Below are 112,121 nucleotides of genomic sequence, written 5' to 3'. Positions count from 1 at the left end.
GAGAGGACGACCTCTGGCAGCACACACCGCTGCACCGCGAGATCCTCGACCGCGCCCGCAAGGCCGGCCTCGCCGGGGCCACGGTGCTGCGCGGCTGCGAAGGGTACGGCCTGCACCGCATGATCCACACGACACGGGTCCTGAGCATGGCCGACCACATGCCCATCCTCGTCCTGCTCATCGACCGGCCGGACAAGATCCGGGCATTCCTGCCCCAACTGCGGGAGGTGATCAGCAACGGCACCGTCGTCCTCGACGAGGTCGACGTCATGACGATGGGGTGGTCCACGCTGGGCCCGGCGACCCGATCGCTCACCGACCACTGACGACCACGCCCGTCCCACTCCGGAAAGCGTGCCCTCGCCGGCTAGGAGATCTTGCGGCGGTAGGTCACGACAGCGAAGACGTAAGCCACGACGAGGATGCCGACGCACCAGGCCAGTGCGATCCAGATGCCGCTGCCGACCGGTTGCCCGGTGAACAGGTCGCGGATGGCGTTGACGATCGACGTCACCGGCTGGTGCTCGTCGAAGGCCCGCACCGGGCCGGGCATGGTGTCGGTGGGCACGAAGGCCGAGCTGATGAACGGCAGGAAGATGAGCGGATAGGCGAACGCGCTCGCGCCGTCCGCGGAGTTCGCGGAGAGGCCGGGAATCACGGCGATCCAGGTCAACGCCAGGGTGAACAGGATCAGCATGCCGGCGATCGCGAGCCATGACAGCACACCCGCGCCCGAGCGGAAGCCCATGACGAGGGCGACGAGCACAACGACCACGACCGAGATCAGATTGGCGACCAGCGAGGTCAGCACGTGCGCCCACAACACGGACGAGCGGGCGATCGGCATGGACTGGAAGCGTTCGAAGATGCCGCTCTTCATGTCCAGGAAGAGCCGGAACGCGGTGTAGGAAATGCCCGACGCGATCGTGATGAGCAGAATGCCGGGCAGCAGGTAGTCCACGTACGAACCCGACCCGGCCTTGATTGCGCCGCCGAACACGTAGACGAACAGCAGCAGGAAGGCGATCGGCATGATCGTGGTCGTGATGATGGTGTCCACGCTGCGCGTGATGTGGCGCAGCGACCGTCCCAACAGGACAGTGGTGTCGCCGAAGAAGTGTTTGGTCACCGTCGTTCCTCACTTGCCCGGGCCGGCGCCGTGTCGGCTGCGGAGCCGTTGTGACCGACTATCGCGAAGAAGACGTCTTCGAGGGTCGGCTGCTTTTCGACATATTCGACCTTGGCGGGCGGGAGCAGCTGCTTCAGCTCGGTGAGCGTGCCGTTCACGATGATCCGGCCCTCGTGCAGGATCGCGATCCGGTCGGCGAGTTGTTCGGCTTCGTGCAGGTACTGCGTGGTGAGCAGCACGGTCGTCCCGTGCTCGGCGAGCGTCTTGATGGCCTGCCACACCTCGATGCGGGCCTGCGGGTCGAGCCCGGTCGTCGGCTCGTCGAGGAAGATGACCTCCGGATTCCCGATGAGGCTCATCGCGATGTCGAGACGGCGGCGCATGCCACCCGAATACGTCGACACCTTCCGCGCTGCCGCGTCGGACAGCGAAAACCGCCGGAGCAGGTCGTCGGCGATCCCACCCGGGTTCTCGAGGTGCCGCAACCGGGCGACCAGAACGAGGTTCTCGCGCCCGCTGAGGATTTCGTCGACGGCCGCGAACTGCCCGGTGAGGCTGATGGAGTCCCGCACGTTCGCCGCCTGCGTGGCGACGTCGAAGCCGTTGACTCCGGCGGTCCCCGCGTCGGCCTTGAGCAACGTGGAGAGGATCTTCACGATCGTGGTCTTACCCGCCCCGTTGGAGCCGAGCAGGGCGAAGATGCTGCCGCGCGCCACGTCGAAGTCGACCCCGCGCAGCACCTCCAGGCTCTTGTAGGACTTCTTCAGGCCCTGCACGCGGATCGCGGGCCTGTGCACCTGATCGACTGTCATCCCGGTGTCCGTTCTCTCAGATCCACGGTGGGATACGGATTTCGTGGCGGTAGCGGCCACGATCCCGCACGGGACTGACATCCGGCTGACACGGCTCTGACACTGAGCACGCCCGGCGCTCACCGGCCGGCGGGCCGGGTCCGGGTTCAGCAGCAGTGTTCGCCGCGCCAGGCTTCGCGGCCTTCCTTGACCGCGACCGCGGCGATGATGAGGGCGACGGCAGGATCGGCCCAAGACCAGCCGAACAACGAGTTGAGCAGCAGCCCGACCAGCAGGACGCCGGACAGGTAGGTGCACAACAGGGTCTGTTTGGAGTCGGCGACGGCGCTGGCGGAACCGAGTTCGCGGCCGGCGCGGCGCTGGGCGTAGGACAGGAACGGCATCACCAGCAGCGACACCGCCGCCAGCACGATGCCCACGGTCGAGTGCTCCGCCGGCTCCGCGCCGACCAGGCCGCGGATCGACTCGACGCTCACGTAGGCGGCCAGCGCGAAGAACGACAGCGCGATCACCTTCAAGGCGGTGCGCTCGCGGGCTTCCGGATCGCGGCCGGAGAACTGCCACGCCACCGCCGCGGCAGAGGCGACCTCGATGACCGAGTCCAGTCCGAACCCGATCAGGGCCGTCGACGACGCGAGCGACCCCGCGGAGATCGCCACCACGGCCTCGACGACGTTATAGGAGATAGTGGCAGCGACCAGCAGCCGCACCCGGCGGGACAGCACAGCGCGGCGTTCGGCGGGAACCGCGGTCGTCGGCCTGGGTGCCGCCGCGCAGCAGCCGTCCGCGCAGCCGTCCGTTTCGGGCGTGGCCGGCGGCAGGTTAAGGCGCTCGCGGGCGTCGCTCATCGGGCCGCCTCCACGCTCGCCGACGACGCCGTGGGCGCGACCTCGTTCAGGCAAGCCTCGTCGGTGTCCACCGCCAGCACCACGTGCACCAGCTCGCTCAACGCCTTCGCCAGGTGCGCGTCCGCCAGCTCGTACCGCACCTGGCGCCCCTCGTACGTCGCGACCACGAGGCCACAGCCGCGCAGACACGCGAGATGGTTCGACACGTTCGAACGGCTCAGGCCCAGCTGCTCGGCCAGCTGCCCGGGATACCGAACCCCGTCCAGCAGCGTCACCAGGATCCGGCACCGCGTCGGGTCGGCCAGCGCCTTGCCCAGCCGGGCCAGCGCCGCACCCCGCGTCTCGCACGTCAGCATGTGCCGAACAGTACAGCGATCACTGATACATCAGCAAGGGCTGAACAGTTCCGCGGATGCTGGCGCTCAGTGCTCGGCGCCGAGGCGGTTCGGCGTTGCGGGCTGACCCACCGCGTCGAACCTGGTGCGGAAGCGGGATCGCCGCCACGTTCGTCGAGGAACCACTCCGGTCGACGCAGCGCACTTTCGGCGCCTCAGAATCGAAGCAAGGCGACGACCAAGCAACTCCATTTGACCTTTAATGATTCTTTACTTTACGGAACAGGGAAGCCATACTGACCGCGAGGGGAGTACTTCCGCAGGGGCTACCCGGTCAATACGGACATCCCGGTGATGTCCTCGGGCGCCCGCCCAGGTCGGTGACACAGGGTGTCGGCGGCACAGGGTGAAGGAGACCTCGAACACGCGCCCGTGCGCGCTCGTTCGAGGAGGTACCTGTGCCCGCGGAAGTTGTTGCGGCGGCTCCGGCCGAGTCGGTGGGGTCGCTCTGGTTGTGGCTGATCAGCATCGCGGTCCTGCTTTTGCTGCTGGTCGCCGACTTCATGGTGACGCGGCGTCCGCACGAAGTGTCGATGCGAGAGGCTGTCGGCTGGTCGGTGTTCTACCTGGCACTGCCGGTGGTGTTCGGGGCCTGGCTGTGGGTCGCGTTCGGGAGCGGCCAGGCGGTGGAGTTCCTGACCGGCTTCGTCGTCGAGAAATCCCTGTCGGTGGACAACCTGTTCGTGTTCATGCTGCTGCTGGCCGCGTTCGCGGTCCCGTCCGCGCTGCAGCAGCGGGTATTGCTCTACGGCATCGTCGGCGCACTCGTGCTGCGGGGGGCGTTCATCGCGGCCGGCGCCGCACTGCTGGCGGCGGGAACCTGGGCGTTCCTCGTGTTCGGGCTGGTCCTCTTCGCCTCGGCGGTGAAGATCCTGCACCAGGCGCTCACGGACGCCGATACCGAGCCGGACCCCTCACGGATGCGATCGGTGCGGCTGCTGCGCAGGTTCATCCCGATCACCGACGACTACCAGGGAGCCCGGTTGACCGTGCGCCGGCGCGGGCGGCGGGTGTTCACTCCGCTGGTGGTCGTGGTGGTGGCGGTGTTCACCACCGACGTCGTGTTCGCGATCGACTCGGTGCCCGCGGTCTACGGCATCACCGAAGACCCTTATCTGGTGTTCGCCACCAACGCCTTCGCCCTGCTCGGCCTGCGCGCCCTGTACTTCGTGCTGCACACAGCGTTGGCGAAACTTCGCCACCTCAACCACGGCCTGGCCGTCATCCTCGCGTTCATCGGGGTCAAACTCGTGCTGCACTGGGCACACGGCGTCTGGCCCGCCGTGCCGCAGATCCCCACCCCGATCTCCCTGGCGGTCATCGTCCTCATCCTGGCCACGGTCACCGCAACCAGCTTCCTGCCACGCCGCACACCCGAGCCCGCTGACCACCGACGGGACTGAGCCATGGCAACCGAACTGCTCGTCAACGCCCTGGTCGAACTCTTCCTCACGCTGCTCATCCTCGCCGCACTCGTGATCACCTGCGCGGCAATGACCCCACCACGGCCGCCACGTGGCCCAGGCTCCTGAACCGGTCACCGGCGACGGCTTCTTCGTCGGGCCGACGCTCCGATTCCGACGCTCGACACGGTCGGCCGAACAGGGCCGGGGGCCGCCGCACAGGCCGCCCGCTTCCCGCAGCCGCGCGGTTGCGGGCCCGACCACCGCCCCGATCAGCACCTGCGCGTGCGCGTCGGTGCGCGGACTGACGGCGGCGAGCTGGGAGCTCGGTGAACGTCTCCCTGGACGAAGGTCCGGCCGGCCGGATCCGGTCCGGGTTCGACGTGGCGGCGATGCGGGCATGAGCTTGCTCGGCGAGCTCGGCAAGAGCCACCACGTCAGCCTGACCACCTTCCGGAGGGACGGCCGTGCGGTGCCGACCGTTCTCGGCGTCGCCGTCGACGATCAAGGCCGGGTGTGCATGCTCACCCCTCCGGGCAGCGGGAAAGTCAAGAGGATCCGCAACAACGCCCGCGTGCGCTTGAGCCCGTCCGACGGTCAGGGTCGCATCCCGGACGACGCGTCGAGCGGCGAGGGAACCACTCGCCTGGCGGACCGCGACGAAACCGCTCGCATCCGCAAGCTCATGACCCGCAAGTACCTCGCCGCCCGGCTGGTGCTGTGGACGGACCGGTTCCGGCCGCCGCACAAGCACTGGATCGGCATCGTCGTCACCATCCGAACCGAACGGAGCCCCCGTCGATGACCGCACGCCCCCGAAACGGTGCACAGTGGACAGTGGCCGCGAGCGGCGCGCTCGCCCTTACGATGGGCGTCGCCGGCCTCCTCGCCCCATCCCGCCAAGTGAGCCTGATGAGCTTCGACGGCACCGAGGGCAGCGCGAAGACCGCCGCGCCGCTGCTGACGGTCAGCTCATTGGCCGCCGTCAACACAGGACTGTTGTACCTGCTGGGTGCCACCCGGAATTGGCCCGGCTTTCTCGCGTTCACCGTGCGCGCCCGGCTCCTGATGGGCGGCGGGTTGCTCACGCTCTCCGCCACCGGTCGCGCCCCGAAGGCGTTCAAGGGAGGTGCCGCCTGGGAAATCGTGAGCGCGGGGATCACCGCCGCCGCCATCGGCTGGGAGCGGCATCGCGGCGGGCGGGGGTGACCGGCGCGTTCACCGCCGGCGCCGTAGGCGGTGATGCCGGGACGGGTATTTCGGCGCGACGGACGAGTTGGCCGAGCTTCTCGTCCTGCCACCGAAAGACCCGTCCCATGCCCAGGACCGGTCAGCCGATCTCAATCTCAGAGCAGGCAGTACCTAGGCCTGCCCCTTGACGAATTCCGCCGAGTGCTCGTTCCACCAGCGGGCGATATCCGCGCGGCGCGCGAACCAGACTCCACCCTTGGCCTGGGCATATTCGATGAACTCCCGCAACGCACCCGTCCGTGCCGCCTGCCCCACCAGCCGGGGATGAAGGCCGATGGACATCATCTTGGGACGGCCCCTCGAGCCTTCGAGCCACAGTTCGTCGAAGCCACGCTTCAGGTAGTCGAGAAACAGGCTCGGTGAGCGGGTTCCCTGAATGTCGTTGTAGGTCAGCGAATAAGGGACGACGAGATGCCGGACACCGCTCACGTCGACGTAATACGGCAGATCGTCGTTGTAGGCGTCCGAGTCGTAGAGGAATCCTCCGTGCTCCACGACCAATTCCCGCGTGTTGATCGAAGGGCCGTAGCGGCAGTACCAGCCGCTGGGCGCTTCCCCCCACGTCTCCTTGAAAGACGCGACAGCCTTCTTGATCCGGTTCGCCTCTTCCTCGCGCGACAACCGCCATTGCTCTTCCCAGCGCCACCCGTGCCCGAGCAGGTCGTGCCCGGCTTCCCGGGCCGCCGAGGCGACCTCCGGATTGCGCTCGAAGGCCACAGCGCAGCCGAAAAAGGTGGCCTTGATGTCGTACTCGTCGAAGAGGCGAAGCAATCGCCACACGCCGACCCGGCTGCCGTACTCGTACATCGATTCCTTGGCCAGATCCCGCAGATGAGCGGGAAAGGCGTACTCCACTTCGGCGAGACTGTCGTTCTCGCCATCTCCCATCTCGTGGGAGTACTCAGAGCCCTCCTCGTAGTTCACCACGAGATTGACGGCCACATTGGCGGCGTCGGGCCACCGGACGACCGGAACATCCTTGCCATAACCGACCAGGTTCCGGCTCAGATTGCTCGAAATTTCTTGCATCGACCTCATATCCTCACTCACGAAATCACTGCCCGGAGCCGTGAAGTACCTCGAGGGGAACCCGATGGGTTTCCGGAACGAACAGCGCCGCCAGCCCCAACCCCAAATACATCACGGCCACGATGGCGAACACCCAGAACTGGCCGACACCCTGCAGAAGGGAGCTGGCGATCAACGGAAGAACCGCACCGCCGACAAAACCGGTGTTGACGACGACAGCCGTTCCGAAACTGCGAACCCGGGTCGGAAAGAGCTCCGGCGCCCAAGTCCAGATGGTGGTGTTGACGAGGAGCACGAAGATCTGGAACACAAACCCCAGCGTCAGGATGAGCGCATCGCCTTGGGCGAAGATGGCGAAGGCCAGCACGGCAACGGCGCTGCACACCGCACCCACACAGACCACGGTCCGGCGCGAAATGGCGAATCCGCCGTACGAGGCGATCGCGCAGCCGATGAGGCCGCCCAGGTTCTGCAGCATGGTGAACGTCACGCTGCCCTGCACCGAATAACCCCGGTTGACCAGCATGATCGGCATCAGCAGCACCACACTGAACTGCGCGCCCCACGCGAGGAACGCCGCGATCCCCAAGGCGATCGTGCGCCGGCGAAGTGGCTTGGCGAGGACACTCTTCAACGCCTGGGACGCGGGCCCGTCGCCCTGTGCGCTCTCCGAGACGGCAGCGGTCTGACTGTCGACATAGGGGTGGATTTCACCGCTTCGCAGGCGCAGCCTGCCGGTCGCCAGGCGGGTGAGAGCCTCGTTCGCCTCCGAGATCTTGCCCCGGCTCAAGAGATAGGCCGGCGTCTCGGGCAGATACCGCCTGAAGAAGAAGATCAAGACAGCGGGAAGCCCCAGCAAGCCGAAGGCCCACCGCCAGTCGTTGTCACCGGCGCCGACCGCCGAGGCGAACGGGCCGATCACGAGCAACGTGTAGGCGTAGGCGAGAAACAAGCCGACGCCCGCGGAGATCGTGTTGAACAGGGAAACGAATACGCCCCGGACCCTGGTCGGTGTCAGCTCGGACAGGTAGGTGAGCCCGACCGCGATCTCACCGCCGACCCCCAGGCCGGTCACGACCCGGGTGACACCGAGAACGGTCGAGTTGGGCGCCATGGCCGACAGCACCGAGCCCAGGCAGTAGATTCCCAGGCTGACGGCCAGCAGGCTCCTGCGGCCCAGCACGTCCGCGATTACACCACCCACGATGCCGCCGATGACAATGGCGATGAGACTTACCGTGGAGAGAAGTGCCAAGGCGGAGGCATCGATGCCGAGATCTTTTTGCAGAGAGGGGCCGAGCGCCGAGAGAATGAGCTGCTCGAAAACCTCGAAGAGGCCGCCCAGCACCACAAGAGCAAGTGCCAGATAGTGGGTTCGGGTGAGCCCCATGCCATCGATGATTTCACCGAGTGACCTGGGTTTTTTGCTCATGGCGGCTTTCGCATCGAATGCCATGATTCTACTTCCTACGTTCGAGTATTGCCTGTCGGGTCCTCAAGACACCCTTTGGGCGCGCGTTGACGGCCGCGAAGGAGAGGGGAAGGAGAACACGGAAACGAGGTCCTCGCCTCCGGTGTTTTCCAGCGCGTGCCACGAAGCCGCCGGGATGAAAATCGCCTGGCCTCGCTCGAAATCCAGAACGCCTTGGTCGGTGTGCAGCCGACCAGCCCCTTGGGCAACGTACATGACCTCGGAAGTGGCGTGCGCGATCGTGTCGGTCTTGGGCGATCCTGGTGGGATCGTCACCACACCGAGGCAGTTCTGGATCTCGGGGACGTCGGCCGCACTCAGCAACAGGCCGTCAGCCGGTGGATTCGCGGGATCGTAGGTGACCTGGACGTACTTTCCCGTGACACTGTCAGTCATGATTCCTCTTCTGGGATGCGGTCAGAGACCTGGCCACTCGACACCCGCCTGTCCGGGGAAGAGCTGTTCCTTGTTCAGCCGCAAGTGATCCCTCATGGCGTCCTCCGCGTCGCGCGGGCCATCACTACGAATCGCGTCGAGGATGCGCTGGTGATCGTTGATCAACTTGAGGCGATTTTCGCGGTCCTGCAGCACGATCTGGTTGATCAAGACCCACAGGGGCTGCCGATCGATCTCGACCAGTTCCAACGCGAAGTGGCTGAGAATGTGATTCGGGCACATTGCGGCCAAGTCGGCGTGGAACGCCATCGAGTGGTTGACGAAGTCGGGAAGCTGCGCCGGCTCGTCGATCAAGCCGGCCGCCAGGTTGAGCTCGTGTTGCACCTTGTCCAGGTCAAGATCACCGGGACTTGCCGCAAGAAGGCGGGAAAGCGGTGGCTCGACCACCAGCCGCGCGGCGATGACGTGCTCGGGCGTTGAGCCGATTTCACGTCCGGAGCCCTTGAACAGCCCCCGGCTCAGGTCGGCCACGTAGGTACCGTCGCCGTGCCGCACCACGATGGCACCGCTCAATTCCAGCGCGAACAGTGCCTCGCGCACACTCGCCCTCGACACCTCGAACTTGGCGGAGAGATCGCGGTCCGAGGGCAGTCGAGCCCCAGCAGTCCAACCCCCCTGCTGGATCTCACTCAGAAGCGCCTGAGCCACGCGCAAGTACCGCCGCTGCGGCAGCGAGGCCCGCTCGGAGTGGTCTGAAGACTGCATCCCGAGAGATTAGACCAGTGTCCCGGGCCGCACAAGGGTCGGCACATCGGTCTGCCGAGGTCGGATCCGGCCGCCTGGGCTGCGGGTATTACGGACAGTGGACACCTCGCCGCGGACCGAAACCGCCCGCGGACGGGTGCCTGGAGCTCACCTCACCCGAGCCGACGAGGCTCCACGACGTGTTGACGATCGCCCCGCCGCCGTGCTCGCGCACGTACCGGATTTCGGCCCTCATCGAGTCGATCAAGTCGACGTCTACGGCGTGGCGCCGGTCTGTTGCAAAGCATCGAGAACTGCGCGCAGGTGCCGGCGCGTCGCGTCGGCTGCTCGGTCCGCGTCTCCGTCGCAGATCGCGGAGATGATGGAGAGGTGCTCGGTGAGGGATTCGCGAGCTCGGCCGGGCCGTGTGGTGAGGCGGAAGCGGTGCAGCACGGACTGCGCCCGCAGGCGTTCCAGGATGGCCGTCGCAGTGTGGTGGGCGCTGAGCTTGCGCACGAGTGTGTGCAGCCGGTGGTTGAGTTCGGACTGCCCAGCCAGATCCGCGTCGTCGACGGCGGCTCGCATGGCGGCCCCGAGGGCGTGCAGGGCCCGACGCTCGGACGCGTCGGCCCGCATCGCGGCGAGTGAGGCGCACAACGGTTCGAGCATCAGGCGGACGTCGCAGATCTCGACGGCCTCGTCCAGCGACACCGCGCGGACGCGGGCTCCCCGATTCCGGACCCGCTCGATCAGCCCTTCGTTCATCAGCTCCAGCAACGCGAACCGGACGGCGCTGCGGCTCGCGCCGAACTGGTCGGCCAGGTCACTTTCGACCAGCCGCTGGTTCGGCACGAACTCGCCCCGGAGGATCGTGTCGCGGATGGCGTCGCTGATCGCAGGGGCCGCCGTAGACCCGAGCGGCTGTTCTCGTTCTTCCGCGGACGGCCCCGTCGCGCCTTCGGTGCCCACCATGTCAGCCCGCACGCGACAGCACCGGCCCGGCGACCGGCCCCGGCAGTTCCCGTGTCCGAGCAGCCGACACGCTTTCGCTCCCCGCTCCGTGCTCACCCAAGCCGATCACCTCGTCGAAACGAATCTCCACGCGGCCCGGCCGCACGCGTCATGAAGCCGGCGTGCGACCGAGCGTCGTCCTGGGCAGGCCGCCCAGCTCGCTGAGCTTCTGCAAGGACCCGACCAGGCTCGACAAGTGAGCTCGCATCGCGGCCTCGGCCCGGTCCCCGTCCCCCGACGCGACCGCCTCGATGACGCTGACGTGCTCGGCGAGCCCTTCCTCGATCCGTCCCGGCAGCAACGACACCTGGAACTGGTACCGCACGCTGGGGTAGCGCAGCCGTTCCAGCACCTCGACGGCCGTCCGCTGGTCGCCCAGCTCGCGGATCACGTGGTGCGATTCCTGGCTGACGTCGTTGTAGGCGGCGATGTCGCCGGCCTTCACCGCCGCGCGCATCGCCTTGGCGAGCTTCTGAAGGCGGCGCCGGTCTTCCGCACCGATCACCGACGCGGCCTTGCGCGCGCACAGCCACGACACAGCTGGGGAATCGTGGCCACCGGCTCCGTATTTGCCGTCGGCTCACCTGCCCGCTCGAGCGCCGGTTCACGGATCACGCAGGACTGGTACGACTGTGAAACACGCCACTTCATTCGCAAAACGCGCCCATTCGGCCGCCGTGAATGCCGCATTTCGGCGAGTTCGTCTTCGCGTTCGGGCGCGGCGTCGCCGATGACTCACGGCACCCGTTCGATATTCCGATGTGGACGCTGCCGGACAGTGACGGCGCGGTTAGCCGAATGGCCGCAGCCGCAAGCCTTGATGTACTTCGAGTCGCGGGCGCGACGCAGGGGGCGATCAGCTACTCGCACTCCCCCAGCCACCCGAGCGAACCGCGTCGCCGACCTTCCGTTGACCCCGCGACCGGTATTTCCGCCAAGCGGGAAGAAATGCTTGGCGCGCACGCTCGCCCGGGGTTTCCTGGGACACCTGGTTTCCACGGGGCGTTCAAGGAGGAGCAGTGGCCGGAACGCGGTTCGTCCTGGTGCACGGGGCGTGGCACGGAGGGTGGTGCTGGGACGCGGTCGCGGCGGATCTGTGCTCACGCGGGCACCACGTCGACGCGGTGGACCTGCCCGGTCGCACCGACCCGGCCGAAGCCGGCGCCGCGACGCTGGAGCACGCAGTCGCCACGGTGCGCGCGTCTGTCGAGGCGGCGTCCGGGCAGGTCGTGCTCGTGGCCCACAGCCTGGGTGGCATCACGGCCACCCAGGTCGCCGCCCGGGTACCGGAGCGGATCGCGCGGCTCGTATACGTGGGCGCGTTCGTGCCGGGCCACGGGCAGAGCTTCCGCGACCTCGCGTCCACCGAGCAGTTCCGTGTGTCGGTCGTCGCGCAGCACAAGAAGATCGACGTCGTCGCGGGGCTGACGTATCCGCCGGCGCCCCACGAGGTGGAGGCGTTCTTCGAGGCGTGCGATCCGGAGATCGCCCGCGGGGCGGTCGCGCGGCTGGTCCCGGAGAGCCTCGCGTTCGGCACACACCCGGTGTCGCTGCCGGACGGCGCGCTGGACGGGGTGGCCCGGACCTATGTGGAGACGTTGCGGGACAAGGCGCTTCCGATCGCCTCTCAGCGGGCGATGCACACCGCCGCCGGGATCACGGACGTGGTCTCGCTCGACACCGACCACTCGCCGTTCTTCTCGCGGATATCGGAGCTCACCGAACTGCTGCTCGCCACGGCGCCGCGGACCGGGATGACCGCGCCGGTGAGCTGAGGGCGGCGGAGATCGCCGCCGCCGCGTCCCGCAGCGGCCGGGCCAGCGTGGCCAGATCCGGGAACGACGCCGGCGCCAGCAGGGTGAGGGCCAGCGGGACACGGTCCGGGCCGGTCTCGACCCCGACCGACACGGACGACTACCCGACGACGTACTCGGCGTGCGCGGTGGCGTACCCCACCCGCGCCGCGCGGGCCAGCTGCGACCGGACCAGCCCGGGCGCGACGGGGGTGAAGGGCGTGAACCGCGGCAGCCGTCCACTCAGGACGGCCGGCGCGCGGTCCTTCGCCGCACCGGCGAGCAGGATCTTCCCCGCGCTGGTGGCCGACAACGGCAATGGGTCGCCCGACCGGCTCAGCACGACCGTCTCTCCGTGGCCGGCGACGGTGTCGAGGCAGAACAGGCGGGTACCGTCCAGAGCGCTCAAGGCGACCGCCGAGCCGGTGCGCCGCGCGAGCGCGTGGGTGTGGGCCGCGGCCGCCGCGCGGAACTCGCGTTCCCACGGCGCCGCGACACCCAGGCGCCAGATGCGCTCCCCGAGCTGGTACCCGCCGTCGGCTGTGCGGACGAGCGCGCCCGAGCGCAGGAGGTCACCGAGCAGCCGGTGCACGGTCGACACCGGCAGGCTCGCCTCGCGGGCGATCGCGCTCAACGTCGGCGGCGTGGCTGCTTCGGCGACCACGTCCAGCAGTGCGAAGATCCGTGCCGAGACCGAGCGCTTCACCGCGTCGTCGGGGTGGGACACCATGCCCTCCTGTATCAACCTGTGATAATTCGCAATCATGTGATGATAGGCTTCCACCAAGGTCCCAGCCAATGCGTCAGCTTCGGCGGGACTCCCGACGGCAGGTGAGGACACTCGGGTGGCAGGCGCGAAAACCGGAGCGGACAGCGCACGGCGGGCTTTGGAGATGCTGTTCGCGTTCACCGAGCAGCACCCGACGGCGTCGGTGAAGGACCTCGCCGAGAAGGTCGACGTCCCCGTGCCCTCGGCGCACCGCTACGTCGCCATGCTGCGGGAAATGGGCCTCATCGAAGAAGGCAACCGCGGCCGGTACCACCTGTCGATGCGGGTCGCGGCCCTGGGGCGGGCCGCCCGGCAGGCCACGCCCATCGTGGACTTGGCCGAGCCGCACATGCGCCGGCTGGCCGAGCAGATCAGCGAAGCCGTGCTGCTCATGCGGATGGTCGCCGGGCAGCCCGTGTGCTTCCACCGGATCGAGACGCCGAGCCGGTTCCGGCTGTCGTTCGAGCCGGGTCAGCCGCTGCCGCTGCTGCGGGGCGCGAGCGTGCGCCTGCTGCTGGGCGCCAGGACCCCCGCCGAGCGGGCGGTCTACGTCGACGCCGCGCTCGAGTCGGGCGCCCAGCCTCCGGCCCGCGGTCGCGACGAGTTCCTGCGCGAGGTGGAGCACGACGTCGAACGCGGCTGGGCGATCAGCAACGAGGAGATCGACCAGGGCGTGTGGGCCGTTTCGGCCGCGGTGCACGAGGGCGGCCAGGTCGTGGCCGCGATCTCCGCACCCTGCCCGGCGTTCCGGATGGACGACGAACGCCGGGCCCTCGTGATCGACCGCGTGCGCGAGGCGGCGGCGAACCTCAGCCACGCGCTCGACCCGCGCTGACCTGGGCCGGCGCCCCCGCCGGCTCGGGCTCGCCACGGCTTTCGCGCACCCCGAGCATCAGGACCATCGCCAGCAGCGGCCCCGCGCCCAGCGTCGCGAACGCCGCGAGGAACGACCCGGTGCCGGCGAACACCGCGCCGACCACCACGGGAACGATGGTGGTGCCCAGCTGCCACAGGGCGTTGGTCGTGCCGGCCGCGGTCCCCGTGACGGTGGCCGGGACCAGCGTAGGCACGAACGCGACGAGCAAGGTGATCGCCGCGTAGGCGAACAGGCCCAGGATCGCGCCCATCCAGAAGAACGTCGACGTCGCGCCGAGAGTGCCGAACACGATCAGCAGCACGCCGAAGATGCCCGACAGCGCGATGATCGGCAGCTTGCGCTTGTGCGGGAAGAACCGGTCGGCGAGGAACCCCAGCAACGGCTTGGCGATCGCGGCCATGACCGAGAAGATCACCACGACCAGCCCCGCCGTGCCCGGCGAGATGTGGTGGCCCTTGATCATGAGCGCGTTGGCCCACGTGACGAACCCGTAGACGCCCCAGAAGGCGCAGAACCCGGCGAGGCTCACGAACAGCAGGTTGCGGTTGCGCAGCACGAGCGAGAAGTCGGGCAGGAACCGGCGGCGCGCCGAGGTGCTCCGGCTGACCGGCGGTGTGCCGAGCGGGCCGGGTTTGAGCACGAAGTACAGCACCACCGAGAACGCGATCGAGATCCCGCCGAAGAGGTGGTAGCTCGTCTCCCAGCCGTGCCACGCGATCAGGCTCGGCACGATCGCGTTGGCGATGCCGAGGCCGATGGACGTCGCGGTGAGGAAGACGCCGATCACCAGGCCGAGCTCGTTCGGCCGGAACCACGTGGTGACCAGGCGGATGCCGGCGGCGTAGTCGGCGCCGGCGAACAGCCCGACCAGTGCCTGCACGGTGATGCCGAGCACCGCCGACGTCGTGGAGCCGAAGACCATCATCAGCACCCCGGCGCCGAACAGCGACACGGTGAGCGTGCGCCGGCTGCCGATCGCGTCGGACAGCACCCCGCCGACGGCGTTGGACACGACGTAACCGACGTAGTACGCGGTGGCGAACGCGCCGAGGCTCGCGAGCGGCACGCCGAGGCCCTGCCCGACGAAGACCGCGGCCGGGCCCCACGTCGAGCGGTCGATGGAGGTGAGGGTGAAGGAGAACCAGCACGCGAACAGCACGAGCCAGCGGTACTTGGACAGGGCGACCGGGGCCGCCGGGGCAACGCTCATCGTTGAGCCTCCGTGATGGGGTGCCGGGCGGCGCGGACGGGGACACCCGCGCCGCCGGGGAGAGGCGGGACCGGCCGGGAAAGCCGGTCTCCGCTAGAGGTCGAGCACGAGCCGGGCGGACGCGCAGCCGCCGACGCAGATCATCATCGTGGTGTTCTTCGCGCGTTCCTTGGCGCTGAGGAGCGTGTCGCGGTGCACGGGCTCCCCCGCCAGCACCTTGGTCTCGCAGGTGCCGCAGAACCCTTCCTCGCAGGAGGACAGGATGTCCGGGCGTTGGCCGCGCACCGCGTCGAGAATGGACTGTCCGGATCGGACGGTGATGGTCTCGCCGGTCCGCGCCAGCTCAACCTCGAAGGACTCCTGCGCGGTGTCGCTGATCGGCTCGGCGGGTTCGCCGGTGAACCGCTCGAACCGCACCGGCAGAGCGGGGTTCTCCCGCTCGACGGTCTCGGCCAGTGCCGTGAGCAGCCCGCCGGGTCCGCACGCGTACAGCATCGCCCCGGTGGGGGCTGCGCGGACGATGTCCGGCAGGGGAAGCGGCCCTTCGACGTCGTCGCTGCGCAGGTGGATCTCACCGTTGCCGCGCTGCGCGAGCTCGGTCAGCTCGCGCGTGAACGCCAGCGTGTCGCGCCGCCGCCCGCCGTAGTGCAGCTGCCAGGGCACGCCGTGGTCCGCGGCCTGGCGGATCATCGCCAGCAGCGGGGTGATGCCGATGCCGCCGGCGACGAAGACGTAGTGACCGGCGGGTTCGAGCTCGAAGCGGTTGCGCGGCCCGCGGATCCGCAGCTCCCGCCCGAGCCGGGCCGTGTCGTGAATCTCGGCCGATCCGCCACGCCCGGCCGCTTCGCGCAGCACGGCGACGGTGTAGTCGGCCGAACCCGGTTCCCCGCAGAGGGAGTACTGCCGCACGAGCCCCGAAGGCAGCACAACGTCCAGGTGCGCGCCGGGCGTCCACGACGGCAACGGCCGGTCGTCGGCGGCTCGCAGCCGCAGCGACACCACGCCCTCGGCTTCCCAGCGCGCCTGCACCACCCGCACGGCGCGGGTCGTCTCCTCCGTCATCGCGCGGCACCCCCGGCGAGCTCGTCGTCGCGCGCACCACCACGCAGTACTTGCAGGAAAGCGGTCACGAAGGCGTCGTCCTTGAGGATCACCACGTTGTCGGCCGACTCCCGGATCGCGGCGACGGCGAGGTGCGCGGCGGGATCCTCCCACCGCGCCCCGGGACTGACGAGCACCGCGCCGAGCAGCTTCCCGGCCGGCCGCGCCGCGTCGCCGATCTCCCCGACGGCGGCGCGATCGACCTTCGGCAGGTCGAGGGCCAGCAGCACGACGACGTCGGCTTCGTGCACCGCCTGCTCGACGGGGCTGCTCACGGCCCGGCCCGCGCCCGTCGCGGACAGCGGCTCGGGTTCGAAGCGCTGTTGGGAGTGCGGCGGTTCGTCGGCGACGGTGATGCCGGCCAATCCGGTTGCGACGCGGCTCTCGGCCCACGCGCGGGCGTCGGCGTCGAGCGGGATCAGCAGCACGCCGGCTTCGTAGGACCGGCGGGGCCACGAGGGTTCGGCCATGGCCGCGTCCCTCCTTCCGGGGTGCGGGGTCAGATGGACACGAACTCTTCGCCGGGCTGCACGACGAGCGCTTCCTGCGCGCCCTCGTTGAACGGCACCGATTTCGGCAGCAGCACCGAAGCCGAACGGACACGGTGGTGCTCGGCCCGGTCGCCGGGCAGCGGGTCGCCGTTCTCGCCGGCTTCTTCGGCGGCGGCGAGCAGCCTGCGGCGGGCGAGGATGATCGCGGCGTCGCTGGTGCCGAGCCGTTCCCTGGTGCGGTCGACGATCGGGCCCATGCTCTCCTGCAGCGAGAAGTCCTGCGCCGCGATGCCTTCGACGCCGCTGAACGTGCGCTTGCGCCGCTGCGCTTCGCGGTCGATGAGGTAGTCGTTGTCCTTGTTGGCCAGCGTCCGGTACGTGCCGGGCAGGTACTTGGCGTGGATGCCCTCACCACGGCGCATCGAGGCCACCTCGTCCTCGCGTAGGTCGCGCGTCGGGTGGTAGTTGATGCTCCACGCCCAGCAGGTCTCGTCGTCGATCGGCACCCAGGCGTGCGCGCCCAGCGGGTTGTGCGTGCCGAACGGCGGGATGATCGTGTACCACGGCATGATCCACTGCGTGACGCGCCAGTAGTACTCCTCGTCGCCGGCGTTGCGCCGCGCGCCGATCAGCAGGCCGCCGTCGGACTCGATGACCTCGAACTTGGGGCGGGTGTCGGCTTTGAGGTACTCCAGCCCGGCGGTCCCGGCGTGCATCGGGTCGTCGTCCATGTTGAACCGGTGCGCGAAGGAGACGTGGCTGGAGTCGATGCCACCCTCCATCGCCTGCATGAAGTTGGTCTCCTGCAAGCGTTTCGACACGAACACCTGCGAGTCGGCCAGCGTGGCCCACTCCAGCTCGGGCAGGTCCGGCTTGAGCTCGGGCGGGCCGAGGTACGTCCAGATCACGCCACCGCGTTCGACGCAGGGGTAGGCGGTCTGCTTGATCTTCTCGCGGAAGCGGCTCTCCGGCGGCTCCGAGGGCATGTCGACGCAGTTGCCGTCCACGTCGTACTTCCAGCCGTGGTAGGCGCAGCGCAGCCCGCATTCCTCGTTGCGGCCGAAGAAGAGCGACGCGGTGCGGTGGCTGCAGAACTCGTCGATGAGCCCGATCCGGCCCGCGGTGTCGCGGAACGCGATGAGCCGCTCCCCCAGCAGCTGCACGCGCACCGGCGGGCAGTCCGGCTCCGGGATCTCCTCGGCCAGCAGGGCCGGGATCCAGTAGCGGCGCAGCAAGGTCCCCATCTCGGTGCCCTTGTTCGTGCGGACGAGCCGCTCGTTCTGCTCGCGTGTCAGCAACACAGACTCCTTCTCGTGGTGGGTGCGGTTCGGGTCAGGCGGCGGGCCGGACGACGACGTGGGGCGACTCGGGCCCGGTGCCGGCGGCCAGGCGCGTGAGCATCTCGGCAGTGCCGTCTAGGTCGACCTCCACGGTCGGCACGGCGTCGAGGCCGGAGTCGCCGGCGGTGAGCGAGGTGAGGGCGTCGGCGATGGCTTCCGGCGAGCGGCCGCGCACGGCGGCGACGTGAAGTCCTTGCCGGAACAGCGAAGCCGAGTCAAGGGTGATGGGCGCCGGGTTCTTCGGGGACGTCAGCACGAGGCGCCCGCCGTGGCCGAGCAGGGCGACGGCGGGGTCGAGTACGGACGGGTCGCTGCCCACGGTGTCGACGACGACGTCCGCCACGCCTTCCGGGAGGTGTCCGAACCGGACGGTCTCTTCCGCCACGACCACCGGATGCGCTCCCAGCGCCTCGGCCATCTCCAGCCGTTGCGTGTCGCGGGCCAGGCCCGTGACGAACACCCGGCCGGCACCCGCGCGCCGCGCCGCCGCGGCGACCGCGAGCCCGTGGTAACCCGGCCCGAGGACCACGACGGTTTCCCCACCGCGCAGCGCTCCGGCGCCGGTCACCCAGTCGATCGCGTTGGCGTAGGGGAGCACCCAGGCCGCGAGGTCGTCGCTCAGCCCGGACGGCACGCGGTGGGTCACCGCGTTGGCCGGGAGGAACGTGAACTCGGCATTGCCGCCGGTGAGGCCGGGGCGTTCGGCCGCCGGGAGCAGGCCCACGCGCCGGCCGCCGCGCCACAGGTCGGTCTCCGGGCACAGCCGGTAGGGCCCGGTCGCGCACGTCGGGCACCGGCCGCACGGCAGGTACTCCTCCAGCACCACGCGATCGCCGAGGGCCAGGTCACGTCGCCGCGCCGCCTCGGCACCGAGCGCGGCCACGCGGCCGACGACGTGGTGTCCCAGCACCGTCGGCTCCGCGACACCCCGGCCGAACAACCCCACGTCGGTGCCGCAGATCCCCGACGCGATGACCTGCAGCCAGCCTTCGCCGAGCCCGGCCGGCACGAGGTCGAACGAGCGGACCTCCCCCGTCGCGTCCGGCAGCGCCACGCTCGCCCGCGCCGTGGCGGGCAGCCCCGCGCCGTCTGAGCGCGTCATCACGCCACCTCCACCGTCATCACTGCCATGTTATCACTGTGCGATAGTCACAAATCATTTAGTGATAGGACAGTAAATTGCGGGCGCCGAGGACGTCAAGGGCCGTGCAGCTCACCCGGACCGGGCGAGGCGGGCGCGCGGCCCGCGCGGAGACGATGGCGGGCAGACCACCGTCGGCGCGCAGACGAGGAGGCGGACGTGGCCAAGGAAACCGGCGCCGGACGCCACCCCAGGGCGCGGCGGGCCGTCGCGGCCGTCGCGGCGCTGCTCGGCGCGCTCGCGGTCACCACCGCGTGCGCGGGAAACCAAAGTGGACCGACGCCGGCGCCGTCCAGCCCGGCGTCCACTCCGGCCTCGCCCGCGCCGACCTCGCGTGACTCGCGCACCGAGTGCGCCGCCGTCGCCACGGCGGCCCAGAACCTCGCGACCAAGACGGCCTCGCTCGTCACCGGCCAGGCGAGCCGCGACGAGGTGACCACGGCGGCGCGTGACCTGCGGTCGTCCCTCGACGCGGCCCGAGACGTACTCGGCCCGGAAGCGAAGGCCGACCTCGACAACGCCGGAGCGGCGCTTCAGCAGTTGCAGACCGTGCTGACGACCCAGCCGCTCGACGTCACCGCGCTGCGCACGGCCGCGACGCAGGTCGCCACGGCCGTCGGCGCCGTCGTCTCGGCGTGCGGAGGCACGAGCACGCCGAGCACTCCGACAACGACGTAGCGACCTCGTCAGTCCGCGGCCGGCAGTTGCGCGACCAGCCGGGCGCCGGAAAACGAGTCCGCCACCACGAGGGAACCGCCGTGGCGGCGGGCGATCGCCCGTGCCAGCGTGAGGCCCAGGCCGGAGCCACCGGCGTCGCGGGCGCGCGCGTCGTCGAGGCGGGCGAAGCGGTCGAAGACGCGTTCACGATCCGCCGGCGGGATGCCGGGACCGTCGTCGAGGACTTCCAGCACTACGGAGGTGTCGTCGCGACCCGCAGTGACGGTCACGGCGGAGGTCGCGTGGCGCACCGCGTTGTCGAGGAGGTTGCGCAGCAGGCGTTCGAGTTGCACGGGTTCACCGAGCACTCGCGCGGGTCCGTCCACAAAGGATCGAACGGTCGGACTGCCGGGCGCGGCCGAGCGTTCGGCGACCTGCTCACGCACCACGTCCGCCAGGTCGACCTCCACCGGCTCGACGCGACCGGGGTCGATGGCGAGCTGTAGAAGGTCGGCCGTGATGCGGTGCAGGCGCCGGACGTCGAGCAGCGAGCGTTCGGCGACGGCGGGCCAGTCGGCGCGCTCCGGGTGCGCCAGGGCGACCTCCAGGCCGGTCCGCAGATTCGCCAGGGGGCTGCGCAGCTCGTGGCTCGCGTCGGCGACGAATCGTTCCTGCTGTTCGTGGGCCTGCTGCAGGCGGTCGAGCGTGGCGTTGGTCGTGTGCGCCAGGCGCGCGATCTCGTCACGCGAGCGCGGCACCGGCACGCGGCGGCCGAGCTGGCTGCCACTCACTTCGGCGAGTTCGCCGCGGATCGCCTCCACGGGCCGCAGCGCACGACCGGCGGCGAACCACGCGACGAGCGCCGTGAGGAGCACCGCCAGCGGCACGAACACCTCGAGGGTTTTGCCCAACAGCGTCAGTGTGGTGAGCGTGTCCCACGGGAGCACGAACAGGTAAAGCGTCAACCGGTAGTGCGTGCTCGAGGCGGCCCGTGACAATCCGGTGTCCACAGTGGAGCCTTCGCGGCCGAGCGGTTCCACCAGTGCGGCCGGCACGTCGTCGACGACCGTGCCCACCACGGTGTAGGTGCGGTACTCGCGCCACTGCGGGTGGGTTCCCGGGTGCAGCGCGGCGGTCGTGGTGGTCGTCCAGTCGTGCGGCGCGTCGCGAGGGGCCGGCGGCAGCGGCTGCCACGCGGGATCCAGCCGGGTCAAGTTGCCACTGTGGACCACGGCCCGGCCGTCGTCGGCGACCACCTCGAACATCGCGTCGCCGTTGAGAACCGCCGAGTCGAGGACACCCAGGCGGTACCCGTCGGCAACCCGCTCGAGCTGCACCCGGGTCGCCTGCACGGCGTTGCGCGACAGCTGCGTCGCCACGAACTGCCGGATCCCCCACCAGCCCAGCCCGAAGACCAGCACACTGAGCAGCACCGCCGCGAGCGCCGTGCTCCGCCGCACGGACTCGGGCCACCACCTACTCATGCGACGCGCCGGGCGCGTCGGCGACCAGCCGGTAGCCCACGCCGCGCACGGTGGCGATCGTGCGCCGCCCGAACGGCGCGTCCAGCTTGCGCCGCAGCGCGCTCACGTAGACCTCCACGATGTTCGGATCGCCCTCGTACGCGACGTCCCACACCTGCTCGAGGATCTCGTGCTTGGCCACCACGTGCCCTTCTTGGCGCAGCAGGCATTCGAGCACGGCGAACTCCTTCGTGGTCAGCGCCACCGGCGTACCGCCGCGCCGGCAAGTGCGTTTCGCGGGGTCGAGCACCAGGTCGCCGAACGTCAGCGTCGCCGCGGCGCCCGCCCGGCCGCGGCGGGCCAGCGCGCGCAGGCGGGCGGTGAGCACGACGTAGGAGAACGGCTTGCTGAGGAAGTCGTCGGCGCCCGTGTCGAGGGCCTCCGCCTCGTCGTACTCGCCGTTCTTGGCCGTCAGCATCAGGATCGGCGTCGTCACCCCGCGCTCGCGCAGCGCGGCGCAGACCCGGTAGCCGTTGAGCTTCGGCAGCATGATGTCCAGCACGATCACCTGGTACGGGTGCAGTTGCCCCAGTTCCAGCCCCGCCTCGCCGTCGTGGGCGAGGTCCACGGCGTACCCGTCGGCCTCGAGCCCCCACCGCAGCGTCTCGGCCAGCCGCTTCTCGTCCTCGACCACGAGTACCCTCATGGCCCCGATCTTCCCAGAAGCCCGCACAGGTACCTGAAGCGATCTTCAGGGTTCTTCAGGAAGGCTTCAGCACGGCCTCGCCAAGCTCGTGCCGAGGCGCCGAGCGCGGCGCGACGAGGTCGGGGAGAGAGCGGATGCAACCAGACACAGTGGACAGTCCCGTGGCGGCGGGAGTGCGGCAGGTCGTCAAGATCCACGGGCGAGGTGACACGGCGGTGCGGGCCTTGGACCACGTGTCCCTCGACTTCCCGGCACGGCGGTTCACCGCCGTGCTCGGGCCGTCGGGCTCCGGCAAATCCACGCTGATGCACTGCCTCGCCGGACTGGACACCGTGGACTCGGGCAGCGTCCGGATCAGACGGACCGAACTCACCGGGCTCTCCGACGCGGCGCTCACCCGGCTGCGCCGCGACCACGTCGGATTCGTGTTCCAGTCGTTCAACCTGCTGCCGACGATGACGGCCGAGGAGAACATCCTGCTCGGCCTGCGCCTGGCCGGCCGCAAGCCCGACCCGGCGTGGTTGCGGGTGGTCGTCGACGCGCTCGGCCTGCGGCAACGCCTGCGCCACCACCCTGGGGAACTGTCCGGCGGCCAGCAACAGCGCGTGGCATGCGCCCGGGCGCTGATCGGGCGGCCGACGGTCGTGTTCGCCGACGAGCCCACCGGCAACCTCGACTCGCGCTCCGGTGCCGAGGTGCTCGGCTTCCTTCGCGCGTCGGTGCGCGAGCTCGGCCAGACGGTGGTGATGGTGACCCACGATCCCGTCGCCGCCTCCTACACCGACCACGGCGTGCTGCTGGCCGACGGTCGCGTCGCCGCCCACGTGCCCCGTCCGACGGCCGACTCCGTGCTGGCCGCCCTGACCGGCCTGGGGGTGTGATGCTGCGCGTCATCGCCGCGGGGGTCCGGGCCCGGCCCCTGCGCCTGCTGCTCTCAGCCGTCGCGATCGCCCTCGGCGTGGCGTTCGTGTCCGGTTCGTTCATCCTCTCCGGGGCCGTCGGAGCCGGGCTCCGCGACGCCGTGTCCGTCCAGTTGCGCGGGGTCGACGCCGTCGTCAGCCAGACCCGCGGCGCGGCCTTGGACGACGCGCTGCTCGCGAAGGTGCGCGCAGCGCCCGGCGTCGCAGCGGCGGAGGGCCGCGTCACCGTGAGCGCGCCGATCCGCGACGCCTCCGGGCACGCGACCGACGCGGCCGCCACCGCGCTGCCCGCCGACGCCGCGTTGCGGCCGTTCGACCTGGCGGGTGGCCGGTTCCCACAGCAGCCCGGCGAGCTCGCGATGGAGGAGACCACCGCCGAGGGCTTCTCGCTCGGGCAGCGGACAACGCTGTTCGACCAGCAGGGCAAAGAACACGCCTACACCCTCGTCGGCACCTTCAGCCGGCCGACCGACGCCGGGATCGGGGCCGACGACCTGGTCCTCACACCCGAGGGGCTGCGCCAGGTGGCACCCGGCGCGGAGTTCGACGAGATCGTGGTCCGGGCGGCGCAGGGGGTCGCCCCGCCGCAGCTCGTCACCGACCTCGACCGGGCGGTCGGTGGCCACGGGATCTCTGTGACCGCCGGCAGCAAAGCCGCCGCCGAACTTCTGAGCACGACCGCGCCCGACTCGGCGGGACTCACCAAGTTCTTCACCGCGTTCGCCGTGCTGGCGATGATCGTGGCCGCGATGGTGATCGCCAACTCGTTCACGATCCTGGTCGCGCAGCGCGCGAACGAGCTGGCGCTGCTGAGGTGCGTGGGCGCCGGGAAACGGCAGGTCTTCGGCGCGGTGCTGGGCGAAGCGGCCGTGGTCGGGGTGGTGGCGTCCGTCGTCGGACTGTTCGGCGGGCTCGGGGTCGCCGCCGCATTGCAGGTGATCACCGGCTCGCCGGGAGCGCCGGTCCACGTCCCGCTCACCGCGCGGACCGCGGTGCTGGCGCTCGTCGTCGGCGTGCTGGTCACGGTGCTGGCAGCCGTGCCCCCGGCGCGGGCCGCGACGCGCGTGGCGCCCGTGGCGGCGTTGCGAAAGCCGGTCGAAGGACGCCAGGCCCGCGCGGGACGGCCCCGCGCGATCGTCGCGGCCGTGCTGTTCGTGGCCGGAGTCGGGGCGGCGGTGGCCGCGCTCGCGGCGGAGACCCAGGACGGCGCGGTGCTGGCCGTCGGTGCGATGGTCGCGTTGCTCGGCGCACTGCTCACGGTCGGGCCGCTGCTGGCCGGGCCCGCTGTGCGGGTGCTGGGCGCCGTCACCTCACCGGTGCTGGGTGAGCCCGCGAAGCTCGCGGCGCTCAACGCCGATCGCAACCCGCGTCGCACGGCCGCGACCGCCGCGGCGCTGACCATCGGGCTGGCCGTCGTCGCGCTCGTGACCACGGTGACCGCAGGCGTCGAGGCCGGCCGCGGCCAAGGCGTGGAGCAGCAGCTGCGAGCAGAGCTCACGGTGACCTCGGTGGTCAACGGGCAAGAACTGCCGGCGACCCTGCCTGCGACGCTCGCGGCGGTGCCGGGGGTCGCGGCCACGGCATCGGTCACCGAGTTCACGGGCGACCTCGGCTCGCTCGGTGGCTACGGCATGACCGCCGTGCGCGGTGACGCGCTCGGCACGCTGCTGCGACCGGTGGTCCTCTCCGGCGCGCTCGACCGGCTCGGCCCCGGCGAGCTCGCCGTGAGCCGGCAGCTGTCCGAAGAGACCGGGCTCTCGGCAGGCGCGACCGTGCGCACGGCTTCCGGGTCGTCGCTGCGGGTCGTGGCCGTTTACGACAGCGTCGACGCGCCGGGCGCCGACCTCGGCCTCGCGCTCGTCGACCTGGGTGAGCTGCCGAAGATCGCGATGCCGGACAGCGAACACGACGGCAGTGTGCTGGTGAAACTGGCGAATGGCGCCGACACCGACCAGGTCGGAACCGCGTTGGATCGGGCGCTCGAACCGACTCCGCTGGCGAAGCTGAAGACGATCGCGGACCTGGAAGACCAGCTGTCGGCGCCGCTGCGCAGCACGCTCGACCTGCTGTGGGCGCTGACCGCGCTCGCCGTGCTGATCGCGTTCGCCGGGATCGCCAACACGCTGTCGCTCTCGGTCCTCGAACGCACGCGCGAATCGGCCCTGCTGCGCGCTCTCGGCCTGACGAGGGGCGGGCTGCGTGCGGCACTGGCAGCCGAGTCGGTGTTCGTCGCGGTGTTCGGCGCGGCCTGCGGCCTGCTGCTCGGTGTCGGTTCGGCGTGGCTGATCGCTCGCGTGGCCTCCACGGACGCCGAGCCTGTGCTCTTCACGCTGCCCTGGGCCCGGCTCGCGGTGCTGCTGGCCGCCGCCGTGCTCGCCGCCCCGATCGCCGCGGCCCTCCCGGCCCGTCGCGCGGCGCGGGGCTCGCTCACCGCGGGGATGGCCGCGCGGTGACCGGGTCCGGCTGTCCACTGAGGACGTCCGTTCTTACCCCCGGCGGTGGACGATCGTGAACCGGCCACCGCCGAAAAACTGCCTCACCGGCCGAGTTCCGTTGTCCGATAAGAGAACTCCGGCGAACGACACGCAGTTCACGGCGCCGGACCCTGGAAGTTCACCGGTCGCGGTATTGCCGCCACACCACCGCGCCCGACTAGCGTTCACGTCGGCAGCACCGGTGCCGGCAACGACGCCACGCCCGAGGCTCCATACCCACTCCGTTCGGCAACGAGAGGACAGCTCATGCCCAAGGTGACAGTCGGGGAAGAAAACGGCGCGCCGATCGAGCTCTACTACGAAGACCACGGCGCGGGCCGCCCGGTCGTGCTGATCCACGGCTGGCCGCTGTCGAGCCGTTCGTGGGAGGGCCAGGTTCCGGCGCTGGTCGAAGACGGCTACCGCGTGATCACCTACGACCGCCGCGGCTTCGGGCAGTCGTCGCAGCCGTGGGACGGCTACGACTACGACACCCTCGCCGACGACCTCGACAAGCTCCTCGCGGCGCTCGACCTCACGGACGTCACGCTCGTCGGCTTCTCGATGGGCGGCGGCGAGGTCGCGCGTTACGTCGGTCGCTACGGCACCGGCCGCGTCGCCAAGGCCGTGTTCGCCGCGGCCGTGCCGCCGTACCTGTTCAAGGAGGACGGGAACCCCGACGGCGGTCTCGACGAGGCCGCGCTCACGGGCTTCCACGACGGGATCCGCGCCGACCGCCCCGCCTTCGTCGAAGGGTTCGTCACGAACTTCTTCTCCGTGAAGGGCCGCACCGACCTGGTCAGCCCTTCGGTGCACGCCTACAACACGGTGATCGCCGCGTTCGCCTCCCCGAAGGGCACTCTGGACTGCACCACCGCGTTCACCAAGACCGACTTCCGCGACGACCTGAAGGCCTTCACCATCCCGACGCTGGTCATCCACGGCGACTCGGACGCGATCGTGCCGTTCGAGGTCAGCGGGAAGCGGACCGCGGAGGCCATTCCCGACAGCCGGCTCGTGCTGGTCGAGGACGCCCCGCACGGCCTCAACGTCACCCACGCCGCCACCTTCAACGCCGAACTGCTCACGTTCCTGCGCGAGTGACGGCCCGCGCCGGTGTGGTGCATCCGTGCACCCGGCACCACACCGGCGTGCCGGTCAGACGACCGGATAACCCGCTTCGGCGAGCAGTTCCGCCGAAAGCGTCCACAGCCGCCGCGCCTTCGCCGGGTCGAGCGCGAAGTCGGCGACGCCGCGCCGCACCCCGGCGGTGAACGGCTCGGCTTCCTCGCAGTCCTCGAAGTACTTCCCGGTCACGCCGTCCACGAGCGGCGACGCGGCGAGCAGCACCGAGGTCGCGGCGCCCTGCGGGATGTCCTTCACGGACACGCCGGTCGCGCCCGAGGGATCGAAGGCCGAAGGCGGATTGTCCATGTGCCGGCCCAGGTTCGTCGACCAGATGCGGCCCGGGTTGAGCGCGTTGACCGCGATCCCCTCGGCCGCCCAGAGCCGGGCGGCCTCGACGGCGAAGAGGATGTTGGCGGTCTTCGACTGACTGTAGGCCGCCCACGGGTCGTACGGCGTGCGAGCGAAGGAGACGTCGTCGAAGACGACCTCGCCGTTGCCGTGTCCCACCGAGCTGACCACGACCACGCGGGCGTGGGCCGCCGCGGCGAGCGCTCCGTGCATACCGGTCGCCAGCTGGAAGTGGCCGAGGTGGTTGGTGGCGAACTGCAGCTCCCAGCCTTCCGCCGTCCGGCGCTCGGGTGTGGCCATCACGCCGGCGTTGGCCACCAGGATGTGCAGCGGCCCTTCCCAGGCCGCCACGAACGCGCTGACCGAAGCCGGGCCGGCCAGGTCCAGCGTGGCCACGTGCACGGCCGCGTTGCCCGTGCTCGCCACGATCTCCCGCGCCGCCCGCTGCCCCGCCGCCGGGTCGCGCACGGCCAGGGTCACCTCCGCGCCGGCCGACGCGAGCGCGCGGGCTGTCTCATCGCCGATCCCCGACGCCGCCCCGGTCACGACGGCGCGCCGGCCGGTCAGGTCGACCCCGGCGACCACCTCGGCCGCCGTGGACGTCGCGCCGAAAGGCGAGGTCACTCGCTGGGTCATGGTGCTGTCTCTCTGCTCCGCTAGCCTCATATATGGAGCCGGTTCCACTTACGACTATAAGTGGATTCGGGTCCACTTAGCAAAGAGGAGTGGCGTGACGAACACCGGACGGTCGCTGAGGGCCGACGCGCAGGAGAACCAGGACCGCATCCTCGAGGCCGCGGCGCGCGCGTTTTCCCGCCAGGGGGCGGACACCTCACTCAAGGCCACCGCGAAGGAGGCCGGCGTCGGCATCGCCACGCTGTACCGGCGGTTCCCGGCCCGGGAAGACCTCGTGGAGGCGACCTACCGCAGCGAGACCGAACGTCTGGCCGGATCCGCCGCGGACCTGCTCGCCGAGCTGGCACCCGACGCCGCCCTGCGCGCGTGGGCGGAGCGGTTCGTGGACTACATGCTCACCAAGAACGGGATGGCCGAAGCGCTGCCCGGCATCCTCGCCGCCCGCGAAGGCCTGCGCACGCACAGCCGCGACCTGCTGCGCACGGCGATCGACCGCATGCTGACCGCCGCGGCCGAAGCCGGGACGCTGCGCGCCGACGTCCCGGCCGACGACGTGGTGATGGCGATCGGCGGCGTCACCCTCATCGCGGGACACGAAGACCAGCGCGAGCTGGCGTCGCGGCTGCTGGACCTGGTCGTGGCCGGCCTCCGGCCACGCTGAGCCTCAGGCGGTCTTCGAACCGACGAGCTCGGCCGAGCGGTCCCACAGCCGGCGCGCGAGGTCGTCGTCGGTCGCCTGCGGGTTCACGCGCCGGGCGGGCTTGCCGCGCTCGTAGTACGCCCCGGACTCCCAGTCGACGCCCGGCGCCGTGGTCGCCAGCCAGACCAGCTGGCGCGCGCCCTTCTCCGGGCTCACCATGACCATCCGGCCGAGCGGGTTCGTGTAGACCAGCCGGAAGAAGCTGGAGCTCTCGGTCGCGAAGGCCGTGGCGACCGCACCGGGGTGGAAGGCCGCCGCGGACAGGCCCCGCGCATGGAAACGGGCGTGAAGCTCGCGGGTGAACAGGATGTTCTCCAGCTTCGCGGTGCCGTAGGCCTTGTGCGGGGTGAACGCCGCGTCGTGATCGAGGTCGTCGAGGCGCAGGTTGCCGAAGAGCCGGGCACCGGAGCTCGACGTCTGGATCACCGACGCGCGCGACGCCAGCAGCTTGTCCATCAGCAGCGTGGTGAGCAGGAATGGCGACAGGTGGTTGACCTGCAAGGTCTTCTCGAAGCCGTCGGCAGTTTTCGCGCGGTCGCCGAAGATGCCGCCGGCGTTGTTCACCAGCACGTCGATGCGCAGGTGGGCCGCGTCGAGCGCGGCGGCAAGGTCGCGCACCTGCGCGAAGCGCGCGAAGTCGGCGGTGTGGTGCTCAACCCCGAGCTCCTTGGCGACGGCCTCGGTCTTGGCGGGCGAGCGCCCGACGACCACGACCCGGTGGCCGTCGGCGTGCAGGCGGCGGGCCGCGGCCGCACCGATGCCGTCACTGGCACCGGTGATCACGATCGTCTTCGGTCCGGACATGACGCTCCTCGTTCTCGGCTTGCTTCATTGGCACTGTACGACACTTGTGGCACTCAGTGCCAACTCTGCCGGACGCTGCTAGGGTGGCCCGGTGACCGACCACCGCCCCGGCCTGCGCGAACGGACCCGCAGGGCCGTGCAGCAGGACATCACCGAGGCCGCGCAGAGGTTGTTCGTCGAGCACGGCTACGAGCGCACGACGATGGACGACGTCGCCGAGGCCGCGGGCCTGTCGCGGCGCAGCCTGTTCCGCTACTTCCCCACCAAGGAAGACCTGATCGTCGGCAAGTTCGAGGTGCTGGCCGAGACGATGGTCGAGCGGCTGCGCGAGCGGCCGCTCGACGAACCGGCCTGGACCTCGCTGCGCCGGGTGTTCGACCTGCTGGTGCCCTACGTCGACGCGCCCGGCAAGCACGAGGTCGCCGAGCCCATGCAGCGCATTGTCTTCGCGACGCCCGCACTGCTGGCGAGCTACCTCGAGAAGCTGCACCGCATGGCGGCGGCGGCCGAGATCGTGCTGCGCGAACGCGCCGAAACCCGTGGCACGCCGTCCGACCCGACCGACCCGGCGCTCCCCGCCGTCGCCGGCGCCGCGTTCTCGTGCCTGCTCGCCGCGCAGCACGCGTGGCTCGCCGGCGGGGCCGCGGAGACGTTCGCCGCGTGCCTCGACCGGTCGATGGCCGCCGTCGCCCCCGCCGGGAAGGCTTGATCCGTACCGGTTTCCCCCACGTCGGCGGCGATTTTTCGTGCCAGCACTGCCCTGCGGCGGCCGGCGACCGCTGAAATCGTTGCCGCGGAAGGTGTGTCCGAGTCCCGCACAACGGCACATCGAGCGCGTAGGGTGCGAAGAGCCGCCCCTGCCCCCGGCGGCGAGCCAACGGGGTGAGGGGCCGCCGTGGATTCCGTGGACTTGACGGGCATCGCCGAACCGCACCTGAGCACCGTGGCCGCCATCGTCGGCTACGTGCGCCAGGGCCGGTTCACCGAGGCCGAGGCACAGAGGATGATCGACCGCCTCCGGGCGCGAGGTCCGGAATGTCCACAAAGGACGGTCGGATCCGGACTGCCGATCGCCGGGGAGAAAGCTCCGGCGGAGCGGGCGAGCCCGTGATCAGTTCCCGCGGTACGCCCGCGTCAGCACCACAGCCGGGTCGAGCTCGCGTTCGGCCAGCGAGCGGGCGACTTCGCTGAGCCGGGCGTTGTTGCTGCGCGCGTACCGGCGCAGCGCGCTGAACGCGTCCGCCATCGACAGGCGCCCGCTGACCGACAGCACACCCTTCGCCTGCTCGATGATCACGCGGCTGCTCAGCGCCGACTGCAGCTGGCCCGAGAGCACCTCGCCGCGGCGGATGGCGCGTTGCTGCAGGATCCCGATCGTGGCGGTGTCCGCGAGGCACTGCGCCAGCTCGAGGTCCTCGGCCGGTACCGCCGTGCGGCCGAACAGGTTCAGCGCACCGATCGTCAGCCCTCGCAGCCGCAGCGGCAGCGCGTCCACCGAGGCGAACCCCGCCCGTCGCGCCGCTGCAGCGAACCGTGGCCACCGCTGGGTGTCCGCGCCGATCGAGGCCGCGTGCACCGCGGCCCCCGACCGGAAGCAGTCCACGCCTGGGCCCTCGTCGACACCGAGCTTGACCAGCTCCCGCAGCCCGTCCTGCTCCGCCGGGGACGCCAGCGCCCGGAGGATCCCCTGCTCGTCGGCGAACGTCAGCCCGGCCGCCCCGACCTCGAGCAGCTCGACGCACCGCTGCGTCAGGCTCTGCAACAGGTCGGCTACGTCGTACCCCTCGACCAGGGTGTCCGCCATCGTGACGAACGCCCGGATCACCAGCCGTTCCCGGTCGGCCACGGCGGTCACCTCCCCGATCTCGCACGTAAGTGCCCATATTGGCCCTTTTTCCTCGGACGCGTCCAATTCCAGCCGGGCGATAGCATGCGGTCCCTCACCCAGTGAGAACTGCGTTTGCGCGAGAGGGGCGCGACCGGGGTCACGCCGAGGTCACCGACCCGCGTTCTCGATCAGGAACGTGTAGTGGCCCTCCAGGTCCTCCCGGACGTCGAGAACCTTCTCCGCGAGCCCCACCCTGGCCTCGCGCGAAAGGAACAGCTGCGTGTCGTCGATCGCGACGACGTCATCGCCCGTGCCCGGACACGTCGCCACCTCCACCTCGACCGCCGCCCCCGCACGGGGCGGCCCGTCGAGGACCAGGCGGCAGCCACCGCGCCGCCCGACGTGGTGGGCCTCGGTGATCCGGTCGATCGCCGCGATCGCCGATCGGGTCATGGTGAGCATCCGCCATCCCGCCTTCCTCCGGTCGTTTCTCCGGTCGTTCTTCGTCTCCGGCCGGTCAGGATCTCGTCTTGCCGTCCAGCTCCAGCGTCCACTCCCGCTCCCAGTGCCTGAGCCGCATGCGGTCGAGCCCGAGGACGAGGACTCCGTAGAGCAGGCTCAGCAGCGCGCAGAACCCCGCCCACACCCCGAATCCCGTCATCACGCCCTCGACCGGGGCCGTGCGCGGGTCGAGCGGCGGCGGCACCTGGTCGCCGGCACGGTCGAGCCACACCACGACCGGGTCGCCGGCCTTGGTAAGCGGGTCCGCGTCGACCTGCGCGACGCGGAAACCGCCGCCGGGCAACCGCCACCGGGCGTCGCGCGGCTGGGGTCCACTCGGCAGGCCGTCGGGGCCGACGGCCTGCTGCGGCGGCCCGTCGACGAGCAGCGTCGCCTCGACGCGGTGGCGGCTCGCCGCTTCCTCGGCGGCCTGTTTTCCGCGCTGCGCGGCGGTTTCCGACCCGAGGACGCCGGCGAACGGCACCGCCACCACCGCGAGCACCACGAAGGCGGCCAGCACCGCCGCCTGGAACCGGTCCGACGGCCGGACCACCACGTCGCCCCGCGGGAACAGGGCGTGCCACATCCGCCTGAACCAGTCGGCCGAACGGTTCACGGTCCTCGCCTCCCGTCGCCGGGACCTCCTTCGGTCACCGGCACGGGCGTGCGCGCCCGGTGCGCCGAAGCGCCGCGGGCCGCGAGCCAGATGCACGCCACGCCACCGGCCAGGAACACCACGCCGACCACGACGAGCAGCACCGACAGCCAGCCGATCGCCGGCACGGTCGCGCCGGCCTCCGCCTCGACGGCGACGCCGCGGGAGCCGTCGGAGTTCATCACCACGACGGTCCAGTCCCCGTCGCGCACGGGCCACGCCACGGACTGCGTGCCGGGACCAGACGCCTGGCCGGCCCAGATGCCGGCCTGCTGCGGCGGGGTCGTGAGCGCGCCGCCTGGGTTGTCGACGCCGACCGCGCCACGGTCGCCGAGATCGGTCACGGTCGTGTGCTCGACGCCGGCGAGGTACCGCGCCGCGCTCGCGGCGGGCGCGATGCCGATGAAAACGCCCTGCGCGGCGTCCACTGCGGTGGCGCGGATCCGGGTGTCGCCGACGATCGCCGCGAGGTCCGGCCCGCCGGTGCCCAGGCCGTGCAGCTGCACGGGGTCGCTCGCGAGTGCGTAGCCCGAAGCGCTGAACGGGGCCGATCCGGAGAAGTAGCCGTCGGCGTCGCGCCGGTTGCGGTCGGCCCACATCAGCGCGCTGCCGCCCGAGAGGAGACCGGTGGAGAGCAGCACGAGCACCGCGCCGCAGACGGCGGCGGCGACGCGGCCGCCCGTCCAGCCCGTGGCCGCCGGGCCGGATCCGCTCTCCGGTGGTGTGGGGGGCGGGGCGAACGGCTGTGTCTCAGGCTCGATCCCGGACTCGGTCGCGGAACCGCGCGGCGGCTGCGTCAGCGGTTCCGGCGAGGGCGCCGGTCCGCCCGGCTCGCCGCCGCCCAGGTCGAGCCGGAACGGCGGGTACCGGTCGGTCAGCAGCGACACGTAGGCGGCCACCCGCAGCACCCAGCGGTCGAGCCCGAGGATGAAGTCGAACAGCGGGCGCGGGTACTTTCCGGTGAACAGCAAGACGATCGCGGCGATCAGCACCAGGATGCCGACGAGACCGCCGGCCGCCCAGGTGAAGTCGAACCGGCCCGACCGCGTGAACAGCCACGTGCCGCCGCCGACGAACAGCCCCACGAGGATGAGTTGCGGCAGCGCCAGCAGCCACCACTTCACGAGCACGAGCCCGCGGGAGAGCCGTTGCGGGTACTCGACCCGCAGCCGCGCCGGGTACTCGGGCACGTCGCTGAACGTGAACGGCGGGTACCGGTCGGTGCCGAGCGCGGCGTAGGAGTAGTACTGCACGCGGAAGCTCCACCGCAGCACGCCCACGGTGAACTCGAACAGCGAACGCGGATAGCGGCCTGTCACGAGGATCGAGAAGAACGCCGCGATGCCCACGAAGGGGTAGGCGATCCACAGGACCGCCAGGATGAGGTGGTGCGGCAGCGCCAGCAGCCACTTCACGAGCCAGAGCCAGCGCGACAACGGTTCGTCCAGCTCGGCCTCGACTCGGACCGGGTAGACGGGGTAGACGGGGTTCACGGTCGGACCTCCTTCACCTCGGCCACCGGCGAGGCCGCGGGTGCCCGCTTCGGTCCGAAGTGGACTCCGCTGCGCGGAAACCGCCGGAGGTGGGCGGGTGGCGCACTGCGGGTGCGACCCGTGCGGAATCTCCGGGCGCTCGGTGGAGGAGATCCGCCTCGCCGAGATCCGGAGTCGGCGCCGGGCCGCGCCCCAAGGGGAAGGACAGGCTTCGATTGTCGCACGCTGTGACCGCGCCCACCAGGGCCGCGGCCCGCGGGCGCTTCACCGTGACCCTCCGGAGACCACCGCGTGAGCCGGGCGCACGGGGACCGTCCACACGAGACGGGTGCCGCCCGAGGACGGGCACTCCACGCGAAACGTGCCGCCCGCCTCGGTCGCGCGCTGCTCGAGGTTGCGCAAGCCGCTGCGCGCCACGCCCGCCGGCAGGCCCACCCCCGTGTCCGACACTTCGACGACGAGGGCGTCCCCGAGCGTCACGGTGACGGCCAGCTCGCCGGCGCGGGCGTGGCGCAGCACGTTGCTCACGGCTTCGCGAACGACGGCTTCCGCGTGCTCGGCGAGGATCGGCGGCACCCGTTCGAGCGGGCCGGACAGCCGCACGGCGGTGCGGATCGCCGAGTCGCCCGTCGTTTCGGTGACGGCCTGCTGGAGGCTCGCGCGCAGGCCGCCACGGCGCCCCGGGGCCGCGTGCAGCTCGAAGATCGCGCTGCGGATCTCCTCGATGACCTCCTGCAGCTGGTCGATGTGCCGGCTCAGCCGCGACGCGACGGCCGGCGTCCCCGCCCGGCGCAGCGTGTCCCGCATCTGCAGCCCGACCGCGAACAGCCGCTGCACCACGTGGTCGTGCAGGTCTCGGGCGATCCGGTCTCGGTCGGTCATCACGTCGAGCTCGCGGCGGGCGGCCTGGTTCCCGGCGTCGCGCAGCGCGAGCGCTGCCTGGTCGGCGAACGCCGACACGATCTGCGGCTCCTGCTCGTCGAAGCGCGCCGCGCCGGGAGCGCGAACGGCGAGCAGGACCCCGGCGATCGACTCACCGGAGCGCAGCAGCACCACGAGCGCGGGGCCGAGGTCGACGCGCGGGCCGTCGGCGAGGTCCACGGCGAGCCCGGAGACGCTGCGCGGCACGTGGTCGCGCAGCACGGCACCGGACGTCGACCCGGCGACGGGAATCCGGCGGCCGGTGAGGGCGTCGGAATCGGGACCGGCGCAAACGGTGACCACGAGTGCGTCTTCGGTGGCGGGCACGGCGATCAGCGCGTCGACGGAACCGGTGAGGCCGGCGGCGCGGCTCGCGATCAGGCGCAGGACTTCGCTGATCTCGGTGCCGCCGAGGAGAGCGGCGGAGATCTCGCCGGTGGCTTCGAGCCAGCGCTGGCGGTTGCGGGCTTCTTCGTACAGCCGCGCGTTGTCGACGGCGATGCCGGCCGCGGCCGCGAGCGCGGCGAGGGCTTGCTCGTCGTCGTCGGTGAACCCTGTGCCGCTTCGTTTTCCGGTGAGGTAAAGGCGCCCCAGCAGCGTGCCGCGCGCTCGCAGCGCGACGCGAAGCGAAGTGCGGCCGGCTCGACGGGTCCGCGCGCGGTCGAGGTGGTCGAGTTCGGTGACGACGAAGCCGGTGGTGGCGCCGTCGGCGTCGAGCACCGCGAGCGCGCCGTAGCGGGCGTCGACGAGGTCCGCGGCGGTCGCCACGATCCGGCGCAGCGTGCCGTCCAGCTCCAGGCCGGCGGACAGCCCGAGGACGGCCGTGAGCAGCGCGTCCAGCCGGTCGCGTTCCCCGGCCGGAGCGGTCGCGGATACCCGGTCGATCTCCGGCATCCCGTCACTGTGGCACACCGGTCCGGGCCCGGGGTCACCCGTGAACGGCGACCTTGGACCCGGCGCGCGGGACGTTCGGCACTAGCCCGGCCCGCCGCGCGGGCGCAGGGTGGGATCGGAGGCGGAGGTGACCCATGAAGGCCGGAGTCATACCCGTCGGGCGGCTGAGCGCGCGCCAGGTCCGGACCGTGCTGCTCGCCGCGACGACCCCGCCGCCCCTGCACGACACCCGGCCGTGGCGGTTCCTGTGCACGCCGGGGTCCATCGAGCTCCACGCCGGCCCGCCCGCGGGCGGCCGCCGTGGGCAGCTGCTGGACTGCGGCGCGGCCCTGCTGAACCTCCGGCTCGCGGTGAAGGCCCAGGGCTGCCACCCCGACGTGCGGCTGCTGCCCGCCGCCACGCGGCCCGACTTGCTCGCCGTCGTGCGCCCGCGCGGGCTCGAACCGGTGACGCCGATCGACCGCCGCCTCGTCGAAGCCATCCGGCTCAGGCGCGGCAACCGCAGCCCGTTCAGCGCGGCCCTGGTGCCCCCGGCGGTGCAACGCGAACTTCGCAAGGCGGCCGAGCTCGAACGCGCCTGGCTCGCCACGATCGGCGACGCACAACTGCCGCAGCTGTGCGAAATCATGCTTCCCGCGGGCGCCGCGTACACCGACTTCGCCGCGGCGCCCGGGCGATTGCTCGTCGCCGTCGGCTCGCTGCACGACACCCCGCTCGCCCAGCTGCAGGCCGGCCAGGCCGTGCAACGCGTCCTGCTCACGGCGGCGGCCGCCGGGTTGTCCGCCGCCCACTGGTCCGACACCCTCACCCCCGCCCGCCGCCGGGACCTGCGCCGCCTTCTCGGCGGCGGCATGTGGCCCCAGACCCTGCTGCGCCTCGGCCACGGGGCGCCCGTCCCTTTGCGACCCCACATCGGTCTCGACGCAGTGGTCGCGAGCGACGAACGCCCGTTCTCCCGCGGCTGGCCGTGATCCCCCGGCCCGAGCGGAGTGCACCGACACACGCGGAGAACGACCGTTCTCTCCCGATCGACCGTGATCACCGGCCCGCACAACGCTTTTCGCCAGACCGGCGGCCGGCCGCGCGGCGGCACGGTGTAGTGCAGGTGCACCACCGCACCGGTTTCGGTGACCTCGCGTGCGATACCCGGTGAAATCGCGACCTCCTGAGGGGAACGGACGTTCTCCCGCAGCAGTGATCAGCCTCCGGCGCGGCGTTCCTCGTCGTGGAGCGCGGTGACGAGAACAGCCGCCTGGGTGCGGCGTTCCACACCGAGTTTGGCGAGCAGGCGGGAAACGTAGTTCTTCACCGTCTTCTCCGCCAGGAACATCCGTTCGGCGATCTGCCGGTTGGTCAGCCCTTCGCCGATGAGGTCCAGCAGCACGCGCTCCTGGTCGGTCAGCGCGGCGAGCGGGCCGGGGCCTCGGGTACTCTCGCGCAGCTTCGCCATCAGGGCGGCGACCGCGCGTTCGTCGAGCAGGCTGTGGCCGGCCGCGACGCGGCGGACGGCGTCGACGAGCTGGAGTCCCTTGATGTCCTTGATGACGTAGCCGTCGGCGCCGGCCAGGACCGCGTCGACCATCGAGCGCTCGTCGGTGAAGGACGTGAGCATCAGGCAGCGCAGGCCGGGCAGCGTGGCGCGCAGGTCGCGGCACAGGCGGACGCCGTCGCCGTCGGGGAGGCGGACGTCGAGTACCGCGACGTCCGGGCGCACAGCGGGAATCCGGGCCAGTGCCTCGGCGACGGAGGCGGCCTGGCCGGCCACCGTGAGGTCGTCCTCGTCCTCCACGAGGTCGGCCACGCCGCGGCGCACCAGCTCGTGGTCGTCGACGAGGAAGACGGTGATCACCCGCGGTCCGGCCACGGACCGAGGTTACGCCCCGCCCGGCCGGTTAGACTGGCCGAACAAGTGGACCCCAGCCCCCGGTCACCGCGGATTCGGGGAGAGGCGCGGGATGTCCGTGGAGAACCAGCCGAAGGCCGACGTACCGCAAGCCCTTGCACCGCCTGGGGTTTCGCGAGTGCGCACGCTCGTGAGCGCAGGGCTCGTGACCGTCGAGGTCTCCGGCGCGCTCAGTCCCGCCGGTGACGCCGTGCTCGCCGCGCACCTCGCCGAAGCCGTGACCCTGCGCGCCGCGGCCGTGGTGGTGGACCTGACGGCGTGCACCTCCCTCGGCCCGGAGTCCGTGGCCGCGCTCGCCGGCGAACGGTTCCGCGTGCGCGCCGGAAACCCCGGTGTGACAAGCGTCCTCGACAGGGCGGGAGTCGCCCACGAAGCCCCCGACGACTCCGTGGAATCTCCCCCGCCCGGCCCGACGACCGTCATCCGGTCCGGCGCCGCACGCTGAACCCGCTCAGGCGCGCCGGTGGCGCCCGACGTGAAAAACCCGCCAGGGCAACGAACGCGGCCGGTTCCCCGCCGAATGGCGGTTACGGCCCGATGCCACGTCGGTGACGTCCGTGACCGGAACCAGTTTGCTGGAACTCGGATCCGGGGTTTCGGCGTCGACGATCGGCACGTGCGAAACCGCCGCCGCGTCGACGCACTCGCCCGCGACCACCCCGGTCCGCACGGTCACGCCGTCGTCTTCCCGAGCCAGGTAGGCGAACTTCCGCCCCACCGCGAACGGCGCGGTTTCCGTCTCGATTCCGTTGGTCATCCGCCTCCACCCTTCACCGGCCCCAGGATTGCGGAAGCCTGTTCCGGGGGCGGGCTGACGCCCTCGTCGCGAATCTACCTGATGATTTCCGGTTCCCGGGTTTTTCACCCGAACAGTCGCACCGTCCTCAGTGGATCATCAGGCCGGCCAAGGCCTTTCCCCGGCCCGGTTCGCCCTCCCGGAAGGCGGGCGGGCGTCGAGGATGTCCGTGGCCCGCACCAGGCTCACCGGGGTGTCGGCAGCCGCGCCGCGCGGGCGCACCGGGACCCACGTGGTGCTGGTGTGCTCGTCGCGCAGGCTGCGGCCCGCGATCGTGCCCGTCTTCTCCTGCCACAACGGTTCTGCGGATTCCCGAGCAGTACGGCGCACCCGGCACCGATACCGCACCTGCCAGCCCCGCGGATACCCGCCACCGTGGCGCAACGGCCAGCCATGGAAAGCGCTTCCGGTCTTCAGATCGCCGCCCTCAACGGACGGATCGCGCGGACTGTCGTCCCCCAACACCGCCGGTCACCCCGATCCCGCGTGAAAAACATCTTCGGTCGCCGGGGTCCTGGGCAAGAAGTTCACAGATTAGGCCCGCGCAGGCCGGCGGTCGCTCGGCCACCCGGGTGGTTCCGGCGAGCGGCCGGGCACGGTCCGTGTCCGAATCGAAGATCCACAGTGGACGGGAGCCTCTTCGGAGTCCGCGGGGAAGCGTTTTCCCGGTGCTCGTCACCCCACCGGGCAAGCCGGGAACGGGATATGCTGAACGGTCCGCCCCGGTCCCCGGCGGCAGCACCCGCGGCCGGAAGAACGGAGGGCCCGATGACCGCCCTTGCCCCATGGACCTCTGCCCCATGGACCTCTGCCCCATGGACCTCTGCCCCACACACCTGCGCCGTCATCCTTGGCGGGCAGCCGTGAAGCGCACGACGGTGCCATCCGTCGCCGACCTGCACAGCGCCCACGAGCTCCCCGACGATCAGCGCCGCCACGTGGTCCGCCTGGTCGCCTCCTCGGCCGAGGACGTCGACGACTGCGCGCTGCTTCTGGCGATCCTCGGCCTCGACGCCGCCGACGGCCTCGCCCAGGACCACCGCTGACGAATTCGCGTCAGGCGGTCGTTTCCAAGGCCAGCAGCGCCAGTTTCGCTTCCTCACCACCGCGGTACCGCCCGGAGCTGCCGTCGGAACGCACCACGCGGTGGCACGGCACGACCAGCGGCACCGGATTGCGCGCGCACGCCGTCCCGACGGCGCGCACCGCGTGGGGACTGCCGGCCGCGGCGGCGACTTCGGAGTAGCTGCGCGTGCTGCCGTACGGGATCTCGCCGAGCCGCCGCAGCACCTCGCGGCGGAAACCCTTGGCCAGCCGCAGATCCACCGCGACGTCGAACGCGTGGCGCCGGCCGGAGAAGTACTCGTCGAACTCACGAGACACCGCGTCCAGACGGGCCGGCGCGGAAAGCACCCGCGGGCTGATGGCCGCGGCCAGCTCGGCGAGCACGGAACCGTGGTCCTCCACGGAGAACGCGACCCGCACGAGCCCGGCACCGGTCGCGGCCAGCAGCAGCGGGCCGACGGGCGAGTCGACCGTGCGGTACGCGACGTCGAGCAGACCGTCGCGTGCGGCCGCGGCGATCAGCCGGGCGCGCAGGCGGTCCTGCGCGGCCTCGTCGTCCACCGGCAGCGCGGCGAACAGATCGGTGGTCATGGCGCTGCTCCTTCCAGCTCTCCTCGGCGCGACGCCGCGCGCAGGGCCTTCACCCCGTCGGCGGCCGCGCGGCGGGCGGCGGCCGCGGTGCCGCCGGTGATGGCAGCGACCTCCTCGTACGGGAACCCGGCGAGGTAGTGGTACGCGACGGCCGCCCGCTGCTTGTCCGGCAACGCGGCCAGCGCATCCCACAGGTCGCCGTCCCAGTCCTCCGGACGGCCGGTGCGGCTCGGCTCGTCGGAGGTCCGCTCCACGGGCACGGCGTGGCGTGCGCGGGCACGGGTGATGTCCACGGCCTTGCGGTGCGCGATGGTGACCAGCCACGCCGCCACGTTGGCACCGGCCGGCAGATCGGGGTAGGCCTTGAGCGCGGCCAGGAACGTCTCGGACCACGCGTCCTCGGCGTCGTGCGGGCCCACCACCGCCCGGCAGACCCGCAGCACCATCGTCCCGTGGTCCGCGACGAGCTCGTCGAACGGTCGCGAGCTCAGAACAGCCTGCCGTCGTCCTCGGCTGGCGGCTCCTCCAAGCTCAGGAGGAACCGCTTGCGGTCCACGCCGCCCGCATACCCGGTGAGGCCGCCGCTCACGCCGACCACCCGGTGGCACGGCACGACGATGCTGATCGGGTTCCAGCCGTTCGCGTTGCCCACCGCCTGCGCGGCGCCGGGGTCGCCCAGCTCGGCGGCGAGCTCGCCGTACGTGCGCTTCTCGCCGTACGGGATCTTCGTGAGCAGGCCCCACACCTTGCGCTCGAAGCCGGACCCTCGCGGCGCGAGCTCGAGGTCGAACTCCCGGCGTTCCCCCGCGAAATACTCACCCAGCTGCCGGATCGCCTCGGCGAAGCCCTCGTCCGAGCGCGGCCCCAGGCTCGCCAGCCGCGGTTCGCGCTTGTGGCCCTCGAAGTAGAGCCCGACGAGCGCCGTGCCGTCCGCGACCAGCGTGAGGTCGCCGACCGGCGACGCCGTGACCGTGTGCCGAACGCTCATGTCCCCGTTCCCTTCTTCTCGCCTCTCACCAGGTAGACGCGCGGGCGCGCCCGAATGTGAGATCCGCGAGGCGAGCGACTTCCCGCCGCGCCACGATAGTCCGGCGAAGTCCGGGACGGCCGGTCGGACGAGCCGCTAACGTCGCCCTCGAACGCCGACGTCGCGAGAGGAACGCATGGACGCCACCCTGCTTTCGGCCGGGCAGCTCGGCGCGGCCCTGCGCGCCGGCGAGGTGACGGCCGTCGAGCTGGCCGAGTCGGCGATCGAGCGCATCGGGAAGTACGACGGGGCCGTCAACGCGATCTGCGTGCCCGATTTCGGCCGCGCGCTCGACGCCGCCCGCGCGGCCGACGCGGCGCGCGCCCGCGGTGCGGACGGTCCCCTGCTCGGCGTGCCGATCACGGTCAAGGAGTCGTTCAACGTGGCCGGGCTGCCGACCACGTGGGGTCTCCCGCCGTTCGCGGGCTTCGTCTCGGCCCAGGACGCGCTGCCCGTCGCCCGGCTCAAGGCGGCCGGCGCGGTGCTGCTCGGCAAGACCAACGTGCCGCTCGCCCTCGGCGATCTGCAGACCTACAACGACATCTACGGCACCACGGCCAACCCGTTCGACCTCGCCCGCACGCCCGGCGGTTCGTCCGGCGGCTCGGCGGCCGCACTGGCCGCGGGGTTCGGCGCACTGTCGATCGGCTCGGACATCGGCGGCTCGCTGCGCACCCCCGCGCACTTCTGCGGCGTCTACGCGCACAAACCGTCGTACCGGCTGCTGCCCTCGCGAGGCCACACGCCGCCGCCGGCCCCCGCGCTGCCGACCGAGGTGGACCTGGCCGTGATCGGCCCGATGGCGCGCAGCGCCGCCGACCTGAGTGTGCTGCTCGACCTGCTCGCCGAGCCGGATCCGCTCACGCTCGGGGTCGCCTACGAGCTGCGCCTGCCGCCGGCCCGCCACGAGCGCCTGGCGGAGTTCCGCGTGCTCGTGCTCGAAGACCACCCGGACATCCCGACGTCGGCGAGCGTGCGTGCCGGCCTCACCCGCGTGGCCGACGCGCTCACCGCGGCCGGCGCCCGCGTGGACCCCGGCAGCGGGCTGGTGCCCGACCTGGCCGAATCGGCGCGGCTGTACCTGCGGCTGCTGTTCGCCACCTTCGGCACGAACTTCCCCGCCGAGGTCTACGAACGGTTCGGCAAGCTGCTGGCGGACCTCCCGCCGGGCGACGACAGCCTCCACGCCGCCCGGGTGCGCGGGACCCGGCTGAGCTACCGCGACTGGTTCGCGGCCGACCTCGCCCGCGAACGGCAGCGCCACGCCTGGCGCGCCGTGTTCGCCGAGTACGACGTGGTGCTCTGCCCGGCCTCGCCGACCCACGCGTTCGCCCACGACCATTCACCGCACCAGGAGCTGCGGCGCGTCGTCGTCGACGGCGTCGAGCACGGCTACGGCGATCAGCTGGTGTGGGCCGGCCTCGCCACGCTGCCGGGTCTGCCGGCCACGGTCGTGCCCACGGGCCTCGACGACGCGGGACTGCCGGTCGGGGTCCAGCTTGTCGGGCCGATGTTCGAGGACCGCACTCCCCTGCGTCTGGCCGAGCTGCTGGAGCGGGAGATCGGCGGGTTCACCGCACCGGACCTCGAGCGCCGATAGTTCCTAACCCGGCGGGGCCATGGATTCGAACTCGAGAGCGCCGAGCAATGCGAGCCGCGCGGCCGACTCCGTGCCGGGCCGCGCCGTGCAGACGACGATCCGCAGGTCGCCGTGGCGGCTGGCGAGCACGTCGCGGTCCAGGTCTAGCCGCCCGACGTCGGGGTGCACCACGGTCAGGCACGTCGGCTGGCGCGCGAGGTCGTCGACGCCGGGCGTGTCCCACCGGCTGCGGAACCCCTCGCTCACCGAGCCCACCCGTCCGACCAGCGCCGACAGGTCCGGGTCACGCGGGTAGCGCGACTGCGCGAGCCGCAGGTCGGCGACCAGCGCCGTCTCGTAGTCCTCGCGCTCAGCCGCGGTCAGCACCGTGCGCGTCGGGCAGCCGGTGAAGTGGCGCCACACGGCGTTACGCTCGTCTTCGCGCGCGGCCGGTTCGCCCAGCAGCCCCACCCACGGCCGGTTCCACGCGATGAGTGTCCACATCGCGTCGTGCACGGCGATCGGGTGGTCGTCGAGGCGTTCCAGCAGCCGCCGGGTGCTTTCGGGCACCAGCCGCCCGACGCGGCCGCCGCCCAGCTCATGGCCGGCGAGCCGGAACAGCCGTTCCTGCTCGGCGTCGGACAGGTGCAACGCCCGCGCGAGCGCGACGCACACCTGCACCCCGGGAGCCGGCGCGCGGCCCTGTTCCAGGCGCACGACGTGGTCGACCGAAAGCCCGGCCAGCACGGCCAACTCCTCGCGCCGCAGCCCGCGCGCTCGTCTCGGCCCGTGCACCGGCAGGCCGGCCCGGCCGGGTACCAGCCGTTCCCGCCAGCCCCGCAGCGTCGACGCCAGCTCGTCCGGGCTGTTCACACCACCCATCCTCGCAAATCGCGGCCGGTGATCCTACCGCCGCTTTTCGCAAGCCTGGAAAGGCGTTCGGCTCCGGACGGCTCCGCCACCCGCCCGGAACCGCACGTCCGGCCGCAGGATTCAGTGGCGCAGACCGGCCTGCTTCAGCAGCGGCATCACGTTGTCGCCGAAGTACTTCAGCTCCTCGTTGTAGTCGATGAGGCCGAAGATCATGCCCTCCATCCCGGCCTCGTTGAGCGCGCCGAGCTCTTCGGTGACCTGCTCCGGAGTTCCCACGATCGGGTAGCCGCCCCAGCCGGCGATGAAGCGCTCCTGCATCTCCTTCACCGCGTGGTCGAACGACTGGCTCGCGCCCGACCCGGCGATCTTGATGACGTTGCCCGCCGCACCCCAGTCGCCCTCGTCCACGACCTGCTGGAAGGCGCGCTTGGCCTCTTCCTCGGTGTCGCGGCAGACGACGAGGCCGTAGGTCATGACCTTGATGTCGCGCTGGTAGTCGTCGCGGGCCTTGGCCTTGACCTTCGCGGTGTAGGCCTTGATGTTCTCCAGCGTGTCGAGCGAGGCGAAGTTGATGTCCACGTTGCGCGCGGAGAACTCGATGCCCGCGGGCGAGTTGCCCGCGTTGAGCAGCGCCGGGCGGGGTGCCTGGTGCGGCTTCGGGTAGGCCTCGACGTCGTTGCCCTGGAAGTACTTCGAGGCGATGTCGAACGAACCTTCCTCGGTCCACAGCCGGATGGCGTAGTCGATCCACTCCTGGCCGAACGCGTAGCGCTCGTCGTGCTGGCGCTGCTCGCCGCCGAACATCTCCATCTCCGGCGGCACCCAGCCCATCACCAGGTTGAGCGCGAAGCGACCGCCCGAGATGTGGTCGATCGTCGTGGCGGCCTTCGCCGCGACGATCGGATGCACGGTCGGCAGGTGCGAGGTCGACGCGATGGCGATCCGCTCCGTCGCCTCGGCCAGGCCGGCGGCCCACGCGTAGGTCTCGAAGCAGTTGCCGTTGAAGTTCGTCGAGCCGCCGAAGCCCTTCCAGCGCGCGACCGGCACGAGCACGTCGAAGCCGAGGCCGTCGGCGCGCTGCGCGATCTCGCGCGTGTGCTCCCAGGTGATCTTGTAGGTGCTGGGGGCGTGACTCATGATCAGCCCGTAGGAGCAGTTGGTGCCGAACAGGCCCAGCTTCATCTTCTGGTCGCCGAACAGCGGGTTCGTCTCGGCCCGGTCCACCAGCGGCCGGGTCTCGTCCGCCGGGCGCGGGTCCGTCGGGGCGAGGCCGAGGCGTTCGTTGGCGGTCATCGTCATGGGGGTCTCCTTCGCGGAATGGGGGGTGGCTCAGCCGAGCTGGAACGGGTCGCGGGTGCCGCCGGTGAGCTCGACGAACACGGACTTGTTCTCCGTGTACTCGTTGATCGCGTCGACGCCGTTCTCCCGGCCGATGCCGCTGGCGCCGTAGCCGCCGAAGGGCATGTTCGGGGCGATCACGCGGTAGGCGTTGATCCACACGGTCCCCGCGCGCAGCTTCGCGGCGACGCGGTGGGCGCGGTGCACGTCCTTCGTCCAGACGGCGCCGGCCAGGCCGTAGGGCGTGTCGTTGGCGAGCTTGAGCGCCTCGTCCTCGTCGTGGAACGGGTAGACGGCCAGCACCGGGCCGAACACCTCCTCGCGGACGATGGTGTTCTCCGCCGTCACGCCCGTGACCACGGTCGGCTTCACGAACAGGCCACCGCGAGCGGCGTCGGGCTCACCGCCGCAGGCGAACGTGGCGCCCTCGGCGGCCGCGCCCTGCAGATAGCCGAGCACCTTCTCGTACTGCGGCCGGTTGGCGACCGGGCCCATCTCCGTGGCGGCGTCGGTCGGGTCGCCGAGCTTGATGGCGTTGGCCCGCGCGACGACCTTCTCGACCAGCGCGTCGTGGACGTCGGCGTGCACGATCAGGCGCGAGCCGGCCATGCAGGTCTGCCCGGTGGCCGCGAACACGCCCGCGACCAGGCCGTTGGCGGCCGCGTCGAGGTCGGCGTCCGGGAACACGACCTGCGGCGACTTCCCTCCGAGCTCCAGCGTCACGCGGTTGAAGTTCGCCACCGCGGCCTGCGCGACCTTGGCGCCGGTCGCCGACGAGCCCGTGAACGCGACCTTGTCGATGCCCGGGTGCTTGGCCAGGGCCTCGCCGGTTGCGCGGTCCCAGCCGGTGACGACGTTGAGCACACCCGCTGGCAGCCCGGCCTCGTGCAGCACCTCGGCGAATGCGACGGTGGAGGCCGGCGCGTGCTCCGACGGCTTGACCACCATCGTGCAGCCCGCGGCGAGGGCGGGGGCCAGCTTGAAGGTGAGCAGCAACAGCGGCGAGTTCCACGGCGTGATGGCGCCGACGACACCGACCGGCTCACGGCGGGTGTAGCCGAAGTAGTTCGGGTTGACCGGCGGGACCGTGCGGCCCTCGATCTTGTCGGCCAGGCCGGAGAAGTAGTAGTACCACTGCGGCAGGCTGTTGAGCTGGCCCAGCATCTCGCGCAGCAGCTTGCCCGAGTCGTTGACCTCCAGCCGGGCGAGGCGCTCGGCGTTGGCGGAGATCGCGTCGCCGCAGCGGCGGATGATCGCGGCGCGCTGGAAGCCGGTCATCGCGCCCCACTCGCCCTCGAACGCCGCCCGGGCCGACGCGACGGCCTCGTCGACGTCCTCGGGACCGCCGTCCGCGAGCCGGGCCCACGGCTTGCCGGCGTAGGGGTTCTGCGACTCGAAGGTCCGGCCCGAACGGGCATCGACGGACTTGCCGTGGATGAAGAGCTTGAGTTCCTCCAGCGGTGGCGCTGAGGTGGTCGTCATCGACCTCTCCTTCGTTGCAGGGGGCTGGCGCCTGGGGATGCCGGGAAACGCTAGGGATCGGCGGCGGCCCGCCGATATCCCCGGACGGCAGCCTCGGATCCGCTCAGCGCGAAGGTGCCCGTCCCACCCGGCGAGACGAGAAGCACACGCAGCCGGGCAGTGCTGCACTCAGCGGATAGCGCCACGCGCTTTCGGGCTAGTAAGGGGCCGCGGCGACCACCTAGTGTCGAGCGGACCCGGACCACCGGTCTCGCCGCCGAGGCCACCGGACAGAACCGACACTGAGCAGATGGACGACACAAGGAGGTGTCGGATGGCTGCCCGTCCCGAGGCCGTCCCGGCCGAGGCGCCCCTGTCGCGCTACCGGGTGCTCGGCACCCGCTCGCTCGAAGAGGCCCGCGACGCGGTCACCAGGATCTACCTGGACCACGACCTGACGGTGCCCGGCAACGAGCTCGACATGACGCTGAACTCCACCGCCGACCGCATGTTCACCGTCGGCTACCTCAGCTACCAGTCGTGCGCGAAGCTCGTGATGCCGCCGACCGAGGACTGCTACCACGTCAACCTCACCATCGCCGGACGCACCGACGCCGACCGCACCGACGGCCGCCGCGCCACCACGCGCGCGCGCACCAGCGGCGTCGTGCTGCTGCCGGACCAGGTCAACACCGTGCGCTGGTCGCCGGACGCCGCGCAGCTCATCCTCAAGATCGGCCGCCGGACGCTGGAGGGCCACCTCGGCGAGCACCTCAACCGCCCCGTGGACGAGGTGCTGGACTTCGACTTCGGCATCGACTTCACCACGCCCGCCGGCAGCACGCTGCTCTCGTCCGTGGAGTTCCTCGCCCGCGAGCTCGACCGTCCCGGCGGCCTCGCGGACATGCCGATCGCGCGGGAGCAGCTCGAAGCGTTCGTGATGACGCAGGTGCTGCACGCGGGCCGCCACCAGTTCACCGACGACCTCACCGCACCCGACGACCCGGTGCGCCAGAGCCGGCTCGGCCCGGTGATCGAGTACATGGAAGCCCACGCCGACGAGCCCCTCACTCCGCAGGAGCTGGCGAAGGTCGGCTGCATGAGCGTGCGCACGCTGCACGCCACGTTCCAGCAGGTGCTGGGCGAGTCACCGATGAACCACCTGCGCCGCATCCGCCTCGACCACGTGCGGGCCGAGCTGCTGCGCAGCGACCCGGGGCTCACCCGCGTCACGGACATCGCGCTGCGCTGGGGTTTCTTCCACCAGAGCCGCTTCGCGCAGCAGTACCGGGAACGCTTCGGTGAGCTGCCGCGCGAGACGCTGCGGGCCGTGTCGGCCTGAGCCGCGGCTCAGTTCTCCGAGCGGATCCCGTACGCGCCGCGGTGGAACAGCAGCGGCGCGCGCGAGGGATCCGCGCCCAGCGCCCGCACGCGGGCGGCGACGATCGTGTGGTCCCCGCCCGCGTGTTCGTGTTCCAGAGTGCAGTCGATCCACGCCGCGACGCCGTCGAGGATGGGCGCGCCGGACGGGGCCGGGCGCCACTCGACGCCGGCGTACTTGTCGGTGCCCGAGCGGGCGAACGCGCTGCTCAGCTCGGCGTGGCCGTCGGCGAGGACGTTGACGCAGAAGCGGCCGGCCGCACGGATCTTCGGCCAGCTCGTGGACGAGCGGGCGGGCGCGAATGACACCAGCGGCGGGTCGAGGGACAGCGAGCTGAACGACTGGCAAGTGAACCCGGCGGGGCCGCCCGGCGCGAGGGCCGTGACGACCACGACGCCGGAGGCGAAGTGCCCGAGGACCTCCCGCATGTGCGTGGGCTCGACCTGCGGCGGCTCGGTGCGTGTCCGGTTGTCCATGCGCCGCAACGGTAAGAGCAGTTCCGTCCCGGCACCATCCGCCAACCGCGGGCGAATAGCCGCGGCGCGCGGACCGGCTTTCCCCGGCGGCGCACAGGACGGATAACCCGCCACCGCGATCGGATATCTCGCCGCGCGCCCGCGTTCCTACGGTGTGCGTCGTGTCTGCCACCGACCTCCCCGCCGGCGCGCTCGCCGGGATCCGCGTTCTCGAGCTCGGCACGCTCATCGCCGGGCCGTTCTGCGGCCGGCTGCTCGCCGACCACGGCGCGGACGTGATCAAGCTCGAAGCCCCCGACCGGCCCGACCCGCTGCGCGTGTGGGGCCAGGCCGAGCTCGACGGGCACCACTTCTTTTGGACCGTCCACGCCCGCAACAAACGCTGCGTCACGCTCGATCTGCGCAGGCCTGAGGGACGCGAGCTGTTCCTGCGCCTGGTCGACACCGCCGACGTCGTGGTCGAGAGCTTCCGGCCCGGCACGCTCGAGCGCTGGGGCCTCGGCTTCGACGTACTCGCCGCACGCAACCCCGGCCTGATCCTCGCCCGCGTCTCCGGCTACGGGCAGACCGGCCCGCACGCCCAGCGGCCCGGCTACGCGTCGGTCGCCGAGGCGATCGGCGGAATGCGCTATCTCAACGGGTTCCCGGGCGGCCCGCCGCCGCGCGCGGCGCTGTCGCTCGGTGATTCGCTCGGCGGGATGTTCGCCGCGCAAGGGGTGCTCGCGGCCCTGCACGCACGCGGGGCGAGCGGGCGCGGCCAGGTCGTGGACGTCGCGCTGGCCGAGGCGTGCCTGGCGATGCTCGAGTCCGTGATCCCCGACTACGACGCCGCCGGGCTGGTGCGCGAACCGTCGGGCACGCGGCTCGACGGGCTCGCGCCGTCCAACCTCTACCGCTGCGCCGACGAACGCTGGATCGTCATCGCCGCCAACCAGGACACGGTGTTCGCGCGGCTGTGCACGGCGATGGAGCGCGAGGACCTCGTGACCGACCAGCGGTTCGCCACCCACGTGGCGCGCGGGCGCAATCAGGACCAGATCGACGCGCTCGTCGGCGAATGGGCCGCACGCCACGATTCCGCCACGCTCACCTCGATCCTCGAAGCCGCCGGCGTCGTCGTCGGTCCGGTCGCCACCGTCGCCGACGTCGTCGCCAATCCGCAATTCCAGGCACGCGACATGCTGCTGCCGCACTTCGACGAAGCGATCGGCAAGGACGTACTGGGGCCTGGGGTGATGCCGGTGCTGAGCGGTACGCCGGGCGCAGTGCGCTGGGCCGGGCCCGCTCAGCCGGGCACGCACAACGCGGAGGTCTACACCGGACTGCTCGGCCTCACCGGCGCCGAGCTGGCCGAGCTCACCGAAGCCGGAATCGTCTGAGAGGCAAGCATGAGCTCCGTGAACCTGCGTGAAGTCGGGCTGCGCGACGGTCTTCAGCTCGAAGCACCGATCCCGCTCGCCGCCAAGCTGGAAATCCTCGACGCCGTCGCCGCCACGGGCGTGCGGCGCGTGGAGGTGACGTCGTTCGTCTCCCCCTCCGCCGTGCCCGCGCTCGCCGACGCCGAGCAGCTCGCGGCCGAGCTCGGCCGCTGGCCGGACCTCGCGTTCTCGGCGCTGGTGGCCGGCCGCGGCGGCGCGCGCCGGGCCGTGGCCGCCGGGATGGCCGACGTCGAGTACGTGATCTCCGCGTCCGACGGGCACAGCCTCGCCAACGCGCGCCGGACCACGGACGAGGCCGTCGCCGCGGTGCCGGACATCGCGAAGCTCGCGCACGACACCGGCGGACGGTTGGAGGCGATCCTCGCCGTGGCGTGGGACTGTCCCTTCGACGGGCGCACGGCGGTGAGCCGCACCGTGGACCTCGCGCGGCGGGCCGTCGACCTCGGCGCGGACGAGCTGTGTTTCGGCGACACCATCGGCACCACCGTGCCCGGGCGGGTCACCGAGCTGCTGGGCCGGGTGCGCGACGCGTGCCCGGACGTGGAGCTCGGCGTGCACTTCCACAACACCCGCGGCTCCGGGCTCGCGTGCGTGCTCGCCGCGCTGCAGGCAGGTGTCACGAAGATCGACGCGTCGGTAGGCGGGCTCGGCGGCTGCCCGTTCGCACCGGGAGCGAGCGGGAACATCGCCACCGAGGAGGTGGTGTACCTGCTGGAAGAGTCCGGTGTGGACACCGGCGTCGACCTCGGCAAGGTGCTCGAGGCCGCCGCCGTGGTGGAACGCGCCGTGGGACACGGGCTGCCGAGCAACCTCTACCGCGCGGGCGGCCCGAACCGGCCCCGCGGGCGCGGCTGACGGACATTCCCCCGCGGGCAACGGATATCCCGCGCGCCGCGGCACTCGTAACCTCACGCCCGGAGCGACCCCCGACCTCCCAGGAGCCGACGATGACCCAGCCCCCCACCCCGGCCGGCCGGCCCTCGACGCTCGCGGTGGAGCGCGCGGTCGCGGCGCTCGCCACGGGCCGGATGATCGTCGTGACGGACGCGGCCGATCGGGAGAACGAGGGTGATCTGGTCCTTCCCGCCGCGGTCGCCGACGCACAGCGGCTCGCGTTCGTCGTGCGCCACACCACCGGCATCGTCTGCGCGCCGATGACCGCCGAGCGCGCCGACGCGCTGCGCCTGCCGCCGATGGTCGAGGACAACACCGACGCCCACGGCACCGCGTTCACCGTCACCGTCGACCACGTCGGGAGCGGCACGGGCGTGTCGGCGGCCGACCGGGCCACCACGCTGCGCGCGCTCGCCGCGCCGGGCACCCGGCCCGGCGACCTGCGGCGGCCCGGGCACGTGTTCCCGTTGCGCGCCAGGGAAGGCGGGGTGCTCGTGCGCGCCGGGCACACGGAGGCGGCCGTCGACCTGCTTCGCCTGGCCGGGCAGGAACCGGTGGGCGTGATCGGCGAGATCGTCGCCGAGGACGGCTCGATGTGCCGCGGCGAACGGCTCACGCGGTTCGCGGCCGAACACGACCTGCCGGTGCTCGCGATCGCCGACCTCGTGCGTTACCGGCGGGCCACGGAACGGTTCGTGGAGCACGTCGCCACCTCCGCCATGCCCACCGTCTTCGGTGAGTTCCGCGCCGTCGCCTACCGTTCGACGACCGACGGCACCGAGCACCTCGCCATCGTCCACGGCGACGCGGCCGCCGCGAGCCGCACCCCGCTCGGCGCCCTCGTGCGCGTGCACAGCGAATGCCTCACGGGCGACATCGTCGGCTCCCTGCGCTGCGACTGCGGCGCGCAACTCGAACAAGCCCTGCGCGCGATCGCCGCCGAAGGTGCGGGCGCCGTGGTCTACCTGCGCGGCCACGAGGGCCGCGGCATCGGGCTGGCGCACAAGATCCGCGCCTACGCCCTGCAGGAGACCGGCCTCGACACCGTCGACGCCAACACCGCCCAGGGCCTGCCCGTCGACTCCCGGTCCTACGGCGTCGGCGCCCAGATCCTCGCCGACCTCGGCATCACGCGCCTGCGCCTGATCACCGACAACCCCGCCAAGTACGGCGGTCTCGACGGCTACGGCCTCGAGATCGTCGACCGTGTCGGCCTGCCTGCCGCCGCCACGGCGCACAACCTGCGGTACCTGCGGACCAAGCAGCAGCGCCTCGGCCACACCCTCGACGTCGACGAGAGCACCGGCTGAGCCGTTACCGAACCAGTACGCGCCGCGGACAGCCCGCGCACACCCGCCCGGCACCGTCGGTCCCGACGAAGATCGACGGTGCAGACAACGGGAAGGCGGGACGACGTGGCCAAGGGTGCGGCCGTGGTGCTGGCGGTTCTGGCGGTGCCGTTCACGACGGCGGTGGCGCCACCGCCGGCGCAAGGCCTGCAGTGGCAGCAATGCGCGAAAATCGCCGAAGGCTGGACGGGAGGCGAAGCGAGCGAGTGCGCGACGGTCCGCGTGCCGCTGGACTACCGCCGACCGGGCGGGCGGCAGCTCACGATCGCCGTCAGCCGGGTGCCTGCGAGCGATCCGGCGCACCGGCAAGGCGTGGTGCTCGTCAACCCGGGCGGGCCCGGCGAGCAGGGGACGACTTTCCCGGACGAGCTCACGGAGACGGAGCTGGCCGGGATCGGCCGCACGCACGACCTGATCGGGTTCGACATCCGCGGCTCGGACTACAGCGACAAGATCCTCTGCCCTGAGCTGGATCCGGCGAACGTGCCGCGACCGCCCGCCACCGACACCGCCGAGCAGCGCTTCAAGGCCCAGGCGAAGACCATCGCGGACCGGGTGCGCACCTGCGCCGGGAAGGACCCCGACCTCGCCCGGTCGATGACCACCGCCAACGTCGCCCGCGACATGGATGTGATTCGCCGGGCGCTGGGCGAGGAGAAGATCGGCTACTTCGGCAACTCGTGGGGCACGGCGCTCGGCACCACCTACCGCAGCCTGTTCGGCGGCCACGTCGACCGGATGCTGCTGGACTCCGTGCTCGCGCCGGGCGAGGCCGTCGCGCGGTCCGACGACCAGACCGCTGCTTCCGAAGCCCATTTCGACGACTTCACGCGCTGGCTCGCCGAGCGCGACGCGACGTACGGGTTCGGCAGCACCGCCCCGGCCGTCTCGCAGGCCTTGCTCGCGCTGCGGAGCCGGCTCGCGACGCAGCCCTTGGCCGACCGCGACGACCACTGGGCCAACCGGCAGCTGCTCGCCACGCGCGCCGACTGGGCCACGGCGGCCGAAGCGCTCGCCGCCGCCCGCGACGGGAAGCCGCCGTCAACCACGGCAGCGCCCGCGGCCGCCCCGGCCGGCAACGGGTTCGACGTCGGCTACCGCGACGGGGAGATCGGGTTCGTCCTCGCCGCTGTGAACTGCAACGACGCTGCCGGGGCCCGCGACATCGACCAGGCGTGGCAGCACGGGCTCGAGCTCGCCGCCCGGTTCCCGGTGGCCGCCTACGAACCGGGTGGCGACGCGCGGTGCGCCGGCTGGCCGTTCGCGCCGCAACCCACGAAGCTTGTACGCGGCTCCAGTCCGCTGCAGCTCGTCGCGCACCAGTACGAGACCAACACCCCGTTCCCGTGGGCACGCGAGATGCAGGCCGAGGTCGGCGGCGCGCTGCTGACCGTGGCGAACGACGTGCACTCGTCGTTCGCGCACCTGCCGTGCGCCGCGAAGGGCGTCGAGTTCTTCACCACCGGGGCGACGTCCAACGGCACCTGTTCCGAATAGTCCTTTGTGGACCCGGTGCCTGGGGACCCACGACGTGGAGTGGCAGAGCCCTCGGGCGGACTTCGATCATGGTCACCGGGGGTTCCACCACGACCACGAGGAGTTGCATGAAAATCGGTATCGGCCTATCCAGCCAGGTGCGCGAAGTCGACGCGACGGTGATCCCGGCGTGGGCGGCGAAGGCGGAGGAAGCCGGGTTCTCGACGCTCGGCACGGTCGGGCGCATCGCCTACCCGGCGGTGCTCGACACCGTCGCGCTGGCCGCGGCCGCGGGTGCCACGCAGACGATCGGGCTGCTCAGCACCGTGATGCTGGCGCCGGTCTGGCCGGCGACGTTGCTGGCCAAGGAGCTCGCGGGCATCCAGGCGGTGTCCGGCGGGCGGCTCACGTTCGGCGTCGGCGTGGGCGGGCGGCCCGACGACTTCGTGGTCGAGGGCACGAGTACGAAGGGCCTCGGCAAGCGGATGGACGCGGCGCTCGAGGCGTACCGCGACCTGTGGTCGGGCAAGCCCGTCGGCGGCGGGGACAACGCTGGCGTGCCGGGTGGTTCGGTCGAGGTGCCGATGCTGTTCGGCGGGTTCGCGCCCGCCGCGCTGCGCCGGATGGCCCGGTGGGGCGAGGGGTACGTCGCGGGCGCGATGCCGGCGCAGCAGGTGGTGCCCGTGTTCGACGCCGCGCGGGCAGCCTGGCGGGAGGAAGGCCGCGACGGTGAGCCGCGGCTGGTCGCCATCGCCTACTTCGCGCTCGGCGACGTCGAGAAGGGCCGCGGCAACGCCCACCACTACTACTCCGTGGCCGGCCCCGAGTACGCCGACCTCGTGTCCGCGGGCGTGAACGGCAGCGCCGATGTGCTGCGCGAAACCGTGAAGTCGTTCCAGGACATCGGCGCCGACGAGCTCATCTTCCACCCGACCACCGACGACGTCGACGATGTCGCGCGGTTGGCGGAGATCGTCCTCTGACGCGGCGGGCACGGCGCGGCCGAGGGGCGCGCCGTGCCCTCGTGCGCCGTTCTTTCGTGCACCGTTCTTTCGTGCACCGTGCCCTCGCGCGCCACGCCGTTATGCGCCGAGGCCGGTGAGCACGGCCCGCACGTCCGGCCGCCGTCCCGTGCCCAGCCGCGTGACCGCGTACACCTTGCGCGACAACGGGTTCGCCAGCGGGTGCAGGCTCACCGGCGCGTGCGAGGCCGGCAGCGCCATGCGCGGAATCAACGCGACCCCGGCACCGGCCGCCACCAGCGCCGTCAGCACGGCGAAATCGGTGGCTTCGGCGACCACGTCGGGCACGAACCCGGCCGCGCCGCACGCGCGCTGGATCAGCTCGTGGCACGAGTATTCCTTCGACGGCACCAGCCACGGCTCCGTCGAAAACCTCGCCAGGCGCACCTTCTGGCCGTCCGCCAGCGCCCGCGCCTCGGCCAGTGCCGGGGGCACGGCGAGCAGCACCGGGTCGTCGGCCAGGTGGTGTTCTTCGCACCGGGCCGGGGTTTCGCGCGGCAGCAGGCTGTAGCTGTGCACCACGGCGACGTCGGCCTCCTGGTGCAGCAGCGTGCCGATCGCCGACTCCGGCTCCTGTTCCACCAGCCGCAGCGACACACCGGGCAACTTCGTCCACAGTGGAGCGACGAGAGTCCTGGCCGCGGACGGGAACGCGACCACCCGGACGGTGCCCGCGCCGTCCGACCGCACCGCGGCCAGTGCGGACTCGGCGGCCGCGAGGTCGCTCAGGATCACGTCGGCGTGCGACACCAGCAGCTCACCGGCGGCGGTGAACGCGAGCGTGCGCCCGCGTCGTTCCAGCAGCGGGGTCCCCGCCTCGCGTTCCAGGGCCGCGAGCTGCTGCGACACGGCGGGACCGGTCAGGTTGAGCGCCTCGGCCGTCGCGGCGACGGTGCCGTGGTGCGCGAGCTCGTGCAACAGCCTCAGGCGGCGGACTTCCAACATAAGCCGAACTTCCCGATCTCGAAGCAAAGACTAACTGGATCTACCGCATTCTAACGCCCACACTGGCCCGGTGAGCACCTCGAAACCCGTTCTGGCCATCGGCGGCACCGTCGTCCTGTGGGCATCCGCCTTCCCCGCGATCCGCGTAGGGCTCGACGGCTACGGCCCGTTCGGGCTCTCGCTGGCGCGGCTCGTCGTGGCCTCGGTCGCGCTGGCCGTCGCGGCGTCGTTCCTGGGCGTGCGGCCGCCGCGGCTCAAGGACCTGCCGCTCATCGCGTTGTGCGGGCTCACGGGCATGGCGGCGTACCAGGTGCTGCTCAACTGGGGCGAGGTGCACGTACCCGCCGGCACGGCGACCCTGCTGGTGGCCACTGCGCCGGTGTTCAGCGCGGTGCTGGCCGCCGCGTTCCTCGGCGAACGGCTGGGCGCGCGCGGCATCCTCGGCAGCGCCGTCGCGCTCGGCGGTTCGGCGCTCATCGCACTGTCCGGCGGCGATGTGCAGTACTCCACCGCCGCGTGGGTGGTTCTCGCCGCCGCGCTCGTGCAGGGCGCGTACCACTTCTGCAGCAAACTGTTGCTGCGCCACTATTCCGGCCTCGAAGTCGCGTGTAATGCGATGTGGACCGGCACGCTCTTCTCGCTGCCGCTGGCTCCGGCGGCCTGGCACGGCCTGGAAACCGCACCCGCTTCGGCGCACGCGGCCGTGCTGTACCTGGGCTTGCTGCCGTCCGCGCTCGGGTTCGTGTTGTGGGCTACGGCGTCGCGCGCAACACGGTCACCGCGGCGACGTCGGCGCTCTACCTCGTGCCGGTGGTGGCGCTGGCCGTCGCCTACGTCTGGCTGGGCGAAGTCCCCGCGCCCGTCGAGCTGGCCGGCGGCGCGATCGCCGTGGGCGGAGTCGTGCTCATCACCGCGCGGCGCAAGGCCCGCGTCCGCGAGCCCGTGGGCTGAGGGTCAACGGCCCCCGCCGCGACCTCGCCCGTGGCCGCCGTCGTCGCCGGAACCCCGGCCACCGCGGTCACCGCCGTGGTCGTCGCCGGTTCCGGAGCCCTGGTCCCGGGCGTACGCGGGTTGTCGTCCGACGGCGGGGTCGACACCGCTGTGACGAGCGGAGGCGGCGGGATCCACAACGGGGCCGGCGCGTTCGCTGTGCTGCCCGGGTCCACGAGCGACCACACGGCCGTGCCGCCCCACACGCCCACTGCGTGGCCTGCGCCGTGCCCGCTTCGCGCGCGAGGTAGGCGAAGAGCCCGGCCGGCGCCGCGAGCACGACCACCCCGGCGATCGTGAACCGGGCCAGCAGCCCGGCCGTGGACGGGCTCCGCTCCGGTGACCTGCCAGCACGGTATCGACCCGGACGCCCGGTTCGGACCTGTCCGACCGGACTACGACCCTCTCGGGTCGGGCGGGGCGGAAACCGGCTGCCCTGACGGAGCACTCCGGCGGCCACCCTGCGTGACATTTCGCCGGATCCACTCGGCGTAGCCGGAGCTACGCCGTTTCGTGGCCCAGTCGTTGCTCCGCGTGAAGCGCCACGCGGCGCCGTCGGCCGGGGCCTGTGAGGGCGATCACCGCAGCGTAGGGGCCGGATGTGGGCGGTGTGCCCCGGTTTCCACCTTGTCGGCGGCGTCTCTAAATGAGACTCCCGCCGTGCGGGGACAGGCGTATACCGAGCCATGTGCCACCGCGACGACCAGGCACACGACCAGGCACATTCCGGATGCCCGACCAGGGAGCCCGCTCATGACCACCCTCGATGCCAGTGCCGAAAGTGTCCCCCGAGTACCTGCCCAGCACACTGCGGAGGCCGCACCCGAAGCGCCCTCGGCCGCCGACCCGATGATGGTCGGCCTGCCCAGTTTCGTCGTCGGATCCGTCGCGCTGGGGCTCGTCCTCATCGGCTACGTGCCCGCGACCGCCGTCGGCGCGTCACTCGCCGTCATCATCGCCGCGACCGGCATCGGCCTGCTCATCGCAGCCGGCTGGGCCGCCGCCGTGGGCCAGAGCGCGGTGGCGGGTGTGTTCGCCATCTTCTCCGGGTTCTGGCTGAGCTACGCGCTGCTCGTGCTCGGCCTGACCCACAACTGGTTCGGGATCGACGCGACAGCCGCCGTCGACACCCAGGGGCTGTTCCTCATCTCCTGGCTCGTCATCGTCGGCATGCTGACGCTCGCGACCCTGCGGTTGCCGGTGGCCTACACCGTGCTGTTCGTCCTCATCGAGGTCGCGCTCGTGCTCGTGCTGGTCGGCACGCTCCAGGGCTCGGCCGGCATCCTCCAGGTCGGCGGGTACGTGGTGCTCGTGTTCGCCGCCGTCGGTGTGTACCTGTTCTTCAGCTCGGCCTCGACGGCCACGGGCGGGTCCGCGCTCCCGCTCGGCCCGCCGATCATGCGCTGAGCGAACTGCGTCACACGTGCCCCGGAGTCCGCGACTCCGGGGCACTTTCCTGCGACGATCGCGGTCTCGTCCAGGGGACACCAAGACGTGACAGGAGGACCATGCCCGACGGATTCCGCGACATCCCGACCACGACCCTCGCCGACCTGCTGAGCCGCGACCAGGTGATGGACATCGGTGTCCGCCCGCTGTGGGGCCCGGTGCCGCGCGTCGCCGGCCCGGCCTACACCGTCCAGTGCCCGGCGGGCGACAACCTGATGCTGCACGCGGCCATCCACCGCGCCCCCGCGGGCTCGATCGTCGTGGTGGAGTCCGGCGACCTGGACTACGCGCTGGCGGGTGGCAACGTCTGCGCCGTGGCTCAGCGCAACGGGATCGCGGCGTTCGTCCTCGACGGCGTGATCCGCGACCTCGCCGAGGTGCGCGAGCTGGGGTTCCCCGTGTTCGCGCGCGGCCTGATCCCGATCCCCGGGACGAAGGCGGCCGTCGCGCCGCTGGGTGAGCCCGTGAGCTGCGGCGGGGTCACCGTGCACGCGGGTGACATCGTGACCGCCGACGAGGAGGGCGTCGTGGTCACGCCGGCCGCCGACGCGGAGCGGATCCTCCTGGCCGCACAGGCACGCCTGGCCAAGGAGGAGACGCAAACGCTCGACGAGTGGGACGCCGACCACGAGGCCCGGATCGACGCGATCCTGAAGGAGCGCGGGTTCGAAGGCTGAGGGGTCCCGCGCCGCGACCGTCGTGAATGGACAGTCGCGGCGCGGGTTTCTTCGTCCGGGTTCGCTGTTACGGGTACGACTTCAGCATCGCCAGCCCGGTGACGGCGTCCGACGGGCCACCGGTGTCGTTGACGACGTGGGCGATCGTGCCCTGGCCGCCGCCGAGCGAGAACGTGATCATGCTGTGGAACCGCACGCCCGGCCGGTGCGGCGCGGCGATGGCGCGGTCGGAGACGATCGTGCGGTCACGCGAGAAGATGCAGTAGCTGCCCAGGCCCCACGCTTCGTGCGTGCGGACGTTGTCGCCCACCGCGTAGGCGGGGAAGCCGCGGTGGGTCCCGTCCATCCACGCGGCCTGGTTCGGTGGGTCGTAGGGCATTTCGTTCTGGAAGAAGTAGGTGCGGCCACCCTCGCCGTTCCACTGCACCTGGGCCTTCTGGTGGTGCTCGACGAACAAGCCGTAGGCGATCACACCCGAGCCGTTCACGACCAGGCCGACGTCGGAGGTGTTGGCGTCCCAGCCGACGCCCGCGCCGTGGTCGGCCCGCCACAGCCACATGTTGTCGATGAGCACGTCGTCGCTGTTGACGACCACGCACCGCTTGGCCTTGCCCACGCCGGCACCGCCGACGCGCACGAACACGTCGTGCATCGAGCTCGGGTTGCGCGCGTGGCCGCGGCGCGACCCGTCGGGCCCGAAGCGGATCAGCGGGTCGGACGCGACCGGTCCCGCGTCCACGAGCAGGCCGGCGACGCGCACGCCGTCCACGTCGGCGACGTCCAGCGCGGTGACGCCGTTGTCCGGGATCAGCGTGGCGTAGCCGAGACCGAACACGACGGTGTTGGCCCGCGTGACGGTGAGCGGCTGGTCGACGTGGTAGATGCCCGGGGTGAGCAGCAAGTGCTTGCCCTGCGCGAGGGCGGCGTTGAGGTCGGCGGCGGACTCCGTCGGCTTGGCGATGTGGAACGCGTCGATGGACAGCGAGGTGCCCTCCGGCTTGCGCGCCTCCCAGCTGGTGGCCTCCGCGTTGGTGCGGACGGCGGGCACGAACACCTGGTAGGCGCCGGCGCCGTCCACGTAGAGGAACGGCTTCTCGCAGATCACCGGCGTGCGCTCGATGGAGGTGTACGGCGGCGTCGGGAACGAGGTCGCCGGCGCGCCCGGCGAGCCGACGAACACGAAGTTCCAGTTCGAGCCCACCCACGAGCCGACGACCGAGTTGCGCGTGAGCCACTGCTGCTGGGTGCCGGAGTTGACCTGGCCGGTGAGCTGGCAGTCGGCGATGAACCCGCCGCTGGAGTAGCCGCCGTCGGACAGCTTGAGGTCCCCGAGCAGGTAGATGCGACGGTAGTAGGTGGCCTGCGAGACGGCCCAGGTGTCGACGCCGCTCTTCGGGACGGCGTTGAGGTTCTCGGCGCCGCGCCAGAAGTTCACGAGCGTGCCGTTGCCGTGCGCGTCGCCCTCCACGCCGAGCGAGCCCGTGATGCTGGCGCCGCTGGGCTGCAGGCCGAGGCCGGCGACCTGGGTGTAGTAGCCGAGCTTGACGTCGACGGAGTAGGCGCCGGGTTTGAACAGCAAGGCGTAGCGGCCCTCGCCGAACTGGCTGCCACGCTGCTGGGCGTAGATGGCGTCGAGGGTGGCCTGGATGTTCGCGGTGCTCGAGTCGAAGACGTGGACGTTGGGGCCGAAGTCGGGCTGGCCGGCGGCGTGGGTGGCCGGAGGAGGGGCTTGGTTCGGGGTTTCCATCGCTTTTGGGGTTTCCGTCGCGGGTGCAGCCGCGGCGGGGCTCGTCAGGGTGAGCGCGGACGTCGCCGCGAGGGCGGCGCCGGAGCCCAGCGCCAGGAAGCTTCTTCTCGCGAGTGTGGGGTCGGGGTGTTCGGACTGTGCTGGCAACGGGGAGACCGTCCTTTCGACACGACACGACACGTGGCGGCGTGTGCGGGCCGAGGAATCCGTGCGGCACCGACATTTCCGAGCCGGGCTCACCGGTGTCAAGACGCCTGTCGGTGACCGGGACAGCCGAAAGTCCTGAACGCCCCTGCCGCGGCAGTACCGGGCAAAGGCGACAGGTTGCGGAAACGGCTAGGGTCGGGGGTGGGGACCGCGACGACAGGAGTGCCACATGACCACGAACCAGCCCGGCGACCAGGAGCCGTTGGACGCCGAGATCGTCGAGAGCCCGGCGACCCCCGGCGTTCCGGCGGCGGACCTGCCCGAGCCCGACTACAGCGAGGGCGGCGTGCCGTCGTTCGACTTCGTCCGCGACCGCATCGAGAACCGCTACAACACGTCGGTGGGCGCTCAGGAGCTCGCGGGCATCGGCGGGCCGGAGACGATCGAGTCGCTCGACAAGAAGATCGCCGACCGAGACAAGGCCGCGAAGGACAAGCTCGCCGAGATCCGCCGGTCGATGGGCAAGCAGTAACGTCCCTTGCGTCCTTTGTGGACGGTCAGCCCAGCAGGTCCAGCACCGCGTCGGCCGCGGCTTTCGCGCCGCCGGCCGCAGTGATCTCCTTGGCCATCCAGGCCGGCCGGTCGTGCACGACGGGGTCGCCGGCGACGCGGTCGACCGTCTCGCGGACCAGCTCCGGGGTGAGGGCTTCGGAGTCGAGCACCTCGCCCAGTCCCAGCTCCTGGACGCGGCGAGCGTTGAGTGCCTGCTCGGGCACCTGGGGCAGCGTCACCAGCGGCACGGCCAGCGACAGCGCCTCCATGATCGAGTTCATGCCGGCGTGGGAGACGAACGCGGCCGCGTGGCCCAGCACCGCCTGCTGCGCCACCGTCGGCAGCGCCTCGACGTTCGGCGGCAGCTCGCCCAGCAGCGCCGGCCCGCGCTCCACCAGCTCCGCCACGAGCGGCAATGCCGGGTTGACATGCCCCGCCGCCGGCGCGGCGACGAAGAACAGGTGCTTGCCCAAAGGTGGTTTCCCCTCGCAGTCCGGACAAGATCACCGTAGCCGCACCCGGGGCCCTTCAGACGGGACACTTCCCGTTTGACCACCCCGCACCACCTGGATCGACACCTCCCGCCGATACTCTCTCGCCGGCGCCGGCCGCACAGACCCGCACGTCGCCGGCCCGGCTCGACCGGACCGCTCGCGGCGTCTGGCCCGCGCGAACGCCTACTCGCACACCGCCGACCCCACGACGGGACCGTTCGCGCCACAGCAGCAGTGCGAACGGTTCACTCGCGGCACCCGACGAGACAACACAACGCAGGAACCGCCTTCGTCCTGCCCGCACGCCGAGCGGCGCCCCGTGGCACCTCCGCACACCTCGACTGCCGACGCGAACGGACCACTCGCGGCGCCTACCCCACGCGAGCCCGCCCACTCACACACCACCGACCCGAAGACCGGACCCCTCGCACCGCAGCAACAGCGCGAGCGGACCACTCGCGGCGCCTATCCCGCGCGAGCCGCCCACTCAGACACCACCGACCCTGCGACCTGACCACTCGCGCAGCAGAGCGAGTGGACCACTCGCGGCACCCACCCCACGCGAGCCGCCCACTCACACCACACCGTCCCCACGACCTGACCACTCGAACCGCAGCAACAACGCGAGCAGACCACATGCGGCACCTACCCCGCACGAAACCCCCACTCACACACCACCTACCCCACGACCAGACCACTCGCGCCCCACTCGCACCCGCCGAGACCCGGACGGAAGAGCCCACCGAAAACCACCCCACCCACCCGGCCCCGGCGTGATTTGATCGACCCATGCCTACCTCCGTGCGCGTCCCCGGTCTGGTTCTCACCGAGCACGAGTTCGACGTCCCGTTGGATCACGGCAGGCCCGAGGGCGACCGGATCACCGTGTTCGCGCGGGAGGTCGCGGAGCCGGGTGGCGGGGAGGAGCGGCCGTTCCTCGTGTTCCTGCAGGGTGGGCCCGGGCACGAGGCGCCGCGGCCCGCGGGTCGGGCCGCGGGGTGGCTGGGGCGGGCGCTGCGGGACTACCGGGTGCTGCTGCTGGACCAGCGGGGCACCGGCAACTCCACCCCCGTCGGCATGTTGCCCGGGCGCACGCCCGCCGAGCAGGCGGAGTACCTCGCGCATTTCCGCGCCGACTCGATCGTGCGGGACGCGGAGCTGATCCGGCGGCGGCTGGGCGTGGACCGGTGGAGCGTGCTGGGCCAGTCGTTCGGCGGGTTCACCTCGCTCGCCTACCTCTCGCAAGCGCCGGAGGGCCTGCGGGAAGCGTTCTTCACCGGGGGCCTGCCTCCGGTCGAACGGCACCCCGACGAGGTGTACCAGGCGACGTACGCGACGCTGCTGGAGCGCAACCGCCGCTACTACCGGCGCTACCCCGGAGACCGCGAGCGCGTGCGGAAGCTGCACACACGCCTGCACGCCGGTGAGCTCGCGCTGCCCGACGGCACGCCGATCACGTCCCGGTTGTTCCGCCAGCTCGGCAACGTCCTCGGGTCGAGCGAGGGCGCCGAGACGCTGCACTACCTGCTGGAGCGCGACCCCGACTCCCCGGCCTTCGCGCACGACGTCGCGGCGACGCTGCCGTTCTCGGCGCGCAACCCGCTCTACGCGGTGATCCACGAGGCCTGTTACGCCGACGGCCACGCCACCCGCTGGTCGGCCGAGCGCACGCGCCCGGCGGAGTACGACGACGACGTCACGCTCTTCACCGGCGAGCACGTCTTCCCCTCGGTGTTCACCGACCTGCCCGGCCTCGCGCCGCTGCGCGAAGCCGCCGAGCTGCTCGCCGAGCGCGAGTGGCCGCGCCTCTACGACGCCGACGCGCTGCGAAGCTGCGAAGTGCCGTGCGCCGCCGCGATCTACGCCGAGGACGCGTATGTGGAACGCCGGTTCTCCGAGGAGACCGCCGGGCTGATCCCGACGATGCGCCCGTGGGTCACGAACGAGTACGAGCACAACGGCCTGCGCGCGGCGGGCGAGCACGTGCTCGGCCGGCTGATCGACCTCGTCCGCGGCCGCGCCTGAAGATCGAAAAGAAGTCCCGGATAGCCCACGGGAATGGTGGGCGTGTTACGATCGGTTTCGTTATCACGCCCACCGCCTTCGTTATCAGGTCGTTTCCTTAGACCAGACCGGATCAATTCCATCGGCCCGGAAACGCGGAACGTTACAGAATTCGAGCGTGGTTTTCCCCACCCGGGAATCATTTCCCTTCGACGCTTTTCTGCGGCAGAATCCCGCCATTGCCCAACGTCGGGCACTGTCGCAGCAGGGAGTCACCGTGAAGAAACCGTTGGGCCGTCTCGCAGGTGCCGTGCTCGCCGGCGCCGCCCTCACGCTCGCGTCCGCGCCGGCCGCCTTCGCGCAGGACGAACCCACCGCGGCGGTCGAGACCACGACGACGTCCGAGTCGACGGACTCGCCGGCACCGACCACATCGGACTCCAGCACCTCCGAGAGCCCCACCAGCGACTCGAGCACCCCGACGTCCGCCACTCCGCCGAGCACGACCGGCGACATCGAAACGCCGGCCGACCCCGAGGTGCAGACCACCGAAGGCCGCCGCGCCCCGGCCGCCGCCAAGCCCCGCACCGCTGAAGACGCCAAAGACTCCGGAGACGACCAGAACGCCGACGAGACCACCGAAACCACCGCCCCCACCGACCCGTACACCGACAACGCCGGCCACGGCTTCGTTGGCCTCGGCGGTGAAGGCGTGCTGGTCATCGCCTGCGCGTCCGGCGCGCCCGGGAACGTCGCGACCGCCGGCCTCACCGTGACCGCCGGCCCGGACCAGGACGGCGCCGACGGCCGCTACTGGAACTACGACGTGCGCGTGGTCGACGGATTCACCGGCACCACCGCGCCGTTCAGCTGGACCTGCGACGGCCAGGAAGGCCACGGCGACGTGACCTTCGAGCAGGTCGCACCGCCCACCTCGGACACCAGCGAAACCCCGGCCACCAGCGACACCCCGACCAGCAGCACCACCTCCCCGACGACCTCGGCGTCCACTTCGGACACCACGAAGATCACATCCGGCCCCGTCGTCACCCGCCCGGCGGTCCAGGTCCGCTACGCGCCCCAGGGCGGCGTCGAGACCGGCTTCGGCGGAACCGCGCGGTTCTGGTTCTGAGCCGATGAAGCGAATCGAACTCGTGGCGACGGCAGCCACCGTGCTGGCCGTCACCGCGGTGCTGGCCGGCTGCAGTTCTGCTCCCACTCCGGCGCCGGCTGCCGCGGTGACGCCGGTCCCGAGCAGTGTCCCCGTCACCCAACCGTTCAAGGGCCTGCGCCCGACCTCCGTCAGCATCCCGAAGATCGGGGCGCAGTCCAGCCTGGTCTCCGTCGCGGTGAACCTCGAGGGCAAGATCTCCGTGCCCTCGGTGAAAACGCCGATGCAGGCCGCGTGGTACCGCCTCTCCCCCGTCCCCGGCGAGGTCGGTCCGGCGATCGTCCTCGGCCACGTGGACGGCGACAAAAAGCCCGGCATCTTCTACAAGCTCAAGGATCTCGTCCCCGGCGACGAGGTGGACGTCGACCGCAGCGACGGCAAGAAGCTGAAGTTCACCGTCGACCACCTCACTCAGGTCCCCAAGGACCAGTTTCCCCAGGACGCGGTCTACGGCAACAGCACCAAACCCGAGCTGCGCCTGATCACCTGCGGCGGCGTGTTCGATCACGCCGAGCACAGCTACGAGGACAACATCGTGGTGTACGCCAACCTCGCCACATAACTCAGACGAGCGCGTGGACCACCGCGTACCCGAGCGTGGCCGCCCCCAGTCCGGCGGCCACGCTCAGCACCACATTGGCCACCGCCGCGCCGTACGCCCGCCGCTCCAGCAGGCGCACGGTCTCGTAGCCGAAAGTGCTGTACGTCGTCAGCGCCCCGCAGAACCCCGTGCCCACTAGAATCGAGACGGTACCGGGCAACGCCGACCCGGCGCCGGCGAGCGAGCCGAGCACCAAGGATCCCACCAGGTTGACCGTGAACGTGCCCCACGGAAACGCGCTGTGGTGGCGCGCCTGCACGAAGCGATCGGTGACGTACCGCAGCGGTGCCCCGACCACCGCGCCCAGGAACACGAGCAGCGCCGTCACGCCTCGACCGTCCTTTCCGGACGGACGAACAGTCTTCGCGCGAGCGCCATGCCGGCCACGACCGCGAGCAGCGCCGCCACGAGCGTGCCCGCGAGGTAGCCGAACGCGAGCCCGACCGTGCCCGGCCGCAGCAGCCCGTGGATCTCGACGGCGTAGGTCGAGAACGTGGTGTAGCCGCCCAGGATCCCGACCCCGAGAAACGGCCGCACCAGCCGGTTCACGGTCCACGCCTCGGTGACCGCGACCATGAGCACCCCGATGAGGAAGCAGCCGGTGAAGTTGATCAGGAACGTCGCCAGCGGGAAGTGCCCGGGTGCGGTGGGGAGCAGGACCGCGAGGCCGTACCGGGCGAGCGCGCCGAGGCCGCCGCCGAGGGCGACCACGGCGAGGACCGGCGCGTTCTCCCGCACGGCCGTGCGGCGCCACAGCGGCGTCCGCTGCGAAGACCCAGTTGATTCGGGCACAAACGTCTCCTACTCCACGCGGGCATGCTAGCGCCCTCGGTTCGAGTAGGGACTGTTGGCAGCGAGCGCTGCGGTTGTCCGGAAGGCCCGGAGCGGCGAGCCCCACCGCCGCGCGCTCAGCTTACCGGACCAGATCCGCCGGCGTGCGCAGGGCGGTCAACGCGGGCGCGAACATGGTGGACTTGATCGCCCCGAGCGTGCCGCGGTCCTTGCCTGCCAGCGGCGCGACGACCTCGGTCGCCGTGCTGACCAGCGCGGCCTCGTCGGCCGTCGCGTCGACCAGGCCCAGCTCCCTGGCCTGCGGGCCGCCGAAGCGGCGCCCGGTGGTCATCGACGCGACCGCCGTGGCCGGCGTGAGCTTGGCCTGGATGAGCGCGGCCATGCCGGGCGTGAACGGGATGTTGATGTCGGCCTCGGGGAAGCAGAAGAACCCGCGATCGGTGCGCATCACGCGGAAGTCGTGGGCCATCGCCAGCATCGCGCCGGCCCCGAACGCGTGCCCGTTCACCGCCGCGACGGTCGGCACCGGCAGCGCGAGCACGCGGGCGAGCAGCTCGTGGACGTCGGTGACGTATTTGCCGGCTTCGTCACCGTGGTTGGTCAGCCAGTCGAGGTCGAGGCCGTTGGAGTAGAACTTGCCGCTGCCCGTGGTCACGAGCGCCGCGGGCGCGGAGCCGGCCGTGACGGTGTCGAGGTGGGTGTTCACCTCCTCCAGCCACGCGGGTGAAAACCGGTTCTCGTCGGCGCCGAAGTCCAGGACGTGGACGGCATCGTGGCTGGTCAGTGCGGGCATGCGAGAGTCTTTTCAGCCGGTGGTTGCGGTACGGGACGAACGCCGCTTCGGCGGCGGCAGAGCGAGCACCGCGCGGACGGCGGCGGCGAGCCGGCGGCGGCTGTCTTCGCCGACGCGGCCTTCGGCCAGCTCACGGCGGTAGATCGCACTCGGCAGGTCGACGACACACGTGGTGATCACCTCGACGGCCACGCCGTCGCCGCGCTGCCACAGCTCGCGCGCGAGGCGCACGAGCAGGCACACCAGGCGTTTGTCCAGCGCGTGCAGCGCCTCGACGACCTCGTCGGGCAGCTGCGGGCCGAGCACGCGGTCGGGTGAGACGGTGATCATCAGGCGCGCGGCGTCGGGGCGTTGCGCCGCCACCACGGCCGGCGCGTCGGCCGCGGCGACCACGGCCGCGACCGGGCCCGCCTCGGCCAGCGCGGCGTCGACCAGGCCCTCCTGCACGTCGACGAAGTGGGTCGCGGCCCGCAGCCACGCGCGGCCGACGAGCGCGGGCAGCGAGCCGAAGCTGTGGTAGATCACGCTGTTGGGCACGCCCGCGGCCAGCGCAAGTCCGCGCGCGGTGACTTCTTCCGGCCCGCGGTCGGCGACGAGCCGCTCGGCGACGTCGAGCAGCCGTTCGGGGTCGTGGATCCGCGGCCTGGGCACGAACCCGAGCGTAAAGGAACACGCGCTCCACAACAACGGTTTTGTGGAGCACACGTTCCTCTATTCGGCGACGAACACGCAGTCGTACCCGTCGCGGATGGTCACGTCGGGGTCGTCGAGCCACTGCCCGCCCGTCGCGAGGTAGCGGAAGCGCAGCTTCACACCGGGCCGCACCTCGACGGCGGCCGAGCGCGTGCCGTTGGACCGCTTGCGCAGCTCGTGGCACCCGGGCTGCCAGTCGTTGAAGTCGCCGACCACGCTGACGGGCCCCGGCGGGGTGTCGTGCGGGAGGACGAACGTCACCTTCCGCACCCCGCCGCCGCCTCGGCTGGTCTTGATCACGAGCGCTCCCCTTCACTTTCCGGCCGGTTCCGCCGAAAAGCGTTCCACGCGTTCGGGCTCGCGGGCGTGAGAACCGCCTGCCCGTCCGGGTGAACTCACGGCGTGCGGCCGGGGACGACCTTCACCGTCTTGTTCGGGAACCGGCGTTCCACATGGGACTTCGCAGCCGATGCCGGGGTCACGTAGATCGTTTCTTCTTTGTCCTGCAACGGTCGCAGCACCGTGCGCATGAACTCGCGACGATCTTCGAGGTATGGGCCGAGCACGTCCTCGCCCGCCGGGCACACCGCCATGCAGTAGGCCGCCTTGTAATTGGCCTTGAAGGAAAGGCTTTGCCACATTGACGCGTTCTCGGAATCGGTGACGCGCTCGCGGAACTCCGCGCCGTCGGCGCTGTCGGCCACGGTTTCCACCCAGTCGGTGAACCCGCCCATGAACTCGCGGTAGTTGTGCGTGGAGCAGGCGGCCCAGTCGAACTCGCCCGTCTTGGCGATGGCGCCGACGGGGCACGCGGCCACGCACAGCTTGCACTCCACGCAGGGGTTGTAGTCCAGCGGCTCGCCGTAGCCGGTCACCTCGGCGTCGACGAGCAGCGTGGCCAGCAGCACGAAGTTGCCGAACTTCGGGTGGATCACGTTGCGGTGCAGGCCCATCACGCCGAGGCCGGCCGCGACCGCGACGGTCTTGTGCGCCACCACCCAGATCCGGCCGGGGAAGCGGTCCATCTCCATCGGGAAGGTCGCCGACGGGTTGAGCGCCCGGTAGCCGGCGTCCTGCAGCTCGCGGGTGATCGTGCGAGCCGCCTCGTTGATGATCTCGCCGCTGCGGTGGAACTCCCGGTTCGCGACACTGCGTGCCGGCGTGCGCACGTTGTCGCGGTTCATCCGCACGACGAGCGAGATGAGGCTGCGCGTGCCAGGCAGTGCGGCGAGGACGTGCGGCCGCTCCCCCGTCAGGTCGGGGTGCTCCAGCGACACGGCCGCGACGTCGTCGGCACCCGCGGCCAGCGCCAGCTCGCGCAGCCACGCGGCGTCGATCGGCCCGGGCTTCGGCCGCGTGCCGCGCTCCAGCACGGCCCGCACCGACGGGTGGGCGGCGAGTTTGCGCGGCAGCTCGGTCACGAGGAGTCCTCCATCGGTAGGAATTTCCAACCAACAGTCCCACGTGCTGAGTCTGATAACAAGACCGATCCTGCCGCGGCGGGGACGCACCCCCGCCGCGGCGCCGGGCTCAGCCGGTGACCGAGATGTCGTCGAGTTGCTCGGCGGCCGGGCGGACCGGGTAGAGATCACCTCCCGGCGGGGCGGGGATGTGCGGGAGCGCGGCCCTCGCCTGGGCGTCACCCGCGTCGGCGGCGGCGTGGACGCTGTCGAGCGCCGCGTACTGCAGGAAGTTCAGGTCGGGCAGCGGCCACTGCGACGCCCCACCGGTCGCGGCGGGCAGCAGGTGGTCGACGGCCTTGAACAGGCTGCCACCCTCCGGCGTCCGGTAGGCCCACAGGTCCACGCCGACGTGGCGGCCGATCTGCGCGAGGCGGGTCAGCGCGACGAGGTTGAACGTGTGGTAGTGGAAGCTGCGCGTGCGCGTCGACTCCTCGGGCTGGCTGCCGTCGGCCGCGATCTGGTGGTCGAGGCGGGTTTTCTCGGCGTCGACCACGATTTGCTTCGTGAGCGCCTTGTCGCCGGTGTAGAGCGCGATGCCGGCGGAGAGCATGTCGTAGAACGAGCCGTGGTTGTTGGTCTCGGCGGCTTCGTCCGTGCCGTTCTTGCTCGTGCGCAGCCAGGTGAGGAAGTCGGCCGACCAGCCCTTCATCGCCGTGGCGTCGGTCTTCGACCAGCCGGGCGCGCCCGCGTCGAGGATCCGCGCCGCGTCGAGGACCTGGGTGAAGGTGTAGGCGAACTCGATGATGCCGATGCCGCGGCCGTCGTTCTTGCAGGGGATGCCCTGCGCGAAGTTCAGGTTCGGGTTCATCTTCGTGGCCGCGTCGAGGAACCAGGTGCGCAGGTCGAGGGCCGCGCGCTGCGCGTACTCGGGCTTGCGCGTGTAGAACCAGGCGAGCGAGAGCTGGTAGATCGAGCTGAACGCGGTGAGCCGCTCGGCCTTGTCGGGTACGGCGGTGGTCTCGGGGTTGAGCACGCCGTCGCGCTGGACGTAGGGGCAGCCCTGCGGGTTGTCGGCCGTCGCGGGCTGGCTGGGCCACCAGTACGGCGCGAGGCTCAGGTAGTCGTGCTTGTCGCCGCTCGGCGGCACGCGCTGCTTGTCGACGACCGTCCACGGGCCCTTGGTGAGCGCCGTGTCGGCCTGCTTGAGGAGGTCGGTCAGCGACGTGCGCAGGGTTCTGTCGCCGAGCAGCAACCCGACGCGGTTCTTCGTCAGCCGCGCCCCGTCGAGCACGACGGTGTCGGGCCGGCATGCGAGCGAGACGATCGGCAGGTCGCACACCGACTTCGGTGGCTGCTGAGCCGGGACGGCTCCGGCCGCGCCCGCGGTGGCGGTGAGCAGGCCGGCGACGGTGGCGAAGACGAGGGAGATCCGACCCAGCCGGAAACGGGACCGTGAAGGAGGCAGCACTGCAACTCCATTCAAGTATCTGAATAACTAGCAGATATGTGAATTCAACTTAGGGAGTCGAACAGGTGGAGCCCAGTCGGCAGCACGGCCTGCCGTTACGAAACCCCAGCAACAGGCGCATCAATTGGCCACTGGCTGCGTTACATCTAGGCTTCCGCCATGCCGACGCTCTGCCTCACTTGTGGTGCACCGTTGCCGGCAGCGGCCGGGCGCCAGGGCGGACGACGGCCGCGGTTCTGCTCCGGCGCTTGCCGCCAGCGCGCGTACCGCCGACGGGTGCGGGCGCGTCGGCCGGGGGCCGGGTGCACCGGGCGGCGAGCTGAGACTGCGACGCTGCGCCGGCTGCTCGCGAGCCACCGGCTCGTGACGATCACCGGCCCGGCCGGCGTCGGCAAGACGCGGCTCGCGGCCGAGCTGACGGGCGCGGTGCGCGTCGATCCGTCCACTGTGGAGCTTCCGGCCGAGCTCGGGGACCTGCTCGTGCTGGACGGCTGCGAAGACAGGCTCGGCGCGTGCGCGGCACTCGTCACGCAGCTGCTGCGTGAGCGCCCGGGCCTGCGGGTGGTGGCCACGAGCCGCGTCGCGCTCGGGGTCGAGGGTGAGCAGGTGCTGCCGCTGCGCGGCCTCTCCCCCGCCGACGCGGCCCAGCTGCTCGTGGAGCGGATCCACCTGCTGGACCCGTTCCTCACCGTCGCGCCGGCCGACGTGACGGAGTTGTGCCGCGTGCTCGAAGGGGTGCCGGCGACGCTGGAGCTGGCCGCGCCGCGCGTGCGGCTTCTGGGCGTGACCGGGGCAGCCGAAGGTCTGGCGACCGCCCTCGACCTGGCCCCGGGCAAGGTGCGCGCGGATCTGGAGAGCGACCACCGGCGACTTTCGCCCGCCGAACGCGAGGCGTGGCACCGGCTTTCGGTGCTGCCCGGTCCGTTCGACCCGGAGCTGGCGGCCGCTCTCGGCGCCGGGCCCGAGGTGCTGGAGCGGCTGGTCGCGGTGTCTCTGCTGGTCCCCGAGCCCGCCGCCGACGGCACGACCGGGCTGCGGCTGTGGGCGGCCGCGCGCGCGTTCGGCCGCGAGGCACTCGAAGCCGAGGGTGGCACCGACGCCGCGTTCGAACTGCTGACGGCCCACCTCGTGGCGCAGGTCGAGCCGCACCTGCCGGCGTTCCTCCTGCCCGACGGTCTCTGCCGGCGGCTAGTCGCGCGCGCCGAGCCCGTGCTCGCGGTGATCCGCCGGCTCACCGGCCGCGGCGACGCCCGGCTCGCGGTGCTGGCGTGCGGGCTCGCGCGGTCGTGGCTCGCGCTGGGCCGCAACCTCGCCGACAGCGAACGGTTGCTGCGCGAAGCTCTGCCGCACGTCGCCGATCGGCCGGACCTCACCGCGTCGCTGCTGGCCGGGCTGTGCAAGGCGGCACACCGCGCGGGCCGGTACGCCGAGCAGCTGCGCTTCGGGGAAGCGGCATTGGCGCTGGAGTCCACACTGGACCGCCCTGCTCGGGTCGCCTCGGTCCTCGACCTGCTCGCCGCCGGGCTGCGCGCGTCGGGAGCGGACGCCGCCGCGCGCTACCACGAGGCCTTGGCGATCGCGCGTGGCCTCGCCGATCCGGCCGTGATCTCGTTGCTGCTCAACGACCTCGCGTGGGGCGCCCTGGAATCGGGCGACCTCGACGGGGCCCGCGAAGTGCTCGCCGAAGGCCTGCCGCTGGCCCGCACCCACGCGACACCCGGCCGGCTCGCGAGCGTGCTGCACACCGCCGTCGCCGTCGCCCTCGCCGCCGGCGACCACGCCACGGCCGAGGCGCGGTTCGTGGAGGCCCTGCTCGTCACGAACCCCACGGACGGCCTCAAAGTGCCTTACTTCACCGAAGGCGTCGCCGTGGTCCTGACCACCCGCGGCGAACACGAGCGCGCCCTGAGCCTCTTCGCCTGCGCCGACGCCGTCCGCCGGAGCCTGGGCGCCGTGGCGGAACCCGCGTGGCGCCGGCGGGTCCGCGACGCCCTGGACACCGCGACCGCTGGTCTGGACCCGCGCCGCGCCCGGGCGGCCACCCGCGCGGGCGCCCGCGTCTCCCTCGTCGCCGCCGTCGCGCACGCCCTCGACGCGAGCGCGCACTTCCACGCCACGGGCCACGGCGGGCTGACCCCCCAGGAGCACACCGTCGCCGCGCTGGTGACCGACGGCCTGACCAACCAGCAGATCGCGCGCCGCCTCGGCATCGCGCCCCGCACGGTCGCCACCCACCTGGAACGCATCCGCGCCAAACTGGGCGTGCGCCCCCGCTCGGCGCTGGCCGCGTGGTTCACCCGCACGACAGCCGAAACCGACTAGAGCGTGTGGCGGGTGCAGCGCGTGCCCACGATCGGGTGATCAACTCGGACCACTCGGGCTGTCACACGCGCCGGGGCTGCCTCGTCTCCCTGACGACAACCGGGCTAGCAGATGAGGACCTCCATGCAAGCCATCACCGTCCGCGAACGTGACGCCGGTGTCGCCGGACTGTCCGTTGAGGACATACCTTGTCCGCGCACGGCGGAGAACGACGTCCTGAGCGTGCCGCCGGCGCGCACCAGAGCGGTGGAGCGATCGAGGATGTCCCCGCCGAACACGTTGAACACCACGTCGACCTCGCCGGCGTCCTCCAGCCGGTCCGTCTCGACGAACGTGTTCAGGCGTTCGGCTCGAAGCGCAGGCCCGGCAAAACGATCATCCGCGTCACCGAGGAGCCGGGCCAGGCCGGCCAGGTCACCGGATTCTAGGCGGCGCGTGCACCCGGACGCGGTCTACATCACCGACGGCGGTGGCAAGGTCACGGCGGCACGCAAGATCATCCGCGGTGCCGAGCGCATGGCCGACGTGATGGTGCGGGTGGGCCGGATGTGGCGCCCGGACCACATCGGGGTCATCGAAGTGGGCGGCGAGCTCGCCCTCGTGTGCCACTGGCAGGGCCGCGTGTACTCCGTCGACACCGTGCAGATCACCGACGGCCTGATCACCGCGTATCGGCGGGTGGTCAACCCGGACAAACTTTCTCACGTCTGAGCTGAGCGTCGAACTCGCGGGCGTCGATCTCAGTGCGAATCGCGCGGCACACCAGGGCCGCGGGAGCCGTGCAGGAAGTCGAAGTCCGCACCTCGGTGCGCCTGGGTCACGTGGTGCGTGTACAGCCACGTGTACCCGCTGACATAGGGCGATTCCGGCGCCGACCACTCCGCTCTCCGGGCCGCCAGCTCCTCGTCGGACACGTGCAGGGTCAGTGAACGCGCAGGGGTGTCCAGCGTGATCCGGTCGCCCGTGCGCACCAGGGCGAGTGGGCCACCCGCGGCGGACTCGGGGCTGACGTGCAGCACGACTGTGCCGTAGCCGGTGCCGGACATGCGGCCGTCGCAGATGCGCACGAGGTCGGTGACCCCGTCCTTGAGCAGCTTGGCCGGCAGGGGCACGTTGGCGACCTCCGGCATGCCCGGGTAGCCCTTCGGGCCGGCGCCGCGGATCACCAGGACGGTGTCGGCCGTGACGTCGAGATCCGGGTCGTCGGCGACGCGGTGGTAGTCCTCGGCGGTGTCGAACACCAGAGCCGGGCCGGTGTGCGTGAGCAGCTCCGGCGAGGCGGCAGACTGCTTGATCACCGCGCCGTCGGGAGCGAGGTTCCCGGTGAGCACGGCCGTGCCCGAACTCGTGGGCTGGAACGGCTCGGCCATCGGGGTGATCACCTCGTCGTTCCAGCATTCGGCGTCGGACACGTTGTCGGCCAAGGACTTCCCGGTCACCGTGACCGTGCCGGGGTGCAGCAGCCCGGCTTCGGCCAAGCGCCGCACGACGACGGGCAGGCCGCCGGCGTAACAGAAGTCCTCCATCAGGAACTTGCCCGACGGCATGAGGTTCACGAGCGTCGGCACTTCGCGGCCCAGCGCGTCGAAGTCCGCCATCTCCAGGGGGACGCCGACGCGGCCGGCGAGCGCCAGCAGGTGGATGATCGCGTTGGTGGAGCCGCCGATGGCCGCGTTCACCCTGATCGCGTTCTCGAACGCCTCGCGGGTCAGGATCGACGACGGCCGCAGTTCCTCGTCCACCATCGCCACGATCCGCTGCCCGGCGGCCTGCGCCGTCTCGAAGCGGCGCGCGTCGACGGCCGGCCACGTCGCCGAGCCGGGGAGCTGCATGCCGAGCGCCTCGGCGAGGCACGCCATGGTGGACGCGGTGCCCATGGTCATGCAGTGGCCGTTGGACCGTGCCATGCAGCCCTCGGCGAAGAAGCACTCCTCCTGGCTCATCCGCCCGGCCTTGAGCTCCTCCTCGAACTTCCACACGTGCGTGCCGGACCCCACGTCCTCACCGCGGAACTTGCCGTTAAGCATTGGCCCGCCGGTCACCATCACCGCGGGCAGGTCCACGCTCGCCGCGCCCATGAGCATCGCCGGGGTGGTCTTGTCACAACCGGACAGCAGCACGACACCGTCGAGCGGGTTGGCGCGGATGAGCTCCTCGACCTCCATCGCCATCAGGTTGCGATAGAGCATGGCGGTGGGGCGCATGAGCGTCTCGCCGGTGGCCATCGTCGGGAACACCAACGGGAACCCACCGGCCTGCCACACACCGCGCTTCACCGCCTCGGCCACGCGCGTGAGGTGCACGTTGCACGGCGCCAGCTCCGACGCGCTCGTCGCGATCCCGATCACGGGCCGGCCGTCGAACACGTCCGAGCCGAAGCCCTGCGACCGCATCCACGACCGGTGGATCATCCCGGCGCGGCCCGACGCGCCGAACCAAGCCGCGCTGCGCCGCTCGCCCTGCCGTTGCTCCACACGAACCTCCCGTGCCCGGTGCCCGAACCCCCACTCCACCGCAGACCACGCGGCGGGGCAAGTGATCAGCCCTTGACCGACCCGGTCAGCCCACCGACGATCCGGCGCTGCGCCACCACGAAGAACCCCAGCGCCGGCACCATCGACAGCGCGGTGAACGCCAGCACCCGCGCCGTGTCCTGCGAATACTGCGACTGGAACGTCGCCACGCCCAGCGGCAGCGTGAAGTGCGCGCTGTCGTTGAACACCAGCAACGGCAGCAGGTACGCGTTCCAGCTCGTGACGAACGCGAGCACCGCCACCGTGGTGAGCGCGGGCGCCGAGAGCGGCAGCATGATCCGCCAGAAGAACCCGAGCCGGCTCGCGCCGTCGAGCACGGCCGCGTCTTCGAGCTCCCCGGGCACGGCGTGCATGAACGGCCGCAGGATCACGATGGTCACCGGCAGCGAGAACGCCGCCTCCGGGATCGCGACGCCCAGCGGGTTCTCCAGCAGCCCGAGCTGGCGCAACCACAGGTACAGCGGCAGCGTGGCGACGCCCAGCGGGAACAGCAGGCCGAGCGTGAACAGGACATACACGGCTTCGCGGCCTTTGAAGGCATAGCGGGACAAGGCGAACGCCGCCATCGAACCCAGGCCCACGGCCAGCACCGTCGCGATCACCGCGATCAACGCGCTGTTGCCGAGGAACCGCCAGAAATCGGGTGAGGTGAGCACACTGCGGTAGTTGTCCCACACCCACGGCCCCGGCAGGCCGGCCGGGTCGGTGTTGAGCTGCCCGTTGGTGCGGAAGCCGCCGAGCACCACGAACAGCAGCGGCACCACCGTGACCACCACGACGACGACCGCCGCCGCGTAGCCCACGACCAGGCCCCAGCGCCGGCCCGCCACGTCAGCCCACCACCCGGGTCAGGGCACCCGCGGTGTCGCGGCGAAGCGCGAACCGCTGGTAGGCCAGAGCGAACACGAAGCAGATCGCGAACAGCACCACGGCGACCGCGCTGCCGAAGCCGAACTCGTAGCGCTTGAACCCGTGGTCCACGAGATAGCTGGCCATCGTGGTCGACGCGTTGGCCGGGCCGCCGAGCGTCATGATCCACACGAGGTCGAACAGCTGCAGCGAACCGATGACGCTCAGGAACACCCAGATCCGGATCGTCGGGCCCAGCAGCGGCAGCACCACGTGGCGCGTGGTCTGCCACGAGGTGGCGCCGTCCAGCGCGGCGGCTTCCCGCAGCTCCGGCGGCACGCCCTGCAGGCCCGCGAGCAGCAGGATGATGCCGAAGCCGAGGTACTTCCAGGTCATGACCACGAACAGCGTGTACAGCACGATGCCCGGGTCCGCGAGCCACTGGTGCACGAGCCCGCCCAAGCCCACGCCGCGCAGGAGCTCGTCCACGAACCCGTTCGGTTGCAGCATCAGCAGCCAGATCACGGCGGTGATCGCCTCCGACAGCACGTACGGCGCGAACACGACCATCCGCAGGAACGTGCGGCCCTTGAGCTTGCGGTCCAGCAGCAGCGCGATGCCGATGCTCAGCGGCAGCTGGACCACGATCGACAGCACGGCGATGAGCACGTTGTGCCCGATCGCGCCGCGGAACACGGCGCCGCCGAACGCGTCGGCGTAGTTCTGGAACCCCACGAAGTTCGTGAGCGGGCCGAACCCGTTCCACGAGTACAAGCTGTAGTACACCGCGATGCCGATGGGCACGAGCACGAACCCGGCGAACAGCACCAGCGCGGGGCCGAGCAGCAAAACCAGCTCGAGCCGAGTGCGGCCCCGGCGCCGCGCCGGGCGCCGGGGTGCACTGTGGACGGTCCGCGCGAGCGGCCGGGGCGGGGCGGGAGCCGCCATCACTTGTTCCCGGTGGCGGCCTGGTTCACGGCCTGCACCACCGCTTCCGGGTTGCCCTGCCCCGCGAACAGGTTCGCGACGGCGTCGTTGAGCGCCTGACCGACAGCGGTCGGGAACGCGCGGTCGAAGTACATCTGCACGTACGACGCCTTGCGCGTCTGCTCCGCAACGGACTTGAGCGACTCGTTCTTCAACGACGCCACGGCGTCCGCGTTCACCGGCAGACCGGAGCCGGCCTCGGCGATCTTCCGCTGCACCGGCGCGCTCGTGAGGTACTGCAGGAACCCGGCACACGCGGCCGCCGCGCGCGTCGTGCAGGAGAACCCGTCACCGCCGCCGAGCAGCACGGCGGGGTTCCCCTTCCCGCCGGGCACCGACGGGAAGGGGAACCACCCGAGCTTCGAGTCGAGGTCCTTGTCGTCGGTGAGCGAGGACATCGTGCTCGGGTCCCAGTCGCCCTGCAGCTCCATCGCGGCCTTGCCGTTGGCGACGAGCCCGGCCGAGCTGCCGGCGCCCTGCTGCGCCGGCGTGCCGTTGAAGCCGGTCTGGAAAGGCTGCGTCGCGAGGAAGCCCTGCAGGTCCTGGCCGGCCTTGACCCAGCACGGGTTCTGCAGCTTCACGGCCGCGATCTCGTCCTTGAGCACCTGCGTGGAGCACGCGCGCACGGCGAAGTAGTCGTAGTAGAACGCGTCGGGCCAGCGATCCTTGCCCCCGAGCGCGATCGGCGCGATGCCCGCGGACTTCAGCTTGCCGACGGCGGCGGCGAAATCGGCCATGGTCGTCGGCGGGGCCGTGATCCCGGCCTGCGCGAAGAGGTCCTTGCGATACCAGAACCCGACGACGTGCTGCACGTACGGCACGCCGTACTGCTTTCCGCCGACCTGCCAGCCCTGCGCCATCGAGCCGAGGCCGCCGATCCAGCCCTGCACGGACGACGTCAGGTCCGCCACGCGGCCCGAGTCGACCTGCGAAGCCTCGTCCCCGCCGCCCCACTGCTGGTAGAGGTCCGGTGGCGTGTTCGACTGCAGCGCCAGCGGCACCTTGGTGGGGAACTCCTCGTTCTGGATCGGCTGCACCGTGAACGACACATCGGGGTGCGCCTGGTGGTAGTCGTCGGCGACCTGCTGCCACAGCGACCGCACGGGTTCCGCTGTGCCGTTGTGCCACCAGGTCAGGGTGACCGGACCCGACGCGGCGGCCGGGCCTTCGTCGCCACCTCCCCCGCACGCGGAGAGCACGAGCGCGGCTGCCGCGACGAGCGCGGCGAGGGGGAATCTCCGGCTGTGACGCATGACGGATCCACTCCTGACGACTTCGGCCGAGTTGGACGGGGCGTGACGGTGCCCGGGATGGCGAAGAGTCTGCGCGTCCGAAAATCCCGTGTCAATCGTTGTCGATAACGTTTTACATCGCTAGTCTGGGCCGGTGCAGCCTCGTTCCCGTGTCACGATCCGTGACGTCGCCGCCCGCGCCGGAGTGTCGGTCGCGACGGTCTCGAAAGTGATCAACCAGCGCTACGGCGTCGCCGCCGACACGTTCGCGCGCGTCCGCGCCGTGATCGACGAGCTGGGGTACGAGGCGAGCCTCGTGGCGCAGAGCCTTCGCAACCACAAGACCAACGTGATCGGCATCCTCGTGGCCGACCTCGAGCCGTTCAGCACGGAGCTGCTCAAGGGCGCGGCGGACGCGATCCGCGGCACCGGATTCGAGCTCGTCGTGTACTCGGCGGGCGGGCGCACCGGCGACCCGGTGGGCTGGGAGCGCCGGTACCTGTCGCGGCTGAGCGGCACGCTCGTCGACGGCGCGGTGCTCGTGACGCCCGCGGCCGAGCTCGAAGGCCTGCCCGGAACTCCGGTCGTCGCGGTCGATCCGCACACCGGGCGCTCGCCGCTGCCGGCGATCGTCTCCGACAACCTGCGCGGCGCGCAGCTGGCGACCGAGCACCTGCTGGAGCTCGGGCACCGCAGGATCGCGTTGCTCGCCGGCCGGCCGGACCTTCAGTCGGCGCAGCTGCGCGAAACCGGCTACCGGCGCGCGCTGGCCGCGGCGGGCGTCGAGGTGGACGAAACCCTCGTCGTGGCCGGCGACTACGACGGCGAGCTGGCGGCCGCGTCGGCGCGGGAGCTGCTGACGCGCCCCGACCGGCCGACGGCCGTGTTCGCCGCCAACGACACCTCCGCGATCGCGACCCTGGCCGCCGCGGCGGCGCTGGGCCTGCGCGTACCGGACGACGTGTCGGTGGTCGGCTTCGACAACATCCCCGAATCGGCGCTGTGCACTCCCCCGCTGACCACGGTGCAACAGCCCATCCGCGAGATGGGCCACCGCGCCATCACCGTCCTCATCGGACTCATCAACGGCGACCCCGAGGAGCGTGAGCCCGTGGTGCTCGACACGGAACTGGTTGTGCGCTCATCGAGCGCCGCGCCGCGGGCCGGCTCGTGACGACCGAGACCGCGCCCGAGCCCTGGCGCGACCCGCGGCTGTCCGTAGCCGAGCGTGTCCGCGATCTCGTGGCCCGGATGACCACGCGCGAGAAGGTGGCGCAGCTGTCCGGGATCTGGGTCGGCATGGACTCCGGTGGCGAGGTCGCGCCACACCAACACGACTTCGCCCACGACCCGCCGGACTGGGACGCGCTCGTGCCGCACGGGGTCGGGCAGCTGACCCGCGCGTTCGGTACGCGGCCGGTCGACCCGGAGATCGGCGCGCGGGGACTCGCGCGGACGCAGGAGGAGATCGTGGCGCGCGGGCGCTTCGGCATCCCCGCCGTGGTGCACGAGGAGTGCCTCACGGGCCTGGCGGCGTGGCAGGCCACGGTGTACCCGGCACCGCTGTGCTGGGGCGCGAGCTTCGACCCGGACCTCGTGGGCCGCATGGCTTTCCGCATCGGCGAGACCATGCGGGCCCTCGGCGTGCACCAGGGGCTGGCGCCGGTGCTGGACGTCGCGCGGGACCTGCGCTGGGGCCGCGTCGAGGAGACCATCGGCGAGGACCCGTACCTCGTGGGCACGATCGGCGCGGCCTACGTCGCCGGGCTCGAGTCGGCCGGGATCGTCGCGACGCTCAAGCACTTCGCGGGCTACTCCGCGTCGAAGGCCGGGCGCAACCTCGCGCCGGTGTCGGTCGGGCCGCGCGAGTTCGCCGACGTGCTGCTGCCGCCGTTCGAGCACGCGCTGCGGGCCGGGGCGCGGTCGGTGATGAACTCCTACACCGACCTCGACGGGCTGCCGGCCGCGGCCGACCCGGAACTGCTCACCACGCTGCTGCGCGAACGCTACGGGTTCACCGGCACGGTGGTGTCCGACTACTTCTCCGTGGCGTTCCTGCACGCCCTGCACCACGTCGCCACCGGACCGGCGGACGCGGCAGGACAGGCGCTGGGCGCGGGCATCGACGTCGAACTGCCCACAGTGGACTGTTACGGCACGCCGCTGCTGGCCGCACTGGCCGACGGCAGCGTCGAGGAGTCCCTGGTGGACCGCGCGCTGCACCGCGTGCTGACGCAGAAGTTCGAGCTGGGCCTGCTGGATCCCGAGTGGTCGCCCCACCGGGGGTTGACCGAGCTGGACGACGCCGAGTCGCGGGCGCTCGCGCGAGAGCTCGCCGAGCGGTCGGTGGTGCTGCTGTCGAACACCGGAGCGTTGCCGCTGCGTTCCGGTGTTCGGCTGGCGGTCGTGGGTCCGCGCGCGGACGAACCGGGCGCGATGCTCGGCTGCTACTCGTTCCCGATGCACGTCGGCGTCCACCACCCGGACGTGCCGTTCGGCCTCGACGTGCCCACGGTCGCCGAGGCGCTGCGGGAGTCGTTCGACGTCACCTTCGCCGAGGGCTGCGGCGTCACCGGCGGCTCGGACTCCGACCTCGCCGCGGCCGTCGAGGCGGCCGCGGCGGCGGACGTCTGCGTTGCCGTGCTCGGCGACCGGGCGGGCTTGTTCGGCGGCGGCACGTCCGGCGAAGGCTGCGACGCCGCCGACCTGCGGCTGCCCGGCCGGCAGGAGGAACTGCTCGAAGCGGTGTTGGCGACGGGCACACCCGTGGTGCTGGTGCTGTTGTCCGGCCGGCCCTATGAGCTCTCGCGCCAGGTCGAGCGCCTGGCGGCCGTCGTGTGCGGGTTCTACCCGGGTGAAGAGGGCGCGGCGGCGCTCGCCGGGGTGCTCACGGGCCGGGTCGAGCCGTCGGGCCGCCTGCCGGTGAGCTTCCCCGCCGCCGGGGCGACCCAGCCGTCGACCTACCTCGGCGCGGCGCTGGCCGCGCGCAGCGACGTCAGCTCGGTCGACCCCACGCCGGTGTTCCCGTTCGGGCACGGTCTCACCTACCACCCGGCCACGTGGGTCTCGGTGGCCGGCGCGACCGTGTGGCCGGCCGACGGCTCGTGCCGGGTGAGCGTGACGCTGCACAACCCGCACGACACGGAGACGTCGGAAGTCGTGCAGGTCTACCTCCACGACCCGGTCGCCGAGGTCGCGCGCCCGCTGCGGCAGCTGATCGCCGCGCCGCGCGTGCCGCTCCCACCCGGGCAGACCCGCGTGGTGCACCTGGCCCTGCACGCGGACCTCGCCTCCTACACCGGGCGGGCCGGCGACCGGATCGTCGACACCGGGCCGGTGGAGCTGCTCGTGGGCCCGTCGAGCGCCGTCGCGCACACCGTGCTCGCGGTGCCGATCACGGGCGCGCGAAGGCTCGTGGGGTTCGACCGCGTGCTCCAGCCGCAGGTCACGGTGGTCCCCGGCTGATAACTCGCTGAGAACTCCGGCAAACGGGACACTCCGCGGGCGCTCCCGGCGTTGAGCCAGGTGAACGACCCACCCTGAGGAGTGTGTGATGAGCCTGATCGGAACGCTGGTCGGGTACGTGCTGACCCTGTTCATCCTCGTGCTGATCGCGCGCATGATCCTGGACTGGACGCGCCTGGTGACCACCGGGCCGTCTTGGCTCGGGAAGGCGCGCCACTACAGCCACCGCGCCACCGAGCCCGTGATCGCGCCCGTGCGCCGCGTGCTGCGGCCGGTGCGCGCCGGCGGGCTGTCGATCGATCTCGCGTTCACCGTGGTTTTCTTCGCGGCGGTGATCGTGCGGTCGATCGCGTTCGCCCTGTGACGGCTGCCCCTCACCGCCCGGGCGAGGGGCAGCACCTCACCGTTGCGCGAAATCGGTCCGGATGCCGGGAAACACCACCTCGTCCCGCTTCCTGGTACGGCTACCGGTCGGGAGCCGGGGTGGGTGATAGTCGGCTCGTGACCCAGGTGCTCCCCGTTCTCCCGCAGACGGCCCCGCCGGACCCCGAGCCCGCCGCCGGCCGGGTGCTCTACCGCGACGCCGTGGTCGCTCCCCTGCTCGGCTACCGGCCGCTGCTGCTCGACCTCGCCGTGCCGGCCGGTCCGCCGCCGCCCACCGGATGGCCGGTGGTCGTGTTCGTGCACGGCGGCGCGTTCGCCGTGGGTTCGCCCAAGCACGCGCCGCTCGGCCGGTACCTCGCCCAACGCTTGCCCGCGGCCGGGTTCGCCGTGAGCTTGGTCCATTTCAGACACAGCCGCGAAGCGGTGTACCCGGCACAGCTGCACGACGTGAAGGCCGCGGTGCGCTGGCTGCGTCACCACCACACGACGCTGGCGCTGGACCCGGACCGGTTCGCCGCGTGGGGCCACGCCGCGGGCGGGCACCTCGCGGTGATGCTCGCCGTGACCGGCGGCCGGCCCGAACTCGAAGGCGACATCGGCGTGCTCGGCCCGGACAGCGGCGTGCAGGCGGCCGTGGCGTGGAGCCCGCCGTCGGACTTCACGCGGCTGCCACCGCCTCCGCCGAGCTCACCGTTCCACGCCACCGGGGAAGACCCGCACGCGTGGCTGCTCGGCGGCGCGCCCGCGCAGCACCCGGCGCTCGCCGCCGCGGCCAGCCCGCTCACGCACGTGAGCGAGTCCGCCGCGCCGCTGCTGGTCGTGCACGGCACCGCCGACGACGTCGTGCCCATCACCCAGAGCGAAACCCTCGTCGCCACCTACTGGCAGGCAGGCGCCGATGCCGAGTTCAGGTGGCTCGAGGACGCCGGCCACGTCTACGGTCTCGGTACCCGCGAAACCATGACCACGGCGGGCATCGACTTCCTCCGCGAACAGCTCGGCGCTCCGAACCCGAGGACCCGGAGCGCCGAACGCCACAGCGCCGTACAGAACTGAGACCTACAGCTGCACACCTCGTGTGAGAGCGCCGTCGGCCACCAGGTTGGTGCCGGTGATGAACGACGCCAGCGGGCTGGCCAGCACGGTCACCGCGTAGGCGATCTCCTCCGGCGTGCCCATGCGGCCCATCGGGTTGAGACCCAGTGCCTGGTTGAACAGCTCCGGGTTGCCGCTCTCGGTGCTGTGCCAGATGCCGCCCTCGAAGTAGGTGTTGCCGGGCGACACCGTGTTGGCGCGGATGCCCTTCGGCGCCAGCTGCAGCGCCAGGCCCTGGATGTAGTGCACGACCGCGGCCTTCATCGTCCCGTACGCGGGGGCGGCGAAGTCGATCTCGCGGCCCGAGACGCTCGAGATGGCGATGATCGAGGCGGCCTCGCTGCGTTCCAGGTGCGGCAGCGCGGTCTCGGCGACGCGCACCGTGTGCATGAGGTCGACCTCGAAGCTGGAGCGCCAGTTCTCCTCGGTCGGGCCGATGGACAGGGCGCTGACGTTCGCCACCACGATGTCGAGGCCGTTCAGGTCGGCCGCGGCGCGCTCGACCCACGCGGTCAGCGCTGCGCCGTCGGCGACGTCCACGGCCTCGCCCGACACCGTCGCGCCGGCGTCGCGGAACTCCTTCTCCGTGGCGCGCACCTCGGATTCGGTACGCGCGCAGAACGCCACCGCGGCGCCCTCACCTGCGAGCGAGGCGACGACCGCGCGCCCGATCCCCTTGGTACCGCCGGTCACCAGGGCTTTGCGCCCGGCCAGCCGCAGATCCATGCGTTTTCCTCCTAGAGCTTCGCGGCCTGCTCGCGCAGGTACCGGTGCATTCCGCCGTAAGCCTCGCCCGTGGGCAGCAGGCGCTTGGCGATCTTGGTGACGGCGCTGTAGTTCGCGTCGACGACGTTGGCCAGCGGGGCCTGGCTGATCTGCGTGAGCAGCTGGTAGGCGTCGAGCGGGTCGAGCCCGTAGAGCTCGCCGAGCCAGCCGATCATGCCGTGCTGGCTCGAGCGCCACGCGTCTTCCAGCGGGCGTGAGGAAGCGACCACCACGTAGTTCTCGTCCTGCTCGATGCGCGGCCACACCGGCGCACCGCCCTTGATCAGCTCGACGATCAGCGTCACGTTCATGGCGCCTTCCACGGCCGTACCACAGGCCTCGCCCTCGCCCTGGCGGTAGTGCCCGTCGCCGACGGAGAACAGCGCGCCCGGCACGTTCACGCCGAGGTAGCAGGTGGCGCCCGCCTTCATCTCGGGCGTGTCCATGTTGCCGCCGAACATGTCCGGCACCAGCGACGTGCGCACCTCACGCCCCGCCGGGGCGACGCCGACCGTGCCGAGCATCGGTTCCACCGGCAGGTCCACGCGGAAGTCGCCGCGCAGCGCCTCGAACACCACGACCTGCTTCTCGCGGTCGAGCTGGTAGATCCAGGTCAGCTCGGGCAGCGGCTCGTGCAGCATCGCGGTGCGGTCGGTGGCGGTGAGCCCGCCGAAGAACGGGATGGTCGCCGACGCGGCCCAGTCACGCGCCGGTTCCAGGTCCACGAAGTGCAGCGCCAATGTGTCACCAGGTTCCGCGCCGTCCACAAAGAACGGTCCCGTCTGCGGGTTGACCTCCCGCATGTCGAGTTTTTCACTCGGTTTGTCCGACGCGCTCTGCAGCCGGCCGCTGAACGCGTCCTCGGTCCAGAGTTTCAACACCGTGCCGGGCTTCACCTTCCGGATGGGGGCGACCCCGCCGAAGGTCCACGCGTATTGCTCGCGCTCGGGGGTGAACTCGACGATCTCCACACTGGCTCCTCATGCCGAAGGCTGCACACGACCGGCCCCCCGCCGCGGTCGATCTTGCCCACCCTCGAGGCCGCGCACAAGTCAGCGCGCCGGCGTCCGTGACAGGGTTAGCATGGAGTGCCTGACGTGACGGGGGAACTCCACGCCGCGCCACCTGTTCACCGACGAACGAGGAAAGGCGGCAAGAAACTCATGGCAGGCAACAAAGCAGTCACTTATGTGGGCCCGGGCAAGGTCGAGGTCGACACGATCGAGTACCCCGGCTTCGTGCTCAAGGACGGTCCGGGTGTAAACCCGGCGAACGTGGGTCGCGAGACCCCTCATGGCGTGATCCTGAAGAACGTCGCGACCAATATCTGCGGTTCCGACCAGCACATGGTCCGTGGCCGCACGACGGCACCGGCAGGACTGGTGCTGGGTCACGAGATCACCGGAGAGGTGATCGAGACCGGCCGTGACGTGGAGTTCATCAAGGTGGGCGATCTGGTTTCGGTGCCCTTCAACATCGCGTGCGGACGCTGCCGCAACTGCAAGGAGGGCAAGACGGGGATCTGCCTGAACGTGAATCCGGACCGGCCGGGTTCGGCGTACGGCTACGTCGACATGGGCGGCTGGGTCGGCGGCCAGGCGGAGTACGTGATGGTTCCGTACGCCGACTGGAACCTGTTGAAATTCCCGGACCGCGACCAGGCGATGGAGAAGATCCTCGACCTCACGATGCTTTCGGACATCTTCCCGACGGGCTTCCACGGCTGCGTCACGGCGGGCGTCACGGTGGGGTCGACGGTCTACGTGGCGGGAGCCGGCCCGGTGGGGCTGGCCGCGGCCGCGTCGGCGCAGCTGCTCGGCGCCGCGGTGGTGATCGTGGGTGACCTCAACGCCGAACGGCTCGCGCAGGCCCGAAGCTTCGGCTGCGAGACCATCGACGTGTCGGAGGGCGACCCGAAGGACCAGCTCGCCGCCATCGTGGGTGAGCCGGAGGTCGACTGCGCGGTCGACGCCGTCGGGTTCGAGGCGCGCGGGCACGGCCGGGAGTCGGCGACCGAACACCCGGCGACGGTGCTGAACTCGCTGATGGACCTCACCCGCGCGGGCGGGGCGCTGGGCATTCCCGGCCTGTACGTGACAGGGGATCCCGGGGCCGGCGACGAGGCGGCGCGCCATGGCTCGCTGTCGATCCGGATCGGGCTGGGCTGGGCGAAGTCGCATTCGTTCACCACGGGCCAGTGCCCGGTGATGAAGTACCACCGGAAGCTGATGATGGCGATCCTGAACGACCGCGTGCAGATCGCGAAGGCCGTGAACGCGACGCCGATCAGCATCGGCGACGCGCCGCGCGGCTACCACGAGTTCGACCAGGGCGCGGCACGCAAGTACGTGCTTGACCCGCACGGTCTGCTCAACTGAGCACCATCCGGTGGGGTGGCGTCGCGGCGCCGCTCCACCGGCTCGGCTCAGACCTTTGCCAGGTTTTCGGTTTGTTCCAGCGGCGTCTGGTCGACCGCGGCACCGTAGAAGGCGATCTTCATCCGGATGTGCTCCTGGTGCCCGCGCAGCCGGTCGATCTGCTCGGCCACGCGCGTCTCGTGGTCCTGCAGCACGGCGAGGCGTTCGGCTTGGGTGTCGTCGCCCTCGCGCAGCAGCTCCACGTAACGCAGCATCTGGGCGATCGGCATCTCGGTGTCGCGCAGGCAGCGCAGCAGGTGCAGGAACCGCAGGTCGTCCTCGGTGAACCGGCGGCGCCCGCCGGCGGTGCGGTGGACGTCGCGCAGCAGGCCGATGCGTTCGTAGTAGCGGAGCGTGTCGATGCTGAAGCCGGTCCGGGCGGTCACTTCGGAGGGTGAGTAGGAATCCACCCGTCCAGACTCCCACCTGGAGCGCGCTCCAGGTCAAGCTCCGGGTTCGGGACTTGACCCGGACCTCGGTCCGGGTTGTTCGCTCGGGGCATGACTGGTTTGGACGACTACCGGCCCCTGGGCCGTTCCGGGCTCCGGGTCTCGCCGCTGGCGCTGGGTGCGATGACGTTCGGCCCGAGCGGCCTCTCCTCCGACGACGCGACCTCGCATGAGGTGTTCCGCACCTACCTCGGCGCCGGTGGCAACTACGTCGACACGGCCGACAACTACAGCGACGGACGCAGCGAGGAGCTCGTCGGCGAGTTCCTGCGCGAGGTGCCCGACCGCGACGAGCTGGTGCTGGCCACGAAGTACTCGGGCCCGCGGTTCGTCGACGGCGAGCCGGTGCGCGATGTCCTGGGCCGCAGCAACGGGCGCAAGAACATGGTCGCTTCGCTGGAGCGGTCGCTGCGGCGCCTGCGGGTGGACCACGTGGACCTGTACTGGCTGCACGTGTGGGACGGGTTCACCCCGGCCGAAGAGGTCGTGGCGGCGTTCGACGCGCTGGTGCGCGCGGGCAAGGTCCGCGCGGTGGGGCTGAGCGACGTGCCCGCGTGGTACGCCGCGAAGGCCGCGATGCTCGGCGGACCGCTGATCACGGCGCTGCAGCTGGAGTACTCACTGGTGGAGCGCTCGATCGAGACCGAGCACGTCCGGCTCGCCGCGGAATTCGGCATCGCGATGCAGCCGTGGAGCGCCCTGGCCGGCGGCTCCCTCACCGGCAAGTACTCCCGCGACGGCGCCGGGCCCGGCCGGCTCGACGGCACGAAGCACTCCGAACGGCGCTGGGCGGTGCTCGACGCCGTGCGCGAGGTCGCCGCGGAGACCGGCCACACGCCGGCGCAGGTCGCGATGCACTGGGTGCTGCGGCGGCCCGGCATCGCGGGAACGCTCGTGGGGGCGCGCTCGACGCGGCAGCTCACGGACACGCTCGGGGCGTTGACGCTGGACCTGCCCGCCGCGGTGCTCGACCGGCTCACGGAGGTGAGCGCGCCGGAGCTGCCGTTCCCGCACAACGTCCTCGCCCGGTTGCGGTGACAGTCAGGACTCGCCGTTGATACGGTCCACTGTGGACGCCGGGCCGAACTCCGATTCGAAGCGGGCCAGGAGATCGGCCAGCAGCGCGTTGAGCGCCGCCAGGCGGTCGGGTTCGAGGGCGCCGGCGAAGAGGCCGCGTTCGTCGTCGGTGCGCTGCTTCGTGGCGGCGGCCCAACGGGCGCGGCCCTTGCGGGTGAGGCGGATCGGGCGGCTGCGGCCGTCGGCGGCCGCGACGCGTTCGACCAGCCCCGCGCGGGCGAGCCGGTCGATGCGGACGCTGACGGTGCCCGACGTGACCCCCAGCAGGTCACCGAGCTCCTTGGGCGTGAGCACGGGCGGTTCTCCGGAGCGGTGCAGGGCCGAGAGCGCCTGCCAGTCGCCGGGGGTGAGGTCGTGGACGACGGCCGCGCGACCCAGCACCTGCTCGAACTGCCGCGACAGCCGGCCGATCCGCTGGCGCGCGGCCTCGACGTCCGCGTCGACCCCGGCGGGCATCACACGCAGCCACGCCGCGAGGCCGGCGCCGACCGAGTCCTGGTCCACTGGACACTCCCTTGAGTCTCAAGGTAGTTTGGTTTGAGTATCAAGATACCGCGAATCGAGGAGACGGACATGAGCCGGGTCTGGTTCATCACGGGCACGAGCGCCGGTTTCGGGCGGGTGCTCGCCGAGGCGGTGCTCGCGCGGGGCGAGCGGGTCGTGGCCACCGCGCGGGACGTCGAGTCGGTGAAGGACTTCGCCGACCGCGCGCTCGTCGCGCGCCTCGACGTGACCGACCCGGCGTCGATCCACTCGGCCGTCGACGCCGCGCTCGCCGAGTACGGGCAGATCGACGTCCTCGTGAACAACGCGGGCCACGGTCTCATCGGCGCGCTCGAAGAGCTCACCGACGAGCAGACGCGCAAGGTCATGGAGACCAACGTGTTCGGCGTGCTCGCCGTGACGCGCGCCGTCCTGCCCCACCTGCGCGCGCGGCGCAGCGGGCACATCGTGCAGCTCTCCTCCGTGGGCGGCGTCGTCGGCAACCCGGGCCACGCGATCTACGCGACGTCGAAGTTCGCGCTGGAAGGCCTGTCCGAAGCCCTCGCCGGCGAGGTGGGGCCGCTCGGGATCCGCGTCAGCATCGTCGAGCCCGGCCCCTTCCGCACCGAGTTCGCCGGCCGGTCCATGACCTTCGCCGACCCGATCGCCGACTACGCCGACACCCCCGCCGGCCGGCTGCGCTCCCAGTTCTCCGGGCAGGACGGCCACCAGCCCAACGACCCCGCCCGCGCCGCCGCGGCCATCCTCACGCTCGTCGACACCCCCGACGCACCGCTGCGGCTGCCACTCGGACCTGAAGCGGTGACGCGGATCAGGGCGAAGCTGGAGAAGCAGCTCGCGGACCTGGTGGAGTGGGAGGCGCTCGCGCTGGATACGCGGTATCCGGACGCGTGAGTCAGGGCTGTCGGCTGCGGCACGCTCCTGTCTGCGCGGGACAGGGATCGTCCCGCGGGCGCCGGCGCCGGTCCCCGCGGGGGCCGGTGCCCGCGGCGGTTCACCAGGCCGCGCCGTTACAGCTGCCGCGACGACTTCCGTGAGTGCCGTGCGGGTGCGCCGAACCGGCGGGCTCGTCGCGGGGGTACGTCAGCGTGAGCAGTCCAAGGCAGCGCGGCCCCGACGAGGAGTCAGAAGCGGTAGCGCAGCACGCACGTCCCCCGCCTGGCCACCGCCGTGCTGCGGGCCGCCAGCCGGGTGAACCAGCGCAGCGCCGGCGGCTGCAGCGCGACCTCGGGCGCGCGGGACGCGAACTGCTCGTCGACCAGCTCCAGTTGCGGGACCCAGCGCTGCGGGGCGCGCGGGTCGTCGAAGCCGGGGTTGGCCACGACGCCCGCGATGGAACCGGTGCCGCCGTAGTGCTCGATGGCCCAGACGTGGAAGCGCGTGTAGCTGTTGAACGCGATCTCGCCCGTCGGGAAGCGCCCGGCGATCCCGGCGAGCAGGGCGACGAACGCGTCCTGCGGCAGGAAGGCGACGAGCCCGTCGGCGACCGCGACGGCGGGCCGGCCGACCGGGATCCGCTCGAGCCACGCCGGGTCGGTGAGGTCGGCGGCCACCGGGTGGACGTTCGCGGGCGGCGGCAAGAGCCGTTCGCGCACCGATACGACGGCGGGCAGGTCGAGGTCGTACCAGTCCACTGTGGAGGGTGGCCGCACGCGTTCGATCCGTCCGTCGAGCCCGCAGCCGAGCTCCAGCACCACGGCGTCGGGGTGGCGGCCGACGAACGAGCGCACCACGTCGTCGAGCATGCGCGAGCGCACGGCGATGTCGAACACCTGGCTCTTCACCAGCGGCCCCGCGGCGGGGTCGTGCCCGAGTGCCGCCACGACGCCCGCGGCCGCGGGGTCGCCGAGCACCGGGCGGGGTGCGCGGGCGTCGAGCGCGCGGCCGTCGAGCGTGAGGTACAGGCTGTTCTCCACCGCGGTGAACGCCGTCGTGTCCATGGTGACCCCCTTTTCCCGATCGGGAAACTACGACTGTCCACCGGGGTCCGTCAACTCGGGTTTTCCTTGTGTTGCAATGGCTGTCACGAGTGCAACGGGGCGCCGTTGTTGCAATGACGCGGTAGGCTCGGGCACATGCCGGGAACCCGTCTGACCCACGAGGACCGTCGAGGCGTCGCTGAGGGGCTGAAAGCCGGGCTCGCCTACGCCGAGATCGCGCGGCTGCTGGGGCGGCCGACGTCGACGGTGAGCCGGGAAGTCCGGCGCAACGGCGGCCCGCGCGGCTACCGGGCCGACCACGCCCAGGAGGCCACACACGAGCGGGGCCGGCGCGTGCCCGTGGGCGCCCCGGCGGTGAGCGGGTTCGAGGAGCGGTTCACGGAGATGATGGTCCACACCGGACTCCCGCGCATGCCGGCCCGCGTGCTCGCCACGCTCCTCACCAGCGACCGGCGAACGCTCTCCGCGATGGACCTCGTGGCGCGCGTGCGCGTGAGCCCGGCGTCGGTGTCGAAGGCGATCGCGTACCTGGAGCAGCTCGAACTCGTCCGCCGCGTCCGCGAACCCGGCGGCCGCGAGCACTACCGGGTCGACGACGACGCGTGGTACCGCTCGTGCCGCCGCGAAGCCGACGTCTGCACCGCGTGGGCCACCTCGGCGCGCGAGGGCGCCGGCCTGCTGGCCGGCTCCCCCGCCGCCGCGCGGCTGGCCGCGATGGGCGACTACTTCGACCACGTCGGCCGCGACCTCGCCGACTCGGCCGAACGATGGCGGCACGTCTTCGCCGCCGGGTGAATCAGGACGCGGCGGACAGCCCGCCGTCGATGGTCACGATGGTGCCGCTGATGTAGTCGGCGCGGGCCGAGGCCAGGAACGCCACCAGGTCGGCGACCTCGCCCGGCTCGGCGACGCGGCGCGAGGGCAGCGCGGCGAAGCTCGCGTCGACGTCGGCGTTGGCCGCGCGCATGGTGGTGATCCGCTCGGTCGCGACCGGGCCGGGGTTCACGCCGACCACGCGCACGCCGTCGCGCGGGCCCTCGGCGCCGAGCGCCCGGGTGAAGGCCATCAGCGCGGCGTTGCCCGCGCCGCCGGCGATGTACTCCGTCTTCGGCCGCTCACCGCCGGCGCCGATCACGTTGACGATCACGCCGCGACCCTGCTCGCGAAGCCGCGCGTAGACGAGCCGGGTGAGGTCGACGTAGCCGAAGACCTTGAGGTCCCACGCGTGCCGCCAGCGGTCGGGGCCGACCTGGTCGAGCGTGCCGGCCGGGATGTCGCCGGCGTTGTTCACGAGGATGTCGGCGTCGGCCGTGGCCTCGGCGAGCCGTTCGAGATCGGCCGTTTCGCGCAGGTCGACGACGTGCACGGTCACCTCGACCCCGTGCGCCTCCCGCAGCTTCCTGGCGAGGGCTTCGAGCGCCTCGCCGCTGCGCGCGGCCAGGTGCAGGTGGCTGCCCTCGGCGGCGAGCACCTCGGCCACGGCAGCGCCGATGCCCTTCGACGCGCCGGTCACCAGGGCACGCCTGCCGCGGAGTTTCAGGTCCATCGCTCGTCCTCACGATCTTCGCCGGTGGTTCCCAGTCTGCCGAAGATCGCCGGCGGCCCGCCATGTCTCGTGCGTCTCAGGCAGGGTGTCTCAGGGAAGCGTGTCCAGGAACGGCGCGTGCGCGTTCTGGAACGTCCAGCCCGAGAAGTGGTCCCAGTTGATCGACCACGTCATGAGCCCCCGCAGGCCCGGCACGGTGCCGCCGCGCAGGGTGTAACCGCCGCAGCCCGTGCCCTTGGTGAGGCACGTCAGGGCGGTCTGCACGTCGGCGGGGGCGGTGTAGCCGTTGCCCGCGTTGACGGTCGCCGGGACGCCGAGCGCGATCTGATCGTCGCGCAGGCCGGGGAAGAAAGCGCCGCCGGCGACGGGGAGGCCGGCCTTGAGCATGTCGGTCATCGCGATGTGGAAGTCGGCGCCGCCCATGGTGTGGTACTGGTTGTCCAGCCCCATGACCGGCCCGGAATTGTAGTCCTGGACGTGCAGCACGGTCAGCGAGTCGCGCAGGGCGTTGATCACCGGCAGGTACGCGCCGGTGCGCTGGTCGCCGGCCGACGAGCCGCCGTAGAACTGGTAGCCGACCTGCACGAAGAACGTCTCGGGCGCCATCGTGAGCACGAACGCGCTGCCGTAGCGGGCTTTCAGCGTTTTGAGGGCGGAGATGAGGTTGACGACGACGGGGGTGGTCGGGTTGCGGAAGTCGGTGTCGCCCGCGTTTAGCGACAGCGAGTGGCCCTCGAAGTCGACGTCGAGCCCGTCGAGGCCGTACTTGTCGATGATCGCCGAGACGGAGCTGACGAACGCGTCACGCGCGGTCGTGGTGGTGAGCTGCACCTGGCCCTTCTCGCCGCCGATGGAGATGAGCACCTTCTTGCCCTGCACCTGCTTCGCGCGGATCGCCGCGATGAAGTCGGCGTCGCTCTCCACGTCGGCGCATTCGGTCGCCGGGCAGCGGTTGAAGCGGATGTCGCCGGATGTCGGCGTGGTCGGCTCGCCGAACGCGAGGTCGATGATGTCCCACGCGTCGGGCACGTCGGCCATGCGGACGTAGCCGGAGCCGTTGGCGAAGCTGGCGTGCAGGTAGCCGATGAGGGCGTGCTTCGGCAGGCCGGAGTTGGTGCAGCCGCCGGTGCTGCCGGAGACCGTGGCGCTGCGCGGCGACTCCCCCGCTGTGTTGTACGCGGCGACGGTGTAGCTGTGCGTGGTGCACGGCGACAGCCCGGTCAACGTCGCCGAAGTGCCGGTGACGGTCGTGCGCAGCGTGCCGTCCTCGTAGACGCGGTAGCCGGTCACGGTGCCCGCCGGTGCGGTCCACGTCAGGCCGATCGACGTGCTGGTGACCGCGCCGAGCTTGGGCGCTGCCGGCGCGGTGGGTGCGCCGGGGGTCCCGCCGCCCGGGCCGTCGAGGCTGACGTCGTCGGCGTAGTAGGTGCCGCCGCCGTACCAGCCGTGCAGGTAGAGCTGCGCGGACGTCTGGGTCGCGCCCGTGGTGAACGACAGCGCCAGGCGCGTGTAGTCACCCGAGCCCGCCCAGGTCGAGGGCCCTCCGGTGACCCCCAGGTACACCGGGTTGCCCCGCACCCAGGCCTCCACGGCGTAGGTCGTGTTCGGCCGCACGGACACCGTCTGACTGCACTGCCCGGTGTCGGCCGCGGACGCCGTGACGGCCAGCGCCCCCGCCCCCGAACGCACCGGCGAAGCGACGGTGGCCGCCCCGCTCGCGCACTCCCACCCGCCGGTCGACCCGGCGTCGAACCCGGGGTTGACCAGCAGATTCGCGGCCCCGGCACTGCCGGGCACGGCCACGAGCCCACCCAGGGTCACGGCGAACGCGGCCAGGAACAAGGACAGTCGGGAACGCCTCATCGCCTACCTCCGGCTTCGACGGGGAGGTGCCTATTGTCTGGACCAATGTGTGAAGTGTCCAGACCACTTCTCGAAGGCCACCCGGACGCCGAGCCGCGGACGGGGCTTCCCCCGAACACGGGGGCTAGGTAGAGCTCTTGCATGGCCGGTCCCCGGATGACCCTCCCGACCCAGCTGGTGCTCCACGCGCTGATGAGGGAACCCGCCCAGGAGCTGTACGGGCTTGAGATCTGCGCTGCCGCCGGGCTGCCCAGCGGCACGATCCACCCGATCCTCGCGCGCCTTGAGAAGGCGGGCTGGCTGCGGTCGCGGTGGGAGGAAGCGGATCCGTCGGAGGCGGGCCGGCCGCGGCGGCGCTACTACCGGCTCGACTCCGACGGCCTCGATGCCGTGCGGGAAGCGTTGCACCGCGCGGAAACCTCGGCGCGCGCGTTGACGCGGCTGCGCCCGGGCCTGGCAGGGGACGCGCGGTGAACCCATCGCTCGACTTGCTGCTCGGGCTGGATCGGATGCTCGGCCGGACCCACGATCGCGTCGCGGCGACGCTGCTCCCCCATCTGAGCAGCTCTCACCGCGTGATCGACCTGCTGCTCGTCGGCGGGCGGCTCGACGACCTGTGCCGCGAGCTCGACGTGACGGGCGACCTCGCGAGCGCCGCCGAGCTGGGACCCGCGCTCGGCAACGCCCGCGCCTACGCGTGGCGCGCGCTGGCACTGGTCGGCGAGGGCACCGGCCGCGACGATCACGACCTCGCGCGCCGCTGCGTGATCGAGGTGGTGGAGCAGCTCTACGCGGCACGCACGGACGTGGTCGCCGTGCTCTCCGACCACGGGTTCGGCTCGCGGCATCCCCGCTGGCACGGGTGGGCGGGACGGACGACGAGCCCGGCTCAGGTGATCGCGTTCTCCCGCGTGACGGCCACGTGCGCGGCGGCGCTGCTGCCGGCCGGGAGCCGAGCCGAGTACGCCGAGCTGTTCCTCTCCGAGCTGCACGACCTCGCCCAGACCAGGAGCGGGCGCTGGGCCCAAGTCCGGTACGCGTGCCGGGTCCTGCTGCGCGCACCCCGGCTGCGACGCGCGCTGGGCTGATCCCCGGCGGGTCGCCGGTGACACCGGTGTGCGGGCGAAATAGGCTGAGCGCCGCCCGAAGGTCCACGAACGGAGAGTGCCGGCTGATGTCCGACAGCTACACCGCAGCGATCGTCCCCTCGCCCGAGGCCGGGGTGCGACTGCGCCCCGAGGGCGGCGAGCTGCCGACCGACGCGAACGACGTCAACCTGCTCGGGATGGCCATCGCGCTGGCGCTCGGCCGGGCCGGGTACGAGCACCACCCCGAGCCGCGCAACCCGCAGCTGCAGACGCTCGACGCGCTCATCGCCGGCGACACCGTGATGCCGTGGCTCCGGCCCGGTGGCGCGACCGACGAGCAGCAGCTCACGTGCACCCGCGGCGCCGGCGGCGCTTGGCGCTGCGAGGTCACACCGGCCTGATCCGAGCCGGGGACTCGTCGGCGGGTCCCGAGCGACTGTTTCCGAGCAGCGCCCGGGGCCCGAACCAGAAGCCCGCCCGCGTCCGCGCGTCGGCCTGGTCAAAACGGGCCGCGTTGCTGCCCGCTCTCCCGGCGGACCCTCCCCAATGGTCTGGACCTATTAGCGTCCGGCGGTCTTCTTCCCCCGTCGAAGGGAAACGATCGTGCTGAGACGTCTGGTCACGGCCGGGGCCGGGGTGGCCCTGGTGCTCGCCTCGCTCGCGGCGCCGAGTTCGGCGACCACACCGGCACCTGCCCCAGCCGCGGCGAACCACCGGCAAGACCACAAGGTCATGGCCTACTTCGCCGACTGGGACGTGTACGCCCGCAATTACCGCGTCAAGGACATCGAGACCTCCGGCTCCGCCGCGAAGCTCACCCACATCAACTACGCGTTCGGCACCGTCTCCGCGGGCCAGTGGGCGTTCGGCGACGAATGGGCCGACGCCGACCAGCCCTACGACGCCGCCACGAGCGTCAACGGGCAGGCCGACAGCGCGGAACCCGGCGCGTTGCACGGCAGCTTTAACCAGCTCCTGCAGCTCAAGAAGCTGCACCCGAACCTGAAGATCCTGTGGTCGTTCGGCGGCTGGACCTTCTCCCCCGGCTTCACCGAGGCGGCGAAAGACCCCGCGAAGTTCGCGGACTCCTGCTACGCCCTCGTGAACGACCCGCGCTGGGCCGGGCTCTTCGACGGCATCGACGTCGACTGGGAGTACCCCAACGCGTGCGGCCTCGAGTGCGACGCCAGCGGCCCGGACGCTTTCACCAAGGTCGTCCAGGCGCTGCGCGCCAGTTTCGGGAAGCAGCTCGTGACCGCGGCGATCACCGCGGACGGCGCGCCCGGGGGCAAGATCGACGCCACCGACTACGTGGGCGCGAGCCGCTACCTCGACTGGTACAATGTGATGACCTACGACTACTTCGTGGCCGGCGCCACTCCGACCGGTCCCACCGCGCCGCATTCGCCGCTGCGCTCGTACTACGGCATCCCCACCGCTGGGTTCTACGCCGACGCCGCCATCCAGAAGCTGCGCCGTGACGGCGTGCCGTCGGCGAAGCTGTTGCTGGGCCTCGGGTTCTACGGCCGCGGCTGGGACGGCGTCACGCAGAAGCAGCCCGGCGGCACCGCTACCGGCCCGGTGAAGGGCACCACCACGGGTGAGGACGGCGTGGAGGACTACAAGGTCCTCAAGACCACGTGCCCGTCCAACGGCCTCATCGCCGGCACCGCCTACGCGAAATGCGGCTCGCAGTGGTGGAGCTACGACACCCCCGCGACGGCGTCGGCCAAGGCCGGCTACGCGAAGTCGCAGGGGCTCGGTGGCGTCTTCGCGTGGGAGCTCTCCGGCGACACCACGAACGCCGAACTGCTCACCGCGATCGCTCGCTGATCACCGACGGGGCCCGGGCCACGAGCGCGGGCCCCGGTGAAAAGCCCGTCGTTGTCCGGTTCAGGCCGCTCTGCGAATACTGTGTGATGCCCCAAGACCCCGCCGAAGCCATGGCCGCGCGCGTGTTCGACGCCGCTGTCGCGACTTCCGACGTCATCGCCATCGCGCTCGGCGACCGCCTCGGCTACTACCGCTCCCTCGCCGGCGGCGACCGCACGTCCGCCCAGCTCGCGGAGACGACCGGTACCGACGAGCGATGCGCCCGCGAATGGCTCGAACAGCAGGCGGTGTCGGGGTTCCTGGACGTCACGGGCACCGACGCCGAACGGCACTACCGCTTCGCCCCCGGCGCCGAGACGGTGCTCGCCGACCAGGACTCACTCGCCTACCTCAGCCCGCTCGCGCGCCAGCTCGTGAGCGCCGCCGGACACGTGCCCGAGGTCGCGGAGGCGTTCCGCACCGGTCACGGCTTCCCGTGGGCCGGCTACGGCGCCGACATGCGCGAATCGCAGGCGGCGCTCAACCGTCCGGGTTTCTTGCACCTGCTGGCGCCCCAATGGCTGCCCGCGATGCCCGACGTGCTCGCGCGCCTGGCCGACAGACCGTCGCGCGTCGCCGACATCGGCTGCGGTGGCGGCTGGGCCGCGATCGCCCTGGCGCGCGCGTTCCCCCAGACCCGCGTCGACGCGTACGACCTCGACCAAGCCTCGGTGGATCTCGCCCGGACCAACGTCGCCGAAGCCGGCCTCACCGACCGGATCACCGTGCACCGCCAGGACATCGGCACGGTCGAGGCCGAGCCGTACGACCTCGTGATGGCCTTCGAATGCCTGCACGACCTGCCCTACCCCGTCCGCGCGCTCGCGGCGATGCGCGGCCTCGGCGGACCGGTGCTCGTGGCCGACATGAAGGTCGCCGACGAGTTCACCGCACCCGGCGACGCCGTCGAGCGGCTGATGTACGGCTTCAGCGTGTCGATCTGCCTGCCCGACAGCATGAGCAGCCCGAGCTCGGCCGCCACCGGCACCGCGATCCGCCGCTCGACCGTCGAGGCCTATGCGCGCGAAGCCGGGTTCGACCGCGTCGAGACCCTGCCGATCGACCACGACATGTGGCGCTTCTACCGGCTGGGCTGAGCGTTCACTGGATGCGCCGCTCCACGCCGGCCCAGGCCTTCTCGCGCAGCACGTACTTCTGGATCTTCCCGGTCGAGGTCTTCGGCAGATCCCCGAACGTCACCGACTTCGGCGCCTTGAACCGCGCCAGCCGCTCGCGCACGAACTCGACGATCTCCGCCTCCGTGGCGCTTTCGCCGTCGCGCAAGGTCACGTACGCGGCGGGCACCTCGCCCCAGCGGTCGTCCGGCACGGCGACCACGGCCACCTCCAGCACGGCCGGGTGCTCGGCGATCGCCTGTTCCACCTCCACCGACGCGATGTTCTCACCACCGGAGATGATCACGTCCTTGCTGCGGTCGCGAAGTTCGACGTAGCCGTCCGCGTGTACGACGCCGAGGTCGCCGGTGCGGAACCAGCCGTCGGGCACGGCGGCGCGCGTCGCTTCGGGGTCGTCGAGGTAGCCGAGCATGACGTTGTTGCCGCGCAGGGCGATCTGGCCGATGGTGGCGCCGTCGGCGGGCACGTCGGTGCCGTCGTCGGCGATCACGCGGGCGGTGCAGGAGATCATGTTGCCCACGCCCTGGCGGGCCTTGAGCCGCGCCTGCTCCTGCTCGTCGAGCGCGTTCCACTCGGGGCGCCAGTCGCAGATCATCGCCGGGCCGTAGGTTTCGGTCAGGCCGTAGAGGTGCGTCACGTCGAAGCCGAGCTCGCTCATGCGGCGCAGGATCGCGGGCGACGGCGGCGCTCCCCCGGTGGCGACGCGCACCGTCGTCTCGACCGGTGCCGCTTCCGGGGCGTAGGCGAGCATCGACAGCACCGTCGGCGCGCCGTTGAGGTGCGTCACGCCCTGCTCACGGATGAGCTGCCACACCCGGGCGGGCTCGACCTTCGGCAGGCACACGTGCGTGGCCGCGGCCGCCGTGACCGCCCATGGGAAGCACCAGCCGTTGCAGTGGAACATCGGCAGCGTCCACAGGTGCACAGCCGAGGGCGACAGGCCGGTGTGCCCGACCATCGCCAGCGCTTGCAGGTACGCGCCGCGATGGCTGTAGAGCACGCCTTTCGGCCGGCCGGTGGTGCCGGAGGTGTAGTTGATCGACAGCACGGACCGCTCGTCCTCGGGCGTGATCGCCAGTGGCTCGGCGGCCGCGAGCAGCCGTTCGTACTCCTCGCCCGTGCGGATCCGGCGCGGCGCGGTTTCGGACATCAGCCCGACGGCGTCGTCGACGAGCTTGTCGAACACCGGGTCGTGCACAAGCACCGCCGCTTTCGCGTGCTCCAGGATGTAGGCGACCTCGCGCGCCGCGAGCCGCGTGTTCACCGCGACGAGCGGCACGCCCGCCCACGGCACGCCGAAGTTGGCTTCGAGGAGGACGTGGGTGTTGGGCGCCAGCACGGCCACCGGCCGCCCGTCCGCGAGCGGCGCCAGCGCCCCGGCGAGCCGGCGGCACCGCTCGTGCAGCTCCGTGTAGGTCCAGCGGTCTTCACCGTCGACCACGGCGATCCGGTTGCCGTGGGCGGCCGCTGCGCGGTCGAGGTAGGCGGTCGGGGTGAGCGGCTCGTACGACAGGGTGCTGATGGAGTCCACGGATTCCTCTCCCGGCTTCGGCGACGGTGCCGCAGGAGAGAATAGGCCTCGCTCAGCCTCCGAAACCGGGAATGTGAGGCACGAGTGACTCCGGCGGCGGCCCGGGCGGCCCGGAAACCAGCTGCACCACGGCCCCGACCGCCGACGCCCCCGTCAGCCGCACCGCGAGCACCCCCGTCTGCGCCTCCGGCTGCGGCACGTCACCGGAGTAGCACGCCGACCCGCCCCCACCCTCGTAGAACGTCGAAACGCAGCCGGTGGTCAGGTTCCCGGAGCCGCTGCCGTGCGCGCTCTTGAGCTCGTAGTCCACGCCGCCGGGCCCGATGCGGGTGATGGAGAGGGTGTCGACGTCGCCGCGCCCGCCGGCCGGCAGGTCGACCGCCTTCGTCACGAGCACTTCGCAGTTGCCGTCGGCGCAGGCCGCGTAGTTGCGCGCGTCGGCGGCGCTGGGCAGGTCGCCGCCGGCGGGGTGTGCCTGGCCGGTTGTGCTGGTACTGCAGCTGGTGGCTGCCAGAAGTAGTAAGGGGGTGAGCCATTTGCGGTTCATCGGGCTTCCTCCCTCGTTCGCGTGCTTGCCCGCTCGCGTGCTCGCGTCGGTTCGGGAGGAAGGTAGCGCCGCAACCGCGGGAGGGGTCCCGGCTGAACTCAGCCGCCCGGGGCCGATTCACGCCACCGACGTGGCGTCGCATCCGGCGAGGTCGGCAGCCGCTGAGCGATGGGCCGATCGCGATCGACGGGCGCATCCCCCGCTCCAAGAGGAAGTCGCTGCCACAACGGCGAGAGGGCACCGTTCCGCGAAAGCCGGAGGTCCTCCTGAGCGCGTTCGAGCTCAGCCGACCCGTGTGACCGAACTACCGCGCCAGGCCCTGCAACCGCCAGCGCCAGCGCCAGCGAAGGTGCCGTCACAACAGCGGGAGCACCGGCACGCGATGGAGCGGATCCTGCTGGACGTGGTCGAGCTCAGCCGATCGGCGCCACCGACACGTCTTGCCACACCCGACGACCGCCAACAGCAGCGAGATCACCGGCGCAACGACGGGAGAGGCCCCGATTCGCGACGGATCCGAGCCCTCGCGCTACTCGCGCGGACTCGGCCGGCCGGCGCCACCGACCTGCCCTGCCACAAACCCGGTGGCCGCCCGGCGGTTGCGAAGTTGGTGCCAAAGCGGAGAGAGGGCATCGGCCCGCGATGGACCGGATTCTCCTTGGCGTGGCCGAACTCAGCCGACCGGCGTCGCCGGCATGCGGTGCCGCACCCCGCGACGGCGAAGTTGGCGCTGAGACGACAAGAGGGGTCCCGGCCCGCTGGGACCGGAACCCCTCCTCGTGTGCCCTGGCTCAGCCGACCGGGCCGTTGACCGGGGTCACGGTGACGTCGTGCTGCTGGCCGGTCTGGTCCACCACCGTGACGGTGAGCTTGTCGCCCGGGTGGTGGGTGTCCATGAGGGTCGTGAGGGTGGTCGCCGAGTCGACGGCCTTGCCGTCGACCGCGGTGATGACGTCGCCGCCCGTGAGGCCGGCCGTGGCGGCGGGGCCGCCAGCCACGACGTCCTGGATCTGGGCACCGGTTGAGCTGCCCTGGGATGGGCCCTGGCCACCCTGGGCCTGGCCCTGTCCTTGGCCGAGGCCACCCTGGCCCTGTCCCTGGCCGAGCCCGCCCGGGGACTGCTGCGCCTGGCCGGCGTCGCTCACCGACACGCCGAGGAAGGCGCTCTGTCCGATGTGGACGGAGTCGGACGACTTGCCGCCGATGATCTGGTGGGCGAGGTCGATCGCCTGGTTGATCGGGACCGCGAAGCCCTGGTGCCCGCCCGAGGCGCCCTGCTGGCCGTCGCCTTCGCCGAGGCCGCCGTCGCCCTGGCCCTGGCCCAGACCGCCGTCTCCCTGGCCGAGGCCGCCGAGACCGCCCTGGCCCTGCCCGAGACCACCCTGCCCGAGACCGCCTTGCCCAAGGCCGCCCTGCCCCTGGCCCAGCCCGCCGCGGCCGCGGCCGAGACCGCCCTGGCCCTGGCCGCCGTTGAACTGGAATCCCTGCGACGCGGCGGTGTCGACGCCGACGACCTGCCCGTTGGCGTTGACCAGCGGGCCGCCGGAGTCGCCGGACTGGATGTCGGCGTCGACCTGGATCAGGCCGGTGAGCTGCTCCGACGAGCTGGCGGACTCGTCCGACGCGGTGATCGACTGGTTCAGCGCGGTGACCTTGCCGGCCGCCACGGCCGGGGTGCCGCCGGCGCCGCCCGCGTTGCCGATCCCGACCACGGCGTCGCCGACCGCGACCGCGGAGGAATTGCCGAGCGACGCGGTCTTCAGGCCGGAGGCGCCGTTGAGCTTGATCACCGCGATGTCGTGGCTGCGGTCGTAGCCGAGCACGGAGGCGGTGTAGGTCTTGCCGTCGCCGATGTCGGTCACCTTGATGCTGGTGGCGCCTTCGACGACGTGGTTGTTGGTGAGGATCTCGCCGTCGGAGGTCAGCACGATGCCGGTGCCCGCCGCGGCGGCGCTCTGGTAACCGAGCTCGGTGTTCACGTCGACCAGGCCCGGATCGACCTTCGTCGCGATCCCGTTGGGGTCGATCGACGTGCTCGACGTGCCCCCGGGAGGAGAGACGGACCCGAAGTTCTGGTTGCCCCCGGCGGAATCCGAGCCGGGCGTCCACACGAAGTGCCCGATGCCCAGGCCGAGCACCACCGAAAGCCCGATGGCGCCGACCGCGATCGCCGCGCTGCGCATCGGCCGCGGCGGCCGGTGGTACGGCGTCTGCGGGAACTGCTGGGTACCCGGGTGCTGGCCCCAAGCACCCTGCGGTGCCCAGCCTGGGTTGTAGCCGGCGTACGGGCCATAGTGACCCTGCTGACCCGCCGCGCCTGGCTGACCCGGCGTCCCCGGCTGACCCGCTGCATCCTGCTGTCCGTACTGCCCATACGCGCCCGGCTGGGTCTGGTCACCGTGTCCGTACGGCCAACCGCCGGTCTGCCCACCGGTCGACCCCGGCTCCTGTTCGCTCATGTTCCCGCTCCAGCCTCGTCCCGCTCCTGGCTACCGCCTCGACCAGAACACACCCCGTACCTGAGATTTTCCTTGCCGGGCTCCGTGGGAAACCTGTGGAGTTCTCCCAGGCTCGACCGCGGATCGGGTGATTCCTCCCGCAGGCGCCCAAATCGGACTCGCCTGGTGGCCGCGCGCGGCGGTGGTTACCGTCGGGGGCATGGGTGAACTGATCGAGGACGAGGCACAACGCGCGGCGCGTTTGCTGGACGCGCAGGCCAAGGCCGTCGAGCTGTTCGAAGAGGTCGAGCGGCGCGGGCTGCTCGCGCCCGGCGTGCGCGAGACCGAGGCGAGCAACGCGGTGCGCGATCTCGCGGCCGAGCTGTTCGGCGTGGACCGCTACTGGCACAAGCGGATCGTGCGCGCGGGCGAGAACACGCTGCGGCCGTACCGGGAGAACCCGCCCGACCGCGTGGTCGCCGAGGACGACATCGTGTTCGTCGACTTCGGGCCGATCTTCGAAGAGTTCGAGGCGGACTTCGGGCGGACGTTCGTGCTCGGCGACGACCCCGTGAAGCTGCGGCTGCGCGACAGCCTGCCCGTGGTGTGGCAGGCCGGGCGCGAATACTTCGAGGCCCACCCGGACGTGACCGGCGCCGAGCTGTACGAGCACGTCACCAAGCTCGCCGCCGAGGCCGGCTGGGAGTTCGGCGGCGCGCACTCCGGGCACCTCGTCGGCCAGTTCCCGCACGAGACGATCGACGGCGAGCGGATCGAGTCCTACATCGCGCCGGGCAGCGACCGCCCGATGCGCCGGCCGGACCGCAACGGGCAGACGTCGCACTGGATCCTCGAGGTCCACCTCGTCGACCGCGAACGGCGGATCGGGGGGTTCTTCGAAGAGCTGCTCGACCTCGGCCACGAGCGGTCCGGCGGCGGCTCCGACTAGACGGTGGCCGGTTTGGCGGCCAGCCAGGAAAGCTTGCCGAGCTTCGGCTGCAGGACCGCGTCCACGCTCCACACGGAGCCGGCGGCCGCGTAGTACAGGCCGAGCGAGGCGAAGATGTAGCCGACGGACGGGCCGAGGTCCGTCATGCCCGGCGCGTCCCACGGCAGGTGGAAGCCTTCGGCCGCCGACCAGATGCCGAACGAGAACACCGCGCTCCCGATGAACACGAGGTTCGAGAACGCCCCGAAGATCAGCCCGAGCGCGATCAGCGTCTCGATCACCGCGGTGCCCACGGCGAACGCCGCCGGGCTCCAGCCCGCGACGGTGTGCCACAGCTCCAGCCACTGGTGCACCACGGGGATGGTGATCTTGTCGGCCTTGCCCAGCTCCTTGCCGAGCGTCTGGCCGTGCACGAAGCCCGGCAGCCACTTGAACGTGGCGTCGATCGCCCACACCACGCCGAACACGATCCGGGCGACGGCAGCGGCGTGCAGCCGCCGGAAGGTGGGGGACACGGAACCCGCGACAGGCGCGGCTTGAGTGACAGGGGTACTCACGGCGAAGGTCCTTTCCGGACTCCAGAGGACTGCCCGGCAGGTCGGGCAGGGTGAGCTTAGGCAAACCTAAGCGATGTCGAGAGTGGTGTTCCTCTCGGCCCGTGGGGTGAACCTGCGGGGATGTGTCGCCGTATGTCGGGGATTTTTCGGTCAAACGGGCCCTCTTGGGACTATTCCACCCGGCTGCTTCGAGCGTGGGGTGGGGTGTTCGCCACCACCTACACATACCTTTTCCTTGACGGTTTTGGCCTAGGATGACGCCTTCTCGAAGATCTGGGTTTATCCATCCATCTGAATGTTTTGCACGCCTCTGGCTCCGCACGCGATACGGCGACCCCGAATCGTGGCCGAAACGGCGTAACCGCCGGCCCACCACGGCGATATGCGCGTGAACCAATGACCTCCCAGGGCGATTGCATGCGCAGAACCACTTTCGTCGTCGCCGCGGGCGCCGCGCTGGCGCTCGTGCTGACGGGCTGTGGCGCCAAGGGCCAGAACGGGGCGACGTCGGCCTCCGGCGACAAGCCGGAACCAGGGCTCGCCGCGCCGTTCCAGAATGTGCTGGATTGTCGGCCGCCTCGAAGCAAGGCACGCAGAAGTCGAAATCGGCGAAAGTCTCGATAGTGGCGAACGCGGCCGGCAAGATGGTCACGGCCCAAGGCGACTACCTGTTCCAGCCGGGAACATCGAGCTTTCGCTGACCAAGACCCTCGAAGGCCAGCAGGTCGAGCTGCGGATCGTCGACAAGACCCTGTACGTGAAGATTCCGCCGGCCGAGGCGAGCCGGTTCGGCACGGACAAGCCGTGGCTCAAGATCACGCCAGGTGCCGACGACCCGCTCTCGCAGGCGATGTCGGGCAGCATGGGTTCGACCTCCCAGGCGAGCGACCCGACCGAGCTGCTCGACCGGGTCGCCGAAGCCGGCCGGATCGTCAGCTCCGACCAGACCACCCTGGACGGCGAGAAAGTGAACCACGACAAGGTGGAGCTCGATCTCGACAAGATTCTGGACAAGTTCACCGCGTTGATGCCGGCCGCGACCAAGGCCAAGCTCGAGCAGCAGGTGAAGGGCAAGCACATCATGCTGCCAACCGAGCTCTGGGTGGACAAGAACCAGCTCCCGCGGCAGATCACGATGGACGAGACCGCGCTGACGCAGGCCGAGGGCACAGGCGGCGCCGGCCTGGGCAAGAGCACGCTCGAATACAGCGACTGGGGCGCCCCCGTCACCATCACCGCTCCGCCGGCCGACCAGATCGCGGACATGAGCGAGATCGTGAAGAAGATGGGTGGCTGATCGCTTCCACCGCTGCACAGGGCGCCTCGACAACCGTCGGGGCGCCCGGCCTCGATCGCGGAGTTCGTCCCAGCACATGCTCCTGCCAGCTGGCCCGGAGCGGGCTGCTTCCGGGCAGCAGCCCGCCGCGTGATGAGGCCACGCCCTGACTATCGCCGGCTCACGAAGGAGCACAGTGGACACCAGACCGCCGGTGCCGGAGCGGAAGCTCGGGCCGTATCCGTTGACTGAGGAGGGGGTCTCGGCGCTGCTGGGCCGTTACGCGTTCCACGACTCCCTCGTCCGCCGCGTCGTCGTTGATCAGGAATGGGGCGTGCCGGCAAGACGGGTCGTCCGGCTCGTGATCGACGCCAGGGTTCTGAGCGAGGGTGCCCGCTGGGAAGATCTCCGCTGGGAAACGGTGTCCCTGGACCTGCTCGACGTGCGACGGTTCCGCATCGACGAGAACGTCGAGGGATCGTGGATCCTCTACGATCCGCCGCAGTTCACCCGCTTCGACGGCCTGCTGCAGGTCGGCTTGTGCGCCGAACGCTTCGGGAACCTGCACCCCGACAACGCCGAGGAGGTCTTCGACGGCTCGGCGTTGGTCTTCGCAGCGTCCCTGGGATCAATAGGGCTTGTCCGCCGGCGATGGCAGGCAGGGGGTCATGACGCGGCGACCTCGCCTGGCAGCGTGCCGTCGAGGTCGGTGAAGGCGTAGTGCGTGGCGAGGTCCGTGGTGGTGTGGACGCGGCCCGAGCGGGTGAGCACGGCGGAGTCCGCCGCGAGGGCCGCGACGCCGCGGCCGACGAAGCGCGGGGACTCCGCCGCGGCGAGGTCGAACTCGCCGGCACCCGGGATGTCCAGGACGGTGCGGCCGTCGGGGGTGGCGCGGCCGGCGAAGGCGAGCAGTTCGGTGCGCACGAGGCCCGGCCAGATCGAGACAGCCGCGACGCCGCGGTCGCGCAGTTCCAGGGCCATGTCGGCGGTCATCTTGTCGACCGCGGCCTTGCCGACGCCGTAGACGGTGTTCTGCTGGTACGCCGCCGCGCCCGAGGACGAGATGTTGGCGATCAGGCCGCCGCCCGCGGCGAAGAGGAGCGGGGCGGCGAACACGGTCGCCACGTAGTGCGAGCGCGCGCCGATGCCGAGGACCTCGTCCCACGCGGTCAGCGGCAGGTCCCAGAACGGCCGGTTCAGCCAGGCCGCCAGGTCGGGCGCGGAGAAGACGTTGTTCACCAGCACATCGAGCCGCCCGGCTTCCTCGGCGACGCGCGCGAAGACCGCCTCCACCTGGGCGTCGTCGTGGTGGTCGCACCGCACGGCGATGCCGGTGCCGCCCAGGGCAGTCACCTCGGCGGCCGTCTCGGCGAGCGTGCCGGGCAACGGCCCGGGCTCGGCGGTGCGGCCCGTGACGTACACCGTCGCCCCCGCCGCACCCAGTTCGAGGGCGATGCCCTTGCCCACGCCCCGGGTCGCGCCCGTGACCACCGCGATCTTGCCCGCCAAAGCTCCGTTCATGATCCCGATCTAACCCGCGCCGCCGGATCACGGCGAACGACTGGCCTGGGAAGGCACCCTTCCTGCCCACCCGCACCGGCCACGCCGGACCATGGAGTACCGCCGAACCGCGAAAGCACCCTCCCCACGCGCACCGACCCACGAAAAGCGCCGAGCCCGACGCCGCGCTTGCTGCGCACCCGCCACACCGGCCGCACCCGACGATGGCGAGCCGAGCCGCGAAAGCACCCTCACCGACCCGCGGCGAACTCGCCCGTGCCGAAAGAGGCACGCGTCCGGCGCGCCCACACCGAGCGAGCACGAACCGCGCGGCCTCGAGGCCGGGCCACACCGATCCGCGGCCAAGCCGACCCTGAAGCCACCCGGTCTGCCCGCCCGCACCACGGCGGGGCCGGTCCACTTCGGACCGGCCCCGCCGCGATCACCAAACTGCTACCACAAGAATCTCAGTACCGGAACTGCTGCAGCTGCCTCCCGTCGTACGAAGGCACCCAGCCCGTGCGCGTCGCCGGGTCGAGTTGGATCGAGCGTTCGGTGAGGGAGTTGTACTCGCCGCCGAAGGGGCCCGACACGAAGTTCAGCCCGGACACCACCGACAGCTGTTTGCCGGTGGCCAGGTCGATCACCGCGAGCTGGCTCGTCGCGTTGTTGTCCGTGATCACGCCGCCCACCTTGCCGAATTGCGAGATCACCGGTGGCGTGCGGAACGCGACGAGGCCGAGGTGGTGCACCCCGTCCACGGCGAGGAACGCCGCCTGCTGCTGGCGCACGGTGTACGAGTCCCCCGCCGTCAGCGTGTCGCCCGCGATCGAGCCCAGCGAGGTGGTGCCGACGATGTTGAGGCTCACCGAGCGGTACACCAGCTGGTACAGCTTGTTCGCGCCGTCGTCGTAGGCCATCGCGTTGGCGCAGATGCTGCCCGCGCCCGACAAGGTCGTCGCGCCCGAGTCGAGGTCGACGCTCGCCATCGAGGCCGCGCCGCCGCCGAAGCAGATCGGGCCGCCGCCGGTGCGGGCGAGGTAGACCAGCCCGGTGGCCTGGTCGAGCTCGATCATCTTGAACGCGCCCGCCACGGCACCCGGCGGGTCCGCGAGCAGCGGCGTGCCGAGCGCACCGTCGGCCAGCGTCAGCGGCAGGACGAAGTCGGTGTTGTCCGCCGTCCGCTTGGCGAGGATCGCCACGCGGTGCCGGGTCGCGTCGACGCGGCCGCCCTGCACGGAGTAGCCGTCCGCGGTCACGGAAGCCACCCGCTGCAACGACGTGGTGTCGTACGTTTCCAGCGTCCACCCGGCGTTCGTGAAGTGCAGCACCGCCAGCCGGTGCGCCGAAGCGTCCGCGCCGAGCACCTGGTAGCCGCCGTCGCCGGACGCGTCGGACGTGAGCACCCGCCCGTACGTGCCCTTCACGGCGTCGTACTCCTGCACCGACTCACCACCGCCGGGCGTGCGCAGCGCGGCGTACGACATTCCCTGGGCCGCCGCGGCGAAACTCGTCACCACGGTGTTGCCGGGCGCGTAGCCGTCGTCGACCGCGAGGAACGACGTCGGCGAAGCCTGGCCGAGCACCTTGCCGTGGCGATCGGTGGCCAGCACACGCACGTCGTACGCCACCGAGCCGCCCAGACCGAGCTTCACCGCGTCCAGCTTCGCGACGCCGTTGGGCGCCGGGAGCTGTTGGTAAGCCACGGATCCGGCGCTCGGGCCGCCCTGGTCGCGCCGGTCGCCGTTGGCGTTGGTCACGGTGTTGAGCGAGTTGTACAACGTCGGCGCGGGAGCCGACACCTCCACCGCCGCGCCGGCCGCACCCGGCACGCCGCGAACGTCGTAGCCGAGCGAGAACGCCGGCGCGGCCCGGGTGATCTCCGCGAAGTGCCCGGAAGTCCCGCCCGCCGTGAGGATCGGCGCGTCGGGCCGCTGCGCCGCGCCGCCGACGCGGATCGCGGTGAACTCGCCGTACGTCGGGTCACCGGCGGCGCCGGTCACCGAACGCTGCACGATCCCGATGCCGTAGATCCCGGCGCCGCCGGCGAAAGCCGAAGCCGGCACGACCACGTCGCCGGAGGTCGCGGTGATCGGCGCGACGAACCCCGTGCCGAACAGCGGCGCGCTGACCGGGTTCCAGTGCCCCAGCGTGGACACGACCACCTGCGGGTTCGACAGATTCCGCACACCGGTGAGGTCGTAGTGCACCCGCACTTCCTTGCCCACGGCCACGGTCGCCGGCGCCACCGGGGCGAGTGCTTCGGCGTAGGTGCCGTCGGTCGGGCCGAAGGTGAGCGTCTGCGCTGCCGACGCCACCACCCGGTGCCCCGAGTGGACCTCGAAGGTGACGGGCACCGAACGGTCCTCCGTGGACACCACGGGAAGTCCCGCTGCCGCCAGGATTTCCTTCGGGCTCAGCCGCACGGCGGGCACGGCCGAGGTGAACTCGTGGCCGTGGATCTTCACCGCGTAGGTCGCGTTGGCCGGAGCACCCACCACGTCGGCGCCGACGGTGACCGGGCCGACCAGCCCCTCCCCCGTTCCGCCGGTGTCGAGGTCGATGCGGCCGCCGTCGGCGTTCTCGGTGAAAGAACCGCCAAGGCCACCCACGGTCACGCGGTGCGCCTCGGAAACCCGCGTGATCGCGGGGTCGGCACGACGGTCACCGAGCACCGACTGCACGGCCGCGGTCACGTCGATCTGCGGACCGACCGTCACCGGCCGGTCCATCTGCGGCGGCGACGCGACCGGCCGCGCCGTGTGCTGCAGGACCGAGCGGACGTCGGCCGGGCTCAGCGAGCGGCCGGCCTGCTTCGCCGCCTGCAGCACCACCGCCGCCGCGGCCGCGGTCATCGGCGCGGACGCCGACGTGCCACCGTTGAGCACCGGCGTCACGTCCTGCGCGCCCCCGCGCTGCGTGTGCTCCCCGACGAGGATGCCGTCGCTGGGCGCGGAAACGTCCACGCGCGTGCCGAAACCCGAGGAGAAGTTCCCGCCGCCGTCGGTGCGGGTCGTGGCGAAGGTCGGGTTGTGCGCGGCCGCGCCGCCGGCCTGCTGCGGCACGGCGAGCGTGTCGTCGAGCGTGGTGCCGCCGACGGCGATCGCGCCGCTGTCGAGCACCTTCGTCGGCGTGGTGGAGAACTGGTCGTCGGCGATGTCCGTGGTCTCGCGCGGGTCCTTGGTCACGTCGGTGGGCGTGCTGCCGCCGTCCGGACCGACGGCCGCCGGGGTGTAGAGGCGCGTGCCGTCGTTGGAGGAGATGGTGACGACGATGTGGTACTGCTTCACAATCGTCGAGATCACGGCCTGCGCCACCGGGTCGTCTTCGAGGTAGCGGCCCGGGAAGCCCGCGCTGTCGGTGCCGACGCCGAGGCTCGCGGTGATCACGTCCGGGCGCGGCGTCTGGCGCGCGGCGGCCAGCAGTGCCACGGAGATCTGGTCGAGCGTCGGCTCCTGAGGCACCACCAGCCGGTACTGCGCGCCGGGCGCGATGCCGAGGAGGTCGGTGAAGCCGTCGCCCTGGGCGCCGGCGCGCTGCGCGTCGTGCGGCAGCGGGGCCATCACACCGAAGTCGAGCAGCACCTCGCCGAGCGCGGGGTCCTGGTTCTCCACCGAGCCGAGCGGGTCGAGCCGGCCCGAGGAGTCGGCGGTGTAGGTGGGGATCAGCGGCATCGACGGCACGTCGAGGTAGCGCTGGCCGCCCTGCACGACGGTGGTCGGGCCGTAGTTGCGGACGTAGGTGTCGCCCGCGTCGGCCATGCCCTGGTCGGTGAGGTCGCCGAGGGAGACGTTGGTGATGATCTCGCCGCTGCCCGGCAGCTTCCCGTCCAGCAGGCTGTAGGCGCCGAGCGCGTTGGTGCCGCCCGCGTTGAGGTAGCTCTGCGCCGACGACGTCACGCCGTAGTTCGAGGGCAGGCCGGTCGGCGGCTTTTGGTGCGCCTGCGGCAGTTTCGCCGCTTTCACCGCCGGCTGGGGCAAGCGCACGGGGCCGGTGGACATCGCCGAAACGCGACGGTCGGGCTGCGCGCTGACCACACCGGCCGTGGCGGCGAGCTTCTGCGCGGCGGCATCGGTGTGCAAGCTGTCGGCCAGGTGCACCAGCACGGTCTTGGCCAGCGCGGGCACGTCGGTGGCGTCGGGGAAGACCGGTTCGACGGAGGTCGCGCCGACCGCGGACAGGGCCGCGTTGACGCCGTTGTCCGACGTCTTGGCCGCGCGGCGACCCGCCGCGAGCGGGGCGCCGGTCACGGCGGTGGCCGCGGCGAGCTGCACGAGGACGTCACGCGGCTGCTCGGGCGTGGCACCCGGGGTGAAGGCTGCGCGCACGGCGTCGTCGGTCGGGGCCAGCGAGCCGAGGGCGGAAGTGCCCTGCGGCAGCGCGAGCACGGTCTTGCCGAGTGTTTTGCCGTGGGCGTCGGTGCGGGTCGCGGTGCCGTCGGGGGCAACAGTGATGGCGCCGCCGTCGGGCATCGCGACGTGTCTCGACGGTGGTGGCTGAGCGGGCTCGGGTGCGGCGGTAGCCGGTGCGACGGCGAGACCGGTGAGGGTCACGGCTGCGGTGACAGCGGTCAGGACACGGCGAAACGGGATCGTTCGGGCGCGGGGCACCTGACTCCCTTTCGGGTCGGGGGGACGGGGAGTTCACAGGGTCGTTGGCGGGGAAACACTGCGCGGTTGGCCAGTGATCGGATCAATTTCCCAGCCGTGGCAGCGGTGGCGCAAGATAGCCACCATGACCAATAGTCGCCAGGTGGCGGGTTCCCGCCAGCAGCTGCGAGACCTCGACGCGCTCGGCGTTCCGGCCACCGACGCGCGTGTCTACACGGCGCTGCTCGGCCATCCGCGCACGCGGGCCGTGGACCTGGTGGAACAATGCGGACTTTCCGCCCAGCAGGTGGCGCGGGCGCTCTCGCGGCTCACCGCGAGCGGCATGGCCAGCCGGGTGCCCGGGCGCCCCCCGCGCTACCTCGCCGCTGCCCCCGATATCGCACTGGGTGCGCTCGCGGCCGAACGCGCGGCCGAGCTGCGTAGCGCCCGCGCGGCGATCGAGGACCTCATGGCCGTGCACCGCGAAGCCAGCCGGTTCACCCACCCCGCCGAGCTCGTCGAGGTCGTGACCGGCGCGGAGAACATCGACGTCCGCGTGCGACGGCTGCAGGACGAGGCCCGCACGCAGATCCGCGGGTTCGACCGGCCGCCGTATGTCAGCGTGCCCGGGGAGAACCTCGACCTGGAACGGCAGCGGCTCAAGGCCGGCATCGTCTTCCGCGTGATCTACGACCGCGAAGCGATCGCCTTCCCCGGCCGGCTGCAGAACGACATCCTCGTCAGCGGCACCCACGGCGAACGCTCGCGCGTGCGCCCGCAGCTGCCGATCAAGATGGTGATGGCCGACGAGGAGGTCGCGGTGATCCCGATCAGCTCGTCACCGCACGTAGTGGACGCGGCCTACATCATCCACGCCTCGGCCCTGCTCGACGCGCTCGTCACGCTGTTCGAAGCGGAGTGGGACCGCGCCGTGCCGATGGCCGAGACCTTCACCGACCCGGCCCCGGACCGCGATCCCGAAACGACGACCCTGCTCACCTTGCTCGCCGCCGGTCAGACCGACGCCGGCATCGGCCGCGCCCTCGGCTGGAGCCCCCGCACGACGCAGCGGCGCGTGCAACGGCTGATGACCGAGCTCAACGCCACGACCCGCTTCCAGGCCGGCATGAACGCGAAAGCTCGCGGCTGGCTCTAGGCCGACAGTGGACAAAACCGGGGACGTGGTTCCGGCCCGGGCCGGGGTTTTCCCGCCGCCGCAACGGGAAACCGGCTGGCCCGGGGTGATCAGACCTGGCCCGGGCCGGGGTTTCCCG

Annotated in this window: 112 protein-coding genes and 1 pseudogene (1 of these 113 running past the window's edge); 51 read left to right on the top strand and 62 right to left on the bottom strand. The window is 71.5% G+C overall.

All coding sequences use genetic code 11. The features are described 5' to 3' along the window. Positions 1 to 326, top strand: the 3' portion of a protein-coding gene (locus AB0383_RS40650; RefSeq protein ID WP_364177140.1) for a DUF190 domain-containing protein. 49 nt of this gene lie to the left of the window's left edge; the window shows 326 of its 375 coding nt (coding positions 50–375); its start codon lies beyond the left edge, outside the window; its stop codon occupies positions 324 to 326. A gap of 41 nt (positions 327 to 367) precedes the next feature. Here AB0383_RS40650 and AB0383_RS40645 read toward each other — a convergent pair whose 3' ends face one another. The 4 genes from AB0383_RS40645 to AB0383_RS40630 form a co-directional block, all read right to left on the bottom strand. Beyond that, positions 368 to 1,129, bottom strand: coding sequence for an ABC transporter permease (locus AB0383_RS40645; RefSeq protein WP_366190101.1), 762 nt, complete (start codon positions 1,127 to 1,129; stop codon positions 368 to 370). Continuing rightward, on the bottom strand, positions 1,126 to 1,941 hold the full coding sequence (locus AB0383_RS40640) for an ATP-binding cassette domain-containing protein (protein WP_366190100.1): 816 nt from the start codon (positions 1,939 to 1,941) through the stop codon (positions 1,126 to 1,128). The genes AB0383_RS40645 and AB0383_RS40640 overlap by 4 nt, the downstream gene beginning before the upstream one ends. 146 nt (positions 1,942 to 2,087) lie before the next feature. Continuing rightward, positions 2,088 to 2,789, bottom strand: a complete 702-nt coding sequence (locus AB0383_RS40635) for a cation transporter (RefSeq protein WP_366190099.1) — start codon at positions 2,787 to 2,789, stop codon at positions 2,088 to 2,090. After that, positions 2,786 to 3,145: a metalloregulator ArsR/SmtB family transcription factor gene (locus AB0383_RS40630; protein WP_364177150.1), complete on the bottom strand. Its 360-nt coding sequence runs from the start codon at positions 3,143 to 3,145 to the stop codon at positions 2,786 to 2,788. Before AB0383_RS40630 ends, AB0383_RS40635 begins: the two co-directional genes overlap by 4 nt. A 437-nt stretch (positions 3,146 to 3,582) precedes the next feature. Between AB0383_RS40630 and AB0383_RS40625 the strand changes: the two genes are divergently transcribed. The 4 genes from AB0383_RS40625 (at position 3,583) to AB0383_RS40610 (ending at position 5,796) form a co-directional block, all read left to right on the top strand. Continuing rightward, a complete protein-coding gene (locus AB0383_RS40625) occupies positions 3,583 to 4,587 on the top strand; it encodes a TerC/Alx family metal homeostasis membrane protein (protein WP_364177153.1) in 1,005 nt (334 codons plus the stop codon). Positions 4,588 to 4,590: 3 nt separating this feature from the next. Beyond that, the gene (locus tag AB0383_RS40620; protein ID WP_364177156.1) at positions 4,591 to 4,716 is read left to right on the top strand and encodes a hypothetical protein; all 126 of its coding nucleotides are present in this window, start codon (positions 4,591 to 4,593) and stop codon (positions 4,714 to 4,716) included. Between the two features lie 271 nt (positions 4,717 to 4,987). Then, a complete protein-coding gene (locus AB0383_RS40615) occupies positions 4,988 to 5,392 on the top strand; it encodes a PPOX class F420-dependent oxidoreductase (protein WP_366190098.1) in 405 nt (134 codons plus the stop codon). Then, positions 5,389 to 5,796: a hypothetical protein gene (locus AB0383_RS40610; protein ID WP_366190097.1), complete on the top strand. Its 408-nt coding sequence runs from the start codon at positions 5,389 to 5,391 to the stop codon at positions 5,794 to 5,796. Before AB0383_RS40615 ends, AB0383_RS40610 begins: the two co-directional genes overlap by 4 nt. 153 nt (positions 5,797 to 5,949) lie before the next feature. On the opposite strand, the gene AB0383_RS40605 is transcribed toward AB0383_RS40610, so the two are convergent. The 6 genes from AB0383_RS40605 to AB0383_RS40580 form a co-directional block, all read right to left on the bottom strand. Next, positions 5,950 to 6,867: a polysaccharide deacetylase family protein gene (locus AB0383_RS40605; protein ID WP_364177164.1), complete on the bottom strand. Its 918-nt coding sequence runs from the start codon at positions 6,865 to 6,867 to the stop codon at positions 5,950 to 5,952. 25 nt (positions 6,868 to 6,892) lie between these two features. Next, complete coding sequence (locus AB0383_RS40600; protein WP_364177167.1) at positions 6,893 to 8,323, bottom strand: MFS transporter; 1,431 nt, start codon at positions 8,321 to 8,323, stop codon at positions 6,893 to 6,895. Positions 8,324 to 8,362: 39 nt separating this feature from the next. Beyond that, the gene (locus AB0383_RS40595; protein WP_220241724.1) at positions 8,363 to 8,734 is read right to left on the bottom strand and encodes a cupin domain-containing protein; all 372 of its coding nucleotides are present in this window, start codon (positions 8,732 to 8,734) and stop codon (positions 8,363 to 8,365) included. A gap of 21 nt (positions 8,735 to 8,755) precedes the next feature. Continuing rightward, complete coding sequence (locus tag AB0383_RS40590) at positions 8,756 to 9,499, bottom strand: GntR family transcriptional regulator (RefSeq protein WP_364177170.1); 744 nt, start codon at positions 9,497 to 9,499, stop codon at positions 8,756 to 8,758. A gap of 255 nt (positions 9,500 to 9,754) precedes the next feature. After that, on the bottom strand, positions 9,755 to 10,462 hold the full coding sequence (locus tag AB0383_RS40585) for a GntR family transcriptional regulator (protein WP_364177173.1): 708 nt from the start codon (positions 10,460 to 10,462) through the stop codon (positions 9,755 to 9,757). A gap of 136 nt (positions 10,463 to 10,598) precedes the next feature. Beyond that, positions 10,599 to 11,027: an FCD domain-containing protein gene (locus AB0383_RS40580; RefSeq protein ID WP_366190096.1), complete on the bottom strand. Its 429-nt coding sequence runs from the start codon at positions 11,025 to 11,027 to the stop codon at positions 10,599 to 10,601. Positions 11,028 to 11,508: 481 nt separating this feature from the next. Here AB0383_RS40580 and AB0383_RS40575 point away from each other — a divergent pair, with 481 nt between their 5' ends. Next, positions 11,509 to 12,264 carry an alpha/beta fold hydrolase gene (locus AB0383_RS40575; protein ID WP_366190095.1) on the top strand — a complete coding sequence of 252 codons (756 nt, stop codon included), beginning with the start codon at positions 11,509 to 11,511 and terminating at the stop codon, positions 12,262 to 12,264. Between the two features lie 139 nt (positions 12,265 to 12,403). Here the strand turns inward: AB0383_RS40575 and AB0383_RS40570 are convergent, their stop codons facing one another. Further along, positions 12,404 to 13,009 (bottom strand): helix-turn-helix domain-containing protein, encoded by a 606-nt coding sequence (locus AB0383_RS40570; RefSeq protein WP_366190094.1) that lies wholly within the window; start codon positions 13,007 to 13,009, stop codon positions 12,404 to 12,406. A gap of 118 nt (positions 13,010 to 13,127) precedes the next feature. Between AB0383_RS40570 and AB0383_RS40565 the strand changes: the two genes are divergently transcribed. Then, positions 13,128 to 13,886 carry an IclR family transcriptional regulator gene (locus tag AB0383_RS40565; protein WP_364177184.1) on the top strand — a complete coding sequence of 253 codons (759 nt, stop codon included), beginning with the start codon at positions 13,128 to 13,130 and terminating at the stop codon, positions 13,884 to 13,886. On the opposite strand, the gene AB0383_RS40560 is transcribed toward AB0383_RS40565, so the two are convergent. The 5 genes from AB0383_RS40560 to AB0383_RS40540 all read right to left on the bottom strand — a co-directional run bounded on the left by AB0383_RS40560 (position 13,861) and on the right by AB0383_RS40540 (position 19,172). Then, positions 13,861 to 15,138 (bottom strand): MFS transporter, encoded by a 1,278-nt coding sequence (locus tag AB0383_RS40560; RefSeq protein ID WP_366190093.1) that lies wholly within the window; start codon positions 15,136 to 15,138, stop codon positions 13,861 to 13,863. The genes AB0383_RS40565 and AB0383_RS40560 overlap by 26 nt on opposite strands. Before the next feature lie 93 nt (positions 15,139 to 15,231). Further along, positions 15,232 to 16,200 carry a PDR/VanB family oxidoreductase gene (locus tag AB0383_RS40555; protein WP_364177190.1) on the bottom strand — a complete coding sequence of 323 codons (969 nt, stop codon included), beginning with the start codon at positions 16,198 to 16,200 and terminating at the stop codon, positions 15,232 to 15,234. Beyond that, positions 16,197 to 16,709: a hypothetical protein gene (locus tag AB0383_RS40550; protein WP_364177193.1), complete on the bottom strand. Its 513-nt coding sequence runs from the start codon at positions 16,707 to 16,709 to the stop codon at positions 16,197 to 16,199. The genes AB0383_RS40555 and AB0383_RS40550 overlap by 4 nt, the downstream gene beginning before the upstream one ends. 29 nt (positions 16,710 to 16,738) lie before the next feature. After that, positions 16,739 to 18,028: a Rieske 2Fe-2S domain-containing protein gene (locus AB0383_RS40545; protein ID WP_364177196.1), complete on the bottom strand. Its 1,290-nt coding sequence runs from the start codon at positions 18,026 to 18,028 to the stop codon at positions 16,739 to 16,741. A 34-nt stretch (positions 18,029 to 18,062) separates the two neighbouring features. Then, positions 18,063 to 19,172, bottom strand: coding sequence for an alcohol dehydrogenase catalytic domain-containing protein (locus AB0383_RS40540; RefSeq protein WP_364177199.1), 1,110 nt, complete (start codon positions 19,170 to 19,172; stop codon positions 18,063 to 18,065). 198 nt (positions 19,173 to 19,370) lie between these two features. Here AB0383_RS40540 and AB0383_RS40535 point away from each other — a divergent pair, with 198 nt between their 5' ends. After that, positions 19,371 to 19,889, top strand: a complete 519-nt coding sequence (locus AB0383_RS40535) for a hypothetical protein (RefSeq protein ID WP_364177202.1) — start codon at positions 19,371 to 19,373, stop codon at positions 19,887 to 19,889. Positions 19,890 to 19,897: 8 nt separating this feature from the next. Here the strand turns inward: AB0383_RS40535 and AB0383_RS40530 are convergent, their stop codons facing one another. Together AB0383_RS40530 and AB0383_RS40525 are read right to left on the bottom strand one after the other, a co-directional pair. Beyond that, the gene (locus tag AB0383_RS40530) at positions 19,898 to 21,352 is read right to left on the bottom strand and encodes an ATP-binding protein (RefSeq protein ID WP_366190092.1); all 1,455 of its coding nucleotides are present in this window, start codon (positions 21,350 to 21,352) and stop codon (positions 19,898 to 19,900) included. Beyond that, complete coding sequence (locus AB0383_RS40525; RefSeq protein WP_364177208.1) at positions 21,345 to 22,037, bottom strand: response regulator transcription factor; 693 nt, start codon at positions 22,035 to 22,037, stop codon at positions 21,345 to 21,347. The genes AB0383_RS40530 and AB0383_RS40525 overlap by 8 nt, the downstream gene beginning before the upstream one ends. 134 nt (positions 22,038 to 22,171) lie before the next feature. Here AB0383_RS40525 and AB0383_RS40520 point away from each other — a divergent pair, with 134 nt between their 5' ends. The 3 genes from AB0383_RS40520 to AB0383_RS40510 all read left to right on the top strand — a co-directional run bounded on the left by AB0383_RS40520 (position 22,172) and on the right by AB0383_RS40510 (position 26,535). Continuing rightward, positions 22,172 to 22,918, top strand: coding sequence for an ABC transporter ATP-binding protein (locus AB0383_RS40520; protein ID WP_366190091.1), 747 nt, complete (start codon positions 22,172 to 22,174; stop codon positions 22,916 to 22,918). Then, complete coding sequence (locus AB0383_RS40515) at positions 22,918 to 25,410, top strand: FtsX-like permease family protein (protein WP_366190090.1); 2,493 nt, start codon at positions 22,918 to 22,920, stop codon at positions 25,408 to 25,410. Before AB0383_RS40520 ends, AB0383_RS40515 begins: the two co-directional genes overlap by 1 nt. Before the next feature lie 288 nt (positions 25,411 to 25,698). Further along, positions 25,699 to 26,535, top strand: a complete 837-nt coding sequence (locus AB0383_RS40510) for an alpha/beta hydrolase (RefSeq protein ID WP_364177217.1) — start codon at positions 25,699 to 25,701, stop codon at positions 26,533 to 26,535. Between the two features lie 54 nt (positions 26,536 to 26,589). On the opposite strand, the gene AB0383_RS40505 is transcribed toward AB0383_RS40510, so the two are convergent. Continuing rightward, complete coding sequence (locus tag AB0383_RS40505; RefSeq protein WP_366190089.1) at positions 26,590 to 27,543, bottom strand: SDR family NAD(P)-dependent oxidoreductase; 954 nt, start codon at positions 27,541 to 27,543, stop codon at positions 26,590 to 26,592. A gap of 94 nt (positions 27,544 to 27,637) precedes the next feature. On the opposite strand from AB0383_RS40505, the gene AB0383_RS40500 reads away from it, so the two are divergent. Next, entirely contained in the window at positions 27,638 to 28,204 is a 567-nt protein-coding gene (locus AB0383_RS40500) for a helix-turn-helix domain-containing protein (RefSeq protein WP_366190088.1), read from the top strand. 3 nt (positions 28,205 to 28,207) lie between these two features. On the opposite strand, the gene AB0383_RS40495 is transcribed toward AB0383_RS40500, so the two are convergent. Next, complete coding sequence (locus AB0383_RS40495) at positions 28,208 to 29,047, bottom strand: SDR family NAD(P)-dependent oxidoreductase (RefSeq protein ID WP_366190087.1); 840 nt, start codon at positions 29,045 to 29,047, stop codon at positions 28,208 to 28,210. 91 nt (positions 29,048 to 29,138) lie between these two features. Here AB0383_RS40495 and AB0383_RS40490 point away from each other — a divergent pair, with 91 nt between their 5' ends. Continuing rightward, on the top strand, positions 29,139 to 29,756 hold the full coding sequence (locus tag AB0383_RS40490) for a helix-turn-helix domain-containing protein (protein ID WP_364177228.1): 618 nt from the start codon (positions 29,139 to 29,141) through the stop codon (positions 29,754 to 29,756). Positions 29,757 to 29,942: 186 nt separating this feature from the next. Beyond that, positions 29,943 to 30,158 carry a hypothetical protein gene (locus AB0383_RS40485; RefSeq protein ID WP_364177230.1) on the top strand — a complete coding sequence of 72 codons (216 nt, stop codon included), beginning with the start codon at positions 29,943 to 29,945 and terminating at the stop codon, positions 30,156 to 30,158. On the opposite strand, the gene AB0383_RS40480 is transcribed toward AB0383_RS40485, so the two are convergent. The 5 genes from AB0383_RS40480 to AB0383_RS40460 all read right to left on the bottom strand — a co-directional run bounded on the left by AB0383_RS40480 (position 30,159) and on the right by AB0383_RS40460 (position 35,339). Next, positions 30,159 to 30,893 (bottom strand): GAF and ANTAR domain-containing protein, encoded by a 735-nt coding sequence (locus tag AB0383_RS40480; protein WP_364177233.1) that lies wholly within the window; start codon positions 30,891 to 30,893, stop codon positions 30,159 to 30,161. 150 nt (positions 30,894 to 31,043) lie between these two features. Then, entirely contained in the window at positions 31,044 to 31,328 is a 285-nt protein-coding gene (locus tag AB0383_RS40475) for a hypothetical protein (RefSeq protein WP_364177236.1), read from the bottom strand. Between the two features lie 64 nt (positions 31,329 to 31,392). Beyond that, positions 31,393 to 31,992, bottom strand: coding sequence for a hypothetical protein (locus AB0383_RS40470; RefSeq protein WP_366190086.1), 600 nt, complete (start codon positions 31,990 to 31,992; stop codon positions 31,393 to 31,395). Beyond that, positions 31,989 to 33,524: a DUF4389 domain-containing protein gene (locus tag AB0383_RS40465; protein ID WP_366190085.1), complete on the bottom strand. Its 1,536-nt coding sequence runs from the start codon at positions 33,522 to 33,524 to the stop codon at positions 31,989 to 31,991. The genes AB0383_RS40470 and AB0383_RS40465 overlap by 4 nt, the downstream gene beginning before the upstream one ends. A 264-nt stretch (positions 33,525 to 33,788) precedes the next feature. After that, on the bottom strand, positions 33,789 to 35,339 hold the full coding sequence (locus tag AB0383_RS40460) for a GAF domain-containing protein (protein WP_366190084.1): 1,551 nt from the start codon (positions 35,337 to 35,339) through the stop codon (positions 33,789 to 33,791). Between the two features lie 134 nt (positions 35,340 to 35,473). On the opposite strand from AB0383_RS40460, the gene AB0383_RS40455 reads away from it, so the two are divergent. After that, the gene (locus AB0383_RS40455) at positions 35,474 to 36,310 is read left to right on the top strand and encodes a hypothetical protein (RefSeq protein ID WP_366190083.1); all 837 of its coding nucleotides are present in this window, start codon (positions 35,474 to 35,476) and stop codon (positions 36,308 to 36,310) included. A 227-nt stretch (positions 36,311 to 36,537) separates the two neighbouring features. Here AB0383_RS40455 and AB0383_RS40450 read toward each other — a convergent pair whose 3' ends face one another. Then, positions 36,538 to 37,188, bottom strand: coding sequence for a response regulator transcription factor (locus tag AB0383_RS40450; protein WP_364177681.1), 651 nt, complete (start codon positions 37,186 to 37,188; stop codon positions 36,538 to 36,540). 106 nt (positions 37,189 to 37,294) lie between these two features. On the opposite strand from AB0383_RS40450, the gene AB0383_RS40445 reads away from it, so the two are divergent. Next, entirely contained in the window at positions 37,295 to 37,687 is a 393-nt protein-coding gene (locus AB0383_RS40445; RefSeq protein WP_364177249.1) for a hypothetical protein, read from the top strand. Between the two features lie 6 nt (positions 37,688 to 37,693). Here AB0383_RS40445 and AB0383_RS40440 read toward each other — a convergent pair whose 3' ends face one another. Both AB0383_RS40440 and AB0383_RS40435 read right to left on the bottom strand, forming a co-directional pair. Further along, a complete protein-coding gene (locus AB0383_RS40440) occupies positions 37,694 to 37,999 on the bottom strand; it encodes a hypothetical protein (protein WP_364177251.1) in 306 nt (101 codons plus the stop codon). Between the two features lie 138 nt (positions 38,000 to 38,137). Then, positions 38,138 to 38,368: a hypothetical protein gene (locus AB0383_RS40435; protein ID WP_364177254.1), complete on the bottom strand. Its 231-nt coding sequence runs from the start codon at positions 38,366 to 38,368 to the stop codon at positions 38,138 to 38,140. Positions 38,369 to 38,823: 455 nt separating this feature from the next. Here AB0383_RS40435 and AB0383_RS40430 point away from each other — a divergent pair, with 455 nt between their 5' ends. Next, positions 38,824 to 39,084, top strand: coding sequence for a hypothetical protein (locus tag AB0383_RS40430; RefSeq protein WP_366190082.1), 261 nt, complete (start codon positions 38,824 to 38,826; stop codon positions 39,082 to 39,084). A gap of 10 nt (positions 39,085 to 39,094) precedes the next feature. Here AB0383_RS40430 and AB0383_RS40425 read toward each other — a convergent pair whose 3' ends face one another. From AB0383_RS40425 to AB0383_RS40415, 3 genes are read right to left on the bottom strand one after another with little or no spacing between them, the layout of a single operon-like run. Beyond that, positions 39,095 to 39,694: a methylated-DNA--[protein]-cysteine S-methyltransferase gene (locus tag AB0383_RS40425; RefSeq protein ID WP_366190081.1), complete on the bottom strand. Its 600-nt coding sequence runs from the start codon at positions 39,692 to 39,694 to the stop codon at positions 39,095 to 39,097. Further along, complete coding sequence (locus AB0383_RS40420) at positions 39,691 to 40,185, bottom strand: RNA polymerase sigma factor (RefSeq protein WP_366190108.1); 495 nt, start codon at positions 40,183 to 40,185, stop codon at positions 39,691 to 39,693. The genes AB0383_RS40425 and AB0383_RS40420 overlap by 4 nt, the downstream gene beginning before the upstream one ends. Continuing rightward, positions 40,182 to 40,682, bottom strand: coding sequence for a methylated-DNA--[protein]-cysteine S-methyltransferase (locus AB0383_RS40415; RefSeq protein ID WP_364177266.1), 501 nt, complete (start codon positions 40,680 to 40,682; stop codon positions 40,182 to 40,184). The genes AB0383_RS40420 and AB0383_RS40415 overlap by 4 nt, the downstream gene beginning before the upstream one ends. A gap of 175 nt (positions 40,683 to 40,857) precedes the next feature. Between AB0383_RS40415 and AB0383_RS40410 the strand changes: the two genes are divergently transcribed. After that, complete coding sequence (locus AB0383_RS40410; RefSeq protein ID WP_364177269.1) at positions 40,858 to 42,321, top strand: amidase; 1,464 nt, start codon at positions 40,858 to 40,860, stop codon at positions 42,319 to 42,321. 3 nt (positions 42,322 to 42,324) lie between these two features. On the opposite strand, the gene AB0383_RS40405 is transcribed toward AB0383_RS40410, so the two are convergent. From AB0383_RS40405 to AB0383_RS40395, 3 genes are all read right to left on the bottom strand, one after another. Next, positions 42,325 to 43,173: a helix-turn-helix domain-containing protein gene (locus tag AB0383_RS40405; RefSeq protein ID WP_364177272.1), complete on the bottom strand. Its 849-nt coding sequence runs from the start codon at positions 43,171 to 43,173 to the stop codon at positions 42,325 to 42,327. Between the two features lie 120 nt (positions 43,174 to 43,293). After that, entirely contained in the window at positions 43,294 to 44,472 is a 1,179-nt protein-coding gene (locus AB0383_RS40400) for an LLM class flavin-dependent oxidoreductase (RefSeq protein ID WP_364177275.1), read from the bottom strand. 30 nt (positions 44,473 to 44,502) lie between these two features. Further along, positions 44,503 to 45,993: an aldehyde dehydrogenase gene (locus AB0383_RS40395; protein WP_364177278.1), complete on the bottom strand. Its 1,491-nt coding sequence runs from the start codon at positions 45,991 to 45,993 to the stop codon at positions 44,503 to 44,505. A 313-nt stretch (positions 45,994 to 46,306) separates the two neighbouring features. Here AB0383_RS40395 and AB0383_RS40390 point away from each other — a divergent pair, with 313 nt between their 5' ends. Beyond that, complete coding sequence (locus tag AB0383_RS40390; protein ID WP_364177281.1) at positions 46,307 to 47,314, top strand: AraC family transcriptional regulator; 1,008 nt, start codon at positions 46,307 to 46,309, stop codon at positions 47,312 to 47,314. 8 nt (positions 47,315 to 47,322) lie between these two features. Here the strand turns inward: AB0383_RS40390 and AB0383_RS40385 are convergent, their stop codons facing one another. Next, positions 47,323 to 47,829 carry a flavin reductase family protein gene (locus tag AB0383_RS40385; protein WP_364177283.1) on the bottom strand — a complete coding sequence of 169 codons (507 nt, stop codon included), beginning with the start codon at positions 47,827 to 47,829 and terminating at the stop codon, positions 47,323 to 47,325. 161 nt (positions 47,830 to 47,990) lie between these two features. Between AB0383_RS40385 and AB0383_RS40380 the strand changes: the two genes are divergently transcribed. From AB0383_RS40380 to AB0383_RS40360, 5 genes are all read left to right on the top strand, one after another. Continuing rightward, positions 47,991 to 49,208, top strand: a complete 1,218-nt coding sequence (locus AB0383_RS40380; protein WP_364177286.1) for a CaiB/BaiF CoA-transferase family protein — start codon at positions 47,991 to 47,993, stop codon at positions 49,206 to 49,208. 9 nt (positions 49,209 to 49,217) lie between these two features. Beyond that, positions 49,218 to 50,123, top strand: a complete 906-nt coding sequence (locus AB0383_RS40375) for a hydroxymethylglutaryl-CoA lyase (RefSeq protein WP_364177288.1) — start codon at positions 49,218 to 49,220, stop codon at positions 50,121 to 50,123. 92 nt (positions 50,124 to 50,215) lie between these two features. After that, a complete protein-coding gene (locus AB0383_RS40370; protein ID WP_366190080.1) occupies positions 50,216 to 51,472 on the top strand; it encodes a bifunctional 3,4-dihydroxy-2-butanone-4-phosphate synthase/GTP cyclohydrolase II in 1,257 nt (418 codons plus the stop codon). A gap of 105 nt (positions 51,473 to 51,577) precedes the next feature. Then, on the top strand, positions 51,578 to 53,008 hold the full coding sequence (locus tag AB0383_RS40365; RefSeq protein ID WP_364177293.1) for an alpha/beta fold hydrolase: 1,431 nt from the start codon (positions 51,578 to 51,580) through the stop codon (positions 53,006 to 53,008). Positions 53,009 to 53,115: 107 nt separating this feature from the next. Then, a complete protein-coding gene (locus AB0383_RS40360) occupies positions 53,116 to 53,970 on the top strand; it encodes an LLM class flavin-dependent oxidoreductase (RefSeq protein ID WP_364177295.1) in 855 nt (284 codons plus the stop codon). A gap of 99 nt (positions 53,971 to 54,069) precedes the next feature. On the opposite strand, the gene AB0383_RS40355 is transcribed toward AB0383_RS40360, so the two are convergent. Further along, entirely contained in the window at positions 54,070 to 54,954 is an 885-nt protein-coding gene (locus AB0383_RS40355) for a LysR family transcriptional regulator (protein ID WP_364177298.1), read from the bottom strand. Positions 54,955 to 55,024: 70 nt separating this feature from the next. On the opposite strand from AB0383_RS40355, the pseudogene AB0383_RS40350 reads away from it, so the two are divergent. The 3 genes and pseudogenes from AB0383_RS40350 to AB0383_RS40340 all read left to right on the top strand — a co-directional run bounded on the left by AB0383_RS40350 (position 55,025) and on the right by AB0383_RS40340 (position 58,070). Beyond that, a pseudogene (locus tag AB0383_RS40350) lies at positions 55,025 to 55,905 on the top strand (DMT family transporter). A 792-nt stretch (positions 55,906 to 56,697) separates the two neighbouring features. Next, complete coding sequence (locus AB0383_RS40345) at positions 56,698 to 57,351, top strand: GPR1/FUN34/YaaH family transporter (RefSeq protein ID WP_366190079.1); 654 nt, start codon at positions 56,698 to 56,700, stop codon at positions 57,349 to 57,351. 101 nt (positions 57,352 to 57,452) lie between these two features. After that, positions 57,453 to 58,070 (top strand): RraA family protein, encoded by a 618-nt coding sequence (locus AB0383_RS40340; protein ID WP_364177303.1) that lies wholly within the window; start codon positions 57,453 to 57,455, stop codon positions 58,068 to 58,070. Between the two features lie 67 nt (positions 58,071 to 58,137). Here AB0383_RS40340 and AB0383_RS40335 read toward each other — a convergent pair whose 3' ends face one another. Next, positions 58,138 to 59,964 (bottom strand): coagulation factor 5/8 type domain-containing protein, encoded by a 1,827-nt coding sequence (locus AB0383_RS40335; RefSeq protein WP_364177306.1) that lies wholly within the window; start codon positions 59,962 to 59,964, stop codon positions 58,138 to 58,140. 229 nt (positions 59,965 to 60,193) lie between these two features. Between AB0383_RS40335 and AB0383_RS40330 the strand changes: the two genes are divergently transcribed. Further along, entirely contained in the window at positions 60,194 to 60,496 is a 303-nt protein-coding gene (locus tag AB0383_RS40330) for a hypothetical protein (protein WP_354868000.1), read from the top strand. Positions 60,497 to 60,521: 25 nt separating this feature from the next. Here AB0383_RS40330 and AB0383_RS40325 read toward each other — a convergent pair whose 3' ends face one another. Next, a complete protein-coding gene (locus AB0383_RS40325; protein ID WP_364177310.1) occupies positions 60,522 to 60,989 on the bottom strand; it encodes a nucleotide disphospho-sugar-binding domain-containing protein in 468 nt (155 codons plus the stop codon). Positions 60,990 to 61,799: 810 nt separating this feature from the next. Between AB0383_RS40325 and AB0383_RS40320 the strand changes: the two genes are divergently transcribed. The 3 genes from AB0383_RS40320 to AB0383_RS40310 all read left to right on the top strand — a co-directional run bounded on the left by AB0383_RS40320 (position 61,800) and on the right by AB0383_RS40310 (position 64,747). After that, positions 61,800 to 63,035, top strand: coding sequence for an alpha/beta fold hydrolase (locus AB0383_RS40320; protein ID WP_364177312.1), 1,236 nt, complete (start codon positions 61,800 to 61,802; stop codon positions 63,033 to 63,035). Positions 63,036 to 63,291: 256 nt separating this feature from the next. After that, positions 63,292 to 64,146, top strand: coding sequence for a hypothetical protein (locus AB0383_RS40315; protein WP_364177314.1), 855 nt, complete (start codon positions 63,292 to 63,294; stop codon positions 64,144 to 64,146). Positions 64,147 to 64,150: 4 nt separating this feature from the next. Next, positions 64,151 to 64,747 carry a class F sortase gene (locus AB0383_RS40310; RefSeq protein WP_364177316.1) on the top strand — a complete coding sequence of 199 codons (597 nt, stop codon included), beginning with the start codon at positions 64,151 to 64,153 and terminating at the stop codon, positions 64,745 to 64,747. 1 nt (position 64,748) lies between these two features. Here AB0383_RS40310 and crcB (AB0383_RS40305) read toward each other — a convergent pair whose 3' ends face one another. The 7 genes from crcB (AB0383_RS40305) to AB0383_RS40275 form a co-directional block, all read right to left on the bottom strand. Then, positions 64,749 to 65,114: a fluoride efflux transporter CrcB gene (gene crcB / locus AB0383_RS40305; RefSeq protein ID WP_364177318.1), complete on the bottom strand. Its 366-nt coding sequence runs from the start codon at positions 65,112 to 65,114 to the stop codon at positions 64,749 to 64,751. Beyond that, entirely contained in the window at positions 65,111 to 65,578 is a 468-nt protein-coding gene (gene crcB, locus AB0383_RS40300) for a fluoride efflux transporter CrcB (protein WP_364177321.1), read from the bottom strand. The genes crcB (AB0383_RS40305) and crcB (AB0383_RS40300) overlap by 4 nt, the downstream gene beginning before the upstream one ends. Positions 65,579 to 65,699: 121 nt before the next feature. Continuing rightward, positions 65,700 to 66,371 carry an enoyl-CoA hydratase/isomerase family protein gene (locus AB0383_RS40295; protein WP_364177324.1) on the bottom strand — a complete coding sequence of 224 codons (672 nt, stop codon included), beginning with the start codon at positions 66,369 to 66,371 and terminating at the stop codon, positions 65,700 to 65,702. A gap of 12 nt (positions 66,372 to 66,383) precedes the next feature. Next, entirely contained in the window at positions 66,384 to 67,022 is a 639-nt protein-coding gene (locus AB0383_RS40290; protein ID WP_364177327.1) for a helix-turn-helix domain-containing protein, read from the bottom strand. A 60-nt stretch (positions 67,023 to 67,082) separates the two neighbouring features. Continuing rightward, positions 67,083 to 67,364: an isoamylase early set domain-containing protein gene (locus AB0383_RS40285; protein WP_364177330.1), complete on the bottom strand. Its 282-nt coding sequence runs from the start codon at positions 67,362 to 67,364 to the stop codon at positions 67,083 to 67,085. A 95-nt stretch (positions 67,365 to 67,459) separates the two neighbouring features. Beyond that, positions 67,460 to 68,485 carry a 4Fe-4S binding protein gene (locus AB0383_RS40280; RefSeq protein WP_364177333.1) on the bottom strand — a complete coding sequence of 342 codons (1,026 nt, stop codon included), beginning with the start codon at positions 68,483 to 68,485 and terminating at the stop codon, positions 67,460 to 67,462. Between the two features lie 109 nt (positions 68,486 to 68,594). Continuing rightward, positions 68,595 to 69,935, bottom strand: coding sequence for an alginate lyase family protein (locus AB0383_RS40275; RefSeq protein ID WP_364177336.1), 1,341 nt, complete (start codon positions 69,933 to 69,935; stop codon positions 68,595 to 68,597). A gap of 363 nt (positions 69,936 to 70,298) precedes the next feature. Here AB0383_RS40275 and AB0383_RS40270 point away from each other — a divergent pair, with 363 nt between their 5' ends. From AB0383_RS40270 to AB0383_RS40260, 3 genes are all read left to right on the top strand, one after another. Beyond that, positions 70,299 to 72,257: a LuxR C-terminal-related transcriptional regulator gene (locus AB0383_RS40270; protein WP_366190078.1), complete on the top strand. Its 1,959-nt coding sequence runs from the start codon at positions 70,299 to 70,301 to the stop codon at positions 72,255 to 72,257. Positions 72,258 to 72,445: 188 nt separating this feature from the next. Next, positions 72,446 to 72,685 (top strand): hypothetical protein, encoded by a 240-nt coding sequence (locus AB0383_RS40265; protein ID WP_364177341.1) that lies wholly within the window; start codon positions 72,446 to 72,448, stop codon positions 72,683 to 72,685. A 7-nt stretch (positions 72,686 to 72,692) separates the two neighbouring features. Continuing rightward, positions 72,693 to 72,968 (top strand): hypothetical protein, encoded by a 276-nt coding sequence (locus tag AB0383_RS40260; RefSeq protein ID WP_364177344.1) that lies wholly within the window; start codon positions 72,693 to 72,695, stop codon positions 72,966 to 72,968. A gap of 29 nt (positions 72,969 to 72,997) precedes the next feature. On the opposite strand, the gene AB0383_RS40255 is transcribed toward AB0383_RS40260, so the two are convergent. From AB0383_RS40255 to AB0383_RS40240, 4 genes are all read right to left on the bottom strand, one after another. Beyond that, on the bottom strand, positions 72,998 to 74,731 hold the full coding sequence (locus tag AB0383_RS40255; RefSeq protein ID WP_364177346.1) for an IlvD/Edd family dehydratase: 1,734 nt from the start codon (positions 74,729 to 74,731) through the stop codon (positions 72,998 to 73,000). Positions 74,732 to 74,796: 65 nt separating this feature from the next. After that, entirely contained in the window at positions 74,797 to 75,621 is an 825-nt protein-coding gene (locus AB0383_RS40250; RefSeq protein WP_364177349.1) for a carbohydrate ABC transporter permease, read from the bottom strand. A 1-nt stretch (position 75,622) separates the two neighbouring features. Beyond that, positions 75,623 to 76,588 carry a sugar ABC transporter permease gene (locus tag AB0383_RS40245; protein WP_364177352.1) on the bottom strand — a complete coding sequence of 322 codons (966 nt, stop codon included), beginning with the start codon at positions 76,586 to 76,588 and terminating at the stop codon, positions 75,623 to 75,625. Continuing rightward, positions 76,588 to 77,880, bottom strand: coding sequence for an extracellular solute-binding protein (locus tag AB0383_RS40240; protein ID WP_366190077.1), 1,293 nt, complete (start codon positions 77,878 to 77,880; stop codon positions 76,588 to 76,590). Before AB0383_RS40240 ends, AB0383_RS40245 begins: the two co-directional genes overlap by 1 nt. 133 nt (positions 77,881 to 78,013) lie before the next feature. Between AB0383_RS40240 and AB0383_RS40235 the strand changes: the two genes are divergently transcribed. The 4 genes from AB0383_RS40235 to AB0383_RS40220 all read left to right on the top strand — a co-directional run bounded on the left by AB0383_RS40235 (position 78,014) and on the right by AB0383_RS40220 (position 82,764). Then, positions 78,014 to 79,033 (top strand): LacI family DNA-binding transcriptional regulator, encoded by a 1,020-nt coding sequence (locus AB0383_RS40235; RefSeq protein WP_360586953.1) that lies wholly within the window; start codon positions 78,014 to 78,016, stop codon positions 79,031 to 79,033. Beyond that, a complete protein-coding gene (locus AB0383_RS40230) occupies positions 79,030 to 81,324 on the top strand; it encodes a glycoside hydrolase family 3 N-terminal domain-containing protein (protein ID WP_364177358.1) in 2,295 nt (764 codons plus the stop codon). The genes AB0383_RS40235 and AB0383_RS40230 overlap by 4 nt, the downstream gene beginning before the upstream one ends. 88 nt (positions 81,325 to 81,412) lie before the next feature. Further along, positions 81,413 to 81,688: a YggT family protein gene (locus AB0383_RS40225; RefSeq protein WP_364177361.1), complete on the top strand. Its 276-nt coding sequence runs from the start codon at positions 81,413 to 81,415 to the stop codon at positions 81,686 to 81,688. Positions 81,689 to 81,825: 137 nt separating this feature from the next. Then, entirely contained in the window at positions 81,826 to 82,764 is a 939-nt protein-coding gene (locus AB0383_RS40220; protein ID WP_366190076.1) for an alpha/beta hydrolase fold domain-containing protein, read from the top strand. A gap of 3 nt (positions 82,765 to 82,767) precedes the next feature. Here the strand turns inward: AB0383_RS40220 and AB0383_RS40215 are convergent, their stop codons facing one another. Continuing rightward, complete coding sequence (locus AB0383_RS40215) at positions 82,768 to 83,529, bottom strand: SDR family oxidoreductase (RefSeq protein WP_364177367.1); 762 nt, start codon at positions 83,527 to 83,529, stop codon at positions 82,768 to 82,770. Positions 83,530 to 83,540: 11 nt separating this feature from the next. Beyond that, positions 83,541 to 84,539 (bottom strand): acetamidase/formamidase family protein, encoded by a 999-nt coding sequence (locus AB0383_RS40210; RefSeq protein ID WP_364177370.1) that lies wholly within the window; start codon positions 84,537 to 84,539, stop codon positions 83,541 to 83,543. 192 nt (positions 84,540 to 84,731) lie between these two features. Here AB0383_RS40210 and fdhA point away from each other — a divergent pair, with 192 nt between their 5' ends. Beyond that, positions 84,732 to 85,946, top strand: a complete 1,215-nt coding sequence (gene fdhA / locus AB0383_RS40205; RefSeq protein WP_366190075.1) for a formaldehyde dehydrogenase, glutathione-independent — start codon at positions 84,732 to 84,734, stop codon at positions 85,944 to 85,946. Between the two features lie 47 nt (positions 85,947 to 85,993). On the opposite strand, the gene AB0383_RS40200 is transcribed toward fdhA, so the two are convergent. Further along, positions 85,994 to 86,395 carry a MerR family transcriptional regulator gene (locus AB0383_RS40200; protein WP_364177376.1) on the bottom strand — a complete coding sequence of 134 codons (402 nt, stop codon included), beginning with the start codon at positions 86,393 to 86,395 and terminating at the stop codon, positions 85,994 to 85,996. Between the two features lie 90 nt (positions 86,396 to 86,485). Between AB0383_RS40200 and AB0383_RS40195 the strand changes: the two genes are divergently transcribed. Beyond that, positions 86,486 to 87,472 carry an aldo/keto reductase gene (locus tag AB0383_RS40195; protein WP_364177379.1) on the top strand — a complete coding sequence of 329 codons (987 nt, stop codon included), beginning with the start codon at positions 86,486 to 86,488 and terminating at the stop codon, positions 87,470 to 87,472. Between the two features lie 3 nt (positions 87,473 to 87,475). On the opposite strand, the gene AB0383_RS40190 is transcribed toward AB0383_RS40195, so the two are convergent. Continuing rightward, positions 87,476 to 88,015, bottom strand: coding sequence for a MarR family transcriptional regulator (locus AB0383_RS40190; RefSeq protein ID WP_364177382.1), 540 nt, complete (start codon positions 88,013 to 88,015; stop codon positions 87,476 to 87,478). A 69-nt stretch (positions 88,016 to 88,084) separates the two neighbouring features. Here AB0383_RS40190 and AB0383_RS40185 point away from each other — a divergent pair, with 69 nt between their 5' ends. Beyond that, positions 88,085 to 88,909: an oxidoreductase gene (locus AB0383_RS40185; RefSeq protein ID WP_364177384.1), complete on the top strand. Its 825-nt coding sequence runs from the start codon at positions 88,085 to 88,087 to the stop codon at positions 88,907 to 88,909. 230 nt (positions 88,910 to 89,139) lie between these two features. On the opposite strand, the gene AB0383_RS40180 is transcribed toward AB0383_RS40185, so the two are convergent. Continuing rightward, entirely contained in the window at positions 89,140 to 89,955 is an 816-nt protein-coding gene (locus AB0383_RS40180; RefSeq protein WP_364177387.1) for a class I SAM-dependent methyltransferase, read from the bottom strand. A gap of 135 nt (positions 89,956 to 90,090) precedes the next feature. On the opposite strand from AB0383_RS40180, the gene AB0383_RS40175 reads away from it, so the two are divergent. Beyond that, positions 90,091 to 90,750: a helix-turn-helix domain-containing protein gene (locus AB0383_RS40175; protein ID WP_364177389.1), complete on the top strand. Its 660-nt coding sequence runs from the start codon at positions 90,091 to 90,093 to the stop codon at positions 90,748 to 90,750. Between the two features lies 1 nt (position 90,751). Here the strand turns inward: AB0383_RS40175 and AB0383_RS40170 are convergent, their stop codons facing one another. Beyond that, positions 90,752 to 91,501, bottom strand: a complete 750-nt coding sequence (locus AB0383_RS40170) for a short-chain dehydrogenase/reductase (RefSeq protein ID WP_364177392.1) — start codon at positions 91,499 to 91,501, stop codon at positions 90,752 to 90,754. A 90-nt stretch (positions 91,502 to 91,591) separates the two neighbouring features. Next, positions 91,592 to 93,364 carry a glycoside hydrolase family 18 protein gene (locus tag AB0383_RS40165; protein WP_366190074.1) on the bottom strand — a complete coding sequence of 591 codons (1,773 nt, stop codon included), beginning with the start codon at positions 93,362 to 93,364 and terminating at the stop codon, positions 91,592 to 91,594. A gap of 156 nt (positions 93,365 to 93,520) precedes the next feature. Here AB0383_RS40165 and AB0383_RS40160 point away from each other — a divergent pair, with 156 nt between their 5' ends. The 5 genes from AB0383_RS40160 (at position 93,521) to AB0383_RS40140 (ending at position 97,421) form a co-directional block, all read left to right on the top strand. Next, positions 93,521 to 93,838 carry a helix-turn-helix transcriptional regulator gene (locus AB0383_RS40160; protein ID WP_364177398.1) on the top strand — a complete coding sequence of 106 codons (318 nt, stop codon included), beginning with the start codon at positions 93,521 to 93,523 and terminating at the stop codon, positions 93,836 to 93,838. After that, the gene (locus AB0383_RS40155; protein WP_364177400.1) at positions 93,835 to 94,452 is read left to right on the top strand and encodes a hypothetical protein; all 618 of its coding nucleotides are present in this window, start codon (positions 93,835 to 93,837) and stop codon (positions 94,450 to 94,452) included. The genes AB0383_RS40160 and AB0383_RS40155 overlap by 4 nt, the downstream gene beginning before the upstream one ends. 86 nt (positions 94,453 to 94,538) lie before the next feature. Next, the gene (locus tag AB0383_RS40150) at positions 94,539 to 94,853 is read left to right on the top strand and encodes a hypothetical protein (RefSeq protein WP_364177403.1); all 315 of its coding nucleotides are present in this window, start codon (positions 94,539 to 94,541) and stop codon (positions 94,851 to 94,853) included. Between the two features lie 202 nt (positions 94,854 to 95,055). Beyond that, entirely contained in the window at positions 95,056 to 96,285 is a 1,230-nt protein-coding gene (locus tag AB0383_RS40145) for a glycoside hydrolase family 18 protein (protein WP_366190073.1), read from the top strand. Positions 96,286 to 96,371: 86 nt separating this feature from the next. Then, entirely contained in the window at positions 96,372 to 97,421 is a 1,050-nt protein-coding gene (locus AB0383_RS40140; RefSeq protein WP_364177409.1) for a methyltransferase domain-containing protein, read from the top strand. A 4-nt stretch (positions 97,422 to 97,425) separates the two neighbouring features. Here the strand turns inward: AB0383_RS40140 and AB0383_RS40135 are convergent, their stop codons facing one another. The 3 genes from AB0383_RS40135 to AB0383_RS40125 form a co-directional block, all read right to left on the bottom strand. Further along, a complete protein-coding gene (locus AB0383_RS40135; RefSeq protein ID WP_364177684.1) occupies positions 97,426 to 98,982 on the bottom strand; it encodes an AMP-binding protein in 1,557 nt (518 codons plus the stop codon). Positions 98,983 to 99,043: 61 nt separating this feature from the next. Further along, positions 99,044 to 99,538, bottom strand: coding sequence for a hypothetical protein (locus AB0383_RS40130; RefSeq protein WP_364177412.1), 495 nt, complete (start codon positions 99,536 to 99,538; stop codon positions 99,044 to 99,046). A 791-nt stretch (positions 99,539 to 100,329) separates the two neighbouring features. Continuing rightward, entirely contained in the window at positions 100,330 to 101,997 is a 1,668-nt protein-coding gene (locus tag AB0383_RS40125; RefSeq protein WP_364177415.1) for a trypsin-like peptidase domain-containing protein, read from the bottom strand. 199 nt (positions 101,998 to 102,196) lie between these two features. On the opposite strand from AB0383_RS40125, the gene AB0383_RS40120 reads away from it, so the two are divergent. Continuing rightward, complete coding sequence (locus AB0383_RS40120) at positions 102,197 to 102,925, top strand: M24 family metallopeptidase (RefSeq protein ID WP_364177418.1); 729 nt, start codon at positions 102,197 to 102,199, stop codon at positions 102,923 to 102,925. On the opposite strand, the gene AB0383_RS40115 is transcribed toward AB0383_RS40120, so the two are convergent. Further along, entirely contained in the window at positions 102,922 to 103,482 is a 561-nt protein-coding gene (locus AB0383_RS40115; protein ID WP_364177419.1) for a hypothetical protein, read from the bottom strand. The genes AB0383_RS40120 and AB0383_RS40115 overlap by 4 nt on opposite strands. Positions 103,483 to 103,960: 478 nt before the next feature. On the opposite strand from AB0383_RS40115, the gene AB0383_RS40110 reads away from it, so the two are divergent. Continuing rightward, the gene (locus AB0383_RS40110; protein ID WP_366190072.1) at positions 103,961 to 104,779 is read left to right on the top strand and encodes a hypothetical protein; all 819 of its coding nucleotides are present in this window, start codon (positions 103,961 to 103,963) and stop codon (positions 104,777 to 104,779) included. A 175-nt stretch (positions 104,780 to 104,954) separates the two neighbouring features. Then, positions 104,955 to 105,479, top strand: coding sequence for a hypothetical protein (locus AB0383_RS40105; RefSeq protein WP_364177425.1), 525 nt, complete (start codon positions 104,955 to 104,957; stop codon positions 105,477 to 105,479). Here the strand turns inward: AB0383_RS40105 and AB0383_RS40100 are convergent. Next, positions 105,425 to 106,279, bottom strand: coding sequence for an SDR family NAD(P)-dependent oxidoreductase (locus AB0383_RS40100; protein WP_364177428.1), 855 nt, complete (start codon positions 106,277 to 106,279; stop codon positions 105,425 to 105,427). The genes AB0383_RS40105 and AB0383_RS40100 overlap by 55 nt on opposite strands. Before the next feature lie 446 nt (positions 106,280 to 106,725). Next, entirely contained in the window at positions 106,726 to 110,811 is a 4,086-nt protein-coding gene (locus tag AB0383_RS40095; protein WP_366190071.1) for a S8 family serine peptidase, read from the bottom strand. A 181-nt stretch (positions 110,812 to 110,992) separates the two neighbouring features. Between AB0383_RS40095 and AB0383_RS40090 the strand changes: the two genes are divergently transcribed. Continuing rightward, on the top strand, positions 110,993 to 112,003 hold the full coding sequence (locus AB0383_RS40090) for a helix-turn-helix domain-containing protein (protein WP_364177434.1): 1,011 nt from the start codon (positions 110,993 to 110,995) through the stop codon (positions 112,001 to 112,003). The last annotated feature ends 118 nt before the right edge of the window (positions 112,004 to 112,121 follow it).

The organism is Amycolatopsis sp. NPDC051373 (assembly GCF_040689465.1).
Taxonomy (GTDB): Bacteria; Actinomycetota; Actinomycetes; order Mycobacteriales; family Pseudonocardiaceae; genus Amycolatopsis.
This window is presented reverse-complemented; position numbering and strand designations above follow the sequence as displayed.

Bases quoted from the DNA above. Each gene is read 5' to 3' on its own strand.
- AB0383_RS40555 (WP_364177190.1), bottom strand. From the start codon at position 16,200: ATGACGGAGGAGACGACCCGCGCCGTGCGGGTGGTGCAGGCGCGCTGG.
- AB0383_RS40295 (WP_364177324.1), bottom strand. From the start codon at position 66,371: ATGCCCGCACTGACCAGCCACGATGCCGTCCACGTCCTGGACTTCGGC.
- AB0383_RS40390 (WP_364177281.1), top strand. From the start codon at position 46,307: ATGGCTGCCCGTCCCGAGGCCGTCCCGGCCGAGGCGCCCCTGTCGCGC.
- AB0383_RS40355 (WP_364177298.1), bottom strand. From the start codon at position 54,954: ATGTTGGAAGTCCGCCGCCTGAGGCTGTTGCACGAGCTCGCGCACCAC.
- AB0383_RS40130 (WP_364177412.1), bottom strand. From the start codon at position 99,538: ATGAACCGCAAATGGCTCACCCCCTTACTACTTCTGGCAGCCACCAGC.
- AB0383_RS40245 (WP_364177352.1), bottom strand. From the start codon at position 76,588: ATGGCGGCTCCCGCCCCGCCCCGGCCGCTCGCGCGGACCGTCCACAGT.
- AB0383_RS40140 (WP_364177409.1), top strand. From the start codon at position 96,372: ATGCCCCAAGACCCCGCCGAAGCCATGGCCGCGCGCGTGTTCGACGCC.
- AB0383_RS40125 (WP_364177415.1), bottom strand. From the start codon at position 101,997: ATGAGCGAACAGGAGCCGGGGTCGACCGGTGGGCAGACCGGCGGTTGG.
- AB0383_RS40635 (WP_366190099.1), bottom strand. From the start codon at position 2,789: ATGAGCGACGCCCGCGAGCGCCTTAACCTGCCGCCGGCCACGCCCGAA.
- AB0383_RS40495 (WP_366190087.1), bottom strand. From the start codon at position 29,047: ATGTCCGGACCGAAGACGATCGTGATCACCGGTGCCAGTGACGGCATC.
- AB0383_RS40530 (WP_366190092.1), bottom strand. From the start codon at position 21,352: ATGAGTAGGTGGTGGCCCGAGTCCGTGCGGCGGAGCACGGCGCTCGCG.
- AB0383_RS40540 (WP_364177199.1), bottom strand. From the start codon at position 19,172: ATGACGCGCTCAGACGGCGCGGGGCTGCCCGCCACGGCGCGGGCGAGC.
- AB0383_RS40505 (WP_366190089.1), bottom strand. From the start codon at position 27,543: ATGACCCAGCGAGTGACCTCGCCTTTCGGCGCGACGTCCACGGCGGCC.
- AB0383_RS40615 (WP_366190098.1), top strand. From the start codon at position 4,988: ATGAGCTTGCTCGGCGAGCTCGGCAAGAGCCACCACGTCAGCCTGACC.
- AB0383_RS40550 (WP_364177193.1), bottom strand. From the start codon at position 16,709: ATGGCCGAACCCTCGTGGCCCCGCCGGTCCTACGAAGCCGGCGTGCTG.
- AB0383_RS40160 (WP_364177398.1), top strand. From the start codon at position 93,521: ATGACCCTCCCGACCCAGCTGGTGCTCCACGCGCTGATGAGGGAACCC.
- AB0383_RS40180 (WP_364177387.1), bottom strand. From the start codon at position 89,955: ATGGACACGACGGCGTTCACCGCGGTGGAGAACAGCCTGTACCTCACG.
- AB0383_RS40605 (WP_364177164.1), bottom strand. From the start codon at position 6,867: ATGCAAGAAATTTCGAGCAATCTGAGCCGGAACCTGGTCGGTTATGGC.
- AB0383_RS40525 (WP_364177208.1), bottom strand. From the start codon at position 22,037: ATGAGGGTACTCGTGGTCGAGGACGAGAAGCGGCTGGCCGAGACGCTG.
- AB0383_RS40240 (WP_366190077.1), bottom strand. From the start codon at position 77,880: ATGCGTCACAGCCGGAGATTCCCCCTCGCCGCGCTCGTCGCGGCAGCC.
- AB0383_RS40620 (WP_364177156.1), top strand. From the start codon at position 4,591: ATGGCAACCGAACTGCTCGTCAACGCCCTGGTCGAACTCTTCCTCACG.
- AB0383_RS40445 (WP_364177249.1), top strand. From the start codon at position 37,295: ATGTCCGTGGAGAACCAGCCGAAGGCCGACGTACCGCAAGCCCTTGCA.
- fdhA (WP_366190075.1), top strand. From the start codon at position 84,732: ATGGCAGGCAACAAAGCAGTCACTTATGTGGGCCCGGGCAAGGTCGAG.
- AB0383_RS40510 (WP_364177217.1), top strand. From the start codon at position 25,699: ATGCCCAAGGTGACAGTCGGGGAAGAAAACGGCGCGCCGATCGAGCTC.
- AB0383_RS40425 (WP_366190081.1), bottom strand. From the start codon at position 39,694: ATGACCACCGATCTGTTCGCCGCGCTGCCGGTGGACGACGAGGCCGCG.
- AB0383_RS40320 (WP_364177312.1), top strand. From the start codon at position 61,800: ATGCCTACCTCCGTGCGCGTCCCCGGTCTGGTTCTCACCGAGCACGAG.
- AB0383_RS40360 (WP_364177295.1), top strand. From the start codon at position 53,116: ATGAAAATCGGTATCGGCCTATCCAGCCAGGTGCGCGAAGTCGACGCG.
- AB0383_RS40560 (WP_366190093.1), bottom strand. From the start codon at position 15,138: ATGAGCGTTGCCCCGGCGGCCCCGGTCGCCCTGTCCAAGTACCGCTGG.
- AB0383_RS40170 (WP_364177392.1), bottom strand. From the start codon at position 91,501: ATGGACCTGAAACTCCGCGGCAGGCGTGCCCTGGTGACCGGCGCGTCG.
- AB0383_RS40225 (WP_364177361.1), top strand. From the start codon at position 81,413: ATGAGCCTGATCGGAACGCTGGTCGGGTACGTGCTGACCCTGTTCATC.
- AB0383_RS40460 (WP_366190084.1), bottom strand. From the start codon at position 35,339: ATGCCGGAGATCGACCGGGTATCCGCGACCGCTCCGGCCGGGGAACGC.
- AB0383_RS40520 (WP_366190091.1), top strand. From the start codon at position 22,172: ATGCAACCAGACACAGTGGACAGTCCCGTGGCGGCGGGAGTGCGGCAG.
- AB0383_RS40195 (WP_364177379.1), top strand. From the start codon at position 86,486: ATGACTGGTTTGGACGACTACCGGCCCCTGGGCCGTTCCGGGCTCCGG.
- AB0383_RS40475 (WP_364177236.1), bottom strand. From the start codon at position 31,328: ATGACCCGATCGGCGATCGCGGCGATCGACCGGATCACCGAGGCCCAC.
- AB0383_RS40395 (WP_364177278.1), bottom strand. From the start codon at position 45,993: ATGACGACCACCTCAGCGCCACCGCTGGAGGAACTCAAGCTCTTCATC.
- AB0383_RS40185 (WP_364177384.1), top strand. From the start codon at position 88,085: ATGAGCCGGGTCTGGTTCATCACGGGCACGAGCGCCGGTTTCGGGCGG.
- AB0383_RS40215 (WP_364177367.1), bottom strand. From the start codon at position 83,529: ATGGATCTGCGGCTGGCCGGGCGCAAAGCCCTGGTGACCGGCGGTACC.
- AB0383_RS40415 (WP_364177266.1), bottom strand. From the start codon at position 40,682: ATGAGCGTTCGGCACACGGTCACGGCGTCGCCGGTCGGCGACCTCACG.
- AB0383_RS40410 (WP_364177269.1), top strand. From the start codon at position 40,858: ATGGACGCCACCCTGCTTTCGGCCGGGCAGCTCGGCGCGGCCCTGCGC.
- AB0383_RS40090 (WP_364177434.1), top strand. From the start codon at position 110,993: ATGACCAATAGTCGCCAGGTGGCGGGTTCCCGCCAGCAGCTGCGAGAC.
- AB0383_RS40345 (WP_366190079.1), top strand. From the start codon at position 56,698: ATGACCACCCTCGATGCCAGTGCCGAAAGTGTCCCCCGAGTACCTGCC.
- AB0383_RS40595 (WP_220241724.1), bottom strand. From the start codon at position 8,734: ATGACTGACAGTGTCACGGGAAAGTACGTCCAGGTCACCTACGATCCC.
- AB0383_RS40310 (WP_364177316.1), top strand. From the start codon at position 64,151: ATGAAGCGAATCGAACTCGTGGCGACGGCAGCCACCGTGCTGGCCGTC.
- AB0383_RS40640 (WP_366190100.1), bottom strand. From the start codon at position 1,941: ATGACAGTCGATCAGGTGCACAGGCCCGCGATCCGCGTGCAGGGCCTG.
- AB0383_RS40375 (WP_364177288.1), top strand. From the start codon at position 49,218: ATGAGCTCCGTGAACCTGCGTGAAGTCGGGCTGCGCGACGGTCTTCAG.
- AB0383_RS40370 (WP_366190080.1), top strand. From the start codon at position 50,216: ATGACCCAGCCCCCCACCCCGGCCGGCCGGCCCTCGACGCTCGCGGTG.
- AB0383_RS40340 (WP_364177303.1), top strand. From the start codon at position 57,453: ATGCCCGACGGATTCCGCGACATCCCGACCACGACCCTCGCCGACCTG.
- AB0383_RS40590 (WP_364177170.1), bottom strand. From the start codon at position 9,499: ATGCAGTCTTCAGACCACTCCGAGCGGGCCTCGCTGCCGCAGCGGCGG.
- AB0383_RS40515 (WP_366190090.1), top strand. From the start codon at position 22,918: ATGCTGCGCGTCATCGCCGCGGGGGTCCGGGCCCGGCCCCTGCGCCTG.
- AB0383_RS40100 (WP_364177428.1), bottom strand. From the start codon at position 106,279: ATGAACGGAGCTTTGGCGGGCAAGATCGCGGTGGTCACGGGCGCGACC.
- AB0383_RS40385 (WP_364177283.1), bottom strand. From the start codon at position 47,829: ATGGACAACCGGACACGCACCGAGCCGCCGCAGGTCGAGCCCACGCAC.
- AB0383_RS40175 (WP_364177389.1), top strand. From the start codon at position 90,091: ATGCCGGGAACCCGTCTGACCCACGAGGACCGTCGAGGCGTCGCTGAG.
- AB0383_RS40600 (WP_364177167.1), bottom strand. From the start codon at position 8,323: ATGGCATTCGATGCGAAAGCCGCCATGAGCAAAAAACCCAGGTCACTC.
- AB0383_RS40165 (WP_366190074.1), bottom strand. From the start codon at position 93,364: ATGAGGCGTTCCCGACTGTCCTTGTTCCTGGCCGCGTTCGCCGTGACC.
- AB0383_RS40120 (WP_364177418.1), top strand. From the start codon at position 102,197: ATGGGTGAACTGATCGAGGACGAGGCACAACGCGCGGCGCGTTTGCTG.
- AB0383_RS40440 (WP_364177251.1), bottom strand. From the start codon at position 37,999: ATGACCAACGGAATCGAGACGGAAACCGCGCCGTTCGCGGTGGGGCGG.
- AB0383_RS40430 (WP_366190082.1), top strand. From the start codon at position 38,824: ATGGACCTCTGCCCCATGGACCTCTGCCCCATGGACCTCTGCCCCACA.
- AB0383_RS40610 (WP_366190097.1), top strand. From the start codon at position 5,389: ATGACCGCACGCCCCCGAAACGGTGCACAGTGGACAGTGGCCGCGAGC.
- AB0383_RS40150 (WP_364177403.1), top strand. From the start codon at position 94,539: ATGTCCGACAGCTACACCGCAGCGATCGTCCCCTCGCCCGAGGCCGGG.
- AB0383_RS40330 (WP_354868000.1), top strand. From the start codon at position 60,194: ATGACCACGAACCAGCCCGGCGACCAGGAGCCGTTGGACGCCGAGATC.
- AB0383_RS40630 (WP_364177150.1), bottom strand. From the start codon at position 3,145: ATGCTGACGTGCGAGACGCGGGGTGCGGCGCTGGCCCGGCTGGGCAAG.
- AB0383_RS40400 (WP_364177275.1), bottom strand. From the start codon at position 44,472: ATGACGATGACCGCCAACGAACGCCTCGGCCTCGCCCCGACGGACCCG.
- AB0383_RS40455 (WP_366190083.1), top strand. From the start codon at position 35,474: ATGAAGGCCGGAGTCATACCCGTCGGGCGGCTGAGCGCGCGCCAGGTC.